This is a genomic window from Streptococcus sp. SN3, from assembly GCF_030439905.1.
Window position 1 is genome coordinate 115344 of record NZ_JAQFJF010000002.1, and the last position, 113391, is coordinate 228734.

Consider the following 113391-nt stretch of genomic DNA (forward strand, 5'->3'; position numbering starts at 1 on the left):
ATTCTCCTAGATCAACTTCATCCTGCACTTCAAACCTATCTTCATTATACACCAAAAGGCACCTAAACAGGTGCCTCGTATCGCAAGAAAGTTATTTTCTTCGGAAATCTGCAAATTTTTGTAAGATTCTTGCTGCGACTGCCTTGGGTAAATTTTCCTGAAAGGCGACCTGCTCATCCGCATAATCGCTCAAGCCTGGGAAATCACCAACCTGCACAGCATAGAAAGAATTCTTAAAGAGTTGGATATCATTTTGATCATTACCAAAAGCCACATAATCCGAACCGCAGAGTTCCTTTACAGTTGAAGCTTTATTGGTTTCAGCCGGATTGACATAAAAACATTTCTCATGTTCATGATAGTCTAGACTTAGATTAGGCAAGTTTTTAAAACGAGCTTGTAAATCTTCTAAAAGTTTCTCATGATTCCCCATGTAAATAACAAGCTTAATAGGGTGCTGGAGATCAGTCAGTTCCAGCCGTCTTGCCCGCTTGAGAGGATCTACACTGGCAATAAAAGGAATTTTTTCTAAAATCTGGCCGCTGTAGTCAAAAGTATTATCAACGAAAAAAGGCAAATTATAGGTCAAACAAGTATCTAGAATGGCTTGATAACTTGACTGATGCAGCTGACGCTCAAACATCAGCTGTCCCTTCTGATAAGCCACTCCGCCGTTCAGGCCAATCACTATCTGCTGGCTCAATTCTGGACCTAATAGTCCCAGACAATCTCGATAGGAGCGCGCCGAAGCAAACAGAACTTCATGATCAAACTGAGGAGCCGTCAGCAGAACCTGCTTAATCTCCTCATCAATCGTCATATAATCAAAGGACAAGGTCCCATCCAAATCAAAAACAAATTTCATGATTCAAGACTCCGTTTAAAGGCTTGGTAAGTCTGCTCCATCAGCATGGTAATGGTCATAGGCCCAACACCTCCAGGTACAGGGGTAATTAGACTGGCAAGTTCAGACACTTCATCAAATTGAACATCGCCAATCAGCTTGCCATTTTCATCTCGGTTCATACCGACATCAATGACAACAGCCCCTTCCTTGACAAAGTCCTTGGTCACAAAATGTCCACGTCCGATAGCGACCACCAAAATATCTGCCCGCTTAGCAGTCTTGGCTAGATTGTGGGTCCGCGAATGTGTTAGAGTAACCGTCGCATTCTTAGCCAAAAGCAGCTGAGCCATGGGCTTACCAACAATATTACTCCGCCCGATGACGACCGCTCGCTTGCCTTCCAGTTCAACGCCATATTCATGGAACATTGCCATAATGCCCGCAGGAGTAGCCGGAATCATAACCGGATGGCCGCTCCATAGCTTGCCCATATTAAGGGGATGAAAGCCATCAACATCCTTGTCTGGATCAATGGCTAGAAGCACAGCTTCATCATCGATATGGTCAGGCAAGGGCAGCTGGACTAAAATGCCATGCCAGTCAGGATTTTGATTATAAGTTTCAATCAAGCTCAAGAGCTCTTCCTGGCTGGTCTCTTCTGGCAGACGTTCTACCTTACTCCGAAATCCTGCAGCCAAGGCTGATCGCTCTTTGTTACGGACGTAGATTTGACTGGCTGGATTATTTCCCACCACAATCACTACCAAGCCCGGAACCTGACCTGTCTTTTCTTTGAGGCGAGCCGTTTTTTCAGCTAATTTTTTCTGAAGCTTCTCTGCCAAACCTCTACCATCAATAATCTGCGCCATGTCATTCTCATTTCTTTTTCATTATCTTTTTCATTATACCAAAAAAATCTGTGCCCAGCCTATAACTTTTTCTTATACAAGGTTATAAGACGAGGATTCGTTGGCAGCTAGTGGTAAAATTTTCAGACCTACTAAATCTTTTTCAAAATAAGATAAAAAGGGTAAAAATAAAAAGCAGCTAAGTGCTTTTTAGTAGAGTAATTCATAAATTTCCATTGCAATCAAATCGATGCTGTCGAAAGTATAGGTCTCACGCGCTGCAACATCACGCAAGGTGAAGACAGAGCCGTTTTCTTCGTCGTAACTGTAAGCTACTTCTGCTACAACCACTCCTTCACGCTCAAAATTACGTTTTAAATTTCCGCCATCCTTAGCCATAGCTTCTAAGCGGTTAATAATTCTAACTAAATGTGATTCCATTTTGTTTCTCCTATTTACTTAGTTCCCTCTTATTTTACCATAAATAGCGACTGAAATACCACTAAAAGCCAATTTTTTGCAATTTTTCAAGAATTTGTTTTCATTCTGCTCGGTCTAAGGGCGGATTTTGTAGTAAATTCTTGCAAAGTTCAAGAATACTGATATAATGAAACTATAAAACTTTGACTATTTTTGACCTTTAATCATTTCTATAAATAGCTTGCACACTAAAAGAAAAGAGGTATCTGCATGCTTTGTCAAAATTGTAAAATAAATGAATCCACAATTCACCTTTATACCAACGTAAATGGTCATAAACAACAGGTGGATTTGTGCCAAAACTGCTACCAAATCATGAAAACAGACCCCGAACATTCCTTGTTCGGCGGAATTGCTAATGCCAACAATCACGGAACAGATCCTATCGATGACTTCTTCAATAGCCTCAGCAATTTTCAACAGCCTCAGGAACCAACTACTCCTCCTACCCAATCTGGCGGAGCCTATGGAGGCGGTGGCGGCTACGGTTCCAATCCTAGCAAGGGTGGTCAGCCTCAGCCAAGTCCGCAAAAGCCAAAAGGCCTGCTGGAAGAGTTTGGTATCAACGTGACTGAGTTGGCTCGCCGAGGCGAGATTGATCCTGTAATTGGCCGTGATGAAGAAATCGTCCGTGTCATTGAAATCCTCAACCGCCGCACCAAAAACAATCCTGTTCTCATAGGAGAGCCAGGAGTCGGAAAAACAGCCGTGGTGGAAGGCCTGGCCCAGAAAATTGTTGATGGTGATGTGCCTCATAAACTCCAAGGCAAGGAAGTTATCCGCCTAGACGTTGTCAGTTTAGTACAGGGAACTGGTATCCGTGGCCAATTTGAGGAGAGAATGCAGAAGCTTATAGATGAGATTCGTTCTCGCCAGGATGTCATTCTCTTTATTGATGAAATCCATGAAATTGTCGGAGCAGGCTCTGCTGGCGATGGCAATATGGACGCTGGGAACATCCTCAAACCAGCTCTGGCTCGCGGAGAACTCCAGATGGTCGGAGCGACCACCCTAAACGAATATCGTATCATCGAGAAGGATGCTGCACTGGAGCGCCGTATGCAGCCCGTTAAGGTAGACGAGCCGACGGTAGAGGAAACGATTACCATCCTCAAAGGAATTCAGAAAAAATACGAAGACTACCATCACGTCAAGTACACAGATGCGGCCATTGAAGCTGCTGCCCTTCTCTCCAACCGCTACATCCAAGACCGCTTCCTGCCAGACAAGGCTATTGACCTCTTGGATGAGGCTGGATCTAAGATGAATCTGACCCTCAACTTCGTTGATCCCAAGGTCATTGACCAACGTCTGATTGAGGCCGAAAACCTCAAGGCTCAGGCGACTCGTGACGAAGATTTCGAGAAAGCGGCTTACTTCCGTGACCAGATTGCCAAGTACAAGGAACTCCAGCAGACAAGTGTGCTAGATAAGGATACTCCGATTATCAGCGAGAAAACGATTGAGCACATCGTAGAGCAAAAGACCAATATCCCAGTTGGCGACCTCAAAGAAAAGGAACAGTCTCAGCTGGTCAATCTCGCCAGCGACCTAAAGGCCCATGTCATTGGCCAAGACGATGCTGTGGATAAGATTGCCAAGGCCATCCGTCGCAACCGGGTCGGACTGGGAAGTCCTAATCGCCCAATCGGCAGCTTCCTCTTTGTCGGACCAACTGGCGTCGGTAAGACTGAGCTGTCTAAGCAACTAGCCATTGAGCTCTTTGGCTCGGCTGACAGCATGATTCGCTTTGACATGAGTGAATACATGGAAAAACACAGCGTGGCCAAGCTGGTCGGTGCCCCTCCGGGCTATGTCGGCTATGATGAAGCTGGCCAATTGACTGAGCGCGTCCGCCGCAATCCATACTCACTCATTCTGCTGGATGAGGTGGAAAAAGCACATCCTGATGTTATGCACATGTTCCTGCAGGTTCTAGATGATGGCCGCCTGACCGATGGTCAAGGCCGGACTGTCAGCTTCAAGGACACCATTATCATCATGACATCCAATGCCGGAACTGGCAAAGCTGAAGCCAGCGTTGGCTTTGGGGCAGCGCGTGAAGGCCGCACCAACTCCGTCTTAGGTGAATTGGGCAACTTCTTCAGTCCTGAGTTTATGAACCGCTTTGACGGCATTATCGAATTCCAGGCGCTCAGCAAGGACAATCTGCTGCAAATCGTCAACCTTATGCTGGACGATGTCAATCAACGTTTGGCAACCAACGACATTCATCTGGATGTTACGGAGAAGGTCAAGGAAAAATTGGTTGATTTGGGCTACGATCCGAAAATGGGCGCTCGCCCACTGCGCCGCACCATTCAGGACCATATCGAAGATGCTATTACTGACTTCTATCTGGAAAATCCAAGCGAAAAAGAGCTCAAAGCTATCATGACTAGCAATGGCAAGATTCTCATCAAGTCAGCAAAGAAAACTGAAAGCACAGAGTCCGTTAATTCATCTCAAGAAGAAAAATGAATTTCGACAAAATAGAGCAGAAAACAGTTAGTTTTCTGCTCTATTTCTTTATTGATTTTTCTGAACCTTGTAGCGCAGAATTGTTTTCAGCTTGCTAGGGTCTGTCCGATTCAGATTATTAAGATAGATTTCCCTATGAGTATTTGAAATCCGTGTCAGCTGGTGACTCTGGCAAAAGGCATCCATTTTAGCGAAGGATTGAGGTTCTTCGTCAAAAGGACCCAGATGCAGCATGGCGACACACTCTCCTTCCGTCATTTCTTCAAAACGAATCTCGTCATAGAGAGGATTAGGCTTTTTGACACGGATCTGCTCCAGAGCCTTTTTCACCATCTCTCCAGTGATAAAGTCCGGCTGGCCAATCATAATAGTATAAATCAATTCTTCTTTAATGAGTTCTCCTGCTTGCTCTTGCTGCCAAAGTCCTTCCAAGGGATAGACTGTAAAATCAGTAAATTCTTGCTCGGCTGCTGTCTTTTTGTAGTTCATCTTGATAGCATAGGCTAAACTGTACAGAGCACCAACTCGTTCCGAAAAGTCGGCAGCATTAGGATCGCCCTTGCCGTCAATCATGATAAAAGACTGGGCAGGAACATCTATGAGACAGGGTGCAGACTTGATTTGATAGAATTCTCGATCGGCTTTTCTCCATTCATATTTCATGAGAGAGCCCTCCTTTCTTTACTACAAACAGTATAGCAAAGAAAAGCTGACAACCTCTGTCAGCTTTTATAAATATCGGCAATAGCTTTTAACTTTTCTTTGAATTCTTCCCGTAACCGAGACGGCTCCATGATTTCAACTCCATCCAAAAAGGATAGCAAGTAGGTATAAAGACTATCGTGACTCGGCAAATGCGTTTGGACATAAAGGCTCCCATCAGTCTCCTCTATCTCTGCTTCTGAAAACTCCTCGTACACCCGAAAGGCATGCTTCCGGTCAAATTTCAAGAGGACTTTTACAGTATCTCCTAGCCACTCCTCGGGGCTAAATTTCTCATCCAAGACTCTCTGCTTAAATCGTTCCTCTAACATCTGACAGTCTCTCATTCTGCTGAGTTTAAAAAAGCGCGGGGCTTGTCTTAAACGACAAAAGCCAGCAACATACCAGTTTTGGCTTTTAAATACTAACTTCAGCGCCTCTAGCTTGCGCTGCCCTCTTTCTCCACACCCATTCAAGTAAGAAAAAGACAAGACTCTTCTTTGCAAGATTGCTTGCTTAATGGTATCAAACAGTTCTTTCTGATCTGCTTTTTTGCGCCAGTCAGTGAAATCCACCTCCAGCCATGAAGTTGCCTGAACTTGAAACAATGACTGCAACTTAGACAGGGTCTCTACTTGCTCGCCATCTGTTAAAATCTGCAAGCCTTGAAGAGCAGCTAATAGTTCATCCCTCTCAGACTCTGAAAATAAGGCCTTGTCTAAGACAAAATCCTTCATCAGAAAAATACCCCCGCCCTTGCCTGGGCTGCAATAGATAGGGATTCCTGCCAAACTCAGCTTGTCCACATCTCGATAGATGGTCCGAATGGATACTTCAAATAGTGAGGCCAATTCGGGAGCTGTTGTGCGGCCCTGCTCTAAAAGAAGATATAAGATTTTAAAAAGCCTGCTTTCTGTCATAAAACCACCTCGCTACTATTATAACAATTCTAGCTAGGAATGTTTGACTATTCCCATAAAGAATAGATTTTTAAAAATTCAAAGGAAGGAATTTATTATTTTAAGGGGATTTCTTTCAAGGACTATCATTCTTTTTCTGTCCAATAAACCGAGTAAATTCTTGACAGCTGGTCCTTAGTCCATTATGATAGATAGTAAACTGACTAGAGATTGAGGATATTAGAATGACAAATCCAACCTTTGGTGAAAAGGAAGCAAATGTAGAATATGTGACCCGTTACGGAGTCTATGCCGTTATCCCAGACGAGAAGAAAGAAAAGATTATTTTGGTTCAGGCGCCTAACGGGGCTTGGTTTCTGCCCGGTGGAGAGATTGAAGAGGGGGAAAACCATCAGACTGCCCTTGAACGCGAGCTGATGGAAGAACTTGGGTTCACAGCCCAGCTTGGACGCTATCTTGGACAAGCTGATGAATATTTTTACTCCCGCCATCGCGACACCTATTTTTACAACCCGGCCTACCTGTATGAGGTCACCTCTTTCCAAGAAGTCCAAAAACCGCTGGAAGATTTCAACCAGCTTGCCTGGTTCCCAGTCGAAGAAGCTATTGAAACACTCAAACGCGGCAGCCATAAATGGGGTATCCAAGCCTGGAAAAATACACTTAAAGCTTAAAGAAATCATTCACAATTCATAGCAAACATGTTATAATAATAGCAGGTATAAAGCAGGAGGAAATCGTATGAAGCTTATTAATACAACAAACAGTCATGCTGACCTTGTCAAAAGCCAATTGGAAAGCACCGATGCGATATTAGTCGAAGTTTATTCTGCTGGAAACAGCGATGTTGTTTTTACACAAGCTCCTCTTCACTATGAAATCTTGATTTCAAACATGCACCGTGCTGTACGCGAACAGGAAATCGAAAAAATCAGAGAATTTTTCTTGAAGAGAAAAATTGATGCAAATACTATTGATAGAGCTGCTATCCGCACGATTTACGCTAATAATCTAATCGAAATTTCTATTCCTGTTAAACAGTAAAACTAAGGCCAGACCTTAGTTTTTTATTGTTTATAGATCATGGTAATGTGAGGTGTCGATTCAAAAATAAAGGGTTGGCCAACTGATTTGAAGCCATACTTTTCATAGAGAACAGCCACCTGAACCTGAGCCTCTATTTCAATTTCCTTTCCTGGCCATTTCTCAGCACATAATTGCAAGATTTCTCTGATAAGCTGTCCTCCTAAGCCCTGTCCTCGTGCTGACTGAGCTGTGACTACTCGACCAAATACTAAATGCTCTCCCTCTTCAAAGACACGGGCATAAGCATCAATTTCCCCTTGTTCATTAGCGTGGTAAACATGCACTGCTTCTAGGTCCTTCTCATCCAGCTCAGGATAAATGCGCTCCTGCTCCACCACAAAGGTGTCGATGCGCAGTTTTATGATTTGATAAAATTCTATCGGGTTCAGCTCTGTTAATTTTTTCCTAGACCACATACTTGTTTCCTCTAACTTTTTAATGTATAATAAGTGCAAATGCAACTATTAAGGAGTTCCTATGGATTATCGTCAACTTTTCCGTCAAATGGGATTTATTTCCAGACAAGCCATGATGAAAATGAATCAGAAAGCCAGTAACTACGACCTAGACAATAATTTGTTTCTATTGCTCATTCGCATCGTCGAAAATGAAGGTCTCAGCCAATCACAACTGGCAGAGCTGGTGCAGATTGACAAGACTACTCTCAGCCGTTCTCTAGGAAAACTGGAAGATAGAGGCTTGATTATTAAAAAGACCAAAGCTCAAAATAAGAAGTTCAAAGAGCTCTATCCCAGCAGTCAGGCTCTCAAACTCTACGACCAGCTGATTGGCTTTGAAAATACCTACGCCAGTCAGGCTCTGCAGCAACTGACTTCCTCTGAGCTCTTTCAGCTCCAAAACATCTTGGCTAAAATAAGCACTCCTAAGATATGACTAGTATAACAGAAAACAGTTGCATTTGCAACTGTTTGTTTTTGCTAATTTGGTTTTAAATTAACAAATTTTCAAATCGATCTATCTAAAAAATGGCTTACCACTAAAGGGCAAAGCCATTTTTTATTTTGGAAACTTACTTGCTCTCAAAGCCTTCTGAGACAGCTTGAACAAAGTTTTCTTCTAAAATTTCTGCACAGTGGTCACAGACAAGGGCTTGATAGCTGCGCTCTTTAACTGTTGTGTCAATGCGACGGCAGCGATCACAGACTTGTCCCTGCGCATGCTCTACGATAAAAGCTACATCTTCAAAGACTAGAGCGCCTTCTGGAGCAGGTCCTTCAGCAATCGTCAATTGAGAAACAATGAGAAGCTGTGCCACATCGCTGTTAACTGCTTCCAGCAAGGTCTTGATAACTTCATTTGGATAGACAGTCAGGTGTGCTTCCAACGATTTCCCGATAACCTTCTCATTACGGGCTTCTTCCAAGGCTTTCTGAGCCTGACTGCGGAAGTCCATAAAGGCAGACCAAGTGTCCAAGATTTCTTCTTGATTTGGGAAAATCTGAGCTTCTGGCAATTCAGATAACTGAACAAATTCTTCCTCTTCATGTTCTAGGTAAGACCAAATCTCTTCTGCTGTGTGAGGCAGGATTGGTGTCAACAGCTTGGTAATCTTGACCAAAATATCATAGAAGACAGTCTGCATCTGACGACGTTCCAATGACTTAGCTGCTTCGATATAGACGACATCTTTGGCAAAGTCCAGATAGAAAGCAGACAAGTCAACGGTCACAAAGTTGACAATCGCTTTGTAAATAGTCAGAAACTCAAACTCTGCGTAAGCCTTGCGAATAGTCTCTACTAATTGATTGAAGCGGATAGTCATGTATTTATCAACGGAGCGAAGTTCTTCGTAAGCTACAGCATCCTCAGCTGGATTAAAGTCAGAGGTATTGGCAATCAAGAAACGAAGCGTATTCCGAATCTTACGGTAGGTTTCAGAAACTTGACCCAAGATATCCATAGAGATACGAACGTCGTTGCTAGAGTCAACACTGGTTACCCAGAGACGCAAGATTTCCGCACCAAATTGTTTTTCCACGTCACTTGGAGCAATTGTATTTCCAAGGGATTTAGACATCTTTTCGCCCTTACCATCTAAGGCAAATCCTTGTGACAAGATTTGTTTGTAAGGAGCTACGCCATGGTTGGCAACTGAAGTGATGAGGGAGGAGTTGAACCAACCTCGGTATTGGTCTGAACCTTCTAGATAAAGATCAGCCGGGTAAGTTAACTCAGGACGATTGACCACTACACCATTCCATGATGAACCTGAGTCAAACCAAACGTCCATGATGTCCGTTTCCTTGGTAAATTCGCCGTTTGGAGAACCTGGATGAGTAAATCCTTCTGGTAAAAGGTCTTTTGCTTCACGCTTCCACCAGACAATAGAACCATGCTCCTCAAAGAGCTGAGCTACATGTTCAATGGTTTCAGCCGTCATGATTGGTGTTCCGTCTTCGGAATAGAAGATTGGCAATGGCACACCCCAAGCCCGCTGACGAGAGATAACCCAGTCACCGCGGTCACGAATCATATTGTAGAGGCGTACTTTACCCCATTCAGAATGGAATTTAACCTTTTCAATTTCGTCCAAAATTTCTTGGCGGAATTTGGATACAGATGCAAACCACTGTGGTACTGCCCGCCAGATAATTGGCTTCTTAGTCCGCCAGTCAAATGGGTAGGAGTGAGAGATTTCTTCCTGAGCAAGGAGCAAGTCACCAAGCTTTTCAATAACTGTTGGCGCAACTTTGTCATAGAACTGGCCTGCAAAGTCAGGACCAGCATTTTCCATCATGATACCGCGCTCATTAACAGTGACAAATACTTCCAAGCCATTAGCTACACCGACATTATAGTCGTCCTCACCAAAACCAGGCGCTGTATGGACAATACCAGTACCAGAGTCAGTCGTAACGTGGTCACCCAGGATAACAAGTTCATCTACAGCAGTATCCCATGGGTGAACTGTCACGATGTGATTTAATTCTTGACCACGGTAGGTAGCCAAAACTTGAACATCAGCCCATCCAAATTTCTCAGACAGACTATTCAACAATTCTGAAGCAACCACAAACTTACGAGATTCACCAGCTGGTTGTACGACTACGTAATCAATATCTGCTCCAACTGTCAATCCGCGAGAGGCTGTAATGGTAAATGGAGTTGTTGTCCATACGACGATGTAAGTATCGGAGTCCAATACCCCTTTACCATCTTTGACGCGGTTAGCATAGTAGAGAGAGGTGGAAACCAAATCATGGTATTCAATTTCTGCTTCAGCCAAAGCTGACTCAGATGACCATGACCAGTAAACGGGCTTAGCACCACGGTAGATATAGCCTTTTTTAGCCATTTCGCCAAAGACACGGATTTGAGCCGCTTCATAGTCAGGAGTCAAAGTCACATAAGGATTATCCCAGTCACCAGAAACACCCAAACGCTTGAAGTCTTCTTTTTGCTTTTCGACTTGGCTCAGGGCATAGTCCCGACACATGTTGAGGTACTCAACCAAGTCCAGTTCTTTACGCTTAACGCCTTGCTTTGCCAATACCTGCTCGATTGGGAGACCATGCGTATCCCAGCCTGGAATGTAAGGCGCATAGTAGCCAGCCATAGATTTTGAGCGAACAATAATATCTTTGGAAATCTTATTCATAGCATGGCCGACGTGAATATTGCCGTTAGCGTAAGGAGGGCCATCATGCAAGATAAAGTGCGGCTTGCCTTCATTCAGTTCCTGACGGCGTTGATAAAGCTTAGCTTGATCCCATTCTTTCTGCCAGATTGGTTCTTTATTTGGCAGGCCAGCCCGCATAGGAAAAGCAGTTTTCCCAAGATTGAGTGTTTCTTTCAGTTTCATTCTATTCCTCTTTATTTTTAAAATTACAAATTAAAAACCGCAAACTTCTCCAAAAAGGACGAAAATTCGCGGTACCACCTTTGTTTAGGCAAGACAATAGCATGATGCTCCTCTTGCCCCTCTTTGTCCGTAACGTGGACTGCCGTCTCATCCTACTGATTTCAGACGAAAGTTCTGTAAAATGATAGCCCAAGCAAGATGGACTGCAGATCTCTCACCATCATCTGCTCGCTGAAAGTATTTTGCTTGGTCTGTGTTTTTACAATCTTAGCTTCTTTAAAAATTATAAAATATTTACTGGAACTTTTTGTTCCCCATTTGTATCATCATCGTGATGGTAAGCTTCTGAGTTTTCCTCAGCTGCGTGAGCTTCTATGTCTTCATCACTGAGCGGAGAAAAAGCTTGTGTCGCAGCTAATTCACGGTTTGCAGCTTCAATGCGCTCTTGCAGCTCAGCCATTTCCTCTGGAGAAAATTGACGTGTCACATCCACTTCTTCCTCGCGGACAACTGCCTCTTCTCCTAGAACCTCAGATACAACTTCCTTGAAGGCTTCATCGCTGGTTTGCAGGTAAGTAGCTGTCGGACGCAGGATTTCTTCCCATTCAGACGAATCCACAATGCTGAGTTGGCTCTCAATGGTTGATTTCAAGCGTTGGTGGAAGACACGTGTTTTGTTTTTCAGTTCTTCTGTTTCAATGGCTACTTTCTTAGCATTGTCCGCTGCCTGACGCAAAATTTCATCAGCCTTGTACTTAGCTCCATCCAACAAATGCTGCGCATCCTGCTCTGCCTGACGGACAATATTTGTAGATCGCTCATTGGCAGCAACTTTAACGCGCTCAGCCGTATCCTGAGCAATCAAAACAGACTGGCTGAGAGAGTCTTTCATCTCATCAAAATATGTCAGACGTTCTTCCAGATTGCGAATTTTTGCTTCTTTTTCGTGATTTTCACGAACCAAGTCCTCATAATCACGGACAACGATGTCCAGGAATTCATCTACCTCTTCAACATCATAGCCTCTAAACTTGGTTCCAAAGGATTTATCTTTAATTTCTAATGCTGTAAGTGTCATAGTTCCTCCTCATTTACTAGCTAATAATTCAACAGTTAACTTATGTTTTCCATTCTTGGAAAGGCCATTTTCTCTTAAAACCTTAAATCTTCCAAATCGTCTAACGCTAATCAAGTCTTCTAGCCCAACCTGCAGGCTGGGATTGTCATTAACAGCATAGTTTACTTTCACATGCTTGCCAGAAATCAGCTGAGCAGCCTGACTCCTTGACAACTTAAAGGTGCTGGCTACCAACTTGTCCAAGCGAAGGCTAGATGCTAAAATTTCTCTGGTGACAGCCTGCTTTTGCTCTTTCAGCTGCTCTGCAAAGGAAACTTCCTTTAGTTTGACAGGCATCTTTGCAATTTTAGAGACATGATCTATAAAATACTGGGCCAGTCTCTTATCTACAAAGAGCTGAGCGCGGTCTCCAACCACAAGAATATCACCAAATGTTCGTCTTTCAATCCCTAATTGATTGAGCAAGGTCCCCATAATCTGCGAATGACTGATTTTATAAAATTTGCTTGCATAGGAAATTTCCAGCAAGCTCAATTCAAAATCATCCATATTCAGTTGGTAATAAGAAGGCGCCACAAGAACTCTTGCTAGTTCACTTGGAAAAAAATCCGTACTAGCAAAGACTTGCACATCATATTGCTTGCCAATATTCTTCAGGATTGAGACCTGATGGGGATTCAGAAAAGACGTTGTTTCAAACGCATAGGTATCTTGAACCCGCTGAAGCAGCTTCAGACTCCTATCAATAAACTCTCGATCCTCATGCGAAAAATGTTGATATAAATCTTTCATCATAATAACATTAGTAAGACGCTTATTAAATAAAAGACCACACGATTTAAAAGGTTTAAAGCCAGAATTGCAACCCAAACGGTAAAGTCCAGCCCTGCAAACTGCAAGGGAAGACGGCGGAAAAGTTTTAAATACGGTTCTACAATTCGTGTTAGAAACTCTCCGAATTTGGTTTGATAGGCTCCTGGAAACCAAGACAGAAGTGCATAGACAATCAAGGCAATGCTATAAAGATCGAAAAGATTAGAGATGGCACGAATTACAAAATATAACATATCTCTTATCTACTGCGCTTCATATCAAAGTCGAATTCGCTGATTTCAACATCGTTTGGCAGGCGGATGTCTTCCACATTTACCACTACATTAATCGGAGTCAGCAAATACATAGTGCTTGCAACTTTTTTCAAACTTCCAGCCAAGACATAACGGGCACCGTCTAGGTAGTCTAAACAACGTCGAGCCTGTACCTCAGTCATATACTGGAAGTCAATCAGGATGCTTTCATTGGCCAAAAGCAGATCAACAATTTCAGTCGCTTCCTCATATCGCCTCGGATAACGAACATCAATCGTAATTTTCTCATCCGCATTTGCACGGTGCTGAGCCAATTCCTGCTGACGTGCATGCAGTCTGGTAATATTCTCAGTCGAAGATTTCTGTTGGGGCTGAGGTTTAGGCTGTGGCTTGGCCGCAGCAGCCGGACGAGGAGCTGGCTTGCTCTCTCTGACTGGCTTAGGCTGAACCAATTCAGGCTTCTGCTTAACAGGCGCTGCAGGTCTGCTGACTGTCTGCTCCTGAAGCTCAGTCTCATCTCCATCTTCTGTAAAATAATCTATAAATTTATCAAATCTATCTTTTAATGACATATTTCTTTCCTATTTAAAAAATGCTGTACCAATTCTGACATAAGTCGAGCCATGGGCAATTGCTTCTGGATAATCACGGCTCATTCCCATGCTTAATTCAGAAAAGGGCATATTATTTAACTGTTTCTTTTTTAATTCTTTTTGTAGTTGATGAGCCTTTTCAAAAATTTGGTTCAGCTCCTCATCACTAGCTTCAAACGGAGCCATTGTCATCAATCCCACAATTTGAACATTTTCTAATTTTTCAAGTTCAGGCAGGACAACTTCAAGTTCTTCAATCAAAAAGCCATGCTTGCTCTCTTCTTTAGAAATATTCACCTGCAGGAAACATTTAATCACATGTTCAGCCCGTTTGTCAATCTCCTTGGCCAATTTTACAGAATCTAAAGCGTGAAAGTAATCAACATAGTTAATCACATCCTTGACTTTTCTCCTCTGCAAACTGCCGATCAGGTGCCATGTCAGATTCTCATCTTTCAGAGCATGGTATTTATCTAGAAATTTATCTACCCGATTTTCTCCGATATGCTGAATACCTGTACGAACAAGCTCCTGAGTTGTTTCGCAGTCAACATATTTGGTAACTGCAATGATATTTACTGAATCTTTCAAACGCTGGGCTTGCTCCGCCGCTTGAGCGACGGATTGAAAGACCAACTCTTTATTATTCTGCAAATTCATGATTTAGATTAACGATTTCTGAAGAATGGAGGTGTTTCCAATTCATCATCATCTTCATTAGTTTCTGCATAGCGTTCCACGCGGGCTGACGAACTTGGTTCAGCCTGACGAACAATCGCTTCGCGGCGAAGATCCCAATCACCAAAGGCTGAACCTTTAGGCGCATCCGTTCTTTGACGGCTTGGAGCAGGAATATCAACCGTTTCGGTCATATCAAAGTTTCGTTCAAACTGTCCTGAGCGAACTTCGCGATTTGGCTCAACTTGCTGCGGACGGCTTGGACTAGTAGGTTGTGGTGTCTGACGAATGCCGCTGACCTTTTCAACCTTGTCCTGACGGACACCAGTAGCTACAACCGTCACGCGGATTTCATCCTTCATGGACTCATCAATCGCAGTACCGAGCCAGATGTTCACACCATGACCTGCTGCTTGGTTGACAATTTCTGAAGCCTCTTCAGCTTCAATCAGAGTCATATCTAGGCCACCAGTAACGTTGACAATTACGTCCTCTGCGCCATCAATGGTTGTTTCCAAAAGAGGTGAGTAGATAGCTTTGCGAGCAGCTTCGATGACACGTTCTTCACCGCTACCAACACCAATTCCCATCAAAGCATTACCCTTGTCTGCCATAACTGTTTTCACGTCGGCAAAGTCAAGGTTAATTAGTCCTGGGCTGGTAATCAAGTCAGTAATCCCTTGGACACCTTGGCGAAGAACATTATCTGCTTCACTGAGTGCTTCAAGAAGCGGAGTCTTCTTATCTACAATTTCAAGCAAGTTGTTATTTGAGATAATCAAGAGTGTGTCTACATGCTCGCGAAGTTCATTGATTCCTTCTACTGCAAAGGTTCCACGCTTGCTTCCTTCGAAACCGAAAGGACGTGTAACTACAGCAACAGTCAGAGCACCAACATTTTTTGCAATACGAGCAATCACTGGAGCAGCACCTGTCCCAGATCCACCACCCATACCAGCAGTGATGAAGACCATATCTGCTCCTTGCAGAGCTTCGGTCAGGACTTCTTCGCTTTCTTCAGCAGCCTTACGACCTACTTCAGGCTGACCTCCGGCACCAAGTCCGCGAGTCAGCTTAGGACCAAGCTGAATAACTGTTTCAGCTTTGGCACTGCTAAGAGCTTGAACATCTGTATTTGCTGCGATGAATTCAACACCAGCAACACCTTCATCAATCATTCGGTTGATGGCGTTACCGCCACCTCCACCGACACCAATAACTTTAATTACTGCGCCTTGTGCAGCAGCAGCGTCAAATGAAAATGTCATATTCTCTGTATTCTCCTTAATCAAACATTTTGCCAATTAGGTTGCGCATCCGATCTGTAATACCAGTTTTTGGTTCTTGGTTTGGCACATCAGCACTGGCAACTGGAACTTCTTGGACCGGCTCCTCAGGAATCTCATCAGCTGGTTGAGGTTCAAAACGTGGTACTGACTGAGCAGGACGCTCAAAGGATACAGGTCGATGGCGCAGTTGCTCATCACCATGAACAGCAACCTGAGCCAGCATATCCACATCTGTTAAGTTTCCAGCATACTCTGACAGGCTGATAACATGTGCAAAGGCTGGATTGCGAATGCCGATTTGATTTGGCACATAAAGCTTGACATTCACACCAAACACTTCTTGAGCCAGCTCAACCACTCCTGGAAGAATAGCTGCTCCACCAATAATCACAATGCCGCCTGGCAACTCGAGAAGATGCCTTCTATCCAAATCGCGTTTGATTTGCTCAAAAATGTGTTGGATACGAGCAGAAATAATTTCAGCCAGATACTTTTCAGTTACTTCAACCGGCTCAATCTCGCCAATCACTTCTACTTGGAAAGACTCTGTCCCAGCTTCTGGAACATAAGCAGATCCATAGTTAAACTTAAGACTTTCAGCCAACTTTTGTGAAGTCTTCAAAACCTTGGAGATGTCCTTGGTTACGTAGTCACCGCCTTCTTGGTATATATTCGTATATTGAAGCTCTTGACCTTTAACAGAAGCCACTGTAGTTTGACCGCCACCCATATCAATAACAGTTGCACCAAACTCACGTTCCCCTTCGTTCAAGATTGACTTAGTCATAGCCAATGGGGAGATAATTACGTTCTCAAGCTGAACTCCCGCGCGCTCCACTGTCTTGCGGAGGTTGTGGAGAATAGTCCGTGGTCCAGTATAGAGAAGACCACGCATTTCTAAGCGAATCCCCATCATGCCGCGTGGGTCACGAATCCCTTGGAAACCATCCACTACAAACTCTTCTGGGATGAAAGTAATCACTTCGCGGTCAGGAGTCATACTCTTAGTCAGAGCAGATCTAACAACATTCTCTACATCTGTATCTGTGATTTCCTTAGAATCACTAGTCACAGGAATCATGCCCTGAGTTGGCTCAATCTGTAAGAGATTAGCCGGAAGTCCGACATTAACTAAACCAATTGAAATGCCTGCCTTTTCTTCTGCTTGAGAAATAGCTGTCTTAATGGCAGCAGCAGCAGCCTCAATATCAACAATAATTCCATCTTTAACGCCAGCACTTTTTGCGTTGCTGACCCCAATAACATTCATTTCATCGTTGATGTGCTCTGCCACCAACACTTTAATTGAGCTAGTTCCTATATCTAATCCAGTAAAAAAGCCGTCTCTAGCCATTACACCAGTCCTCTCTATCTTCCATGTTTCCGGTCTATACTAATAACGCTAAAAATTAGAGTTACCCAAGCTTTATTATAACATAAAGAAACTGAAAATGTGCAGTTTTTTTACATATAATTTAGCGATTTTCAGCAGTTCCCGGGTTTTCTGTCGAATTTTGCGGCTCTGCAGGTTCTTCTTCCTGACTTTCTGTCACCTGCTCAGCCGCTTGTTCTGTTGGCTGTCCCGTCGATTCCTCTTCTGCTTTCTGCTTTTCTTCATCAGAAGAAGACGACTCGTTTTGAGCTCCTTCAACATAACTAAAAATCCCTGCTTCCATATCTACGACACTAGGTACACCCTCTTCCAGCTGCGATTGGATTCCCTTGTAATATGGCAGTTTCTTAGCAATATGCGAAATTGGTACCAAAATTTTATTGCCATCATGCATTGTCAGCGTAACCAAGTCCGGTGTCACCTTGCTCGGGGTCAGCTGAACTGTCTTAATATTTTTCTTGACCGAAGCCGGTACCTTTTCAATTTGAAGAGCAAATTCTTTAATCAATTTTTTATCTGAAAACTCTATCGAAATATGGGTTTCTGGCAAAGAATCTGCAGCAGTCGGGTCCGAAATAATCTCCCCATTTGTCAGAATAGGATAGTACTGGCCACCCTCATGCAGATAGGCCAGAACTCCGTACTCCTTGACCTTTACCTGAAAAGTAATCGGAAACTGATAAGCCATCTCCAGGTTGTTAATCCAAGGGCTAGAAGCTTTCATATTGCGGATATGATTACCGCCATTGATAAAGGTTGTTAAAGTATAGTCCTTCTCATCAATCTTACTGCTTTTGAGCAGATCTTCCTGACTGACCATTTGATTCCCAGAAAATTCGATTGTCTTCATGGTTGCCAGTGGCGTCAAAAAATAAACTGACAGGAGAAAAATCAAGCCACTGCCCAGCAAAATTGGCAGCGCTCGATAAATATGAACCCTCGAGATATGAACCTTAGCAGCTTCTTTTTCTGCCTTTTTCTGAAGTTTCTCCAGTTTTTTGCGCTCTTTCTCGCTCAATTCGGTCTCTAGCTCAGATTCGGATGATTCATCTTCCAAATATTCTGTTTCTTCCTCTTCATAAGATGAGTCATCTTCTTCCGTCTCTTCAGCTATTTCTTCGCCTTCGATTGAGTCCTCAGCTTCAGCTTCATTTGCTTCCTCTTCTTCCAGCTTCTTTTGTTTGCTGGCCTCTTCTTGAGCCTTCTTTTCAAGATATTCTTTGTTTCGTTTCTGCCATTCAGAGAGGTGCTCACTTACCTCTTCCTTTGGCTCATCGTTGTTTTTCTTGCTCATTTCTTTCCTTTATCAATATCCGCCTTCAATAAAGCATAAAATTCATCTACAGACTTGATTTCCTGGGAATTCTTCATAGCTTGATGATAAGAAGCCTGATTAGCCAAAAGGTCATCAAGAGCTACCTGTAAATTGCTCATATCCAGCTGTTCCTCTGCCAATTGCTTGGCATATCCCTTTTTCACAAAATAATCCGCATTTTCAATCTGATCGCCGCGACTGGCTTCACGTCCCAGAGGAACGATAATGTGCAGCTTAGCCATAGCCAAGAGCTCGAAAATTGTATTGGAACCGCCGCGTGTCACCACTACATCTGCCAAGTCAATCAAAGGCTGGTAGAGGTCAGTCACATAGGCTCTGCGAAAGAGACGTTCAGACAGAACATCCAAACTTGCATCGCCTGTCAGATTGATAACGTTATAACGCTCGGTCAGCGCAGCTTGATTCTGGCTGACAAAGTCATTAAAGACCTTAGCACCAGCAGAACCACCGACAAAAAGCAGAGTAGGCAGCTCTTTATCAAAATACTGACGGATTTCTTCTAGTTCCTGCGGTGGGACTGACTCTTGGTTACCGACCTTGGTCACAGCTCCGACATGCTCAATCTTGGTCAGACTGGAACTTTGCTCAAAGGTCGCATACATCTTGGTCGCACACTTATAGGCGATTTTATTGGCCAAGCCAATGGATAGATCCGACTCATGAACATATACAGGCACTCCTGACAGTCGGGCTGCAATCACGGGCGGAACGGATACAAAGCCTCCCTTAGAAAAGAGAGCCTGCGGCCGTACCTTGAGCATAATACCCAGCGACTGGAAAATACCCCAGACGACCTTAAAGCCATCCAGCAGATTCTGCCATGAAAAGTAGCGGCGAAGCTTGCCCGTAGCTACCGAATGGAAGGTCACGTCTAGTCCAGACTTTTGGATTTCCTGATACTCAATCCCATGCTTATCACCAATATAGTGGACCTGCCAGCCTTCTTTGATAAATTTCGGAATAAGGAGAAGGTTGAGGGTTACATGCCCAACTGTTCCTCCACCTGTAAATACAATCTTCTTCATCTTAACCTTTTAATTCTTCAAATGCAGCGAGAAATTCATCGCCACGGACTTCAAAATTACTATACATATCCCAGCTGGCATTGGCAGGACTGAGCAAGATAATGTCTCCTGGCTCCGCTTGAGCAAAGGCCTTATGAGCTGCATCCCGGACATCAGTCGCATCCAGATAAGAAACACCAGCCTGATCAGCCGCCCTCTTTACACGCGCAGCTGATTGTCCTAAGATAACCATTTTCTTGAGCCCTTTGAGGTCAGGCACCAACTCGTCAAATTCATTGCCACGGTCCAAGCCGCCTGCAATCAGAATCACCTTGCTATTGTCAAAACCAGATAGGGCTTTCTGGGTTGCCAAGATATTGGTAGACTTACTATCATTGTAAAAGACAACCTCATTTACACGTCCCACATACTGGAGACGGTGCTTAACACCACCAAAAGCAGACAAGACTTCTTTGATCGTCTGATTGTCAATGCCACGCAGTTTGGCCACAGCAATCGTAGCCAGAGCATTTTCAATATTGTGGCTGCCAGGAACGCCGATTTCAGCCGCCTGCATAATCGCTTCTCCACGGAAGGTCAAGACGTCACCATCTAGATAGGCACCATCCACCTTTTCAGTCGTTGAAAAAGGCACAACAGCAGCCTGAGTCTGGCTAGCCATTTCCTTGGCCCAATCTTGATTGAAATTCAAAACCAGATAATCATCAGCTGTCATGTTTTTCTGGATATTCCACTTGGCAGCTGCATATTCCTCAACAGAGCCGTGATAATCCAAATGAGTCGGCATGAGGTTAGTAATAGCAGCGATTTGCGGATGAAAATCTTCAATCCCCATCAACTGGAAGGAAGACAGTTCCATGACCAGAGTATCTTTGCTGCTGGCTGTTTGGGCTACCTGACTAGCAGGAAAGCCGATATTACCGGACAATAGACCATTCTGACCGCCAGCCGTCAAGACTTGCGCAATCATGGTTGTGGTCGTCGTCTTGCCATTTGAACCCGTAATACCAATAATCGGTGCTTCAGAAATTAGATAAGCCAACTCGACTTCAGTAATGACTGGAATCTTCTTCTCCAGAGCCCGAACGACCATGGCATTGTCATAAGGAATACCTGGATTTTTCACCATTAGTTCAAAATCTTCGTCCAGCAACTCCAAGGGATGACCTCCTGTCACCACTTTAATACCTTCTTCTAGCAAAGATTGAGCAGCAGGATTTTCCTCAAAAGGTTTGCCGTCGTTAACTGTCACGATAGCTCCTAATTTATCTAAAAGGCGAGCAGCTGACTCACCCGACTTGGCCAATCCCAGAACCAAGACCTTCTTATTGGCAAAATTTGCTATTTTTTTCATAAGCAACCTCTTCCATTCATACTTCACTCTATTTTACCTTTTTTTGTGAAAATAAAAAAGTCATAGGAGTCTTTTATTTTCGACTGTAAGCAAGTTTTGAAAAAAATGATATGTTTTCATCTATTTGAAATATTTTGTAACATAAACCTATTGTTTTTGTAAAGAAAAAGAGCAAGAACTCAAAAAGTCTGTCCAACTTTCTAAATTCTTGCTCATTTATTATTCTTCATCAAAATTCTTTTTTGATTTCGTAGGCGGCTTGAGACGATTGATATCCCGCAAAGCCAAGACAGTCACTACGGATAGGCCGAAACCTACAAAATATTCAGCCGGTAACTGGAAAATTTTAAAAATGCCTAAGCCAAATAAGATAATTAAGGCTACAATCAGTAGCACCATGGTCACTGCATTAACAGTCCCTTTAATACTGGATGGAACAGCAAAAATGTAGAAAAAGAGGATTAAAATCCCAATGATAAGATAAACCATCTTGCTGCTCCTTTCCATTTTGCTTATTCAGCTGCAGCTGATTTTTTCTTTTTATTGGCTTTTTCGCGTTCTTGTTTGTTCAAAATTTGCTTGCGCAGACGAATAGATTCTGGTGTTACTTCCATGTACTCATCGTCGTTCAAGAACTCCAGAGACTCTTCAAGTGTCAAGATACGAGGTGTCTTGATAACAGCTGTTTGGTCCTTAGTAGCTGAACGGACGTTGGTCATTTGTTTGGCCTTGGTGATATTAACTGTCAAGTCGTTTTCACGAGAGTTTTCACCAATAATCATTCCTTCGTAAACCTCAGTACCTGGGTTGACAAAGATTGTACCACGTTCTTCGATAGACATGATTGAGTAAGTTGTAGCCTTACCAGCATCGATGGAAACAAGGGCACCACGGTGACGTCCCCCAATTTCCCCTGGAATCAATGGCAAGTATTGGTCAAAGGTATGGTTCATGATACCGTAACCACGAGTCATTGACAAGAACTCAGTTGAGTATCCGATCAAACCACGCGCTGGAACGAGGAAGACCAAACGAGTTTGACCATTACCAGTTGAAATCATATCCAACATTTCACCCTTACGTTCAGAAAGGCTTTGGATAACAGATCCTTGGTATTCTTCTGGAGTATCGATTTGGACGCGCTCAAATGGCTCACATTTGACACCATCGATTTCTTTTACGATAACTTCTGGACGAGATACTTGCAGCTCATATCCTTCACGACGCATTGTTTCGATAAGGATTGACAAGTGCAATTCGCCACGACCTGAAACTGTCCACTTGTCTGGTGAATCTGTTGGGTCAACACGAAGGGATACGTCTGTTTGCAGTTCGGCCTGCAAGCGTTCTTCAACCTTACGAGAAGTTACCCATTTCCCTTCGCGACCAGCAAATGGTGAGTTGTTGACCAAGAAGGTCATTTGAAGCGTTGGCTCATCGATGTGAAGAATTGGAAGAGGTTCAATGGCATCTGTCGGTGTAATCGTCTCACCAACAAAGATATCTTCCATACCTGATACGGCAATCAAGTCACCCGCTTTGGCTTCATTGATTTCACGACGCTCCAAGCCAAAGAAACCAAAGAGTTTTGTGACACGGAAGTTCTTCGTTGTACCGTCTAGTTTAGACAGGGTAACTTGGTCCCCAACCTTAACAGTACCACGGAAGACACGTCCGATACCAATACGACCTACAAAGTCATTGTAGTCCAAGAGTGAGACTTGGAACTGCAAAGGCTGATCTGAGTTGTCCACTGGAGCAGGGATATGGTCGATAATGGTATCAAAAATTGGTGCCATTGTTTTTTCTTGATCAGCAGGATCGTCAGAAAGTGAAGAAGTTCCGTTGATAGCTGAAGCATAAACAACTGGGAAATCAAGCTGGTCATCGTCTGCACCAAGCTCGATGAAGAGTTCCAATACTTCGTCCACTACTTCTGCTGGACGAGCTGATGGTTTGTCGATTTTATTTACAACAACAATTGGGACAAGGTCTTGTTCCAGGGCTTTTTTCAATACGAAACGAGTTTGTGGCATGGTTCCTTCGTAGGCATCTACCACCAAAACAACACCGTCAACCATTTTCATGATACGCTCAACTTCTCCACCAAAGTCCGCGTGTCCTGGTGTATCCATGATGTTGATACGAGTCCCGTTGTAAGCAACGGCTGTATTTTTAGCAAGGATCGTAATACCGCGCTCTTTTTCGATATCGTTTGAGTCCATAGCACGCTCTGCCAACTCTGTACGAGCATCAAGAGTTTCAGACTGTTTCAATAATTCGTCAACGAGGGTTGTTTTCCCATGGTCAACGTGGGCGATAATCGCAATGTTACGGATATCTTCTCTTAATTTTGTCATGATTTCCTCTGAATTTTTAAATTTTATTTCTAACTGAACAATTATACCACAGACGCAGGCAAAAAACACGGCTTTGATAAGTGTAAATGTTTTCATTAAAAAATATGGGAGCTCCATGAGGATTTGCATTTCCCATCCTGAAAATTTATGATATGATTTAGAAAAAAATAAGGAAAACAGATGCGCCTCGACCAACTGCTGGCTGCCAATCATATCAGCCGAAAAAAGATGAAACAAAGCCATTTACAAAAACAGATTTTAGTGGATGGTAAGCCCGCCTACAAACTCAGCCAAAACGTTGATACCGGCCTGCAGCAGATTACTTTTCAAGGAAAGCATGTCAGCGGCCCTGCCCACCGTTACTACATGCTGAATAAACCTGCAGGTGCGGTCACTGCCAATCACGACGCTGAAAAATTGACTGTTCTGGATTTGCTGGACAAGGAGATAGAGAAAGAAAACCTTTACTCTATCGGACGGCTGGATAGAGATACCGAGGGGCTTCTTCTGATTACCGACAATGGTCCTCTAGGATTTCAGCTGCTGCACCCTCAATACCACGTTGAAAAAACTTACTATGTAGAAGTCAATGGACCTCTGACCCCTCAGGACAAAATTGCCTTTCACGAAGGCATTCGCTTTTTAGACGGCACCGTCTGTCAGCCTGCCCAGCTTTCTATCCTCTCTACCAGCTCCAGTCTGAGCCGTGCTACCGTCAAGATTTCCGAGGGGAAATTCCACCAAATCAAAAAGATGTTTCTGGCAGTTGGTGTCAAGGTTACTTATCTCAAGCGGATTCAATTCGGAGATTTTACATTAGACCCAGATCTAGCAAAAGGCGATTACCGTGCTTTGAACCAAGAAGAATTAGGGATTATTAAAAAACATTTAGAGAAAAGTCGGTAAAAAAAGATCCAGACAATAATGTCTCGATCTTATCTTACATTGTAATACAAATAGCATCTTTTTTAAAAGTCAAATTAGCTCAGAGTTAACATAACCCCTGCAATCATGTTAATTACAGAGATAACAATACCAATGATATTCAAAATCTTTTCTGTTTTATAATCCATTTGGGTCTCTTTTTGATGTGAACTTGCCAAAACCAAACCAACGATTCCTAGAATAAGTCCAATCAAAGCAAACAAAAGACTAAAAATAATGGATAGGATACCTAAAACAAGAGAGGATTTTTTCTTTTCTTGCATGTTCTAAAAACTCCTTAAAATTAATATTAATTTATTATAACATAAGAAACTGGCTTTGTATATATAATGCGACAAATTTTTGATTTATGTTAACTAGCCTTCACCTTGCCATTCCAAGAATCCAACCCATAAGAAAGAATATAGATTTCTTTAAATCCTTGTTTTTTCAGATACAGAGCCGCATTGGTCACGCGCTGACCACGACTATTTTCATAGAGGAGAACAGCCTTGTCCTTGCGAAGTGCACCGACACTATCCTTGAGCTGCTGAGATGGAATATTGCGAGCACCTAAGATATGCTTCCGGTGAAAATCAGATGGATCCCGCAGATCAACCAACTGCCCTTGGCGAATCAGGTCTTCAAATTCCCCATTATCCACGATTTTTGCTGCCTGACGAAGGCGCAGATAATTAAAGCCCATCCAGCCAATTATTCCTAAAAGTACCGCCCACAAAATCCAAATTGTCATCTCAAGTCTCCTTTTTCTTTTCTAAATATTCTAACTCTAAGCGATGTTCTCGGCGCAAGACTGCCTCTGCCTCAAAATAAGCTAGCTTATCCATTAGACCGGCGTCGTAAATTCTCTTCAGCTCGATTTTCATCATTTCAATATCGTAAAGGCGCTTGCCCATATAGATAATGATCCCGAAACTTTTAAGAAATTGCTGAACATCATACAGGGTTTTCATGAGCTATATTTTATCAGATTTTCCAGCGCTTTTCAAGATGAAAAAAGCAGAAAGGAAAGCCTATTTCCTTTCTGCTTGGCATGGATCATTTTTTATAAACCTGGTGCTTGACCAATTTCAGCTGTCAGCATCCAAATAGTCTTTTCAAGGTCAGCCTTGGCACCAACAAAGATATCATTGGTTACATCGTCCCCTTCTTGATCTGTTACATCCAAAGCTTCTTGGTAAAGTCCTGTCAGATAACGGAAAATCTCAATCACACGCGCCAGACTTTCTTCTACATTCTTGCTGAATTCACCAGCTTTTTCTTCAATCTTGCTGTGTTGGATAAACTCTGTCAACGTAGAATAAGGCTTGCCTCCCAGTGTAATCAAGCGCTCGCTGACTTCATCCAAAGTTGTATCCAAAGTTTCCATGTATTCATCCATTTTTGGATGCCAAACCATGAATCCTGCGCCACGCATATACCAGTGAACTTGGTGAAGAGCGATATGAGCTGTATAAAGGTCTGCCACTACTTGATTAAGAATAGCCTTAGTCTTTGGCAAAGCCTTTTGATTGCTGAAAGTAGCTACGTCAGTTGCTGCACCATTTTTTACTTGTGTCATTGTATTTACCTCGTTTTTATTTATAATGATTCTAATCTTTTTAGATTATGGTTTAATTATAATGCTTCTAAATAAGAAAGTCAAGACAAAAGATTCAAAAAAAGACTTTATTAGAAAAGTTGCAAAATTTCAGAATTTTTCTGTTTAAAATTACGAATAAATAAGTATGATTCATCTATACTTTTTTCTTATTGGCACTGTCTTTGCCTCATTCCTAGGCTTGATGATAGACCGCTTCCCAGAGCGGTCTATCATCACTCCCGCTAGCCATTGCAATGCCTGCGGGAAAAGATTGGCACCGCGTGATTTGATTCCTATTTTTTCTCAAGTCATGAACCGTCTTCGTTGCCGCTTCTGTGGAGACAAGATTCCCTTACGCTATTTATTTTTTGAATGTCTCTTGGGCGGTCTTTCTCTAGCAACTTCGCTTGGCACGATTTCCATCAGTCAACTCCTACTATTCACCATGGGCTTGACCCTGGCCATCTACGATCAAAGAGAGCAGCAATATCCCCTGATGGTCTGGCTGATTTTTCAGCTTTTGCTGCTGATGACAGCAGGCGTCAACCTTCTCATGCTCTTCTTTTTAGCCTTAGGACTTCTAGCCTTCTTTTATAATCTTCGTATTGGAGCTGGTGACTTTCTCTTTCTGGCGTCTTGCTCAGCCATTTTCAGCCTGACGGAGACTCTCATCCTGATCCAAATCGCTAGTTTCTCTGGCCTCGCCTGTTTCTGCTTTAAAAAGAAAAAAGACAGGCTAGCATTTGTACCTTGTCTTTTGTTTGGTGTGGTGGTGATTATTTCTTATAAGCTGCTGCTTCTTGGATAAAGGCTGCTATACTGGCGTCCTTTTCATGAAGAGCTTTGACAATCTTAGATCCGACAATGACTCCGTCTGAGACTTGATTGAAGCGATCAACATCCTCTAAAGTTGAAACGCCAAAACCTGTCAGCACTGGAATCTCAGCAATATCATGGAGCTTGCTCAAATGCTGGTCCAAATCATTGCGGTAGCTTCCGCTCTTACCCGTTACACCGTTGATGGCTACAGCGTAGATAAAACCTTCTGCCTCCTTAATTAGCTCCTGCTGACGTTCTAGTCCAGTCGTAAGGCTCACTAAAGGAACTAGAGCGATATCTGAATCTTCCAGCAGAGGCAGGATAAAGTCCCTATGCTCGTAGGGCAGATCCGGAATAATCAATCCCTTAACCGGCGTCCTAGCCAAATCCTTGATAAAATCTTTGAGACCGTACTGGAAGATAGGATTGAAGTAGGTCATGATGATGAGAGGCAGCTGAGTGTCCAACTTCTGCAAGCTTGCGATTAAAGACTTGGCCGAAGTATGGTGACCCAGACTTCTCAGACCGGCTTCTTCAATAACCGGCCCATCTGCAACAGGGTCTGAAAATGGCAGGCCGATTTCAATGGCTGACACACCCAAGTTTTCCAAAAATGCGATAGTTTCTGCTAATCCTGCTAAACCTTTCTCGTGATCACCAGCCATGATATAAGGAAGGAAAATTCCCTTGCCTTCTCTTTTGATGGTTTCTAAATGCTGAGTGAGTGTTTTAGTCATGGGCACCTCCTTTTTGAGCCGCTTCTTTTTCCAAGCGTTCCTTTACCTGAACGACATCCTTGTCACCACGGCCGGATAGGCAGACAATCATTGATTTATCTGGTCCCAACTCCTTAGCCAACTTAACTGCGTAAGCAATAGCGTGACTAGACTCTAGAGCAGGAATAATCCCTTCGATACGAGATAGGAGCTGGAAGGCTTCCAAGGCTTCTTCATCTGTGACTGGGACATAAGTCGCGCGCTGAATAGCATTAAAATGAGAATGTTCGGGACCGATGCCCGGATAGTCCAGCCCAGCAGAGATAGAGAAAGCTTCCAGAATCTGCCCTTGCTCATCCTGCAAGACATCCATCAAGGCACCGTGTAAAACACCCGGCCGGCCCTTGGTTAAGGTCGCAGCATGTTCATCTGTATCGATGCCTCGCCCAGCCGCTTCTGTTCCATACATAGCCACTGTACTATCATCTACAAAGGGATAAAAGAGCCCAATAGCATTGGAACCACCGCCAACGCAGGCGACTAAAGCATCTGGCAGGGCACCTGCATTTTGCTCAGCAAACTGGCGCTTAGCCTCACGACCAATCACACTCTGATAGTCGCGGACAATCTCTGGGAAGGGATGGGGTCCCAAGGCCGATCCCATAATATAGTGAGTATCATCGACCTGAGCCACCCAAGCTCGTAAAGCTGCATTGACCGCATCCTTGAGGACTCGAGAGCCATCGGTCACAGACTCCACCTTGGCTCCAAGAAGTTCCATCCGAAAGACATTGAGGGCTTGGCGCTTGACATCTTCTTCGCCCATGTAGATAGTACAGTCCATGTTGAAAAGGGCTGCAGCAGTGGCTGTAGCTACTCCATGCTGACCCGCACCAGTCTCTGCAATAATTTTCTTCTTGCCCATTCGCTTAGCTAATAGGACCTGGCCTAGAGCGTTATTGATTTTATGGGCCCCGGTATGGTTGAGGTCTTCTCGCTTCAGATAAATCTTAGCACCGCCAGCATAGGCTGTCAGATTTTTAGCAAAATAGAGAGGATTTTCTCGCCCTACATACTGCTTCAGCAACTCGTCCAGCTCTGCCTGAAAGGCTGGGTCTTTTTTACTCTCACGGTAAGCTTTATCCAGCTCCAAAACTGCTGTCATCAGAGTTTCTGGAACAAAGCGCCCGCCAAACTCACCGTAAAATCCTTCTTGATTGGGTTGATTATATGCCATGTTTCACTCTTTCTATAAATTCTTTTATTTTCTCTAAGTCCTTCTGGCCGTCAGTCTCGATCCCGCTTGAGACATCAACTGCGTAAGGAGCGAAGTGCTGAATCGCTTCTCGGACATTTCCTGCATTCAAACCACCGGCGATAAAGAAGGGCTGGTGGATTTGATTCTTGTCAAAAGATTGCCAGTCAAAGGTCCGACCACTACCGGCAAGAGGGGCATCAAAGAGCAGGTAGTCCGCTTGTTGGCTGACTCCTTTTAACGCTCCCTTGACCTGATAAGCTCGAATAACCGGCCGGCCGATCTCAGACAGAAGATCTTCATTAAAATCGCCATGAATCTGCACCAAATCCAGATTTGCCACCGAAATAGCTTCCTGCAGCTCTGCTAAACTCGGAGAGACGAAAACTCCTACCTTTCGGACAGTAGGCGGCACCAAGGCAGCTAGCTCCTGAGCTTGCTCCAAACTAACCCTCCGACGGCTCTCAGCAAAGACAAATCCAATATAATCTGCACCAGCCTGGCATGCCGTTTCCACAGCGCTGGCCGTTGATAAGCCGCAAATCTTAACCTTTGTCAATTTTCAGCTCCTTGATTTTTTCTGCCACATCCTCTGCCTGCATCAGGGCTGTTCCGACTAGAACCGCATGGAAATAAGGAGCTACTAGCTCAGCATCTTCCTTGCTGAAAATAGCGGACTCAGACACGTAAACCCTGTCATCTTTGAAATGGGCAGATAGCTGAAGACTTGTATTGATATCAGTCTCAAAAGTAACTAGATTGCGGTTATTGACACCGATTATCTGTGCTCCTATTCTATGGGCAATTTCCAGCTCCGCCAGATTATGGGTTTCGACCAGAACTTCCAAGCCTAAACCTGTCGCAAAATCATAGAGTTCTTGCAGCCGCTTTTCAGACAAAGCAGCTACAATCAGAAGAATAACTGTCGCTCCTGCATTGCGGGCGCGAACAATCTGCTTTTCATCAATGATAAAGTCCTTATTGAGGGTTGGAATGGTCACTTGACTGGAAATCTCTCTCAGGTAATCCAGATGTCCTTTGAAGAAAATCTCATCTGTCAGGACCGAAATCATGGCTGCACCGCATCGTTCATAGGTGCGAGCCTGCTCCACAATATCCACACCGAGATTAATATCTCCCAGACTGGGGCTGGCTTTTTTAACCTCAGCAATCAGCTGCAGCTCTTGAGGACGACTTTTGAGATATTCATAGAGGGAATAGGTCGAGCGCAGAGGTTGCAGCTCTTCATAAGACATAGCCGCCACTTCCTGCTCTTTTTGCTTTAGAATGGTTGGGAGAAATTCTTTACTCATTTCTGATACTCCTGTAGTTGCTTGAGTTTTTCATAGGCTGCACCGCTTGCAATTACTTGGCGGGCCAAAGCTATTCCTTCTTCTATGCTGTCTGATTTCCCATTAGCATAGAAGCCCAATCCCGCATTCAGCACTGTCGTTTCTAGATAGGGGCTGGCTTGATTTTGCAGGACAGATAGCAGAATTTCTGCATTTTCCTTGGCATTGCCTCCGCGAATCGCTTCAAGAGCTATCTCTTCCATGCCAACATCTGACGGCAGAAAGCTGTGCAGGCTGATTTGCCCATCTTCCAGCAGAGCATACTGGGTACGGCCATGAAGGCCGGCCTCGTCAAGACCATCCGGCCCCGACACGACTACTGCACGCTTACGGCCCATATTTTTTAAAACCTCTGCTGTGCTCTCTAACATATCCGGCCGGCTGGTCCCCAAAAGCTGAGTTTCTAGACTCATGGGATGGATAAGGGGGCCAGTTAGATTCATGATTGTGGGAATGCCTAAGCTAAGACGTGCTGGCATGATGTATTTCATGGCTGGGTGCATATTCTTTGCAAAGAGAAAGACGATACCTGTCTGCTCAAAAACCTTGCCCAAGCTAGCAGCGTCCAAGTCTAGATTGATACCCAGAGCTTCTAACACATCAGCTGAGCCTGACTTAGAAGAAATGGAGCGATTGCCGTGCTTGGCCATCTTAATCCCGCCACCTGCCAGTATAAAAGCTGCCGTAGTCGAAATATTGAAGCTGAAAGACTTGTCTCCACCGGTACCGCAATTGTCCATTGCAGTGCGAATAGTGGTTGGAATCTGCTTAGCATGGCCTCGCATTACCTGAGCCAAAGCAGTTCGTTCCTCAATCGTCTCCCCCTTCATCTTAAGCCCCAGCAAGAAAGCTACAATTTGAGACTCTGTCACCCGTCCAGTGACAATACGCTCAATAACATCTGTCATCTCAGCGCTGCTTAAATCCTTAAAATCAGCTAGTTTTGCAATTATCTCTTTCATACATCCTCCTTTATTTTACTAAATCGATGAAATTCTTGATAGACGACAAGCCGTCCGGCGTGCCAATACTTTCTGGATGATACTGAAAACCATAAATGGGCAGACTCTTGTGCTGGATAGCCATGATCGAGTTATCATCAGCCGCCCGAGCCGTCACTTCAAAATCCTCCGGCATCTCCTCAATCAAAATCGAATGATAGCGCATAACCGGCTGTCCATCCTCTAGCCCCTCATAGATAGGAGATTTTCCCTCAAAACGCAGAATACTTTGTTTGCCGTGCATGACTTTGGGAGCCAATCCTAGCTTTCCGCCAAATACTTCTGCAATGGCTTGGTGCCCCAAGCAAATCCCCAATATCGGCTTTTTACTAGTAAAATCACGGATAAGTTCTTCCATCCGTCCTGCATCTGCTGGCCAGCCTGGACCCGGAGATAGAACCAAAGCATCAGCTTCTTCTGCCGCTTGATAAAGGCCTGCATCATCATTACGCAAGACCTTAACTTCTGCAAAATTGCCGATATACTGGGCTAGATTGTAAGTAAAAGAATCATAATTATCAATCAATAAAATCATTGCATCTCTCCTATCTTGGTCATTGATTTGGCCTTGTTGATGGTTTCTTGGTATTCATTAGTAGGGATCGAGTCATAAACAATACCCGCTCCAGCTTGAACGTAAGCTCTGCCATTTTTCAAAACCATAGTGCGTATAGTGATGGCAAAATCCATATCGCCTGTCGCAGACAGATAGCCAATAGCCCCCGCATAAACGCCACGTTTTTCCTGCTCTAGCTCATAAATCCGTTTCATGGCTCGAATCTTAGGCGCACCCGAAACGGTGCCGGCCGGCAGGGTTGACTTGAGCGCATCCATAGCTGTCAGTTGAGGCAGAAGCTGACCACGGACCACACTGGTCAGGTGCATGACATAGCGGAAATACTCTACCTCCATGTACTTAGTGACTTCCACGCTGTTATTCTGGGCAATTTTACCGATATCATTACGCCCTAAATCAACTAACATACGATGCTCAGCCACTTCCTTCTCGTCAGCCAGCAACTCCTTCGCCAAGGCTTTATCTTCTCTTTCATCCTGCCCGCGCGGTCTGGTCCCAGCAATAGGATTGGTCGTAACCTGCCCCTGCTTGACAGAGACCAGACTTTCTGGGCTGGCTCCGATGATCTGATAATCCCCGAAATCATAAAAGTAGAGATAGTTGGAAGGATTGGTCACACGCAGATTGCGATAGTAATCCAGTGGCCTACCAGAATACTCTGCTGAAAAACGCTGACTGAGAACGCATTGGAACATGTCTCCCTGCCGAATCAAGCTACGCGCTTCTTCCACCATTTTTTCAAAAGTTGCTTGCTCGATATGACTCTGGAAGTTCAAACTGGATAGTTCCAGCGGTGAAAATTCATCTACCGCTGGCTGCGCCAGCTCAACCATAATCCTCTCCAGACTGGCAGCTAAATCAGCTTCGCTTCTATCACTGTAGAGGGCCTCCTCAAGGATATAGACCTTGTCTTTTTTATGGTCAAAAACCATGTAACTCTCATAGACGAAAAAGTGCATATCCGGCGTCCCAATCACATCAGCTGGAATCTGGCCAATCTCCTCATAGAGGGAAATCATATCGTAGCCAACAAAACCGATGGCTCCACCACCAAAAGGCAGGTCTGAATGATGATCTTTTTTTACGGCTAACTCATGCAAATAGTCCAAGGGATCTGCCTTGATTACTTGCCCATTCTTTGTTAACTGGCCATTTTCATAGCGGACTTCAAAGACTGGATTATAGGCTAGGATAGAAAAGCGGGCTGTCTCGCTATCTCTCGGAATACTTTCCAAAATCACCTTGTGGTCACCCTGAATCCGCATATAAGCCAGAATCGGCGATAAAATATCAGCTGGTAAAATCTTTTGCATAATTTTTCTTTCTATTTAATCAGAAGCGTTTAAGGAGGAACAAACTACTAGCTATGACCGCATTCCACAAGAACAGATAGCACCTGTCCACTGTCATAACTGGCTCCAGAACTACAGAAAAACGCCCACACAGTTCATCCTGTGAGGGCGTATCATCGCGGTGCCACCTCAGTTATGGAGTTTTCAGGCTCCACATCTCATTTACCTATTTGCAGTCATTTAGATCCCTTTTAGTTCAAGTCAGCATACTGGTTTACAGCAAAGCATACTAACAAAATAATAAAAGTTCAACTAAAGGACAAAATGTTGACTCCAACAGCCCATTTCATAACTTCTCCTGCCTGTTCTCAGCAACCACAGACTCTCTGAAAGGAGGGATGTTACTACTCTTCTGCTGGGTATTTTATTTTCGTTTTTCTAGATAGTCGGCAATGGCTGCCACATCCTTGTCTCCACGACCAGATACATTGATAATGATGATTTGGTCAGATGATAATTGCGGAGCTCGCTTGATGGCTTCAGCAATGGCGTGAGAGCTTTCAATCGCTGGCAAAATTCCTTCCTTTTGTGTCAAGAGAAGCAAGGCATCCACAGCTTCATCATCTGTCGCTGCCACGTATTCTACTCGACCGGAATCTTTAAAGAAAGCATGTTCAGGACCAACTCCAGGATAGTCCAAGCCTGCCGAAATGGAGTAGACCGGCGCCACCTGACCATCTTCAGCAAAGACAGCGTAGGTCTTCATGCCGTCCACTACTCCGACACTTCCCTTGGTCATGGTCGCTGCATGCTGGTCTGTATCAAGACCCCGTCCAGCCGCTTCAACACCAACCAGCTTGACTTCTTCATCCGCCACATACTGAGAAAAAGCGCCGATAGCATTGGAGCCACCGCCTACACAGGCAATGACATAGTCTGGCAAGCGGCCTTCCTTGTTCAAAATCTGACGGCGAGATTCTTCACTAATCACCTTTTGGAACTCATGAACAATCGTCGGATAGGGGTGAGGACCGACAGCTGAGCCCAAGACATAGAAGGCTTCCAAATCGTTCATCCAAGCTCCAAAGGCTGCATCCACTGCATCCTTGAGGGTTTTGGTTCCTGTTTCCACAGCGTGAACAGTCGCTCCCATCATTTCCATGCGGAAGACATTAAGGCGCTGGCGCTCTACATCCTCTGCACCCATGTAAACATCGCACTTCATACCAAACTTAGCTGCGGCTGCCGCAGTTGCCACACCATGCTGGCCAGCTCCAGTTTCAGCAATGACCCGGGTCTTGCCCATGCGCTTAGCTAGAAGAATCTGACCTAAAACATTATTGAGCTTGTGTGAGCCCAGATGGTTGAGATCTTCCCGCTTCAAATAAATCTTAGCCCCGCCCAGATGCTGGGTCAGACTTTCTGCAAAGTAAAGCGGAGTCTCCCGGCCTGAATAATCTGCCAAATAATGCCGGTATTCATTTAAAAATTCTGGATCATCCTTATACTTCTCAAAAGTTGCTTCCAATTCATCCAGCAAGGCCTGGATAGGCTCCGGTACAAAGGAGCCGCCGAATTGTCCAAAATATCCTTTAGTTTCTGTCATCTTGATTGCCTCATTTCTTTATTTTCAAGCAAAACAAAAGCCCACACACAGAAAAAACTCTGTGTGAGGGCGTAAAATCGCGGTGCCACCTCAATTATGGAGCAAAGTATAGACTGCCTCCATATCTCTGTCTTGTCTAACAACAAGCTGCACTGTAAGGTGTGCTCACCGAATTTTTATTGCTTCAAATTCATTTTTTGCATCAGCCCACTTCATAACCTTCCACTGCCTGTTTCCACCAACCACAGGCTCCCTGAAAGTAGAAAAAATTATTACTTTTCTGATGATTTATTTTATTATAGGCCTTTTCCTTTTTCTTGTCAAGAAAAAATTTTATTTTTTCTCCTAAATCCGAACCTTTCGCTGGCTAATCTCTTTTGAAAGCGTCGTCTTGACGATTTTTCCAGATTTTTTGACCAAGCTGAAATGCCCGCCAAGCCAGATAACCACCCAAAGTATTGGTCCAGAGATCATCAATCTCAAAAACCCGATTGGCGTTGATAAGAAGGTCCAGCAGAATCTGAGTCACTTCAATAGACAGACTCATCCCAAAGCTCAGCCATACAACCTTCTTTGTCTTCCGCAATTTCGGAAAGAGGTAAAGCAATTGAAAAATTAAGGGCGACAGCAAGAAAATATTGGCTAGATTTTGGATAAAGACCTTGACCAGCTGGATCCAAGAAGTAATCTCGCCAATATTGACAAAGGAATTAAAAGGGATTAACAAAACCACTATTCGGCCAAAATACTGGATTCCCGGCGTTTCCATTCCCGGCTCTGGAACCTGAGGAATAAAACACAGAATGCAAAGCATCAAGAAATAGAGCCAGCTTCCTCCTATCAGCAATCTCCGTCCCTTGGCTGTCAACTCACCGTCTGAAGTCAGATAATTCTTAAGGCTGAACATTTTCTACCAATGCTTTCTCGCGATCACGCTTCATAGTATTAGAACGCAGCTGGCCGCAGGCTGCATCAATATCTGTACCATGTTCCTGACGAACCACACAGTTGACTCCGTTTTTCTTGAGAGTATCATAGAAAGCCATCACACGCTCTTTGGGACTGCGGCTGTATTGGTCGTGCTCGCTAACGGGGTTGTAAGGAATGAGATTGACATAAGACAGTTTCTTAATGTTCTTGAGCAGCTCAGCCAGTTCCTTGGCCTGCTCTACCCCGTCATTGACTTCATTAAGCATGATGTACTCAAAGGTCACACGACGGTTGGTCGTCTCAATATAGTATTCGATAGCTGCAAAAAGCTTTTCTATAGGGAAGGACCGGTTAATCCGCATAATGCTGGTCCGCAGTTCATTATTCGGGGCATGGAGGGATACAGCTAGATTGACCTGCACACCTTCATTGGCAAAGTCACGAATCTTATGAGCCAGTCCTGAAGTTGAAACCGTGATATGGCGGGCACCGATAGCCAAACCTTTGTCATCATTGACCGTCCGGACAAACTTGAGCACATTATCATAGTTGTCAAAAGGCTCGCCAATTCCCATAACTACGATGTGACTAACCCGCTCATCCTGACCACGCTCATCAAAATACTTCTGAACCAGCATAATCTGAGCTACAATCTCACCGTTATTGAGGTCGCGTTGCTTTTTAATCAAGCCAGAAGCACAGAAGGTACAGCCGATATTACAACCTACTTGGGTGGTCACACAGACAGAAAGTCCATAGTGCTGGCGCATGAGCACCGTCTCAATCAGCATACCATCCGGCAGCTCAAAGAGGTACTTGACTGTACCGTCAGCCGACTCCTGAACAATGCGCTGCTTAAGCGGATTGACGACAAACTGATCATTTAGCTTGGCAATCAAGTCCTTGGATAGATTGGTCATCTCCTCAAAAGACTGGACCCGCTTGCGATAGAGCCACTCCCAAATCTGGGCAGCACGGAATTTCTTTTCTCCCTGAGCTTCCGCCCATTCAATCATTTCCTGGCGCGTTAAGCTATAAATAGATGGTTTCATTTTTCTCCTTTATTCTGACGAATTACAAAATGGCGATTGCTGTCTTTTTGCTTTTTCTGCCTATCTTGCTGGGAATTGTTGCGAGAGCGCTTATTGTCCCTTTTAGAGCGGCTGTCTCGGTCTCGCTCGCTTCTGCGATTGCGGTTGCCGCCTGAACGGCTGTTGCGAGAACGTTTTGACCGACCTTCTGTCTCTTTCTTGCCATGCGATTTCTTATCAAAGGAAGCGCGCTGGGGATTTGGATTTTCCAAGACAAAATAAGCACAGCCATAGCTGCAGTACTCCAGCAAATAGTCTTCTAAGCGACTGATCTTCTCATCGCTTTCATTAGCCCGCTCGTCCTTGTAAAAACCACGCAGGCGCAGCTGCTCATTGCCCCAGTCACCGACAATATAGTCAAACTTGGTGAGAATTTCTGAAAAACGCTGATGAAAGGCCGTCAAGTCAAAGCCTTCCTTATAGTTCTCAATCAATTCAAACTCGAATTTTTCTGCAACAATCTTGCTGTCAATCTGTTTAAACTCCGGTCCTGGGAATTTATTATAATTATATAATTCAGGTGAAATATCTTTACGCATACTCTTCCTTTAACACTCTTGGATAGTTTATCTACAACACCTTATTTTATCATAAATCAGCCAGTATTTCGCGGACTTTTCATCAAAAATATCTTTCTGAAAAAAGTCTGACGATTTAAAGTAGAAAAGGCCAGCTGATTTTGTCTGTTTCACAAGAAAAATCTTAGCAAAAGCTAAGATCTTACTTGTTCTTTTTCAGATAGTCAATGGCATCCTGCAGAGTTTTAACTGGAACAATTTTCATATCCGTTTTAATCTTCTTGGCTGTCTCCAGAGCCGTTTGGTAGTTGTTTTTCCCATTGGGAGAAAGCTTCTTCTCTTCCTCTGTCAGTTCATTGTTCGGTGCAAAGAAGATATCTGCTCCGCTTTGGGCTGCTGAAACAACCTTCTTATCGATTCCGCCGATTTCGCCAACTTCACCTTCACGGCTGATGCTGCCGGTCCCTGCAATATCGCGGCCATCACGAAGGGTCGGATCAGCCAACTGGGTATAAATGGCTAAGCTGAACATGAGACCAGCACTGGGACCGCCAATACCCTCAGTTGAAAATGTAATCGGAATACTGCTGCTGACCTCCGTCCGGTCTATCAGACTAATGCCAATCCCGTTCTTACCGTTCTCCAGCTTGATAATCTTTCCGGTTGCCGATTTCTCCTGACCATCTTCTTGGAAAGTCACCTTGACCTTATCTCCAAGCTTCTGCGAGTTGACATACTTGACCAGCTCCTCAGAGCTTTCAAAGGTCTTGTCATTGACACCGGTTACCGTATCAGCAATATTGAGAACTCCTTTGAAGGTTGAGTTATCAGCTACCTGCAGGACATAAACCCCCAAATAGTCCATTTTGATCTCTTTACCAGCTGTCGTCAATCCCTGATATTTAGCCATATTTTGCGATGTTTCCATGTAAAACTGGTTGATCCGATTAAACTCATCGTCCGTGGAGCCACCCGTCATATCCTTGGCGGAATAAATATCTGTAAAAGGAGTCAGCCAAGCATAGACCAGATGAGCAAAAGTTGCCTGCTCTACTCCGACCGTCACAAAGTTATAAGAACCTGCTTCCTTGTCGGCCTTATTATCAACTATCAAGACCTGACGAACATCCTCGGCACCACCAGGAACTTCTATATAATAAGGCAGACGAACGTAAAGAGCTGCTATAAAAAAGGCAATAGTGACGCCAATGACCGTCGGCCATAGATATTTCTTAATTCTTTTCATGGTTGATTCTTTCTAATTCTTTGATTACACTTTGGGGCACATAGGCCGCAATATCCTGCTGAAAAGCAATCAGCTCACGAATACGTGATGAACTGATATGCTGATAGGCCGGCTTGCTGAGCAAGAAAATCGTTTCTATTTCTCCCGCCAATTCCTGATTGAAAAAGTTCATATTGGCTTCATAGTCTAGGTCTTGACTGTTACGGAGACCGCGCACAAAGGCCTGGGTTCCCAGTCTTCTGGCCACTGTCACTGCTAGCTCATTCTGCGAAATGATGACCTCGACATTATCCAAATGTTCTAGAGCTTCTTTGACCACGCGCTCTCTGGCTTCAATTGTGAAAAAGCCAGACTTTTCCCGATTATAGAAAATCCCTACATAGAGCTTATCAAAGAGCCTGCTGGCCCGCTCAATCAGGTCCACATGGCCCTTGGTCATCGGGTCAAAAGACCCTGTGAATAATCCAATCTTATCTGACATACACTGTCACCTTTGAAATTCCATATATCTTCTGCTTCCAAATGCCCAGCCCTGCAATTTCTTCTGGCAATTCAACATCCTTATCTGTCTCACAGACTACTAGGGCATCTTGACTCAAGAGCTGGCCTTCCTCCAGTTTCTCAAGGTCTGACACAATCTGCTCCTTAGCATAAGGTGGATCTAAGAGAACCAAGTCAAAAGCCCCCGTCAACATTTCCAAGGCTCGGCCAGACTCCATCTTGAGCAAGTCAAAACGTTCCGGCTCCTTGGTCATCTGAATGTTCTCTGAAATAATAGCCTGAGCTCTGCGATCCTTCTCGACTAAGATAGCTGTCTCCATACCTCGCGAAATAGCTTCAATGGCCAAACTCCCGCTCCCAGCATAAAGATCCAGCACCCGACCGCCGTCAAAATAGGGACCAATCATATTAAAAATTGCCCCCTTGACCTTATCAGTCGTAGGCCTAGTCGTCTTGCCATCCAAAGTCTTGAGGGGTCTGCCCCCGTATTTACCTGCCACAACTCTCATAAAAAACATTATAACACACATCGCACAGGAGGCCAATTTTTTGAAAACTTGACAGACAAAAAACAGAAGTCCCCCCAAAATTAGAGACTTCTGTTTTCTTTTAGTTTTAGTAAAAAATCAATTAATTCAGGCTGACAGTCTGCCTTATCCAAGATCAGCCCTATTGACCGGCCAACCATAATATAAAAAGTTTCTGGCTTGTCTATAATCGCCACAATATCTTGATAGTCAAATCTGGCATTGTTATTCCGATTAACGACACGAAAGTCTGTCTCATAGAAGCTAAACTCCTGCTCTATATCATGCCAGAGGGGGTTGCCTCTATAAAACTTTTTAATATGGCGATTCATGGACAGATAGTAAAGAAAAGGAAGGACAGCCACAGTAACAAGAAAAGCTACGCCTCGCAAAGTTTCCCCGATAAAAAAACAGATTGCACCGCATATCAGCACCACTATCTCAGGGAGAATCAGTGAGAAGATTCCATTCTTTTTATACCAAAAATTGGTCCAAGCGAAACGGCGATAAGCTTCTTCTGTCATGATCGTTTTTGCTGTCATAGGAAACATCTCTCTACCTCCAAGTCATATTCCTCCCTACAGTTTACCACACTCTTGATGGAAATAACAATATTCAATAAAGAACTTGCTTTTCTCTATTTCATCTGTTATACTATATGTAACTTTTAAAACGTTACATAGGAGGTGTGATATGTTTTCGCATGAAAAATTAAAAAAACGCCGGATGGAGCTTAATCTGACCCAGTCTTCCATTTACCAAGAGTTGGGCATCTCTCGAAAGACTTACTCTGCTTGGGAAAATGGTCTAGCAGAACCCCACGCAAAAAATCTCAGGAGGTTGGCCACCTGTCTCAAGGTCCAAGAGAACTACTTTGTGGATGAGACTAGTACGCTCTACACCTACCCTTTACTAACCCCACCGCATAAAAAGGAAGTAGACCAGCTAGCTAGTCAACTCCTAGAGAGACAGCGCAAGGTTAGCTCTCTTACAGCTTATAAGGTTCTATCCGTTGAGCTAGCTGCAGGGCGCGGGCACAGTTACTATGACAATGAAACAGACTACGAAACTGTCTACTTTGATCAAGATATCCAGCACGACTTTGCATCCTGGGTCTCTGGGGATTCTATGGAGCCTAAGTATCCCAATGGCTCTGTTGCCCTTATGAAACAGACGGGATTCGACTACGATGGGGCTGTCTATGCTCTTATGTGGAATGGCAAGACCTATATCAAAAAAGTCTATCGAGAAGCTGAAGGACTTCGTTTAGAGTCTATCAATCCTGACTACGAGGATCTCTTTGCTCCCTACGAAGACCAACCTAGCATTGTTGGTATCGTAGTCGGACATTTTCTGCCGATTGAGGTATAAAACTATGGTCCTATTTGATTATTCACGCGAGCCTCGTTCAGACATCGCTTTTGTGGATATGAAAAGTTTTTATGCCTCTTGCGAATGCATTTCCCTCGGCCTTGCCCCTTTAAAAACCTCGCTCTGTGTCATGAGCCGAATTGAAAATTCCGCTGGACTGATACTAGCTGCCACCCCTCTCTTTAAAAAGAATTTCGGCAGCCAGAATGTCAGCCGAAGCTATAATCTTCCTTTTGATGTCCACACCCGTAAGTTCAACTATGCTGCTGCCCGCAAGCAGGGACTACCGATTACAGCAGATTATATACGCTTTATCGAAGACGCTGCTCAAAAGACCTTACTGGTCCCACCTCGGATGAACTACTACATCCAGAAAAACATGGAAATCCAAAAGATTTTCCAGGATTTTGCAGCTCCCGATGACATTTTCCCCTACTCAATCGATGAGGGCTTCCTAGATTTGACAAGCTCTATCAACTACTTCATTCCCGATCAGACGCTGGACCGCAGGACCAAGCTGGACCTGCTGGCTGCCCGCATTCAACAGGCTATCTGGAAGAAGACTGGGATTTATGCATCTATCGGTCTGAGCAACGCCAATCCACTTCTCGCCAAGCTAGCCTTAGACATTGAAGCCAAACACACAAAAAAGATGCGGGTCAACTGGTCCTATGAGGATGTTCCCAGAAAGGTTTGGACTATTCCGACAATGACTGATTTTTGGGGCATCGGCTACCGAACAGCCACCCGTCTTAAGAAGCTGGGAATTCACTCCATTTATGATTTGGCTCACTTTAATCCCGATATTCTCAAAAAAGAAATGGGAGTCCTGGGCCTGCAGCTTTGGTTTCACGCTCACGGCATTGATGAAAGCAATGTTCACAAGCCTTATCAGGTCAAGTCACACGGCCTAGGGAATTCGCAAATTCTCCCCCGAGATTATAGACAGCAGGCAGAGATTGAGCTCGTTTTCCGAGAAATGGCTGAGCAGGTCGCCATTCGGCTCAGACGCTCTGGTAAGAAGTGCCAGTGTGTCTCCATCTATGCCCGCTATTCCAAGCAGGATCGCCTGCCTTCCATTCATACACAGAAAAAAATTGAGCCTACCAATAACAGCGATCGACTGGCTCAAATTGTGGTTCAGCTTTTTCGTTCCAAATATCAGGGCGGGGCTATCCGCCAGATTGGCGTTTTTTACAGTGATTTTGTCGATCAAGGTTATGGTCTGATTTCTCTCTTTGACGATCCCCTGCAAATTCAAAAAGAAGAGGAGCTCCAACAGACGATTGACCGCATCAGAGATCGCTTCGGCTTCGCCTCTCTGCTTAAGGGAAATGCCTTGCTGGGCTCCTCCCGTGCCATCGCTCGAAGCAAGCTGACAGGTGGCCATTCGGCTGGAGGGCTGGAGGGCTTATCATGACCGACCGCTCCTACCTCCCCTATCAGTCAGCTCGTGACTTTCAGGATCGGGGCATGGCTAAGTGGGCTGGCTTTTTCCTCTCTGAGCACAGCACTGCTTTGGCCAAAAAAGAACTAGATATGAGCCAATTGCCCCAACTTGATAGACAGGAAAAATTCCAGTTACTCAACCAAGCCTACAGTCATCAAGTTCCCATCAGAATCACCTTTCTTAATCAGGGAAAGCTGACCGACATTACTGCTACCGTCTTTCTGCTGGACTGCAAGCAGGTCCTCCTGCAGGAAGGTGACCATTACAAAGGCCTTGCTATCCATCAGATTCTTTCGATACAAGCTTCAGGAGGCGCAGATGACCACTCAAAATGTACATGAGGAACTTCAATTTGACTATTTTTCCCAGAATTACTATCAATTTCAAGAGGATTTTTATCAATTTTCCAATCTTCCCCAGCCTCTGATGGTCATGGAAGATGACATCCTACTCCACATGGCCAGCCGCCAAGCCACTTATTTCAAACTCTCCAAGACCAAAAGCTTGGACAAGAAGGACCATTACTTCCACTTTACCGTCAGTCGTCCAGACCAAGCAAAACGACTCTGTATCTACCACTATCAAGGCCAAACAGAAGATATAAATCAATAAGCTCCCAAACTCAGTCTGGGAGCTTATTATATGGAGTTGGCCATCTACTAGAATCTTCTCAATTATTTATTGCTTTAAGTCAAGCAAATAACACTAAAGATTTGAGACAGCTATATTATATTTGAGGTCAATCTGAACCCGAGAAGCACCATTCTTTTTAGGTTATACACCTAGTTTATTTGTATAACTTAATTTCAGATTAAAAACACCCCAAAAGTTAGATTTTCTGTCTAACTTTTGGGGTGCGGGTCATAGCAATTTGCCTTTTCTTTTATTTTTTGTCGGTGTCAAGATTTGCAGCTTCAATAACAGGTTGCTCATCTTGTTTTAGCTTGTTAACAGTCATATTAACACCAAGAGCTCCTGCTAGGAGTTGACGGATGTCAAAGCCTGCACCTTGCGACACTTGGTCAATACTCTGCATGATATCACCAACCATCTTAGAAGCATTGCCTTCACCATACATAGTAATTTTGTCCACCTTAGTAAGCGGCTCTGCTACAGCACGGGCAATTTCTGGCAGTTTGTCTACAATCATCTCAGTAATCGCAGCTTCCTGCATCTTCTTCATGGCTTCTGCTTTTTTATCCAAACCTTCTGCTTCAGCTTCTAGCTTAAGACGAATAGCTTCAGCTTCAGCACGTCCCTTTGCTTCAATGGCTTCAGCTTCTTGCAGTTGCGCAAATTTCTCAGCCTCGGCTTGGGCCTTGCGGGCTTCGGCTTCTTTTTGTGTTTCAAAGAGTTCCGCCTCGGCTTGACGTTGACGCTCAATCAATTGTGCTTCCGCTGCTTGTTGACGAGAGTATTTCTCCGCTTCAGCCTGTTTGCGGATGTTAGCATCCAGTTCTTGCTCCCGAACCTTAACTTCGCGTTCCTTGACTTCAGCCTCTTTCTCTTGCTTCATGATATTAGCTTCAGCAGCCACACGTTCTTGCTCGCGACGCTGCACCTCTGCCTCAATCCCTTTAGCTGCATCAGCCTTAGCTTGCGCAATATCCGCTTCCTGCTTGAGGGCTGCTTGCTTCAGTTTCAACTCATTTTGCTTTTGAGCGATTTCTAAGTCAGCGGCTACGCGCTTGTCGTTAGCCAATTTGTCTTGCTCAGCTTCTACTTCCTTGCGCTCACGTTCAGCTTTAGCCTTTGCAATTAGGGCATCTTTTTTGATGGTTTCGACATTTTCGATACCGAGATTATCAATCACACCACCTTCGTCAGAGAAAGACTGAACGGTAAAGGCAATGACTTCTAATCCCATCTTAGCCAGATCCGGAGCTACGTTGTCCTGAACTTTTGAGGCAAATTCCTGACGGTCATTGACCATCTTACGAAGCTCCATCTGACCAATTACTTCCCGAAGATTTCCTTCCAAGACATCTTGAACAGAGTTAGAAATATCTGTTGTATTCCAATTAAGGAAGTTTTCTGCTGCACGAGCAATCATTTCATCGGTCGTTCCGATTTTCAGCTTAACAGCTGCATCAGCACGTACATTGATAAAGTCAAGAGTCGGTACTGCTTCAGATGTGCGAACATCTGTTGAGAACTGCTCAATATCCAAATAGGAGCGCTGCTCTACAAAAGGAATCATAAATCCAGCTTTACCGCGAAGGTGACGCTGTTTACGAAGACCTGTAATTACAACTACTTCGTTAGGGCGTGCGTTAACATAGCCTTTCACTAAAAGTACAACAAGTACAACCAAACCAATAATTACTGGAATCAACCAGGTTGGAAAGAAAAATGTATCCATTAAATCTCCTTCTATAAGACAATTTTCATTGTCTATTTTCTTTTTATACTTAGTATAACAAATTATTTCAAATTCTCAAATTATTTTCAAAATTTTTACAAGAATTATTCATCAAACAGTCCTTGCAAACCGGCGAAAGGATTGTTCTTCTCTTTTTGAGCTTCCTGGGCAGCGGCGAATTCCTCTTCCGTCATAACCTGCCAGTCCTGACCAGACAGAAAACCTTGGCCGGCTTCTTCCTCAGCTGTTAGGATTTTCAGTGGAATATTCATCAGGATATTGTCAGCTACACTCTCAGCTATATTAATCTCGCCATTTTCAATCGGAAGCACCAAGTCCTGATCAATCAGTTCCTGCGATGCAGCCTGTCCTTCTTCCATGAAAATTTCGTTGACTAGATAAGACTCCTTGAGTTCCACTGGCTCCATGCTACGACTGGACGTTAAGGTAATGGTATATGACAAGTCATAATCCAGAAAATAAAGGCCGTCTTCATATTGAACCTTTCCTTTGGCTACAATATCCTGAACGTCTAAAATCTCAGGATTGCGCTCTTTTAACTCCTCTGCCAAGTCCAGCTTTTTCTCAAAAGCTAGACCATCTGGATTCTTCCGAATTTCTTGAATATGCAACATAAGTTCCTCTTTGTTTTTTCTTTATATTATATCATGTTTGGGCGCTACGATGTTATTGAAAATTATTTTGTTATAATAAAATGCAAGGAGGGAAGACAATGGAACATCTAGGACAGGTTTTTAGATTTTTTCGAGAGGCAAGGCACATCTCTTTATCCGAGGCGACTGGCGGAGAATTTTCAAAATCTATGCTTTCTCGCTTTGAAAATGGGCAGAGCGAACTTTCGGCACAGAAACTTTTTAGCGCTCTCAGCGCCATCCACACGGAAACGGAAGAATTTACCGTTGCAGCCGGCATCCAGGATCATCATTCTCACAAGGAACTCTTAAGCCACATTCAAGACCTGTTGCAAGCCAGTCAGCTCGACCTCTTAGAAGAACTTTATCTGGAAAAAGAAAAAATCACTCAAAAAAGCAAGAAGACTAGCGATTGGGTTGAACGCCTGATTATAAAGGCCTATCTCTGTGCCCTCAAAGAGTCTGAAAAGGCCAGCCTAGGCGAGCTGGATTTCCTCCATGATTACCTCTTTTCAGTTGACATTTGGGGACGCTACGAACTCAATCTCTTCTCTGTCTGCACTCCGGTTTTATCTCTAGACTTGTTTTCCCAATACACCAAAGAAATCCTCTCAAGAAAGGATTTTGCTACCTTGTTTGTCAACAATCGCAACACCCTGCACACTACTTTTCTTAATGGATATTTGCTGGCCATCAGTCAGGAAAATATCACCCAGGCAGACTATTTCCAACAAGTCATTGAGCGACACTTTTACGAAGAAAATGAGACTTACTTCCGAATTGTCTATCTCTTTGCTCAGGGAGAGTTAGCTTGTTTGAAAGGGCAAAAAGAAGAAGGGCTTTCGCAAATGAAGCAAGCTGTCGATATTTTCCGAATCTTGAACTGTCAGCATAGTGCTGACTACTATCAAGAAGTCCTTGATACTGCTTTTCAAAAATATAGTAAATAATGCAAATCTCCACTTCTAAGCTCAGCGATGTTGAGTTGAAAAGTGGTTTTTTTATGCAAAATATACTCCAACTTACTCATCTTAACAATTGCACAAAAAAATCGTTGAATATATGCAATATTTCCTGCTGCTTAGATTTTCTATTTTATACTAAAAGCAGAAAGAGCTAGCGCAAGTCACTTTCAGAATTTTACCACTTACTTATGAGACCTAACCAGTTGCCGAAAAGCCCTTGTTTTTGGCTTTAAACGGTCTATAATGGTCATCAGAAAGAGAAAAAACAAAAGCCAGATTACAGATGCACCCAATCAGCTTTTATACAATCTAGCAGTTTAGAAAAGGAGTCTACGATGAAATTATTTTTTAAAAATGGGGTCTATGCCTCACTCAGCCTTTCCCGAATCTTCAACACCTTGGGAGCTTCTATTTTCAATATTGTTTTTGTGGTATTTGCTTCCAGCATGCCCAATCCCAAGTTTGCTATTGCTGTGGCTAATTTTATCGTCCTGGTTCCGACATTCTTTACTATCTTTGCTGGTATCAAAGCTGACAAGACCGTCCATAAAGCTCGTTGGCTGATTCATTTTGGTTATCTTCAAGCCCTGCTCTTTGTCCTTGTCGCCTTCATGACTCGCTCTAGCTCATATCTAGCCTTTTCAGCCGTCTGCTTGATGAATATTCTTTCAGATATCATCAGCGACTATCGCAGCGGCCTGCAAATGCCGATTTTAAAAAAGAATGTTCCAGAGAAAGACCTTATGGAAGCCTTCTCTTTTACCCAGCTTATCAGCTTTCTCTGCAGCCTGGCTGGACAAGCTTTGGGAGTTTGGCTCTTAACCGTCAGCCAGCAAGACTTTTTCCTAGTGGCTTTGGTCAATGCTTTAACCTTTCTCCTATCCTCCACCATCCTCTACCTAGTCCGTCGCAGATTGACCCATGACCCAGTGGCAATTTCTGAGAAAAAAGCTCCTCTGAAGGAAGAATTGAAGAAAATGTACACATCGTCCAAGCTCATTTTTGAGCAGGAAGGTTCTAACAATTTTCTCAAACTGCTGGCTCAAATCCTGATCGTCAACGCTATGGCAGGTTCTCTTATAGCTCTTTATAATCTCTACTTGCTGGACAATCCCATCTTCCAGCTGTCCTTTAGTCAGTCTCTCTTGGTTCTTCAGACCACTCTTGTCCTAGCCATGATTGCAGCCAGTCTGACTCCCAACGATTACTTTAGCCGTCTCTCTCTAAATCAACTAACCCTCTGGGCTGCTCTTACAATGATTCTGCTTGCTGTCAGCAATTTCTTACATCTGCCTGTTTTCGTCGGCATTGCTTTTGGTTTTTTACTAGCTTATATCTCCGGCAAGATCAATCCCAAAATCAACACCCTCTTACTGAGCAAGTTGTCTTCTGATGTTCTCGCTCAGACTTCCAGCTTTCTGAGTCTGCTCTTTTCTTTCTCTGTCCCCTTTGGTACTATGGTCTTCAGCAGCCTAGCCCTCTGGAATATGAACGCTAGCTGGCTCATCTTCAGCATTATCGGTGTGATTGCTCTGCTCCTATCTATCGAAAAAAAGAAAGATGTTAAAGAAATGTGATAGATCAATCTTGTTTCTATATTTGTTCTCCTAAAAGACAGCAAAAACGATAACTTCCAAACAAGAAGTTATCGTTTTTGTGTATTAGAAAGCTAAAGATTAAGTTTCATTTAGCCTATTCTATTGCTATTAGTTCCAGCCGAAGCGTCTGCCTCTACCATTGCGGTCAAAGTACATCCAACTTCCATCTTCCAGCTGAATCCATTTATTGCGTGCCATTTCGCCTGAATTGGCATCAAAGTAACGGTTAGCACCATTGACATAGACAATCTTGCCTTTGACTTGCTTGCCATTTTGGTCGAAGTAAAGGGTTTGTTGGCCAATCTGCTGCAAACCTGTCACTGCTTTACCAGCCTGATCGAAGTAGTACCATTCGTTCTTGGCACCTTCAACAAACTTGTTGGCTGCCATTTCACCGGAGTTGGCATCGAAGTAACGGATTGATTTATCAGCCAGAGTTACTAGCTGTCCTTTGACTTGCTTACCATTTTGGTCGAAGTAAAGGGTTTGTTGACCAATCTTCTGAAGACCTGTCACTGCTTTACCAGCCTGATCAAAGTAATACCATTCGTTCTTGGCACCTTCTGCAAACTTGCCGACTGCCATTTCTCCAGAATTAGCATCGAAGTAACGGATCGTTTTATCAGCCAGAGTTACTACTTTACCTTTGACTTGCTTACCATCTTGGTCAAAGTAAAGGGTTTGTTGGCCAATCTTCTGAAGACCTGTCACTGCTTTACCAGCTTGATCGAAGTAATACCATTCATTCTTAGATCCTTCTGCAAACTTGCCGACTGCCATTTCTCCTGAATTAGCATCGAAGTAACGGATACTCTTGTCTGCAAGTGTCACGATTTTACCCTTGACTTGCTTGCCATCTTGGTCGAAGTAAAGTGTTTGTTGGCCAAGTTTTTGAAGACCTGTTACTGCAACACCATCTGCTCCGAAATAGTACCAGTCACTTGGATTATCACCTTGGGCAAAGCGGTTAGCAGCAGCATTACCTGAATCCTTATCAAAGTAACGAAGTTTACCATCTTTGGCACGCGCAATCTTGCCCTTGACTTGGTAGCCATTTTGGTCAAAGAATTGCTGATTGCCGCCCATGGTTACCAGACCTCTAGCCATGACACCCTTGGCATCAAAGTAACGCCAGTTTTGGCCGTCAGTAGTGTAGTAACGGTTGAGAATTTGGGCGCCAGTCTTATCGTAGTAGTACTGATTGCCGTTTTCATCTTCACGGAGAGAATCACGCAGCTGAATACCATTCTTGAGGAAATAAACTTGCTTGCCATCAATTTCATGAGCACCTGTTGCTAGGTAACCTCGTTTATCAAAGTAATACCAATTTCCATTTTCATCTTGGATAAAGGAATTTTTAGCTTGATAGCCACTAGTTGAATAGTACTTGAATCCAGTAGTATCTTTGACAAATCCTGTGTAAGCATTCTTATTAACTAATTGCTTAGGCAGTACCATCTCACCATTCTTGTTGTTGAGATATTCGTTGCTAGCCCAGTCTTTAAGAACATAGTATGCACCACGACCCAAGATATTAGTACCGTTGAAATGTTTAGCAGACCACTTGGTAATCTTCTCATCAGTCGTCATCTTTTGACCGTTGGAAATCTGTACTCGTTCAAAGATTTCTGGATATTTAGCTTTGAGTTCATCCAAGAAGGCTCCACCATACTTACCTTGATAGTCTGTACCATTCGTTTTAGTATTGGCAACGTAAAGATTTTCCTTGATTTCTGCGCCTTCACGGTAGGTTCCGTAGTTGTTGACACGAGTTGCTGTTACCACTTCCTTGCCTGGCAGGTTGTAGATTTGGTCTGGCACCCAGTCCGCAATGGCTTGGATATTGACACTGTGAAGAGCACGGAGAGCATTGAGCAGGTCATCTAAAGAACCATATTTATTGTTCTTGCTCATAGCCATGTCATAGCGGTCTTCAAAGGCATAACCATTCTGGATGATAGAATCTAGGAAAGTACCGTCTTGGCTAGATACGTACTGCGGTGGCAGCTCAAATGATGTTACTCCCCATTCCTTGAAGAGGTTGACATTTTTGGCAATGACTTTATTGGTATACTGGTCATCACGAGTTGCAAAGTCTTGGAAGTTAGAGAATCCTTCGTAAATCAGCTGAGAATCAAGAGCCGCGCTAGATTCGTAAACCTGACCGCTGGCATTTTTCTTCTTGCTAGCTGTTACACGAGCATCCTGATTCTCTTTAGCACCAACTGGTACCCAAACAGCCAGATAACCAGAAACTTGGACATTGCTGTAGCCTGCGATATCGTTCATATCAAAGGTCAAAATACCATTGGCATCTGTCTTCTTCCAGAGGGATTGCGGCACTTCTTCGTCAGTTAAATAGCGGGAAATACCATCTTTGGTCGTCAAGAGCACAGGACGGTAGTATTGATTCTTATGGGCTGCTCCCATATTGACTTGCAGTTTATCCCACTCATTCAGCTTGAGATTCGGGTTGTTAGAAGCAATAACTGCCATCCCTTGGGTACGAGTTTCTGCTGTTCCTTCATCTGTTGCTTCGTTAGCACCAGTACCGTAACGAACAGAAGTCAAAATACCATTGTAAGACCATTTATCAGCCTCACGAGGCACACCCATATATGTGACTTTCATGTCCTGACCACCAGCTACATACTTAATCCGAGCACGCAACAGGGCATCGATAGCGTCGTGGTAAGGAGATTTTTTCTCCATATATTGACCGTCATCTGTATAGAGATCACCATAGTAAACCCGAGTGATGGAGTCTTTGTTGGAGAGCATAAGAGCATGAGCAGTTGGGATATTGAACTGTGTATACTTCTTGTCCGCCTTTCGCATATCTTCGTTGTAGATCTTGAAGGCTTGCTTGAGCTCATCCATGGTAAAGGTCAAACCATCCGTGTTTGGATTGATATTTTCCCGGATGATGTCGGCAATAACGGTCTGCACTTCACTATCATGAGCCCGAACAAAGATATAGTTGGCCATCCGTTCGCCATTTTTCTTTTCAGTAGAACGGTCATTCAGACTATTCGTAATCGTTGGCTCTACACCACTACGGATAGAAAGCTTGCGCATGAACGAATAAAGCAAGGATAGACGAAGCTTATTATCAATCGGTAATTGTGCACCCTTGGTGTCTTTGTTGTAGTCAGGGTCGTTGTCAGACCAAGCTTCCAAGATAGACAGATGCTTGATGGCTTCTTCTTCACTTTCTCCAACCTTGTAGCGAGACTTGAAGTAGTCAGAGGCAATTTGGAGCAAGTCAGCATTGACATTGTCTACCGCATCGACACGAACTCCGTCAAAGTTAGCAGTCGGATCGTTGGCTACGATGCTGCCGAAGTTCATCATAAAGTGCAGCCAGTTGAGTTGCTCAGCCTGAACAGCTGGATTAGAGTTATCAAAGTCGTTAGCTAGCAGGAACTCATAACCACCATTTGACTTGTCAATGAAGTACTTAGGTGTACCAGTTTGGTTGGTAGGTGTGCGGTTCAGGATACGGTACTTAGAATTAGCATGAGAAGTCTTATCACTATTGCTATAAAGCAGAGCTCCGCCTTGCAAGTGGTCCTTATTCGTACCAGTTGTTTCAGACTCTGTCTTGATATTCCAGTTTGGCTGAGTTTTGACAAATGCGCCCATCAGTGTTCTCAGCCATTTAGTATCGCCTTCTTTACCGATTCTTTCTTCAATTTTGCGCTGAACCTGCTGAGAAGCACCTGTCAGGATAGCTTGTTCCACTTTGTTTTCAAAAGCTCCTGCTCCCAGACCTTGCTGATTCATATAGTTGAGATAGCTAACCTGCGTTTGCTTATCAGGCCACCAAGCCATCAAAAGCGGACGTAGGTCTGTTTCTGTTGAGGCTGTCCATGTTTTTCCGTCTTTCAAGATGAACTTTGGACGATACCAGCTATCTGCTGTCAAGTAGCCGTCTATTGTTTCAACATCCTTGTCCGTTGTACCATAAAAAGCATTCTTTTGAGTGAATTCATTATTGAGACTGCTAGTACCTTGCTGGAATTGATACTCAGCTGAATCAATCAATGCTCCAGTCTCTGCATCGAAATAAAGAATTTTTCCATTGAGCTCAACTGCAAAATTCTTTTTAACTGTACCGTCGTCCTGAACATAGTATTTCTTGCCATCAATGGTCTTGATGTGAGATAAGACGTCATCATCATGCTCAGTATTAACAGGCGCCGCTTGGGCTTGAGCAGCACGCATTCTTTCAGCTATCGCTCCCTGTCTTTGAGCCGGTTCTGGCAAACGATCTTTCTTTGCAACCCTTGGATTTGCAACAATCTTGTCTGTAACAGTCTTCTTTGCTTGTTTGTCAGCAGTTGCTGGACTTGCTTGTCTATCCTGAGCAATTGCTGCAGTTTTAGCAGTTTCTGATGTTGCATTAGCCGCTTTTGCTTCTTCAGCAACGGCCGCCTTTTCTGTAGTTGCTGCTTCTTCTACTGCCGGCTTAGCTGGCTCTTGAGCATCTGTTTGAGCTGTCGCTTCCGTATTTGCTGCAGTTTCAACAGTTTTTTCACTGGCTACAGCAGCATCAGTCACCTTGTCTGCAGAAGTTGATTTTTCTGCTTCCAGCTGAGAAGCTGAGTTAGCTTGTACTTGAACTGGCTGCCCTGAGCCACTATCCTGAGCTGCAGCTGGTTCTTGAACTGCCACCTGCTTAACATCATCAGCGTGGACAAGACCTGCTTCGAGACCAAGTACTTTTGGCGCTACGATAAGTGCTAAGGTAGTCACACCGATGGCTACCCAGTTCTTCTTAACTTTATGCATCTTATAATGAATTTTTTTCTCCATCATAAAGCCTCCTTCTGAATTTGGTATAAAGTTATACTCTTATTCTAGTATATTTTTAGAAATGAGTCTATTTTATTTGCACATCTGCAACTGGGAAAGGCAAATTCTTTCAAACTGAGCCTTGAGCTTCTGGGCAACACCGAAGGAATCTAAAAATTCCAAGAAAGATAAGCATTCCTCAATATCACTCAGAGCATAGCTATTCCCAACCTTGTAGGAATAAAGAGCCCTATGATACTTAATCAGCATCCGATCATAAAGATCTGTCTCAGGGATTTTAGAATGGTCAAGATAATTGAGGAATCTCATAGCAACTAGCAAATGATTACTCTCTATGCAGACGCTGATAACATTAAGCAGCATCTTGATAATACGCCGGCGATTCTCCGGTAGATTATTATAAAACTGGGTGCGGTTAATCATCTCACTAGCAAAGGTCTCCAGTGTTTCCAAGGTCAATAGATCCACACTATTAGTAAAGAGCCAGAGCTCATAACGCCCCCACTCCTCAACGGAAAAGAGATAATCGGTCAGAAATTCTACATCTTTCTTGCTAATCTGAAAATCTGGACTGCAGGAAGACAATACTGCTCTAACAACAATTGTATTAAGCCTATAGTTCTTCTTCTCAGGGAACTTTTCAGCCAAAGCTTCTGAGCTAGCCAATATACTTTGGAGTTTGACAACATTGTTTTCCTGATAAGCATCAGCTACTTTTTTTGAGAAAAGCGCATCATCTGCCTCAATGTAGTTATGGTAAACATACTGGAACTCGTCTAGAGAAACAGCCATATTCTTCAAGCAGCAATAGAAAGAATCAAGCGTGATACCACTGACTCCCCGCTCAAAACGGGACAATTGAGCCACTGAAATATCTCCGGCCGCCGCTTCTTTAAGAGACATGTTTTTTGATTCTCTAATGACTTTGAAAATTTTTCCAAATGTTTTCAACATACCGAACCCCCGGTTTCATATATGCAATAAAATTTTTTACTAAATTTAATATACTAGTAATATATTTCGAATATGTTACAAAAAAATTACTTTATATTTCCAAATAATACAAATAGATTAATTTGAAAGATAGGAATACTCAATATAGTGATTTTTTCTGAAAGTTATATGGTTTTCAAGAAAATATTGATTTTATAAGATTCTCAGAAGGGTTCAACCTGACAACTTGAAAACACTGGCTTTTTCAAAACTAGCCTCCTTACTTATACAAAAATAAACTTGGATAATCTGAGGTTCATGGATAACTGAAATAAAACTGTAACAAAATCTAAACGAATATTTTTTAGACATGAATGAAAGGAAGTAAAATGAAAAGGACTTAGTCCTGTTCAATGCAGAACTAAATCCTTTTACTAGTTATTGGTCTAAGTTTTGTAAATAATTTATTCCCAGCTTTTACATATGTCTCAAGCGCTCCACCCGCTCTGAGATAGGAGGGTGCGTATAGAAGAGTTTTTTCAGTCCACCTTCTTTCTTAGGGTCGCTGATATAGAGAGCCGCACTGGCATCATCGACATGATGCTCCATAGGCTCGCTGCGATCCAGCTTGAGTAAGGCATTAATCATCCCTTGCGGATTGCGGGTCAGCTCTACACTAGAAGCATCAGCCAGAAACTCCCGCTGACGAGAAATGGCCAACTGCACCAAGGTAGCTGCCAGAGGAGCTAAAACGATAGCAATCAATGATACGATAAGGAGAATAATTCCCAAACCACTATCGTTATCTCGATCATTACTACTCCGACGTCCGCCACCAAACCACATCATACGGCCAGCCAGGCTAGACAACAGGGTAATAGCACTGGCCAAAGCCACAGCAATCGTTGAAATTCGAATATCATAATTGCGAATATGACTGACTTCATGACCAATCACTCCCTCAAGCTCCTCACGATTCATGATTTGCAAGATACCTGTCGTTGCCGCGACAGCTGCATTTTCAGGCTTAGAGCCAGTCGCAAAAGCATTGGGAGAGGGATCCTCTACGATATAGACACGAGGCATAGGAATCTGAGCGACCATGGCCATATCTTGTACGATATGATAGAGCTCAGGCGCTTCCTGCTCAGAGACCTCGCGGGCTCCGTTCATCGCCATGACAACCTCTGTAGACTGAAAAATCATCACTCCCGCATAAATCGCTCCGATAATTAAAGCTAGCAAGACACCACCTACAGCAGACCGCAGCCAGAGATAGCCAATAGCTGCTCCAACAAGAGCCAAGAGACCGAAAAAAGCGATAAGGAGGAGCCAAGTCCTCCTTTTATTGCTGGCAATTTGATCAAATAGCATCTTAGTCACCTAGTCCAGTGCTGCCAAAGTCAACTTTTGGTACAGCCTTTTCTTCTTCTGGTGTTTTGAGGAAGTCTGCAGCTTTAAAGCCAAACATTCCTGCAACAATATTGCTTGGGAAAGTTTCCAGCTTGACATTGTAGTTGCTAGTTACTGAATTATAAAGCTGACGAGAATAAGCAATTTTATTTTCAGTATTGGTCAGCTCTTCCTGCAACTTCAGGTAGTTAGTGTTCGCTTTCAGATCTGGATAGCTTTCAGCAACTGCAAAGATTCCAGAAATCTGACGAGAAAGGGCGTCACTGGCTTGCATAGCTTCGGCTGGTGAAGCAGCTGAAGCTACCTGGTTGCGCAATTGGGTTACCTTTTCCAAGGTTGCTTGCTCGTACTTGCCATAGCCTTTGACCGTTTCCAAGAGGTTAGGAATCAGGTCATTACGACGCTTGAGCTGCACATCAATCTGGCTCCAAGCTTCCTGAGTCTGCATGCGGCTTTTAACCAAGGTATTGTAAGCACCAACAACGAAGAATGCTAAAACCGCGACAATAATAAGAACAATAATAAAAGTCATGATATACTCCTCCAATTTTGATTAGACTTATTATATCAAAAAATAGAGGAACTGTCTTTATCCTTGACATGGATTTAGAAAAGATGTACGATAAAGGAAAGAATAAACCGACTGTCGGTCGAATAAAATTTTACTACCAAAAAGGATGCAAACATGGCCAATAAAAAAGACTTTATCTTAGATACTGCTCAGAAGCTTTTTATGGAGCAAGGCTTTGACCAGACCTCTATCTCCCAGATTTTAGAAGCGACTCAAATTGCCCGTGGTACTCTCTACTATTACTTTTCTTCTAAGGAAGAAATAATGGATGCCATCATTGAGCGAACCATTGAACAAGCATTTACAGCTTCCCAAGCCTTTGCTGATAATCGTGGACTGACTATCATAGAGCGCTTGGTTGGCAGTATGGCTGCTCTGAATCTCAATCACCAAGAGGGAGAGGAAGTGCTGCTGCATCTCAATCAGCCGCAAAATGCGCTCCTGCACGAAAAGACCAATCAAATTCTTCTTGAACGGGCACCTCAGATTCTACTTCCCATCATCCAAGACGGTATCGCTGCTGGAGACATGAAAACTGACTATCCATACGAAAGTCTGGAAATGGTTCTTACTTATTCGCTTCAAGCTTTTGGTAGCAGTTTTCAGGCTCTCCCCCCAGAAAAACAGCAGCAAAAACTACAGGCTTTTCTCTATCTTTTAGAAACTATTTTCCACAGCCGGCAAGGCTACTTCAATCCCTTTCTATCCCTGATTCAGACTCAAAGCAGCTAGAAAGCTAATTACTAGATTCACTATTTACACTTACTGACGTCACAAGATTAGGAGGCAACTATGAAACAATCAGGCTTTAGACTCTTTTTATTGATTTGGATTGGAAGCCTCATCTCGGAAATCGGCTCTGGTATGACTTCTTTCGCTTTAGGAGTTCATATCTTCCAGCTGACCGGTTTGGTTTCTGTTTCTTCTTTTGTTACTCTTTGTGCTTTTCTACCCGGTCTTTTGGTTACTCCTCTGGCTGGAATTCTGGCCGATCGCTATGACCGAAGATTGCTGATGGCTCTGGGAGATGGTCTGTCAGGCTTAGGAGTTCTCTGGATTTACTTTAGTCTGAAGAATCCTGCTTTGATTTTCATCTGTATCGGAGCTGCCATTAGTTCGCTCTTTTCAGCCTTGGTCAATCCGGCCTTTCGAGCTACGATTTCCGACTTGCTGCCTGAAGACCAGTTATCAAAAGCAACTGGTTTGTCCCAGATTAATGGCATTGCCCGCTATCTGATCTCACCAGCCTTGGCTGGAATGATTTTGGCAAGTGGACATATCAGCACGATTCTGTTGCTGGATTTTTCAACTATTTTCGTGACAGTAGCCTGTACCTTGCTGGCTCGTAGGGCCATTGATTCGCAAGTTTATAGCAGTGATAGTCGTTTCTGGGCAGATTTCCTTAAAGGTTTTCAAATCGTCTATGAAAAAAAAGGCATCTGGATTTTAGTCCTAGCCGGAACAGGCTTTTCCTTCTTTCTGGGAACTGTCCAAATCCTGCTTTCTCCCTTGGTACTGGCTTTCGCAGACGCTAAAACAGCCGGCTGGGTCATGACCATCTCCAGCAGCGGGATGCTGATAGGAGGCTTGGTTCTGGGGATATTTGCTATCAAAAAACACTTCCATCGTATGCTCTGCCTCTCACTATTTCTACTGGGACTCTTCATGGTTGGGCTAGGAATGAAGGAAAACTTCATCTGGATTTGCAGTTTTGGCTTTCTCCTCTTTGCTGCCCTACCTTTCGCCAATACAGCCATTGACTATCTGGTCCGCATCAATATTAACAAAGCCGATCAAGGCAAGGTCTGGGGGACCATTGGGATTATTTCTCAGCTAGGCTATGTGCTAGCTTATGCCGGCATGGGTTGGGTCGCAGACACTCTTTTCAAACCCTCGCTGACTTACTTTGGCTGGCTGGCAAATTCTGTCGGAAAAATCATCGGTGTTGGCGGAGGCAGAGGCTACGGTCTGCTCTTTATCCTATCCGGTATCTCTATCAGCATCGGTGCTTATCTGCTCTCCCGAGCACGTTCAGTAAAGGAGCTGGAATATGTTTCAACGCTTGATAAAAAATGATTTAAAAGAAAACAAAGTCAGCATGCTAGTCATTGGACTTTTCCTGCTTCTGACTCTGACTCTGAGCTTTGCAGCCACTCGCCTGACCGTTAGTCTCACTAGCTCAATTGAGCGCTTTGTAGAAACAGCTAAAAGTCCTCACCTGCTACAGATGCACAGCGGAAGCGTCGACCGAAAACGGCTGCAAAACTTCGTCCAGCAGCATCCAGAAATTGCCTCTTGGCAGCTGACAGACTTTGTCAATGTGGAAGGATCAGCCATCCGCATCAATGGGCAGGACTCGCTTCAGGATAGCTCCCAGGATAATGGCTTTTCCAGTCAGAACCAAAACTTTGACTTTCTGCTGGATCAGAATAACCAGCCAGCCCAGCCTCGGCCAGGGCAAGTTTTCATCCCCTTCTACTACTACAACAGCGGAAAAATCAAAATCGGCGACAAAATAAGAGTCGGCAAGCTACAGCTGACTGTCCAGGGCTTTATCCGAGATGCTCAGATGAATGCCGGTCTAGTCTCCTCCAAACGCTTCCTCATCTCACAGACTGATTTGCAGATTCTGAAAACAGAAGCATTTGCATCTAATGAAAACCTGATTGCCTTTCGAGTGCATAAGCTTAGCCAAATCTCTACCATCGAGCAAGCCTATAAAAATGCCGAGCTTGAGTCCAATGGACCGCCTATGATTACCTATCCGACGATCAAGATGATTAACGGCTTCAATGACGCTCTAGTCATCCTAGTCATGGGGCTGCTAGTTGTGGCCATTATCGGCATCACCTTTCTCTGCATGCGCTTTGCCCTCCTGACCAAGATTCAAGAAGAACTGCAGCAGATTGCTGTTATGAAAGTGATGGGGCTGCCCCAAAGCTTTATCAGCAGGGTCTACCTGACCAAGTATTATTTCTGTCTGGCTCTAGCAACCATCGCAGGCTGGGGACTGTCCTTTCTTCTGAGTAGTCCTTTTAAAAAGCAAATGGCACTGTCTATGGGGCAAAGTCCGACGCCCTTCTATAGCTATCTTTTGGAAGCGCTAGTGGCTCTATTGCTCTGTCTCTTAGTCTTCTGGCTGACTGCCCGGCCTCTCAGCTCTTTTAAGAAAATGACACCTGGCCAAGCTTTAAGATTAGCTTCTTCCAACAGTCTGACCGAGACTCCTTCTACTCCCAAAATGGGCTTACCGACTATCCCCCTCTTAGACAGACCCTATTTCGCCCTAAAAATGATTCTCAATCATAAAAAACTCTATTTGACTATCTTGCTCATTGTCAGTCTGATTAGCCTGCTTATCCTGCTGCCAGCCAGTCTCTACAGCACTGTGATGGACAAGAACTTCATCCAGTATCTAGGAGCTGGTCAGGCAGATGTGTTGATTGATATTTCTCAGACTGAAGATATTGATACCAAGGCTGCCCAGCTTCTGAAAGAACTGCAGGCAGACAAGGATATCGCAGAGATTAATCAGTACCAGAGCCAGAATTTCTCCTATCAAGACCAGCAAGGTCAGACCCAGCAGTTGCGGGTAACTCTGGGAAACCATGCGGGATTTCCAGTCAAATACAGCCAAGGCCGCTATCCTAAAAACGAGCATGAAATTGCCCTCTCCAAGCTTAAGGCAGAAGAGCTCAAGCTAAAAGTAGGGGACAGCTTGACCTTGACGGTAGACGGTCAAGCCAGAAAACTAAAAGTAGTCGGTATCTACTCAGACCTGACCTACGGCGGCAAAACCGCCAAGGCTGTCTTTGTGATAAAGCAAGCGCAAACGCTCAATAGTCTGACGACCATCCGCCTTAAAGATGCTAGCAACAAAACTCAAAAAATCAACGAATGGAAAAAACGCTATTCCAACTATAAATTAACCGACGTAGAAGACTTTTTCCATCAGACTTTTGATGACACGCTAGCCATGCTCCGCCTGATTCAGACCAGCGTTTTCTGGACAGGGCTCGGCATTGTCTTCATCCTAATGACTCTCTTTGTCTATATGATTTTCACCAAGGATCAAGCTGACTTGGCACTTTATCGGATGCTGGGATTTGGCAGTGAACGACTCAGGAGCCACTATTTGCTCGCCGTCTGCTTCATCTTGATGCTGGCTCTGGCAATAGCCGACCTGCTGCTCCTTAGTCTGGGGCAAGAAGTCTGCAGTCTGCTGCTCAGCAGCTTCGGTATCAGTAAACTCCAGCTCATCATCAATAAGTCGCTTACTTTTCTATGGACACCGCTGGCTCTGCTTCTTAGCGGACTCACAGCAGCACACATCAGTCTCCGAGCTCTGAACAAGCTGGAAATTGGACGCTATCTCAAGGAACATTGACCTTAAGCAGATAGCTTCTGAGCACTTAGCATTTATTCTACATCCGAGGAGAAGCCTATGTTATTAGAAGCACATAACCTCAGCAAAAGCTATCAGGAAAATCAGGAGCCCATTCTCCGTGATTTGTCGCTTGAGATTGAAAGCGGCCAATTCATCGCCATCATGGGGCCGTCTGGCTGCGGGAAATCCACTCTTCTCAATCTTCTGTCCACCATTGACAGACCTGACCAAGGACAGATTCTTTACCAGGGACAGGACCTGCTAGCTATGAAAGATAAGGACTTAGACCGCCTTCGCAGAGAGGCTTTCGGATTTGTCTTCCAGCAGGCAACCTTCCTGAAAAATCTCAATATCCTAGACAATATCTGCCTACCGAGTATTATTGGTAAGAAAAGCAGCGAGCGAAAGGCAGCCTATGAGCGAGTCAAGGAGTTAATGGCTCTGACTGGCATTAAGGACATTGCTCACCGCTCTATCCATCAGGTATCGGGCGGCCAGCTCCAGCGAGCCGGCATCTGCCGGGCTCTCATGAACCAGCCTCGAATCATTTTTGCTGACGAGCCGACAGGAGCGCTCAACTCTCAGGCTGGCCGTCAAGCTATGGAGCTCATGCAGCACTTCCACCAGCAGGGCGCAAGTATTCTCCTAGTGACGCATGATGCCAGTGTGGCTACCTATGCAGACAAGGTTCTGCTCATTTTAGATGGCAAGATAAAAAAAGAAATTCTCTTTGACCCAGCTACTAATCAAGATGAGCGCCGCCAGCTGCTCTTGGCAGACCTCAATCAGATTGGCATATAAGAAAAGAGGCCCTTCGGCAGAATGCTAGGGTCTCCTTTTTATGATATAATAGGATGAATACTGACAAACAAGGATGAAACTATGACACCGCAAGAATTTTACCAGCTCTTAGCCCAGCAGGGAATCGAGCTGACCGACCGCCAGAAAGATCAGTTTAAGCGTTATTTTCAACTCTTGGTCGAATGGAATGAAAAAATCAATCTGACAGCTATCACAGAGAAAAATGAAGTCTATCTCAAGCATTTCTATGATTCAATTGCGCCCGTTTTGCAAGGCCTGATTGAGAATCAAGAGCTTAAGCTGCTGGATATCGGAGCCGGGGCCGGCTTTCCTAGCCTCCCTATGAAAATCATCTGTCCTCAGCTTGATGTGACTATCATTGACTCGCTCAACAAACGCATCAACTTCCTCAAACTGCTGGCAGAGGAGCTGGAGTTGGACAAGGTTCACTTCTACCACGGCCGCGCAGAAGACTTTGCTCAGGACAAGGCTTTTCGGGCCCAATTTGACCTCGTCACCGCCCGTGCAGTCGCTCGGATGCAGGTTCTGTCTGAACTGACCATTCCCTACCTGAAAGTTGGCGGGAAGCTCCTAGCGCTCAAGGCTTCCAATGCTCCTGAGGAACTGGACGAAGCAAAAAATGCCCTTAACTTACTCTTTAGCAAGGTCCAAGACAACCTCAGCTATGCTTTACCAAACGGTGACCCTCGCTTTATCACAGTGGTAGAAAAGAAGAAAGAAACACCCAATAAATACCCCCGCAAAGCCGGCATGCCAAACAAAAGACCATTATAAGAAAAAAATCAGGCAATCCTTGCCTGATTTTTCTTCGCCATTAGAGAATATTATTTTTTATTTGCTTCATTATAGATTCTAATCTGAGGGGCGACTTGATTAACCACATCTAAAAACTGTAATAGTTCAACATAATTTTGATTAGTATATCGTCCCAGATGCAGACGAATATCTTTGTTGGCACTCATGGGACTATAATACAAATATAGATGAGGATACTTGACGTACTTGTTCTCTTGAACTTTCTCAATCTTAATAGTCAAATCAGTTAAATCAGAAAGCATAAGAAACTGAAAATAGGTATCATCTCGTATGATTGCATCCTTATAAAGATAAAGAGATAGTTTTTCACGTGAATAGCGAGACTGGTTGTAAATCTTGTAAAACTCCTTCTCCAGCTCCGGATAATGAGAATAAAGCTTCTGATAGCTCTGCAAGCTCTTTTGCCTAGTAATCCAAGCAAGCCAGGTAAAGAGTGCACTCATCAGTAGTAGCAAAGCAGCAAAAATCAAGGATGCCCAAAAGCCAAATTCGTCCGCATGTGGCATATAGAAGAGAAAAATTATACCTCCTAAACCATATAAAACAGGAAATAATAAGTCCTTACGGAATCTACTCTTTATTCTTTCTTCCACCTAGTAGTTATCCTCCTAATATATATTAAACGAAGTTCACACACTTTATCCTACCTCCACGGGTTATAAAAGCGGCCGTGATTGACTGCGAAGAGGACAAAGCAGAGCAATAGAAAGGCGACTGCCAGTGTCAGTACCAGCATATCTCGTTTGCTTAGAGCCTGATAGGTATACCAGGTCCGTTTTTTATTTTTCCCGAAACGGCGCAGCTCCATGGCTGTGGCAATGGTATTGATGCGCTCTAGTGAGCTGAAAATCAGCGGAATGATAATCTGCAGATTTCCCTTCACGCGCTGAGCCAGTTTGGCTTTCTTGGATAATTCCTGCCCACGCGCTTCCTGAGACATTCTGATTAGGAAGAATTCTTCCTGCAAATCTGGAATATAGCGGAGCGTCAGACTGACTGCGTAAGCAATTTTATAAGAAATACCAAGCTGATGTAGGCTGGAAGCAAACTGACTGGGATGGGTTGTCATGAGGAAAATCACTGCCAGAGGTATGGTCGAAACATACTTGAGCAGGAGATTAAAGAGGTAGAACAGCTGCTGAGCTGTTAAATTATAAGCTCCCCATCCGGTCCAGAGGACATCTTTGGCTCCATAGATATCAACACCATACTGAGGCGCGAAAAGATAGACCATCACTAAGTTAAGAGCAGCAAAGGATGCCGCAAAGACTAAAACAAATGAAATGTCTCGAATGCGGATATGGGACAGCCGAAAGAGACAGAGGGACAGCAGGGCTAGCCCCAGCAAAAAGCGAGTATCATAGCTGATCATGGCTGCCACTGATACCAGAACGAAGAACAGCATCTTGCTGGCACCGGACAAACCATGAAGAAACGTCTCGCCTGCATGGTAGCCGATTAATTTTCGCTGATTAAGCATGCTTGTCCTCCTTTTCTCGCATATAAAACTCAGTCAAAGCCAGAGGGTCGGCACCAATCTTCTCAGCCAGAGCAAAGATTGACGTTTCTTTTAGATGAGCCGCTGCAATCAACTCTTGATCTGTCAGAACCTGAGCAGGCGCCTTATCGGCTAAAATCTGACCATCCACCACAACTACTGCCCGATCTGAGTAATCCAGCATCAGCTGCATATCATGGGTAATCATGATAATCGTATGTCCCTGCTGGTTGAGCTCGTCTAGAAAGTCCATCATCTCTGTATAATGGCGCTGGTCCTGGCCAGCTGTCGGTTCATCCAAGAGGATAATCTCCGGATTCAGCACCAAGATAGACGCAATAGTCACCCGCTTCTTCTGGCCGAAAGACAGGGCCGAAATCGGCCAACTACGGAATTCATAGAGACCGCACGTTTTAAGAGCCGCATGGATCCGCTCTTCGATTTCCGCTTCTGCCAGTCCGCGCAAGCGCAAGCCTAGAGCCACTTCATCAAAAATCATGGCTGCCGAAATCATCTGATTGGGATTCTGCAGGACATAGCCAATCCGCTCAGCTCGCTCCTTGATGGAGTCTCCTTTGATATCCTGACCCTGCCAGCTATAGCTCCCCTCAGTCTCGATAAACTGACAGAGGGCCTTGGCCAGGGTTGACTTACCAGCTCCATTTTTACCAACGATGGCTATCCGCTCACCCTTGAAAATCTTCAGATTGATATCCTGCAAAATAGGCTTGCCGCCGCTCTGGTAAGCAAAGGAAACGTGCTCCAGTTCCAGCAAGGGCTCCTGAGACTCTTTGTCAGAGTCAGACCAATCCCTGCCCTCAAAGGTCACATCTGCCAACTGCAGCTGATCCAAGCGGGACAATCCCTCAGTCTTTTCCACATCAATACCCAGTTGGCGCAGAGTAGTAACATAGAGTGGCTCGCGAATACCATTTTCAGCTAGCAGTTGTGTTCTGAGAAGGTCATCTGGCTGTCCATTAAAGAGAATGCGTCCGTCATTGACAAGCACTATTCTGTCTACCGGTCTGTAAAGAACATCTTCCAAGCGGTGCTCGATAATCAGAGTCGTCGTTTCCGTCTCCCGATGAAGCTGGTCAATCAAATCAATGGTATCCTGACCTGACTTGGGATCCAGATTTGCCAAGGGCTCGTCAAAGAGCAGAATAGGACTCTCGTCAATCAAAACCCCAGCCAGACTGACGCGCTGCTTTTGACCGCCGGATAGATCCTGAGGCCGATGCTGCAAAAGCTCCGCTAAATCCAGCTTCTCTGACCAGATTCGGACTTTTTCGCGCATAAGCGACAGCTCCATCACATCATTTTCCAGCGCAAAGGCCAAATCTTCTGCTACACTAAGCCCGATAAACTGGCCATCCGTGTCCTGCAAGACCGTGCTGACTAGATTGGACTTATCATAAATGCTGGATTCAAAGGCTGGCTGACCCTTAATCAAGAGCTGACCGCTGGCCTCTCCTTTATAAATGTTGGGGATAATCCCATTGAGACACTGGCCCAGCGTTGACTTACCAGAGCCAGATGGTCCAACAATCAGAACCTTCTCTCCCTCGTAAATAGTCAGATTAATCTGCTTCAGAGTCGGCTCAGATTGGGCCTGATATTGAAAGCTAAAGTCTTCAAATTGGATAATTGGTTTTTTCATCTTATTTCTCTATAGTGCCAGAGCGATTTGAATCGCTAGATTGGCAATCTTATCTTTTTCGTCTAAGTCTGCATGATTGGCTAGGTTGCGCATATCCCAAGTTTCCTCAGACAAGTGATCGGCTGCATAGAAGAACTGGCAGACGGTTATCTCTCGAAAAGCTGCTAAGGCCGCTACAGCTGAGCATTCCATATCCACACAGATCGCTCCCTCAGCCTTTCTCAGGCGGAGTTTAGCAGGCGTCTCACGGTAAATGCCGTCTGTCGTCCAGACCTTGCCCTCGCTGTGGGAAATACCACGCTCATCCAGAAAAGCCGTCAAAAAATCTTTCAGGCCAAGATTGACTTCCTGCTCACGGCTAGCCGGCTGGTAGTGATAGCTAGTCCCCTCATCTCGCAAGGCCTCCGTCGGGATAATGACAGACGTTTCCTTAATCTCCTCATCCAAGATGCCACAAGTACCGAAAAGCACCAGCTTCTTCATGCCAAACGCAATCAGGTCTTCCAGAATAGCTACACAGGCCGAAGCTCCAACAGGTGCATTGAAGAGAGCTAATTCCCGTCCATCTTCGAAAACACGATAGATAGGAATTTCAATATTTGCCATGCTAGTCGTCGTAATCAGCTCATGCTCAAAATCCGCCAACATCCGAGCAAAAGTCTCTCTGGCAAAGCAGGAAACAGCCGTCTCCGGAAAACCTTTTATGGACTCATTCAAGTCCTCTGGGTTGATGATGGCCTTGCGACTTTGGTCAAATTCTTCAAGTATCATAGGCTTGCTCTCTTACCCCTTTCTTCCTGATGAAACAGCCAGCAGATGTCTACTGACCTCATCTTACCATTGTATCATAAAAAGGCAATCTGCTGAACGCTGCCTGCATATTTTCTACATAGCAAAAGCCATAGGCAGGCTCTATAGCTCAAGTGAAGTGAGTACTTTGTCCAATGATTTTCCAACAAAAAAAGACTGGGCATAACTCCCAATCTCATCTTACATAAGGGCTGTTGCAGCAGTAATCAAGCCAAATACGATGCCCGGCATATTAGCCGCAGCCAAAGGAATGTCTCGCTTCTCTTTAAATAGACCATAAATGACCCAGAGAGTACAGTTTAGAGCAGCTACCGAAGGCTGGATAAAGTCACCCTTGTTGCCAGCTAGATTATTCATAATCTGTGGGATATAGGAAACATACATCATAACAGACATAAAAGTAGCCACCCAGCCCAAGATCAGCATGTGTTTTTCTTTCATTTCGTTCTCCTTTTTATAAAACTGACCTCTATTCTATAGCTTCTTTCTGAAATTTTCAAGATATTTTCAACAATGTCATCAAAACGAAAAGAGTCACAAAATTGTGAGAACTGCTGACAGACCTAAAAAAGCTGCCTTTTGGCAGCTCTGTTAAGATTCAAAAAGTAAATTTTCCTAGCGCTAAAACTTCGGTTCTCCATCGGGAAGTTGATCCAAGATGGCTTCCAGTTCCAGCCGATTGAGTGGCTGAATCCGGATCTGACTGGAATCCAGATAGGTGCGGTGAGTGTCCGGAATCTTCTCCAAAAAAGCTTTTAAATCCTTTGTTGTCAGATATTTATAGCCCTGTGGACTGCTGGCATCCTCTATCAGGATATGAAGATGCCATTCCATGTCTTGACTAGCACCGCTCTCAATCATCTCTTTAATCAGGTAGCCCTTGGGCATGGGCTGAGTCGGAAGGACTGTGTCCACTCCTTCTGCCAGAACATAAGAACCTAGGTATTTCCCACCCTGATCCTTATAATACTTCGGAGTAGAAAATTGACTCTGAACCTGCTGCATCTCAGCCATCTGCCTGCCAAACTCCTCCACAGGATCTTCTGCCTTAAAAAGTTCCAGAAGCTTTTCCTGCGACATGTACAAATCATGAGCATAGCCTTCAAAAACATGCATAGGCGCAGCTGCCACTCTGGTATCGTTCAGGCCGTAGAGAATATCCGCTTCAAAATCAATATTAAAAATCCCGTCAGCGGTATAAGTGGTGCCGTATTCATCGACAATATCTTGCTTCATCTTCTGAGCCAAACGACTCATGAAGAGAATCGCCCCTTTCCAGTCACCTACCGTCGATGGTGTCAAGACGCGGACCTGATAGGTTTCCCGGTCTGGCAGATAATAAACTTCAAACCCACGGCCTGCCCCTTCCCAATAGACAGCCAGAAAAGTTCCGACCTGATCCAAGGATTGATAAGCCTTATCGCCCTCGAGGCCTACGACCTCCAGCCCTTCCACCAAGGAAACCAGAGACAAAGGTGTTTCGACCGCCTTATAGCTAAACAAGCCCTTTCGGTTCTGAATGTAAAAAGAAATACTCATACCATGCTCCTTTCTAACTACAAAAAGCCTTTCAGAAAGCGAGAAAATGCAAAATCAAAACTCAATACAGATACAAACTAGCTTTTCTCCAAGACTTTTAAGACATGCTCCATTCTTAAAACGGACTCTGGTATTAGTATAACATTTTTGGAAGAAAAAGACGAAAAAACCTGTATCCATGAAGAGACTTTCCGACTGAAAGCTTCATCAATACAGATTCTAAGAATATATTTGAATTTCATAAAAAGGTAATGAATAAACTTCTAAGAAGGCCAAGCTCATCTGAGCACTTCTTACTTTTTATCCTGCTGCGTCAGCTCCTGATTGTAGGACAAGGCTAGCTTGATCCAGTAAGACAGTTCCTTTTGTCCTTCGCCATCTAAATCAATATAGCCATGATAAAGCCTACCCTTCATTAAAGTCACACTAGCACCATTTTTAGGCAGAACCTGCTTTTCCATTTCCTTACCGATGCGTACCATGACAAGCTCTTGACTTCTCGAACTCACAGTAACGATCATCTTACCTCGGACCATAAAAGCCAAACCACCAAACATCTTCTTCTCTTCTACCTCTTCTTCAAAAACATGAGGAGGAAGTTCAGTAGCTAAAATGGCACGGACTTGCTGGGCTAAGGATTCACTATAAGCCATCCTTCTGCCTCATTTCATCACATCCCAGCCGATACCAAAACGGTCAATCAAGCGACCATAAAACTCTGCGAAAGCTTGTTCCTCTAAAGGATAGAGAATTTGTCCACCTTCAGCAAGCTTAGCAAAGAGCTCATCGGCTTCTTCTCTACTGTCTGGGCTCAGAACTAACCATTGATTGGGCTGATGATTGCTAGGAATAGATAGGTCGTTAAAAATGCCTACATCCTCACCATTCAGGGTCAAGTTTTCCGTATCTAAGGCAATCCAGGCAATCTTATCCCGTTTTTCTGCAGGAAGGTCTGCTGGATCCATCATCTCACTGGCTCGTACAAGTCCCTTTATCTCTGTCTGAAAAAGATCTGCATAAAAACGAAAAGCTTCTTCGGCCTGACCATTAAAACTTAAAAACACGTCTAATTTCATTATTGTTCCTCCAATTTTTTATATCTGAGAATAAATCTCTAGTATCAGTTTATCAATTAAGATAAAAATTTTCTTATTCTCAATTGCGCTTGTTTGGCTAGGGAACGCATAATTAAAACTGGAAGATTAACTGTAATAGGGGGATCGCTGGACAAGGGCCTACGCATGCTGATTTCCTCTTGATAGATGTTATCGCCTGAAAAAGTGAGAGGCTCATCGCTGCCCCAGCGAAAGTTATGCTTCAAGACATAGTTTTTAGTTAGGCGTAAATCCTCCAGCAATTCACAAGCCAAAAGATAGTAGTGACCATCTGGTACATTTTCAAAAGTAAACTGGCTCTCCTGACTTAGTGCTACTCCGATAACTGGCTCTTCTTTAGGTATGCGTGTTTTAAAAAGCCCGATACAGCTAATGCGTGGTTCATAGCCCTCAGGATAAGATAGCGCCACAGTCAACCGATTGCCACTTTTACAGTCGGGATCCTGATGCAAGAAAGCTCCCTTCTCATCTAGCTGTTTAATCATGAAATCATAAGCCTTGGTTGATTCCTGATAATATTTTTTAGGCGAAAGTCCAGTATGCCGCTTAAAAGTATTGGAAAAACTGCCTAGACTATCATAACCAGCTTCCATAGAGGTCTCAGTCACATTTTGCCGGCCTTCTACAATCTCCTGAATTCCTTTTTCCATCTTAAGAGCTTCCATATATTGCTTGATAGAAAAGCCCATCTTTTTCTTGAAAGTTCTGGATAGATGGGAAGGACTATAATGGAAATACTGAGCCAAATCGGTCAGACTCAGCTCTTGATCTGTATGCTGACGTAGATAGGCCGCCACTTCTTCCATGATAGCTTTAGACATAGACTTGCTCCTTTCCCATTTATTTAAGCCCATTATATCACATCAAAAAGAAAGGACAAAAAAATCGAAACCTGAATAAAGAAAAGCTAAGCTGCAAATAAATAATGAAAAAACTTTAGATGCTTGAAACATCTAAAGTTTTTATCTTTACTATGCGATTACTGAGCTACCAATGTTTCCAAGCTTTCTCCAATCGCAGCCAAACGCTCCACCACCTCTGCCTGGCTCAAGCCGTTTTCAGCCACATAGCGATTGCGAGGGTGAACACGGCATTCGTGAGAACAGCCACGGAGGTACTTGTCTTCATTTTCTTCTGAAGTCAGGATGCGGCGGTTACACTCTGGATTACCACAGTTGACATAGCGCTCGCAAGGAGTACCGTCAAACCAGTCTTTCCCAATCACAACTGGATTGACATGGTTGATATCAACGGAGATACGCTCATCAAAGACATACATCTTACCATCCCAAAGCTCACCTTGAACTTCTGGATCCTTGCCGTAAGTCGCGATACCGCCATGAAGCTGACCGACATCTTTGTAGCCTTCACGCACCATCCAGCCTGAGAATTTCTCACAGCGAACACCACCAGTACAGTAAACAACCACGCGCTTGTCCATGAACTTCTCTTTGTTATCACGGACCCACTGCGGCAATTCACGGAAGTTGCGGATGTCTGGACGAACGGCTCCGCGGAAGTGACCTAGATCGTACTCGTAGTCGTTACGAGTGTCTAGGACAACAGTATCTTCGTCCAAAAGGGCTTCCTTAAATTCCTTAGGTGACAGGTAAGCTCCTGTCGTCTCCAGCGGGTTGATGTCATTATCAAAATCATTGTCTTCCAAGCCCAAGTGCACAATTTCTTTCTTGTAGCGAACAAACATTTTCTTGAAGGCTTGCTCGTTTTCTTCATCAATCTTGAACCAAAGGTCTTCCATACCTGGCAGGGAATGCACATAATCCATGTATTTTTGAGTGGTTTCATAATCACCAGAAACCGTTCCATTGATTCCCTCATCTGCTACCAAGATACGGCCTTTAAGACCGATAGATTTACAGAAAGCCAGATGATCAGCTGCAAATTTCTCAGCATTCTCAATCGGAACATATTTGTAGTAAAGTAGGACGCGAATATCTTTTGCCATAAGATTTCAACTCTCTTTTCTCTATAAAATTTTCTGAATTTTTTAATTCATCTATTTATTATAACCTGATTGAAAAAACTGGGCAAAATATTTGTTTGAAAAATAGCAGAGCTGGAAAGTTTAAATGAGAAGGACAAGTCAACGCTCTTCTTCCAATTGATCCAAATACTTCTCAAAGCGCTTTTTCTGCCATTCTCTTACAGATTCTCCTTTCACTTTATAAATTTCTATAATACAATATATAATTTACATTATGCTTTTTATTTTGTACAAAAAAGACTGGGAGTAATCCCAATCTGTCAATTTTTGATGTAATCAATCCTTTTTCAGACTTCCTGCGCGGGTGCGAGTGCGAGCATAGGCAGTCAGCAGGACAGTTCCGATGACTGCTACTGTCGCAGAATTCACCAGAATTGCTACAACACTTTGAGCAATAACCTTATTAACCGGCTCACCAGATACAATCACGTCACCAATTGGGCCGATAAGCCAAGCGATTGCATTGGCTCCAAACTGAATCAAGTTAAAGCGGATAATATCCTTGACTTCAAATTTGCCTTCTTCCACTCGGAAGAATTTTCTAAAGAAGCCAACCAATAGACCGAAGACTCCGCTACCGGCAATCCAGAACCACCAAAGTCCGCCACCGCTCATAGCGTCTTTAATGGCATGGCCAATGAAGCCCATAAGGAAACCGACGATTGGTCCAAAGATGACGCTAAAAAGAGCTTGCAGAGGGTATTGGAGCTGGATGCTGGTATTGGGTACAGGCGTTGGAATATTGATCATTCCGATGACCACGAATAGGGCTGCTCCAATTCCTGTTGCGACTACGTTTCTGATTGTATTATTTTTCATTTTCTTCTTCCTTAATTTTCAATTCTCTTGATTTCAATATGCCATTGGGCACCGACGCCAACATTGTAGGCCTTAGCAAAGGAACCTTGATTAATCGCTAAGCCGACCCGATAGAGGGAGTTGATATAGAGGATAGGCTGACCGATGCGGACATCCGCAAAGGACTTACCATAGGTTACTTGGTTTTGATAAACCAGCATGTCATTATTGTAAATAGTAACTTCGAAGCGGTCGCCAAATTCCGGTTTTAAGGTGCAGAATTCTTCGCGGGTAATAGATGTCCAGAGAGAGCCGAAACGAACATCCAGGATATCAATAGCTCCGCTGACATAATTATCCGCAAGCGTAGTTTCGACTACCTGAATTTCGACAATGTCTTCGACCTTGAGTTCTGGTCCAACCTCTTCAAAGCTGATATGGCCGCTGGCTAGCTTGGCACCTGTATAAGCATAGACATCACGACCGTGGAAAGTGTAGGAATGCTCCGTATCCTTACGGCGATTTTCCACCTCAGAAATTTCCCGAATGGCCTCAATTCCGACATGCTTCTTGATGAAAGACAGGGTACCATTGTCAGGCGTGACGATGTACTGTCCTTTTTTAGTCTTGGCTACCACACTCTTACGCTTAGAGCCAACGCCCGGATCCACTACCGACACAAAGGTCGTTCCTGCTGGCCAATAATTAACCGTCTGAAAGAGACGATAGCTCCCTTCAAAGATATTGTAAGGGGTGATATCGTGAGTCAGATGATGAATTTTCAGAGTGGGCGATTCTTCTAAGGCCACTCCGATCATGGCTGACACGGCTCCATCTACCAGACCAAAGTCCGACTGGAGTACGAGTAAATTGTTCATGTTTTCTCCTTAGTTATATTTTCGATGATATTTAGTCTGAAGCTGACTTGGAATGTCTAGCTTTAAGGATTTTTCTTCCTAATAGGGCGCCTAGTAAAGCCCCCAGTAAAATGCTGACCACAAACCAAAAGACTAAGCTGGGTTCTGGCTTAAGCATGACCTGCCCGATATAAGCCTGAGTCTTTCCTCTAGCAAGAAGACTAGCTTCGTACTGCTTGGGTGCCAGCCACATTAGGAAAATAGGACCCGCTGTGCTAAAGCTGAAAACTATAAAAGCCAGCAAGCTTCTAACAGTCTTTTGATAGCTGCCTGACCGAGCTATAAGATCCGCTAAAATACCGCAAATCAAACCTGGTAGAAAGGCTCCAAAGCCATGTCGACTGAGCAGAAAGAAGAGACCTAGCAGACAACCTAGGCCGCTGATTAGACCGAAGGTCTTTATTTTCTCAGTGTAGAAGATGAACAGAACTCCGCCAAAGAAAGCTGTAAAAGCCGGAGCGTAAAACATATTGCCCGAGCGGTCAAATAGAAGCCCAACCAAGACGCCTAAGAGCATGGCTAAAAAATAAAAGAGGTAAAAGAAGCCAGCCTGCTTCAGTTTGTCTTTTCTTATAGAGTATAGCATAAGCCTTCCTTTCCCGCTAATCAGCTCGACGATAACTGCCAATCAGCTCCTGAATGAGCTCAATATGCGTGTAGTAGTCAGCAATTTTCACATTCTCATCTCCGCCATGGTCCCGGCTGTTGGCATTTCCAAGTCCAAAAGCCGCCATAGGAACCTCCAAGGCCTCATAGACCGTGTGCATCGGACCAGTTCCAGCTGAAGTCGGCAGAACAGAGATGCCCTCTTGGTAATAATCTTTAGCCAGCTCGATAAGATTAAGAATGGATGGTGCGCTCATGTCGCTGCGATAGCTCATTTCTCCCAAGGTATAAGTCAGCTTAACTGCTGGATAGCCATTCTTGTCCAGCTGTTGACGAATCTTGTCTAACACATCCTCTGGCTCCAGACCAGGCACCAGACGAACTTCCATCTTAGCCTGAGCATCTGAAGGCAAAATGGTTTTAACCCCTTGGCCTTGATAGCCTGATCCGAAGCCTTCAATATTCAGCGAAGGTTCAAAGTAAAAGCGACGGAGGAATTCCTTCCGTTCGTCCAACAAAACTGGTAATTTCAAGCCATAGACTTGACTCAACTCTTCAGGAGTCCGCAGGGCATATTCCTCAATTAGGGCCAGCTCTCGTTCATTTGGCTCTTGAACCTGCTCATAGATGCCTTCAACTAAGATGCGGCCGTCTGGACTGCGCAAGCTGGATAGAGCATTGAGCAAATACCAGGAAGCAGAATTGATAACCCCGCCAAAACTGGAATGGATATCTACATCTGCACTTTTAACCGTCATGTCAAAGGTAACAATTCCCTTGTTACCGCCCGAGATTTCCAGCTGACCTAGATTATTGCGGCTGCCTTGCTCCCAGACCAGTAAATCCGCTCCTCGCAGGCGTTTGCGATGCTTGGCCAAATATTTATCCAAGTCTGTCGAAGCAGACTCTTCTGCCCCTTCCATCATAAAGATGATATTGACTGGTAAATCACCGTGCTCTCGAATATACTTGCGAACAGCCGTCAAACGAGCAGTAATGTGCCCCTTGTCATCATCCACTCCTCGCCCATACATAACCCCATAATGAACTGACAGCGTAAAGGGATCATTGGTCCAAGGCTGGTCATCATCTGCCGGCACTGTATCGTAGTGGTTGTAGAAAATAACGGTCTTAGCAGCAGGATTTGAAGAAAGAAACTCCGCCAAAACAAATGGAGCAGTATAGCTATCGTCAATCATGACCTTGGCACCTGCAGCTGTAAAAATCTCTCCCAAATAGTTGGCTACTTCCTGCAGACCAACCCGCTGGGCAAAGATTGATTTTTTAGAAATCAAGGTTCGCAGCACTTCAAAATAGTGCTGGGCCACCTCGTCGTTTTCAAATTTCTTGATTTGTTCAGTCTCAGTTGAGAAAGGCATGCGTTACTCCTATTAACAGCAGATAAAGGGCTGGGGAAATAAGCTTCCCCGCCCTTATCGTATTTCTTGTATCAAAGTCTAGTCAGCCAAATGCAGACTGGACTTGATGGGATTTCTTACTTGATGTCTTTTGCATCTGGCAGGTAAGAACCGCCAAAGAATTCTTGTGATAGTTTTTCAAGCGTACCGTCCTCATAGAGTTCCTTGATTCGCTTGTTGACAAATTTTTGCAGGTCTTCCTGACCGCTTGCGATAATCGGATAGACATAAGGCTGCTGATCACTTGGAAGCTCAATCACTTCCAGATTTTTCAAGCCTTGGTCCTTGATAATAGACTCTACAGTTATGCGCTCAAAAACTTTATAGTCCGTACGGCCGTCATTCAGATTGGCCAAGATTTGCTGAATGGTTCCGTCCGTATAATTGATTTTTGTCGGATTATCGCTATGTTCCTTGTTGTAGTCCTCTAGTTGCTGAGCTGTTGAAGTCCCCTGAACAACCTCAGTAGACTTGCCGCCAATGTCATCCAGCGATTTAATCCCCTCACCTTTACGGACAACTAAAACTGTTGGATTTTTCGCATATGGACTAGCATAGAGATATTTGTTAGCTCGTTCTTCAGAGTAGCTGATATTATTGGCACCGATCTGGTAGCGGTCGCTGTCCAGACCTGAGAAAATAGAAGCCCACTTGGTCTTATTGAAATTGACTTCATACTTGTCTGAGTCCTTAAAGATAGCACGAAGGACTTCGATATCATATCCAGTCAGTTTACCGTCTTTATCCTCGTATGAAAATGGTTTGGTCGTTCCTACTGTTCCGACTTCTACCTTTGTTTTCTCTGTTTTCTTATTACTTGATGATGAGCAAGCCACCAAGGCACCAATGGCCAAGACACTGACAGCTGTCAAAGAGAAGTATTTCAAGGTTTTCTTCAGGTTCATATTTCGAATTCCTCCTAAAAAGTCTTTCTTTATCATATCAAATAAGGAGAAGCTTGACCATTATATATTTTTTATGGAGGTGATAGCTTTTCTTTATCAGCTTTGAGGCAGTCATTCACTCGACTTTCTGCCTGTAGTGCTGCAGGAGAAAGAGGGCGCTCTCCACATAGTAAGGAACGGAAACTTTGAAAGCTTCGTCGTCAATGACCATGCTGTCGTGATGGAGGTCAGGAGCATTTTCTGCCCCATTTGAGCCGATAAAGGCAAAGACACCTGGAAGCTTCTCCTGATAAAAGGCAAAATCTTCTCCAGCCGAGGATGGATTGGCTGGCAGAACCTCTGCCAGATTCCGTGAGTGCTCATAGAGCAGCTCAGCCAATTCGGGATCATTATAGGTCACTGGAGGAGTATGGTCCCAAGAAATCCTGACCTGAGCTCCAAAATTCTCAGCTGTATTCTCTACAATTCGGATAAAGTCTTCCTTGAGACGCTGCTGCAAGGTCGGATTGAAGCTGCGAATCGTTCCTTCAAAAAAGCCCGACTGCGGCAGTACATTCCAGGTCGCTCCAGCTTCGATATGAGTCACAGATAAGACAGCCGCTTCAAAAGGAGATACTGTGCGGGCCACTAGAGCCTGCAGATTTTGAATCATACTGGTTAAGGTCAATACTGTATCAACCCCCAAATCCGGTCTAGCCGCATGGCTGCTGACACCTTCTACTTCAACCTTGAACTTCTCAACCCCAGCCATCATGGCTCCAGCTTTAAGTGCCAGCTGCCCCGCCTTAAGCTGGGGCATATTGTGAAAGCCGATAATCGCAGACACATCGTCCAGCAAACCAGTCGCAAGTACCTGACTGGCTCCCAGAGAAGTTTCCTCAGCCGGCTGGAAAATCAGACGAACCGTCCCTCTCAAATCTCCTTCCATAGCCTTGAGCAGCTCCGCTGCCCCCAAAAGGCTGGTCTGATGAAAATCATGGCCGCAAGCGTGCATAACGCCTGCATTCTGACTGGCGTAAGGCAGACCTGTCTGCTCCAAAATAGGCAGAGCATCGATATCAGCCCTCAGGGCAATAATCGGCTTGCCAGAGCCAACCTCGGCAACCAAGCCCGTTTTCAGACCGGATTCTAAAATCCTAATCTCTAAATCTTCCAGATAGCTTCTTAGGAAAGCTGTCGTTTCAAATTCCTGCCCAGACAGTTCTGGATGCTGATGAAGATAATGCCGCGTTTGCATCAGTTTATCATAAAATTTTTTCATGGCAGACTCCTTTACTCGAATACACCTATCTACCATCCAGTATAGCACAAAGCAAGACGAGGGCACAAAAATAGAGAGCAAATAATCAATAATCAGCCCTCTAATTTTGCTATTATGAGATATCGCCTTCGAAAGAAATGACAATGGATTCATAAGAAAAATCACGCTCCAAGACCCATTTGCCATCTGTCTTGACAAATTTCAGCTGATAATCTCGTTCTGGGGTGAGAAGCGGCCGTGAGTCCAATCCAGCCATCATGTCATCAGCATAATTCTTATCTTGTGCTTTATAGAATTCCGAAAGATTCGCATACTCAGAACGATGCTTATCAGAAAACTCTTTACTGTAGTTCAGGATGGTTTTGCTTAGACTGACCGTTCTCGGTTTAATCTTGATCACTATCTCATTCGGCATGTACTGGGCTACTGTATAAGAAATTTCGGAGCGTTTTGCATTATTTTCCACATAGGCATCGATAAAGGTATTGACTTCCTTATCAGTAAAGGGATAGTCATGCAATTTACGTTTAAAGTCTTCAGCAAAAGCTGCTCTAAAGTCATTTTTATCTTGCTCCAAATTACCGCCTAAGACAAAATCTTCCTTGCCCTTGGATGACTTTGCCTTGTCTTTGCTTTTGGCGTCTCCACCCAAGAAAACATCATTCAGATAATCAGAAGCTAATTTCTTTGACTCTTCGACTTGATCAGGATAGCTAGAAGGATCAACATTTAGCTTGATTTCTTCTGTTTTCTCATCAGCATCATAAGTTTTCTTCTCATAGTGCAGCTCATATTTTTTATCCTTTTCAACCTTAAATACAAGATAACCAGAAAGAGTCTTTCCCTTAGCTAAATCTTCATATTTCAGTATTTTAAAGTTTTCTGCATCATCATAAACTCCGACCGGCTGGATTTTCTCACCTTCTGAATCATAAAAGCCAATGTCTGAAGAGGAAATCATGATTTTTTCATCCGTTTTATTCTTAATTTCCAATGACAAAGCTAAGTATTTTGAATCAGCGGCCCCATTGCTTGGCAAAATAAACTGGCCTTCCTTAATCTTGACCTCTACTTGCCCATTGCTGGCTGCTTTCTTGTCCTTCTTCTCCTGACTTTGCTTACTTGGAATATCCTGATTTGAAGTCGGAAGCAAGGCACAGGCAGTTAAGCTCATTCCTGCTAAAAGCAAGGTTGTGTATTGAAATACTTTTTTCATCATTGTCTCCTTAATAACTTAATAATATGACCTTTCTATTTTACCATACTTAGCTGCATTGGTAAATACAGTTTGAGACTTCTCATCACAGAAAAACCTGTAGCTCCAACTACAGGTCAAGTATCTTTAGAATCCATCTACATTCGTATAGATTTTTTGGACATCTTCATCGTCTTCCAAAACGCTATAGAGTTTTTCAAAGGTTTCGAGGTCTTCACCGGTCAACTCTACTTCAGACTGAGGAATCATTTCAAGCTCGGTTACTTGGAATTCTTGAATGCCAGATTCACGCAGAGCCACGATAGCCTTGTGAAGGTCAGTTGGCGCTGTATAAACAGTGATGCTTCCTTCTTCTGCTTCAACATCATCAACATCCACATCCGCTTCCAGCAGCTGTTCAAAGACACTGTCAGCGTCGTCCCCAGCAAAGACAATCACGCCTTTATTATCAAAAAGATAAGATACAGAGCCACTAGCTCCCATATTACCGCCATTTTTCCCAAAGGCAGCACGAACATTGGCTGCAGTCCGATTGACATTTGAAGTCAGGGTATCGACAATCAGCATAGAACCGTTCGGCCCAAATCCTTCATAGCGGCCTTCAGTAAAGGTTTCGTCAGTGTTTCCTTTTGCCTTATCGATGGCCTTGTCAATGACATGCTTCGGCACCTGAGCCTGCTTAGCTCGGTCAATAACAAATTTCAAAGCTGTGTTAGACTCTGGATCTGGATCACCTTTTTTAGCTGCTACATAGATTTCCACACCAAACTTAGCATATACTTTTGAGTTCGCGCCGTCTTTGGCCGTTTTCTTTGCCACAATATTGGCCCATTTACGTCCCATTGGAGATTCTCCTTTTGATAAATTACATTTTTAATCTTTCTTATTATAACACAGGGAATCAGAAAAATCACTAAGAAAAAATGATAGCTCCTAGAAGATTCTGGTTGTATTGTTCAACTCCTGCTGGGCTGAAATCGAGACAAAATTGATTTCTGTTTTCCTTCCATAAAAAATCCAGCCGCTAAAAGAGCAACTGGACGGTACATTCTATTTCCTGAAACTAGCAGGCCTGTCATAACGGACCTTTTCCGAAATCCATCAAAAATATCACTGATAATTTTTCACAATAGGCAAATCAGGTTTGCATCTGCTTAAGCAGGCAAAAACATCCTCTATTCTGCCATCCAAAAATGTGACATCTACTCGGACGGACTTGCCATGATAAGGCTTGACATATAGGTAGTCTCTCCGATAGCGCCTGACCCCCAGTCGAAAAGAAGCCTGCCCATCAGAAGTTCTTCCCCAAGCCGGCCGGTAAAAGACACTTTCCAGCTGATTCCAAGCAAAGCTATGCTCTTTCAAGAAAGCTCCTCGCACGGTCAAGCCCCATTCTGTTCCTGCAAGAACAAAGCACTTTTTACTCAGCTTACGTCCTGCATGGACTATTGCAAAGATTTCGACTACAGCAGTCATGAAAAAAGCAAGTATAAAAGGCAAACTGAACGTGCGTATTCCTGCTCCAGGCATGGCCTTTTCGAAAGAAAATAGTATAAAGTAAGCTAAAGTTCCGAAAATAAGGCTTAAGGCTAAAAAGACAGATGCCAAGATGACTATGGTCAAATAGAGTCCTCTACGATAGCGAAAAGCAAACAATAAAGGCATGGCTTTTCCCTTCTTTCTCAGCTAATAGTTTTGCTTATGCTTTACTGAGGCGCCTTAAACTCATCTTCCTCTACCTTATTCCAGTCAGAATATTGAGTATCTGTTTGAACATCCAAACTACCTTCTTCACCCTTATAAGATAAACCTAGTTTAAAGTCTTTTAAGAATAAGGTCTTTTTATCCAAGCGTACTTCTAACTTCTTATCCATATCAGCCTGAGTAACACCTGTTAGCTCTAGTTTGAATTCTTCACCAAAAAGCCCCAGCAAGTCAGCGTTTTTACTGCTTAATTTAAAGATATATTCATCACCGCTTTCCTTTACAGTGACATCATCAGCCATTTGATAAAAGCCATCCATGAGTTTGAAATAATCGGGCTGAACATAATAATCTGCTCCGCTTCCCATTTCTTGCTTAGACCATGTTCCATTTTTAGAAGAACGAGTATACAAAAGTTTATTCTCTCCGCCTGGCATAATCGCTTCTTGATAACTCTCCTGACCGCTCTCTTTTCCATCTATGATTAAATGCCCCTTGGCCAGTTCATCCATGCTTTTATCATAGAGAAGGTCTCCGCTCATCGTTTGAGTTTTATTGGAATCATCTACAGTGATAGATAATTTCACCTTCATTTTCATTGAAGTTAGATCTTCATTCGCAGTTTCTGCTTTCTCCAAGAGTTCTTCAATATCGTCAGAAGAAGTATTCTTCTGGCTCTCACGGGAGCTATTCTCAGTCCCACCTTGATTCTTTTGAGAATGCTTCTGCCCAATCAAGCTACAAGCACCTAAACTAAGCGTCAGTAAAGCTGTAAGTGCCATAAAGGTAATCTTTTTGAATTTCATGAGTCTTCCTCCTTTGAAACATGGATAGGAAAGATAAGCATTCAATCAGCACAGCAATGTTTTATTGACCGAATGTTAGCTTTCATACCTACAGTCAAACCGCTAAAAAGCAAATCATGCTCCTTAGTGAAAACAAATTTATTTGTTTATTATACCATTTTTTATTTACCGTCGCAAACAAAGCAAAAAGGCTGAACATTCAGCCTTACTTGTCTCTCATAATCGGAACCCGTCCAAAATTCTGTTCCCTAAGTGCAGAGTTGCCTAGTTGATAGACCTTATCAGCCTGCTGGGTTAGACCATCCCATGGCTCCTTGCCGATACGGCTGACTAGTTCAACTTTTCCCTTAAGCTGGGACAAATGCTGGCGCCCCTGCTCGGAAAAGCCTAAAATATGAACACCTGACGGAAGCTCTTCTTGCCTAGCTCCGACTAGGATATAGGTCAGCAGACGCCGAACCCTAGCCTTGGTATAGCGCTTGGTTGCTACCTGCTCAACTAGCTCTCCTATGGTCTCACTGCTTTTCAAGGCCACTCTAATCCTGACGGCCAACTCCTGATTGACCTGATAAAAGTCTGTTAAATCCGGACAGGTCACTATCTGGTAACGAAGATAAGGAAAGAGGTCTGCCCAAGTCACCTTTGCTGCCGTCTCGAGCAAGTCATAAGCCGGAGTGAATTTTTTGAGAAAGTCTGGCTGATCCAGATTCTGACGAAGGGCAGTTGCGGAAGCAAATCCCTGATTAGCTGATAAGGAATGATAACCAGCGCCCTGACGTTGAATCGGGTACAACTTTATAGTTTTTCCCGCCACAGCTTTGGCATAGGCCAAGCCCAAGATATGGTTGGGCGTAGAGCCTGAGAAATTGAGCCCTGCAAACTCCTGCCACATAGCCTGAGTCTTCTGGGGATAGGATAGGGAGTCAGGCAGTCCAGCCAGGTAAGCCTCCATCTGCTCTGCCTTTTCACCATAGACCTTGGAAATACTCTCATAGTCCAGCACTTCCTCAGTTCCAAACATTAGATGATCAATGCCCAGTCTCTCTAAGATGTCTACTGCCCCCTTAGCGAAAAAGTCTGCCGCCTGAACGCTGACCAAGAAAGGCAACTCAAGAACCAGATCCGCTCCAGCTTCCAAAGCCATCTGTGCCCGAGTCCACTTGTCCACGATAGCCGGCTCCCCTCGCTGAACAAAATTACCACTCATAGCGATAATTTTCAGACCAGAAGCCTGCTCCAGCAGATATTTGTGCCCATTATGAAAAGGATTAAACTCTGCGATAATACCGGTAACTGTCATCTCATTTCTCCGCCACAAAGAACCAGCGAACGCTCTTGTCAGTCGGCTCCTTGTCCTCAAAGTCCGCATAAACCTTGACATTCTTAAAGCCAGCCTGCTCCAGCAAGATATCATAGGTCAGGATCTCATAGGTCCGCTCCTCATGCACCTCATCATGGCGCGTGAAGCGCCCATCTTCGTCTTGGACAAAGAAGGTCAGCTCATGCACGATGGAATGAGGCGGTTCGTCCGCATAAGAATCCCAGACCATAGCAAAGGTTTCAGCATTTTCATGATAAGAATAGTCTGGAAAAACCTCGTCAATCTGGTAAATCGAGTGCACATCAAAGATAAAGCGGCCCCCTTCATTTAGATGCTGGTAGACTTGAATGAAAACCTGACCGACATCGACTTCGTCTTCCATATAGCAAATCGAGTCCGAATAACAAGTCACCAAATCAAACTGACCGACGCCACTCAAATCCAGCATATTCCCTTGTATAAAGGGAATGTCCAAACCAGTCTCTCTGCTACGCTTTTCTGCCAACTCCAGCATTTCCTGACTCAGATCCAGCCCCGTCACATCAAAACCAGCTTGCTTAAAATAAATAGACTGAATGCCCGTTCCACAGGCCAGCTCCAGCAGCTTTTTCTTATCCTTGGGAAAATGACGCAGGCTGAAATCCGTCCACTTTTCATACAAAGAATCATCCATAATCGCATCGTAAACCGACGCGAAGGTTTCATAAGTTGCCATACTTTTCCTTTCAAAAACAGCCCAGCCAGCAGGCTGACTGAGCCGAATTCTGCTTTCTGCCTAAGGGCAAAAAATCACTTGTTTTTTTCTTCCAATAAGGCTGCAACATCCACACCAGTTGCTTCGTGCCAGAGTTTTTCCAGATTGTAATGCGCCCGCATTTCCTCTGAAAAGACATGGACGACCACGCCGCCCAAGTCTAAGAGCACCCAGCCGCCAGCTGCGTCTCCCTCAACATGGCCAGCAGAAACACCTGCTTCAGCAGCTTTCTCACGGATATTTTCAGCTACTGCATCCAGCTGACGACTGTTCATAGAGCTGACGATGACAAAGTAATCTGTCACAGTAGTCAGACCTTGCAAGTCCAAAGCTACAATATCTTCTGCACGCTTTTCATCGGCCGCCTTCACGACCAGTTCCAATAATTCTTGTTCTTTCATAGTTCCTCTTTAATTAAAAATGTTTTTGTAGTCTAGAACATCCGCAAAACGTCCGTCCTAAATTTTTTGGTAAAAAGTATTTATTTTTTCTGCCGAAGCCTCTTCTCCATCAAAAGTTGTAAAAGCACCTTCTGGAATGACAAGTTTATAATCAAATTCAAATCCAACTTTAACTGATGCATCTACACAATATTCTGTCTGCATTCCACATAAAACTAGACGACCAATATCTTCTTTATCCAAGTAATCCTTCAAATCTGTCTCTTTAAATATACTATTATACTTCTTCTGAAAGACTTTTTCGTCTGATTTTCGATTCAAGAGAGGAGACAGCTGCCAATCTTCCAATGCACTATCTTCTGGATTTTCAATATGCTGAATATAGATAATTTCGGCACCTTTACTCCTAGCCTGATGCTGCAAAAAGGAAATTTTATCCATCATTTTATCAGACTGAAAACCTGTCTCCACTAAGATATTTTGCACATCTATAATGATTAGAGCTGTTTTCATTCTTCTATTTCCTTCAAATATCCTACAAAGGCATTATAAGTCTCCAAGGTCTGCGGATAGATGGGCATTCCTTTGTGAGCCAAATGCTCTACTGTCCTTGCTGTTTCGTAGGACACAGCCTGATTAAGCGACCGTTGAGCCAGCTCTCTAGCCTTATCCACTCCCGGAAAGTCTCGGTTGTGCTCAATGTAGTCAGCTACGTAGACCACCTTGTCCAGCTCAGACATGGTGCTACTCCCCACTGTATGAATCTCGATGGCTCGGAGAATCTCTGCATCTTCGATGCCTAAATCTTCCTGAATCTTGTAAATGCCCACCATGCCATGCCAGATATTATTGCCCCAGTTTTTCAAGTCAGGATCCAGCTGACATTTATCAATCAAGGCCAGAAAATCCTCGTCCGAGACCTTTTTAGCATAGTCATGTAGGAGTCCTGCCAGACCCGCTTTTTCGACGTCAAGACTGAAGCGCTCCGCTAATTCACGGGCAGCCTTTTCCACACCTAGACAATGCCGCAGGCGCTTCTCGGGCATGACTGTTTCCATCTTAGACAGCAAGGCCTCACGGCTTATACTGATATAGCTTTCATAGGTCATAGGTAAAGCCCTTCTTTCTCAATATAGTCTAAGACCGGCTGAGGCAGCAGGAAATTAGGAGTCCGTCCCTGAGCCAGAAAATCCCGCACCATACTGGAGGAAATATCCATAAGGGGGACATCCACCCAGATGACAGGGTAAGAAGTCCCCGCCTTGTAGCGCGGTCGTTGAACACCGACAAACTGAACCAGCTCAACCAGCTCATCAATCCGGTACCACTTGGGCAGGTAGTCCACCATATCCGCACCTATGATAAAGTAATAGTCCGTATCTGGATGTTGCTCTGTCAGTAGCTTCATGGTGTCGTAGCTGTAAGAAATTCCCTTGCGCTCCAGCTCAATGGTTTCAATCCCTAGTCCTTCAATGCCCTCAATAGCCAGCTCCAGCATTTTCAGCCGATGCTGCTCATCAATAGTTTCTTTCTTATCCACATGGGGCGGCTCGTACTCTGGCATGAGCAGAACCTGATCCAAGCCCAACTGTTGCCGGACCTGATCCGCCACGACCAAATGAGCATTGTGGACAGGATTGAAATTCCCGCCTAAAATACCAATCTGCTTGCGTTTTTTATCTTTAGCTTCTGGTTCTAATTCCACCTTGGTAAAGGGGGTTAGTAATTCAATAGCCATAGGCTGACATCTCCACAGAAATTTTTCCTTAAATTTGCTTGACTTTGACAGAGAGTTTGCGATTTTCCTTTTTGCTGGACTGCTTGTAGAGAATCAAGATCCGGCCAATCTTCTGCACCGTATCCACTCCGATTTCCTCTTCCAGAATCTCAGCAACTTCATGGATATTCTCATCTGTATTCTGCAAGAGCGTAATCTTGATCAGTTCTCGTGCGTCCAGTGCCTGACGGACGCTGGTTTTGATTTGGTCATTGAGTCCATTTTTCCCAATCTGAATGATAGGTTTGAGACTGTGTGCCTGACTGTTGAGAAAGGCGCGTTGTTTTGATGTTAGTGTCATGTTCTTCTATAAGGCCTGAGTCAGTTGGGACTTGCTTGTCTCCCCACTGCTCATGGCCTTTTCCTTCCTTATTTTAAGGGGATTTATTCCCCTTGGTTTCTTGAGTATTAAATAATGGCTTTCCGAGTGACAACCGCCACACCCTTTGGCGCCCAGCCAGCTACTCGGGCAGGACCACTGACTCGAATCCAGCCCAGACCAGAGAAGACGATATCTGTCTTGTCCTTGATGGTAAATTCATGCTTGACCAAGGCTGGAAATTCTTCCCTTTCCTTGCCAACGGGAGGTACTAAGAGACTGCCGACATGCTTGTCATAAAAATCACTAGCACCTTCTAACTTGGTCCGGTGGAGCTTGAGCTCATTGTCAAAATATGCTGTGAAGCCCTGCTTGTCGCCTGCCACAAAATCGAAACGGCCTAGGCCACCCAAAAAGAGGGTTTGATTTGGATTAAGCTGGTAGGTTTTGGGCTTGATTTCCTTTTTGGGACTGATGTATTTGAGATTCTTAGCAGAAAGATAGTGAGCCATCTGGTGACGATGAATAATGCCTGGTGTATCATAGATATGACTGCCGTCTGCCAAAGGAATCTCAATTTTATCCAGAGTTGTGCCTGGGAAGCGCGAAGTCGTAATAATATCCTTATCGCCCGTGATTTCCTGAATAATGGCGTTAATCAAAGTGGACTTGCCTACATTAGTCACGCCGACCACATAAACGTCACGTCCCTTGCGGCAATACTCAATCTTGTCAATCAAATCCTTGATGGCCTGCTTGTTCTGAGCAGAAGTCAATACCACATCGACTGGACGCAGGCCTTCTTCGTGAGCCCGCTCCGTCAGCCATTGGGTCACCTTGCTATCCTTGACCGACTTAGGCAGAATGTCCTTTTTATTCCCAACCAAGAGAACATCGTTTCCAGCGACAAAGCGAGGCAGGCCAGGAATGACCGATCCATTAAAGTCAAAAATATCGACAACATTGACGACCAAAGCGTCGCTATCTCCAACCTCATGCAGAAGCCGCAGAAAGTCATCATCCGTCAGCTGGACATCGCTGATTTCATTATAATGGCGCAGGCGGAAACAGCGCTGACAATAGAGTTCACCTGTCTCCAAGCCTTTTTCTAGAGCTGACTGAGGCGTGTAGCCCAGCTTGCCCTTATCTTCTGTCTGAATAGTGGCTCCGCAGCCGATACAGAGAAGTTCTTCCATGCTTAAATTCCTTTTTTGTATTGAATTGGACCGTATTTTTCAGTGATTTTTTTGAGCACACGGCGTTCACGCGCCCGATTGATCTGGGTCTTGATAGAATCATGCTCAACCAGTGGTTTAACCAAAATCGAACGAATTCCGGCCCGATGAGCAGCTCGAATATCCGTCATGAGCTGGTCGCCCACCATGACCACTTCCTTTTTTTTAAAATGAAAAAGCTTGAGCGCCCGGTCAATTCCCCAAGTGAAGGGTTTCATGGCCCAGTAGACATAGTCAATGTCAAACTTTTCAACAGCTCGCTTGACCCGTTTTTGGTTATTATTGGACACCACGATAATCCGAATGCCTGCATCCCGCAAATCATGGAGCCACTTCTTCATCTCTGGGGTCCCGTCAGGATTATTCCAAGCAATCAGGGTATTATCCAAATCCACCAAAACCGCTTTGATCCCCTGTCTTTTCAAACTCTCTACTGTCAAATCGTAAACTGCCTCGACCGCAAAGTCCGGCATATAATCTTCAATCGCCACATCTCTCTCCAAAAATTCGTATTCTCATTATTATAGCATAAAATAGGCTTTTTGGCACTTACAGCCTCAAGTGTTACAAAAAGGAAAAAAGATGATATTATAGTGGTGATAGTATAAATGTTCTGGAGGTTTGTATGGCAGAAAAAAACAGGCAGATGCAGGCTGTTTCCCCTCTTTTGCAAAAGATTATCAACTGGTCGTCCGCCATTGGCGCTCTAGGAACGGTGGCCTTTTGTCTCTGGGCCTATTTCGCTGGCGTCCTCCAATCCAAGGAAACTCTCTCAGCCTTTATTCAGCAGGCGGGTATCTGGGGGCCACCCCTCTTTATCTTCCTACAGATTCTGCAGACGGTCGTGCCCATTATTCCTGGCGCCCTAACCTCTGTCGCTGGCGTTTTCATCTACGGCCATATCGTCGGCACCATTTATAACTATATCGGTATCGTCATTGGCTGCGCTATTATATTTTACCTAGCTCGTACCTACGGTCCGGCTTTTGTCCAGTCTGTCGTCAGCAAGCGTACTTATGATAAATATATCGGCTGGCTGGATAAGGGCAACCGCTTTGAGCGCTTCTTTATTTTCATGATGATTTGGCCCATCAGTCCAGCCGACTTTCTCTGCATGCTGGCCGCCCTGACCAAGATGACTTTCAAAAAGTACATGCTGATTATCCTTCTCTGCAAGCCTATCACTCTCGTCATCTATACCTACGGATTGACCTATATCATTGATTTTTTCTGGAAAATGGTCTCCAAATAAAAAGAAGTTGAATTGCACCGCACCCCAAAAGTTAGACAGAAAAAATCTAACTTTTGGGGTGTTTTTAAATGAAACTAACTTATGAGGATAAAGTTCGAATCTATGAACTAAGAAAACAAGGAATCAGCTTAAAGCGACTTTCAGAAAAATATGAAATGAACCTTTCAAAACTTTTGACATCCCAACCTCTTTCTATATCTTTGCTTATTACAGCACAAACCATAAAGAAAAATCAGCCAGTTTTGACTGATTTTCATCTCATGATTAAGCAAAGATTTATTCTGGCGACACCAAAATCTTGATCTGCGCCTTGTCCTGAGTCAGCTCGATAAAGCCTTCTTGCACAATATCCTCCAACTTAATCTTCTTAGTCACAAGCTTGTCAGCAGAGAAATAACCTTGCTCCATCAGTTCCAGCACCTTAGGGAAAATATGCCGATAGGCGATAATACCCTTGAGCGTTTTTTCTTGAATGGCAAATTCATTAGGATTGATGCTGGCTTCTCGCTCCCAAATAGAAACTACCATACATTCTCCAGCCTTGTGAACAGCAGCCAAAGCTTGTCCCAGCACAACCGGCACCCCAGTCACTTCATAAGACACATCTGCCCCGCCACCAGTTAAACGCTGAATAGCAGCTACCACGTCTTCGCCTTCTTCTGGTCGCACAATGATGGCCCCAAGCTCCTCAGCCTTGGCTTGGCGCTCTGGAGATAACTCAACACCATAAATCTTAGAGGCACCAGCTGCCCGCAAAGCCTCAACTATCAAGAGCCCGATTGGCCCCAAACCGAAGACCACCGCAGTATCGCCCGTCTTAAGAGCTGACTGACGGACCGCGTAAACAGCCACAGCAGCAGGTTCTGTCAAGGCTGCCTGCTCATAGCTAAGACTGTCTGGAACTTTGTGAACAATGTCTCCGTCCAAAACACAGTATTTGGCAAAACCACCGTCTGCCGCCAAACCGACAAAGTTTAGATTAGGGTCCAGATTATAATCACCGACAAGATTATGCCTAGCCAAAATGGGCTCAACTGTCACCCGATCGCCAACCTTGACTCGTGTCACAGCACTGCCGACCTCAACAATTTCCCCAGCAAACTCATGTCCCAAAGTTACAGGCGCTTTCTGGCCAGAGTAGACGTGCTCTGTTTCTGTCGGAATAAAAATCGGTCCGTCCAGATATTCATGCAAGTCAGTTCCACAAATTCCTGTATACTTGACCGCAATTTTGACCTGATGCGGTTGGACTTCCGGTACATCCACTTCTTCAATACGGACATCTTTAGCGCCATACCAACGCGCAGCATTCATTTTTGCCATAAACATACCTCGCTTTATAATTTGTTAGTTTTATTGTAAACCCTTTCAGAAATCTTGTCAAAAGATTAACTACATTTTCAAAAAATAGCATACAAAAAACCAGCATCAGCTGGTCTTAGACTTATTCTGCAATTCTAGCCGTGTAAAAAGGCAGAAGGAACAGGAAGCTAATACAAAGAATCAGGAGAATCACACGGAGCCATCCGCCAAATAGAAGCGCAACCACTAAAGTTACCAAATAAACGGAAAAATTAGTAAAATTAGTTTCAATCAGCAAGGTTTGTCCTGCTTTAACTGTCACTGGCTTGGTTTTCATAGGAGCTGCTCCTACACGTACAACAGCTTCTTCCCCCTCAATAGGGAAGACAGCCTCATCACCATTCTTAATTGCGCCCACTTTCTGATCATTGATAAAGATTGGAAACTTTCCAATAATCCCTACAAAACCTGTCCCACGTTTCACTTTGATTTCCGACATAAAAGACTCCTTTGTTTTTTTAATTATTTTAACACAACCGATGGATAAAGAAAAGATAGAAAACCAGCCTCACGGCTGGTTTTCTACTTATTTCTATAATTTCTCCAACTCTTCATTGAGCAGTTTTTGTGCTACTTGTGGGTTGGCTTGGCCCTTAGTAGCCTTCATGAGCTGACCAATCAGGGACTTGGCCGCATTCTTGTTTCCGCCCTTATAGTCATTGATAGCTTTTTCATTATCCGCAAAGACTTGCTGGATAATAGGTAGAAGCTGGGCAGGGTCTGAGATTTGGATCAGGCCTGCTTTTTGCACATACTCTTTAGCAGAGCCACCGTTTTTAGCCAGATGGACAAAAACCTTCTTGGCAATCTTAGAGGAAATCGTGCCATCTGCAATCAGAGCAATCATCTCAGTCAGGTTCTCAGGTGTCAGCTCAATCTCAGAGATGGTCTTGCCTTCGGCATTGAGGTATTGCGCTACTTCTCCTTGGAGCCAATTAGAGACAGCCTTGGCGTCACCGCCTGCGGCAAGAGCTGCTTCAAAGAAGTCTGACACAGCCTTGGTCGCTGTCAACTGCTTGGCATCGTAATCGGACAGGCCGTAATCGCCCACATACTTGGCACGGCGCTCTTTTGGAAAGGCCGGCAGACTGCTGCGTACTTGCTCAATCCAAGCATCTTCAATCTCAAAGATAGGTAGATCAGGCTCTGGGAAGTAACGGTAGTCCGCTGAACCTTCCTTGACCCGCATGAGCAAGGTTTCGCCAGTCGCTTCGTCATAACGACGGGTTTCCTGACGGATTTGACCACCACTGCGTAGAATTTCTGCCTGGCGTTTTTCCTCAAATGCTAGACCCTTACGGACAAAGTTGAAGGAGTTAAGGTTTTTCAGCTCAGTCTTGGTACCAAATTCTTCCTGACCGTATGGACGTATGGAAATATTGGCGTCGACCCGCATGGAGCCTTCTTCCATCTTGACATCAGAAATGCCCGTGTACTGGATGATTTCCTTGAGGGCAGTCAGATAGGCATAAGCTTCTTCTGGACTGCGCATATCCGCTTCGGATACAATCTCAATCAGCGGCACCCCTTGACGGTTGAGGTCCACATAAGAGTAGCCATCGCTGCCGTGGGTATTCTTTCCGGCATCTTCTTCCAAGTGGGCTCGCTCGATACGGATTTTCTTGGTCGTGCCATCTTCTAGTTCAATCTCAATCCAGCCATTATAGCCAATCGGCTCATCAAACTGAGAAATTTGATAGGCTTTTGGATTGTCCGGATAGAAGTAATTCTTGCGGTCAAAGTGCATCTTCTGGTGAATATCCATGTTCAAGGCCAGAGCAGCCTTGATACCATAGTCAATGACACCCTTGTTCATAACAGGCAGGACACCTGGGAAGGACCAGTCAATGATATTGGTGTTGGCATTAGGATCCTCACCGAAGTGAGCTGGAGCCGGTGAGAAAATCTTTGAATTGGTCTTCAATTCAACATGGACTTCCAGTCCGATAACTGTTTCAAAGTTCATTATTTTTCACCTCCAAAGATAACTGGCTGCTGTTTGTGGTAGTCAGTCGTCGCTTCAAATGCTGCGGCTGCCTGATAGATGGTCGCTTCATCGAAGTGGTTCCCAATCAGCTGCAAGCCGACAGGAAGGCCGTCTGCAAAGCCAGCTGGGATTGAAATACCCGGCAGGCCAGCCAGATTGACTGGAATGGTTAACAGGTCAGCCAGATACATAGCCACTGGATCTTGGTTTTGACTGCCCAAGTCATAAGCTACCGTTGGTGCAGTTGGACCTAAGATCAAGTCATATGTTTCAAAAACCTTAGCAAAATCCTGCATAATCAAGGTCCGAACCTGACCAGCTTTCTTGAAGTAGGCATCGTAGTAACCAGATGACAAACTGAAAGTACCCAGCATGATACGGCGTTTCACTTCTTCACCAAAGCCTTCGCTGCGAGATTTGACATAGACATCTTCTAGATTTTCAATGCCTTCTGCGCGGTAGCCATAGCGAATACCGTCAAAACGTTGCAGGTTAGAGCTGGCTTCAGAAGAAGCAATAATATAGTAGACTGCCACGCCGTACTTGCTGTGAGGCAGGCTAACTTCTTCAACGATGGCTCCTAGACTTTCCAAGTGCTTCGCAGCTGCCAGAATCGTCTCCTTGACCTTGCTGTCAATTCCCTCACCCATGTATTCCTTAGGCAGGGCAATCTTCATCCCCTTGATGTCTTGGCCAATCTTGCTGGTAAAGTCTGGCACTGCTTCTTGTGATGATGTAGAGTCCTTAGGATCATTACCAGAAATAACATTCAGAAGCTGTGCATTTTCCTTAACTGTCTGAGAGAAAGGCCCTATCTGGTCTAAAGACGAACCAAAAGCAATGAGACCAAAACGCGAAACCCGACCGTAGGTTGGCTTAAGACCAACCACACCGTTAAAGGAAGCCGGCTGGCGAATAGAACCACCCGTATCTGAACCCAGTGACAGACGAACCTGACCAGAGGCAACAGCTGTCGCTGAACCACCTGATGATCCACCAGGAACCTTGCTGCTGTCCCAAGCATTCTTAGTCGTCTTAAAATAAGAGTTTTCGCTGGAACCACCCATGGCAAACTCGTCCATGTTGGTCTTCCCGACGATAATCATGTCCTTACCATAGAGCTTCTCCACGCTGGTCGCATCGAAAATCGGCTTGTAATTGTAGAGTATCTTGGAGGCAGCCGTCGTTAAGATTCCCTTGGTTGAGATATTGTCCTTAACTGCCAGCGGAATTCCGCTCATAAGATTGGCAGCATCAATTCCCTTGGCATCCAGAGCCGCAGCCTGAGCTAAAGCCTCCTCTTCGCTGACAGTAATGAAGCTGTCCACAGCCGCTTCAAGTTCTTTGATATCCGCCAAAGTTGCCTGAGTTAACTCTACCGCAGAAATTTCTTTCTTGACCAGCAAGTCGTGCAGTTCTTCAATGGTCTTGTGATTAAAAGTCATTAGGCATCTCCTCCGTCATCTAGGATGGCAGGCACTTTGATGTAGCCCCGCTCTTTTTCAGGTACATTTTGGAAAAGCTCTTCCCAGTTCCAGCCTGGCTGAGCCACATCTTCTCGCATATAGTTGATATTGGCAGCTACATTGGAAGTGAAAGGCACTCCTTCCGTGTCCACTTCATTGAGCAATTCGACCATGTCGACAATCTTGGTTAAGGTCGTCGCAAACTCAGCAGTTTCTTCTGGCGAAAAAGCCAATTTTGACAGCTTAGCAACGTGACTTACTTCTTCTTGAGTAATCTTCATCTCTGATTCCTTTCATAAGATATGTGAGCTTTTGCGACTGAAAATAACAATTTCTAGATGATATATTTATTTCCAAGCTTCAGCTCACCTTTACTTTGACAAGCCAGGGATGCTGATTTATTTGCCATCCGCTAGCTCTTTTCTTCAGCTTCTTCCTGCCATTCTTCAGGAATTCGCATCATTTCATTTTACCATATTTCAGGCTAATTCTTCAATTCCAAATGCAGTTCTTTAAGCTGTCTTTGGTCCACCAAACTTGGGCTTTCCAGCATAGGGTCAAAGCCAGTACCATTTTTCGGAAAAGCGATGACTTGCCGGATATTTTCTTCCCCAGCCAAGATCATAACTAGACGATCTAAGCCCAGAGCCAAGCCGCCGTGTGGCGGGAATCCGTATTCCAAGGCTTCTAAGAAGAAACCAAAGTCCCGCTCATAGTCTTCTCGGCTCATACCCAACAGCTCAAACATAGCTTCCTGAGCCTTCCGATCATGAATCCGCAGACTCCCCCCACCAATTTCATAGCCATTCAAGACGATGTCGTAAGCCTGACTACGGAATTGGTCTGGCTCTTGTCCATCTTCAAAGATTCCCTGTGTGAAAGGATGGTGCATGGCTTGATAGCGGTTTTGGTCTTCATTCCACTCCAGCAGCGGCCAATCCACAACCCAAAGGAAATGAAGCAAACTCGGGTCAATCAAATCCAAAGCTTTTGCGACTTCTAGGCGCAGATGCCCCAAAGCTTCCCGAGCTCGGCGCTTCTTGGCCATGACTAGCAGGATGAGGTCGCCATCCTTGGCTTCAAAGCGTGCCAGCAACTCCTGACTTTCAGTTTCAAAGGTGCTAGCCAAATCCCCAACCAACTGGCCATCTTCAACCTTGAGACTGGCCAAACGACTGCAGCCAAATTCCTTCATTTCCTGATAGTAGTGACTCAGCTGTTTCTTGCTAAAAGTACTAGCCGCATCTGGCACACAGATTCCCATCACTTCCTCTTGGTTGTCCAAGGCTTTCTTGATGAGAAGCGAATCATTGGACTGACACAAATCCGTCAAACTCTTCAGCTCTAAACCAAAGCGCGTATCTGGTTTATCAGAGCCGAAGCGGCTCATAGCCTCTTCATAGCTGATAGTCGGAAAATCTTCCGTCAGCTCTAAACCATGAGTTTTCTTGACAACAGCCTTGAGCATGGCTTCAACCAGAGCTCGGATTTCTTCCTCGCTGGCAAAACTCAGCTCCAAGTCCACCTGGGTAAACTCTGGCTGACGATCGCCCCGCAGGTCTTCGTCACGGAAGCAACGAACAATCTGATAATAGCGCTCAAGGCCAGCTCCCATCAGCAACTGCTTGAGCATCTGAGGGCTCTGCGGCAGCGCGTAGAATTGATTTTTAAAGACCCGACTAGGCACCAAGAAATCTCTAGCCCCTTCAGGAGTTGACTTGGTCAGATAAGGCGTCTCGACTTCCAAAAAGTCCAAACCATTCAAATATTCCCGAATAGTTGATGTGACCTGATGACGAAGTTTGAGGTTCTGTGTCATCTTCTCACGACGCAAGTCTAGGTAGCGGTATTTCTGACGCAGATCTTCCCCAGTATGGGCATGTTGGTCTAGCTCAAAAGGCAGGGCCTTGCTGCTAGCAATAACCTCAATCTTCTCTGCCCTCAGCTCAATCTGACCAGACTTGATGACCTTGTTGACAAAACGCTCTTCCCGCTGAACTACTTGCCCCGTCACTGCAATGATATCCTCTTTGCCAATGTCTTCCAACTTAGCAAAATCTTCAATCTCACCGCCAACGAAGACCTGAAGCAAGCCCTCGCGATCCCGCAATTCAATAAAGGCCAGTTTGCCGTGATTACGGATATTGGCCACCCAGCCAGTTGCGGTCATGGTCTGTCCGACCTGCTCTAAACCATAATTTCCGATAAAAATTTCTTTCATGTTCTTTCCCTCTCAAATCAATTTGTAGCTCCGCCCTGTTGTTCAGGATATTTACCGCAGTTTTCCATCGTCTTCACCTGACCTACTGCAAAATAAAAAGCTTTCGTCTCTAAAACAGACGAAAGCCGTGGTACCACTGTTATTCGCTGCCCTAAAAGGCAGCCTCTGAGCTCGTAACGTGAGCGACGTTTGTGCTTAATCACACAAAAGATTACGAAACATGTTCTTCGGTTTTTGCTTTCTTGGTGCTGCTCTCAGCTATCAGCACTCTCTGTACAAGTCAGCAAGCCTACTCTGCTTCTCTTTTACTCTTAAATTGTATCTATTATAGTCGAACCCAGGACATTTTGCAAGTGGTTTAAGGCAAATTTGTGATTTTCCTCTGACAGAGAAGCCACTGCCGGCTCTACCACCTGAATCTGATAACCAAGATTATAGGCATCAATCGCTGTATGCAAGACGCAAATATCCGTCAAGACTCCAGTCAAAATGACTGTATCTACCTTTCTTTCTCGCAATCGAATATCTAAATCTGTACCGGAAAAAGCAGAATAATGACGCTTATCCATCCAAAAGATCCGAGAGTCTGCTTGATGCTTCTCATAAAAATCAGCCAAAGGACCATAAAGATTGCGACCGCTAGTCCCTTTTATGTTATGAGGCGGGAACAGCTTGCTCTCAGGGTGAAAGGCATCATTCTCATCATGGGCATCAATAGCAAAGAAGATATAATCTCCTCGCTCAAAAGCCGACTTTGTTACTTGAGCAATGGCTTCAGAAATCGCCTGAGCTGGCGCTCCTGCTGTCAACTTGCCCTCATCTGCGACAAAATCAACTGTATAATCAATAGAAATCAGTGCTTTAGCCATTAGTAGTCCCTCTTTTTAATTTCATCAAAGACATCCGGAATCAGGACTTTTAGATAAGTTCCCTTCATTCCCAGCGAGCGGCTTTCAATAATCCCTGCACTCTCCAGCTTACGCAAGGCATTAACAATCACTGAGCGGGTAATCCCGATACGGTCAGCAATGACAGATGCTGTCAGCTGGCCTTCATTGCCATTGAGCTCTCCCAAAATTGCTGAAACAGCTCTCAGTTCTGAGTAAGACAGAGTATTGACCGCCATGGTCACAGCTGTCCGGCGGCGGATATTTTTCTCATCCTCTTCCCGCTGGAAGTTAAGCAGCTGGATACCAACCACTGTGCTGGCAATCTCAACCAAAATCAGATCATCGTCCGCAAATTCCTTGTCATTGCGCCAGATAATCAATGAGCCCAAACGAATCCCTGAAACATGGATGGGAGCAATAGTAGTCAGGCCATCTGGAAAATCGTCCTTGGTCTCTACCGGAAAAATCGTCAAATCATGCGTAACCGGCAGATTAGCCTCCGTTTCATAAACCAGGTTGGCTTCTTGGACATACTCCTCTGGGAAATTCTTATCTTGGAAAAAAGCTTCTACGCGGTCATTATTGGTCTTATAGCGCATGAAATAGCCTAGAAGACGTCCCTTGCTATTGATAATGCAGGCATTGCAGTGGATAATATCAGCCAACTGGCGCGTAATAGCATTATAGGGCAAATCTTCCTGCATCTGCTCTTCCGAGCGTTTCAGAATAGACGTAATTTTTCGTGTTTTTTCTAGTAAATCGGCCATATTTTTACCTCATATTTATTAGCTTCATTGTAACATAAAAGCAGTGAAATTTCAATAATTATCTGAAAATTTTTTATTGAAAAACAATTACATACAATTCCATAAAATAAAGAATTTTTCAAGTATATGACTTGATATATCAAGCCATATTAAACAAAAAACAGTCAAGAATTTGACTGTTTTTGATTGCTTTTGTTCTTTCTAATCAAGAGAACGTTTCTTGTAGAATAATTTCATAGCCATGAGCAGAAGCATTTGGCCTGCAAAAATGAGCCAAGAAGAGTTTTCCCCTGTCTTAGGCAAGGCATGACCTGAAGCAGCTGCCTGCTTATGATTTCCAGGGCTAGCACTTCCAGCATTTCCAGTAGTTCCAAGAGCTGTATGCTGAGGATCTCCTGCTTGTCCAGTAAGCGGAGAGCGAGCGAAACGCTCCTCTGTGTGAGCCAAAACAGATTGGTAATAACGAATATCTTCTTCCTTATTTTGCTCAGCATATGTTTGAGCTAGCAAGTCGTATGTCGCCTTAGCTTGTGCTTGAACTGCAGTTAAAACTGCTACTTTTGCTTCTTGATCTGTTTGGGCTGTAAGAGCTGCTTGGTAAGCAGCCTGAGCTGCGGCTAGTTTAGTTTTAGCTTGTTCCAAGTTTTCTTCTGCATTTTCAAGATTTGACAATGACTCTTTAGCCATTTGCAAAGCTGCTTCAGCATCTGTAACAGCTTTTTCAAGAGTAGTCTTTCTTTCTTTTGCTGCATTCAAAGCTGCGTCTAGCTGAGCCAACTTATCTGATTCAGTTTTTAGAGCTTCTTGAGCTGCGGCAACTGTCGCTTGAACAGCAGTCAGAGCTTCTTGGGCCTGAGTTAATTTTTCTGCTTTAGTCTTGTCATCCAAGTTTGAGTTTTGCAGGGCTACTTGTGCTACTGCTAAAGCCGCTTGATCAGCTGCCAACTTCTCTTGAGCTGCAGCAAGAGCTGCTTGAGCCTGAGCAGTTGCTGACTCACCTGCTTGAGCTTGGGCCTGAGCCAGTTGCTGGTTGGCTTGTTCTAGAGCTGCAGCCTTCCGATTGTAAGTGGTTTGAGCAACTCCTTTAGATGCCAGAGCCAGTTGATTAGCCTTGAAGGCAGCGTCATAGGCAGTTTGAGCCTGAGCTACTTCCTGCGGATCTACTTTTGCTGTTGCAGCTTTGCCTGTAATCGGGCTGTCATTGAAGTTCTTTTTGCTGGCATATTTGACCTGATCTTCTGACACCATAGTGAAATGAGCCATAGTGATGTCGCTTTCCATTGAGAAATCAACACCCAGATAGTTTTTCTGACGACCAGTATTGAGACCAGAGATAGATGTAGCATGCAGCCATTCATAGCCATTAAACATGAATTCAACAACGGAATCATAGATTCGTCTCTTCATTTCAGCCACACTCATTTGGCCAGCTTTTTCTCTCCAAATATAAGCGTTTTCATAATACTGGAGACCTTTGCTCTCTTGCTCAGCACTTGTGGTCATTAAACCATATTCACGCGCTACGCGGTTAATTGCTTTAGCATCGTGATGGTATTTCTCCATCAAATCCCAGTTCCAGTTGTCTTTGCGGTATTCTGTCGCCACCTTATCAGCGAAATCAATTGAAGACGGTGTCACAACTACTTCGCCTGTTCCCATCTGAGCACGCAACTGGTTGATGAGTTCTGAAGCAAACTGTGAAAGTTCCTGACGAACATTCTGTGGAATATTGTTGGTATCAATCAAAGCTTTGCTATCTGTAGGATCTGCTACATAACGATTGAGAGCCTTAGCACTGGCATTAAGTGCAGCCAGTCTATTTTGAATCTCATTAGTTTTTTGCTTTGATAAATTCGGTGCGATTAGCTCTCTCAAGGCTGCAATGTATTCCGGCGTCATAGACACACGGTTTTTATTGCTAGAAGCTTCAGTAGTAATTTTTCCAGCTTGAGCCTTTTGCAAAGCCTGTTGAGCTTGGTTCAAGTCTGACTGTGTCTTCTCAGTCGCAGCAGTTTTTTCCTGCAAGTTCTTTTGAGAAGCATCACGAGCCGTCTTAGCTTGAGTCTGGTTGGTCTGAGCTTTTGCAACCTCAGCCTGCTTCTGACTGTCAGTCTGACGAGCTGTAGCTACTTTTGCTTGAGCTGTTTCAACAGCAGACTGGTCAGCTGCCACCTTGTCTTGGGCTGCTTTCACATTTTTTTCTGCTTTAGCTGTAGCGTCCCCACTTAGGTTGGCCTGAGCTTCCTTCACGTCATTTTGAGCTTTAGCAAGACGTCCTTCTTGAGTTTTCGCTTGCTCTTGAGCTTCTTTAGTCTTGGCTGCCTGGGCATCGCGCTCAGCTTCAGCCGTCTTAGTTGCTTGGTCAGCTTTAGCCAATTCTGACTTGTTGCTGTCCACTTGAGCTTTTTGATTGCTCTCTTCTTGCTTAGCTGTTTCAATAGCTTCCGGACCAGCTTTATCAGCTGCCTCCTGTGCCCGGTTAGCTTCAGCTTGTGCTTGCTCGACCTGACTTTGAGCGGCAGCAGTATTTGCTTGAGCTTGAGCCAAATCAGCTTTCCCTTGTGCAACATTGCTGTCGGCTTCTTGTACAAGAGCCTGAGCAGCATCTACCTGTTCTTTCGAAACAGATTCATCCTTTTGTGTGTTTTCTGCCTGTGGTTGGCTTTGACTAACGGGCGCATCAGAATAAGACTGATTATCAACTAATTGATCAGCCTGAACTCCTTCTGCGAGCACCAAAGACAATGCCGCTGCACTGACAGAAAAAGCACTAAGTGTCTTTTTCATTGTCAATATAATCTCCTCCACTTTTTCATCATTGTTAAAAACATTGACAAACACATTCTACCATGTTTGTCTTCTGGAAGGAAGACGCTAACACATTTTTTTAAGCATTTTTGGACAGATACATAAAAAATGTTGGACAAAATCCTAAAAAATGTCGGTAAAACCACCTATAATTTTTACCAATCGACCTCAAATTCAATTTCCAGAGCATCTTAATTTTTTTATTTTTGCAATTCAAAGACAGCCATAAAACTAAAAAATATGTAAGATTGATAAGAAAAAGGCCGGAACTTTGTCCAGCCTTTTTGTAGCATCCGCTTATTAACGGCGATATTGGCGCAAGAAGCGCGTCATTTTTTCTTGGATTTGAGCTAACTCATCTACTCGAGGCAGATAAACGATTCGGAAATGATCTGGGTCCTTCCAGTTAAAGCCTCGTCCATGGACGAGAAGGACTTTTTCCTGCTTGAGGAAATTGAGCACAAACTGCTCATCATCGTCGATATGATACATGTTCCGGTCAATTTTCGGGAAAATATAGAGACCAGCTTTAGGTTTTACAGCTGACAGTCCCGGGATGTCCTGAATAGCCTGATAGATGAAATTACGCTGCTCATAGATACGACCACCTGGCAAAAGCAGTTCATCCACAGATTGGTGACCGCCAAGTGAGGTTTGGACGACTTGCTGAGCCAAGACATTGGAGCACAGGCGCATGTTGGAGAGCATGTTTAACCCTTCGATATACCCCTTAACATGGTGCTTAGGTCCAGATAATACCATCCAGCCAACACGGAAGCCTGCGATTCGGTGCGACTTAGAAAGACCATTCATACTGACACAGAAGATATCAGGAGCCAGACTAGCTACAGACGTATGGACATTGCCGTCCATCACCATGCGGTCATAAATTTCATCCGCAAAGATAATGAGATTGTTCTGGCGAGCAATTTCCACAATTTCCAGCAGCAGTTCCTTAGGGTAAAGTGCTCCTGTTGGATTATTAGGGTTGATGATAATGATAGCTTTGGTATTAGATGTGATTTTTGACTTGATATCGTCAATATCTGGATACCATTCTGACTGCTCATCACAAACATAGTGAACAGCATTCCCACCAGCCAGACTGACTGCAGCCGTCCAGAGTGGGTAGTCTGGCATCGGTACCAGCACCTCGTCCCCGTCATCCAGCAATCCCTGCATGGACATGACAATCAGCTCGCTGACACCATTTCCCAGATAAATGTCATCAATATCTACATTAGGAAAATTCTTAAGCTGGCAATATTGCATAATGGCCTTACGGGCTGAAAAAATTCCCTTGGAGTCAGAGTAGCCCTCACTGTCACGCGCATTCATAATCAAATCATGAATGACCTCATCCGGAGCGGTAAAACCAAATTCAGCCGGATTCCCTGTATTGAGGCGGAGAATCTTTTCACCATTGGCCCGCATGCGCATAGCTTCATCCAAAACCGGACCGCGAATATCATAGGCAACATGTTCCAGCTTGCTGGACTTGTCAAATTCTTTCATTCTTATTTTTCCTCTATTCATCAGAATGTTATCATTATACCACCAGAAAAAGCGATTGACAACAAAAAAATAAGCTCACTTTTCACGCGATTATGAAGCGATTTATAAGATAAAGAGCACTATTCCTTTTCTAACCCCTCAAAGTAAAGGAATCTTTTTCTGCTTGCAATTTTCTGACAGCATTTCCATTTTATCTTTACTTTTTTTCTGAAAAGGGTTACAATAGAAACAAGAAAATAGTTGCAAATCACTCGGACGTTATGGACTGATTGATTTTTGGTCAGCCCAATCATTCTGTGAATGATGCGACGTCCTTTGCCGACCATTTTAGAGGAGGTAGCTCTATGACTCAGAAATATGAAAACATTATGGTTGCTGTGGATGGTTCTCACGAATCCGAACTAGCTTTTGAAAAAGGTGTTAACGTAGCTCTCCGAAACGGCTCTCGTCTCACTATCGCCCACGTCATTGACACCCGGGCTTTGCAAAGTGTCTCAACCTTTGATGCAGATGTCTACGAGGACTTGCAGGAAGATGCCAAAAAGCTGACAGCTGAGTTGAAAGAAAAGGCTCAAAAATCCGGTATCAAATATGTTGACATTGTCATTGAGATGGGCAATCCTAAGACTCTCTTGGCTACAGATATCCCAGAAGAGCACAAGGTAGATCTGATTATGGTTGGTGCTACCGGTCTCAATGCCTTTGAACGGCTGCTAGTCGGTTCTTCCTCCGAATATATCCTGCGCCACGCCAAGGTTGACTTGCTGGTGGTCAGAGACCCAGAAAAGACTTTATAAAAACTAGAGCAGTTCAATGACTGCTCTAGTTTTTCGTTTATGCGAGGTATTTTTATCTATCTTAATCTGTATTCCATTTCTGAAGACTTCGTTTACATTTTGCAAATATTTTTTAGAATTAGACTGTAAATTATTAAATTGATTTCCATGTTTGAAAAAATAATTTATATACTCACCACCCATTTTCGTGATAAAATTTATCAACTATCCCCAGTCGTAATCAGAAATAGCTGAACTATTTTTTGTTTCTCTTAAGTCAATCCCTAATTTTCTTAATGCGGCTAAGGACATATGCTCCAAACAAATTGGACCTAAAACTGAATCTTCCATCGAAAGTCTGACTGAAATTTCTTTTAGTTTATTTATAACATCAACATCACAGATATCACTATCAACGACTTCTCTTATTATGTGATAAGACACAATTGGATTTAAATCTATATTATTTATTAAATCATTATTTTTATAGGCTTTAGTTTTAATTTTTTTAAGAATATTCACCATTAAATTATTTTGTTACTGTTCCAGCAAATAATCAGCAATTGTTTTCGTTGAATCTGATATGACTTCATTAACTGTTTTTCTTGTTCCAAAGTCGTTATGCCAATAATGAATATCTGATAAACCACCGCGTGGTGGAAAAAGTTCTTGATAAAGAGTAAATTTTTCCCTTGTACTTAGCTCGTCATTGGTATTCAAAGATTTTTTTAAATATTTTAAATCCTCTACTTGCGGATGAACGTTTTTAATCTTATATCTGTCAATTATTGATAACAAATCATCAATTGCTTTTAAAACTGTTTCTAACATACTAATATTTTCCTGTCCTAGAGTCATATTCAAAACGTTTTTACTCGAAGTTAGGATCGTGTTTGCTTAACAAATCTACGAGACGAAAAGGGCAAGGAAAGCATCCTACCCTAAAATTCTTTATACTATATCAATCTTCTAAAATCACAGGAAAAATATCTTCCCCTCTATGCATTTTTTCTTCCATTTCTTTCCACTCTAAAACCAATTTATATAGTTCATCAGTTGAAATAAAGCAAGGTTCCCCAAGACTTTCATCATCCATTTGATAGTATACTTCTGTTTCTTCTTTACCTATATCAATATTTAGCATATTACCGCCAAAGTCTGATTCTTCTTTTTGACCAGTAACAACTGCCTCTAATTCTTTTTGAATATGGGTGTAAAAATTATGAACCTCAGAATTTAAAAAGTCTGACAATGATTGAAATTTTTGATCAGTAAACTTCAAAATTAACATTATATCATTTTCTTCATTTCCAAAAACCAAAACTGAATATGTTCTCTCCATTAACCTTACCTCTAAACTCATTTTACTCCATTGGGAATGCTGATATAATCTTTCCATCAGATTCTCTTATATACATTCCAATCTTTAATCCATTATGACTTTTTCCAATGTATGTGTTTCCATAAGCTAAAACTTTATTAGAATATGCCTCATTAATGGTATCTACAGATTCTCTGCGAGCTTACTTCGATAATAGATTTCAGCAGCACCGGATAACTTCATATCATTGACAGCCTTGTCTATAGCATGTTCTTGTGGTGTCCGACAATCACTCTTTGAAACAGTCTGAATCTCTTGAGCCTTCATCTTAGCAGACCAACTCATATCTATGCCATCAGTAGAGTAATTACCCTCACTGCCTACCAATACCTGACTAAGCTGCGTCGCTCCTTGAATAGCTAAACCCAAAACCTGCAGACTATCTGTGAAATAGCGGCTAATCAGCTCTAAACTTAGAGGAAAAGGGCAAAAGATTTATCTCGCCCTTTCACTTTTTACGACAACAAACACATATATATCTATTTATCGGGATTTTTTTATCTTTACAGACTGAACTAGGGGAATTTAAAACCTAACTGAATAGATTGTCTTTGTTAGTAGTTTGTATTTAACGAAGTTCTGCCCGTACTTCCATCAGAATTTTCCCCAGCATATTTTTTCCTGTACCATCGCCACCATCAGCCCAGTAGCTATCATTTTTCGTATGTTCAATGATGATACTATCTCCAGTCTCTAATAAATCTTCCATAATTACTGTGTTTTGACGGAATTTCTCACGAACAGCATAACGCATAATATCATCCTTGACATCTTCCCAGTCCTTTCGTAACGGATTATGGCGATTGCGTCCCTCCAAAGCAGCATCCATAGGTGACTCCAGCAGGCGAATTTTTTCCTGAATTTCTGGAACCAAGAATTTCTGAGCCTGGAAATAATGTTCCGATGTAGGCCAGATTTTATTTCCATCCGAAAAAGGATAAGGAGCAAAATTGGACATATAACCGTAAGCATCGTTTACCTTATAGAATTTAATTTCCTTCATTCTCTTCCTCCAATCCGAAATCAGCTAGTGATTTATCTTTCTCCTCCAGAAGTTTTTCCACATAATCAGGTTCTATCTCTAAAAACAGTTTCAAAGTATCATGAATTCGCCAATAATTATCTTCTGGCTTATCCATAATAACAGATAGAAAGTGCTTTAGGTAAGGGATATATTCAGAAAAGCCATTATCTTCAACTAGATAGTAAAAATATGAAAGATCATAATAACCTTTTTCCGCCTGCTCTATAATTTTGCAGACATAAGGGAATATGTCTTGCCTTGCTTTATCACCATTGCCAATATCTGATTGATTAGCCCAATAGCTAGTAAGAGCATCTAATATAATTCGATTTGTATCATCATAACTATATAGCCGATGAGGAATGTAGCCTTCCAATTTCCCTTCAACAAACATCTGAGTCAACACATCAAAACCTTCTTTCAGCCCCCAAATAGTTAAAAGCCTAGAAGCTTTATAGCGCAAAAAATCATCATCGCTAGATAATAAAGAGATAAGTTTGTTAATCGTTTCTTCTGGCACATCTTCTAAGTCAACTTCTTCAAGCAAGTCTGCGTAGTCTACACCATTAGGGACTTTGTAAAATAGATTATCAAGTTCTTCTCTAGTCATTTTTTCTCCTTATTCAAAAGTAAAATATTCGGGTGGAATACTTCCTTTTATCAATACTTCCCCATCACGTTTAGTATTGAATAAATCTTTTTTAGCATCATTTAGCCTTCTCGTATTTATATCATTTGGATTTTTATTATATCTCACTTGTGCTTGGACAACTCGTTTTTGCAAATGGTCAACTATTTCTTGGTGTGTTATAACTTCTACGTTTTTAAGTTTTCCTGTCTCAATATCATGCTGAATTTGCTTGGAATCAATCCTTATCCTATCTGATCCATAATTTTTGGGAGTTGTACTGAATTCTGGATCTGTTGTTGAAATATAAGGTGTACGATCAGAATTACCACCTCGTATTTGAGAATGGATAGGAAGATCTCCCTCAGGATTTACTGACACTAGATAACCATCCTCATTGATATAAGCTTTAGGGTTTCCTTTATAATTTCGAGTATCATAGAAATTGTTATCGTTTCGAGTTACAAAATCCGGAACAGTTTTTTCAGTAAAAGCTCTAGTATTCACTTTAGCAGCCGGCACCACGCTCTGAGTCCTTACCGCATCCTTAATCTGATAATACTCATTAATCTGGGTATCAGCCCTTTGTATTTGTAAATCCTTATTATAAGCCCGAGTACTCCAAGCTGCTGCACTTACCATTAGGAAGTCATAACCCGCTTTTATACTCGGTGCGTACCTGGTATAGTTTGTGGCATAATTCAGGAGTTCCTCATCAGCCTCTTTGCCTGTGACTGGATCAAGGCCCATTTCAGCGATATACTCAAAACGTTTTTGCTCGAAGTTAGGATCGTGTTTGCTTAACAAATCAATGATACGAAAAGGGCAAGGAAAGCATCCTACCCTAAATTCTTTATACTAGATTAATCTTCTAAAATCACAGGAAAAGTATCTTCCCCTCTGTGCATTTTTTCTTCCATTTATTTTCATAAGCAAAATCCTGTGATTTTAAAGTTTCACTAACAATTTTTTTGAATTCTGCTTTGTTCATTTGTAGGCGGAATCTAAATATTCCTTTAATGTCAAAGGAAGTCTTCGTTTTAAGTGAGGATACATTTCCAAATAGTCATCAATCCCTTTCTCAAAGGCTGGTTTAATAAACTTCTCTGTATTCTCTGAAAGACTTTCCTTCGTCAGATCAGATAGTTTATAATCTCCAAGCATTTTGTCGTTATCATTGTAAACAAAGCGACCTCCAAAATCTCCAAAGCCATGACTCAACTTCTCTAATTTTTCATGAAGCTTTTTTATAAAAAAGCCGTAATTGATATAAAAAGAGTTCTCAAAGTTAGATTTTTGAAAGCCAACAAATACCTTTAAATCAGTATTTTCAAATGTATAATATTTATTTTCATAAGCAAAATTTTGTGATTTCAAAGTTTCGCCAACAATTTTTTTGAATTCTGTATTATTCATTAAAAATTAGAAGCCCAGATATTCTTTCACACGTTTTTTACAAAGAAACTTGAAGTGAGGGTACAACTCAAAATAGTTTGCTAGTCCATCATCAAAGGCAGGATGAATCAACATTTTGATATTACTATTAATAGAAGCCACTAAACTTTCTGAGGTTATCTTCTCTAGATTATAGCTATCTAGGTTCTGATAAACAAATCTACCACCAAAGTCTTCCAAACCTTGTTTATATAGAGGTAATTTCCCATCATAAATGCCTTTGATTAAAAAGCCGTAATTGATATAGAAAGAGTTCTCAAAGTTAGATTTTTGAAAGCCAATAAATACCTTTAAATCAGTATTTTCAAATGTATAATATTTATTTTCATAAGCAAAACTATGTGATTTCAAAATTTCGCCAACAATTTTTTTGAATTCTGTTTTGTTCATAATTTACCTCTTTATTAGTAAGTATCTAAGACACCCTTATCTTTCATAAATACAATTCACTCAACAAGACTTTAAAAATTGTGAGAAAGGCTCAGGAATTAAAATAGCTTCTGAAAACAAAACTGGAACATATTTTTCTGGATTTCTAAAAACCACTTCCTGATAAGTATTATCTTTTTTCCATTCAATACGGTCGTATTCAATTTGCTCATCGCTAGAATTAATAATAATAAGTATATTCTCTCTCAATCCAATTGAGATAATATCATTCAATAAAGCAATGTTATAATTTTTCTTTAGGCAAAAGTATGAAAATATTCTACTCACTATTGCATCTTCTTCTAAAAATGATTGTAGTAATTCAATTAAATCTATTTTATCCATCTTAATTTCCTTTATTTTTGTAATGGAATTCTAACAATTTCCCCATTATAGGTAGTCTTCAAATATGGCTTTCCATGTATATTATCTGTCGCATTCTCATATCCATAATTTAATTGCCATGAATTTCCTTTACCGTCATAATATCTCACTCCATCGCCCCTTTTCAAAGGCGCTTTCCTATAACCTTGAAGTTCATTGTCTAAAAAAGCTTCAACACTTTTAATATTCGCGTTATCAAAGCTATCTATATCATTCAAATTAAACTTCAAATTATTGGAAACTTCTACGCCTCCAGTGTTTATAGCAGGAGCATCAGTATTCCCTCCTGGATTAATCTCCGACACCATCGACTGACTTCCCATAATTGTCTTAGTTTCAACTTTCGGCAATTCTAGTGTCCAATTCTTTGATGGAAGTTGAGGACCAAAAACTGTCTGACTACTTACGATTGGATTCCTTAACTCACCTGCAAAATTTGTATCAATTCCATAAACAGGCTTCCCATTGTAGACTTGATGCCCCACATAAGATCCAACCATCATATCTGTCCAAGCAACCGTATCTGGAATAGCTTTGACCCATCCGTAGTTTTTTGCTGTGATGATTTCAGCTTCTGTAGCCGGTTCATTAGTACTTGGATTTTTTCCTGTTTCAAGAATATATTTATTCCGCTTTGCAGCGTAATCTGGATCACGCCAATCAATCGGTTCAGCGTTCATTAATTGGTTGAAGCGAACATAACTATAATCTTTCTTTGCTTTTTCCTCATCTGACATGAAGATATAGTCAAATTCGATACTTATTCTTCCACGTAAAAATTCTGGATACTTATCCGCTAGCTCAACTAACGACATACCATCTACTTCTTCTTTATCAGATGCTAGAAGATTTGCCTTCATTTTTTTTGAACTTTCACTTTCAATATATATCGCACCTCCCCCTTCTCTCAAATACTGATATCGAGAATAAATATAATTAATTTGTTCTGCAGTCAAATCGGCTCTTTGAGGAAAGTTATAACCAGTATTGAGATAGCTTTCGTACTCACTGATAAGTTTACCATATCGCTCTTCCATCTTGGAAAATGACAATTCGTCAATATATTTCACGAAAGACTGTTGACTCTTCGTCTCCTCTATTCTCTCCTGCCGCTTAGTCCATCCAGTATTGATGGTACCTTTCCAGCTGAGATCAGCATCTCGGCGAGGAGGAAGATAAGTCTGAGTAGATGCATCCCAGCTCTGTGCTGCCTGAGACAGGCCAGTAGATGCGGCTACTAAATAAGTCTCTGCTTCCGCGAAAATAGTTGGCGAACTCTCATTAAAAGTAAGCAAATTATCCAGAATTTCTTGGAAGACTTGCCTAGCACTTTCTGCAACAGCGATGGAAGCACTGAAATCCACAATAGACATACCCTTATTATTTGAATAGAGTTGCGATTTGCGTTCCAACTCTGCCAGTTGCTGTTCTGCAAAACGAATTTTCTCTTCCAGTTCTGATTGGCGCCAGCTCTTACCGTCTACTTCTGCCGTGTAGTTACTAACAAAATTTTGACAAGCTAAGGCTATCGCTTCCTGATAGAGAATGACTCCCTGAACAATCGGGATGACCGTTCCGACAACATGATTTTTGGCAGAATCATACGCTTTACCTTTTAGTTCATCCTCATTATGAAAAGCTGATAAAACGCTTATTAATTTAAGATTCTGCCCCAAACATTGTTCAACCGCTCTTCCAAGGCTTTCTGCCTGCGTTCGAGCAGCTTCTAAATACATATCAATACTCATCCTTACTCCTCGCCAGCTAAGGCACGCTTCTCTTTGTAGACTTCTTCTAGTTGATTTTCTGCGTTTTGATGAACTTTCCGCAGTTTTTGTATCTGATCCTCTATATCAAGCTTTAGCCGTCTACTTCGATGAGAAAAATCTAGCTGATAATCTGTTATCTTACTGTAATATCGACTTCCTTCGAAATCATAAGACAAATCATGAAACCACGTCCCCATAGAATCCAACTGACACAATACATCTTCTTCTTGAGTTTTTGCCTGTCCCAACTTTTGATAGAGTTCCCATTCATGATCAGCAAGCCTCCGCTCCTTGGCCAACAAGGCAGTCCATCGCTTATCTTCCTGCATTGATTATTCCTCCAAAGCAGTCAAGGTATTCAGACCTAAATCTTTTTTAGTGACTGTCGGTTCCTTTTTAGGCGGTAAATAGTTAGTAGTCAGACTTTGACGAATCATAGCATCCTTATCCTCAAACTCTGCTGCTACACTATGAACATTCTGAATAATACTTGTAATGTGTGCCCCGAGCTGCCCTTGTAGGTTCTCAACATTTGAAATCCCTGCATTTGCATTAGAATTTCCAGCAACGGTTGTCTGCGAATCTCGAGTAATAGCCATCATCTGCAGGAAATTTGCATCTCCGATTGCTGTTGCATGACGGGCTGCTGTTGATAGGTCGCTCTTAACTTGGTATTGATCCATCCGTCCTCTCCTCTACATTTTTTTCTTATTGTACCATAAAATAAAAAAAGAGCAAAAAATTTCTGCTCTCCAAACATTTATTCTTTGTTTTCTTCTTTCTGCTCTATGGTACGCTGGTAGGCCTGAATCTGTCGTTCCAGTTCTTCTTTGATAGCTCCTTCAGGAGCGTATTTTTCTTCCCAATCATCTGGTTTGAGAATTTTATGGGTGACGGGGTCAAAGTGAGCCTTCCCATCTGGGAAAATCTTGCCCATATTAGCCCGATGGACAATATCGAATAGTTGCTCTGGATCTACTCCCATCAGTACAAAACTGCCATAAGTAAAATAAAGAGTATCAATCAAGGCATCTACCTGACCGACTAGAGAAACCTCAGCCTGACTCTTGGAGCGAACCTTGTCAGCAGCCTTGTCAAGCGCTTGATGGAGATAGGCTACAGAACTGTTAAAGTCTTCCTCTGAGTTACTAGCTGCTCGCAGAAACTCAACCAACTCTTCTAGCTTAAAACCTGCCCGATAGCGAGCGTCCTGAGGCGACCAAGCAATCGGCTCTTCCTGAGTGCTTTCATCCATGACACTATGGAACTCTTTAACCTTATTAAAGTGATGGTCACTGCTGGTAAAGACCTTTTCCCTCGCTAGGATACCAAAATGCTCCAAAGCCCTGTGAATCCCATCCTGACTATTGCTGCTAGTTGTATGCTTGGCCACTTCCTTGACCGAGCTGGTGCCATTTCCCATAGCAATGGAGAGACCAACTCCTGATAACATTTCCAAGTCATTGTCAGAGTCACCGAAGGCCATGACCTGATGAATGTCAAAGCCATATTCCTTGCCTACTCGGCGAATCCCCTCTAGCTTAGACGTGTCTTTATTGATAATATCGACCGCATAGGGGCTACTGCGGGTAAATTTCAAATCAGGAAAGTCTGCTTCAATCTTACGGCTTTCTTCCGGGCTGGCCAAAATCAATGCTTGGTAAATCGGCTCTTGTATCAGCTGTAGAAGATCCTTTTCATGCTGGGGCAAGGCCTTGCTGATGACCTTATTAAATCCATGACTGACTGTTCGCGCCATTCGCTTAGGGATGAAGCGGCTAGTCCACTGGGAGAAAGGGCTCATGCCGAAGGACATAATCTTGGAGCCCAGCATAGCCTCAGCCGTCCCCAAGGAAATTTCTTTCCGATGCTTCTTAGCATAGGCGATTAAATTCCGCAAACTCTGCTTGTCAATAGGACTGGCAGAAATTACCCTGTCTCTTGAAAAAATGTATTGGCCATTATAGGTCACAGCAAAGTCTAAGTCCAATTGCTCCATAAAAGGTTTGACAAAGAAAGGACCGCGGCCGGTTGCCAAACCGACTAATATTCCTTGCTCCTTTAAACTCTGAATAGCCTTTTCTGTAGATTTCAAAACCGTTCGACTGTCATTGACCAGTGTCCCATCAATATCAAAAAAGACGGCCTTTACTTCCATTGATTTTCTCATTCTTTCCTTTTATGATACAATAAATTATAACACAAAAATGACATACAATCACATGAATTGCAGAAAAGAAAAGCTGGAGTAATACCTATGCAACAGGATTGAAAACTCTATGAAAACAGAATGTAAGTTTTCGAATCTGCATCATGACTACAAGGAGAAAAAGGATTTATGACAAAGAAAATCTTGGTCCTGCACACAGGAGGAACCATTTCCATGCAGGCTGACGGCTCTGGGGCTGTCGTTACCAATGCTGATAACCCCATGAACCATGTGACAGTTCCGCTTGAAGGGATTGAGACAGAAGTCATTGACTTTTTTAACATTCCCAGTCCCCATATCACGCCCCAGCATATGCTCAAGCTCTACCAGAAAATCAAAGCCAGTGCTAACCAATTTGACGGAGTGGTCATTACTCATGGGACGGACACTTTAGAAGAGACGGCTTACTTTCTGGATACTATGCAGCTGCCGAAGATTCCGGTCGTTCTGACCGGGGCTATGCGCAGTTCCAATGAGCTGGGGAGCGACGGAGTCTATAACTACCTGACAGCCCTGCGGGTGGCTAGTGATGAAAAAGCCTGTGATAAAGGCGTGCTTGTCGTTATGAATGACGAGGCACATGCTGCCAAGTATGTAACCAAGACCCATACGACCAATGTCAGCACCTTCCAGACACCGACTCACGGACCGCTCGGCTTGATTATGAAGCAGGAGATTCTCTATTTTAAGACAGCGGAGCCTCGAGTCCGCTTTGACTTGAACAGCATTTCTGGTCTGGTGCCCATCATTCCAGCTTATGCAGGTATGAAGACAGAGTTGCTAGACATGCTGGATTTAGACAAAATAGACGGCCTCATCATAGAAGCATTCGGTGCTGGCAACCTCCCCAAGGAAGTAGCTGACAAGCTGGCTGATATGATAGCAGCCGGACTGCCAATCGCTCTGGTCTCTCGCTGCTTCAACGGAATCGCTGAGCCAGTCTATGCTTATGAAGGAGGCGGTGTCCAGCTGCACCAGGCTGGTATCTTCTTCGTCAAAGAGCTCAATGCCCAAAAAGCCAGAATCAAACTGCTCATCGCCCTGAACGCTGAACTCAAAGGCCAAGAACTCCGGGATTATATGGAAGGCTGAGAGAAAAAGTCCCTATTTATTTTCTTTAAATCAAAAATTGCTAAGGTTGCTTAGCACTTTTTTGATTCTTTCATATTCTAATACTGGGAAAACTTCATTGGATCGCTGGTCTTAGAAGATAACCTCAAACAGAGACTCTAGAATTTCAAAAATATAATCACTTACCATAAGTCACCTCCATTTTCTGAGCTTGCTTAAATGTCTTCGGATAGCGGACTTTGATTGTAACTTTCATAGCTTTTACCTCGCTTATCATTCATTCTTTAAGAGCAAAAACGAATCTCTTGGAGTGTTTGACCTCAAGTTTGGTCCCTAATCTTTTTGTTCTTACTTGGATATAAGGATACAGCCCTAAACTTAAGAATCTCTTATAGATTTCTTAGGGAAAGCTTATAGTCAAAGAAATCCGGCAGCAATCCCTATCTACTATTTGAAACGAACAAGTCTTTTCAACCACATACAAAAAAAACTTCACCGATTGGGTGAAGTTTGTGATTTGTTAGGAGATTTATGATGAAAAAATTCTAAATTATTCTTATTCTTTGAGTGGCTCATACCTCGCAAGTCTTCTTGTCTTCAAGCTTTGGTTATAGGATTTTAAGGGATGTTTACTTTGTCATTAGTCCTACCTCTTTCTTTGATTTGACAATAGTATAATCCCTCAAACTTAAAGCCTACTTATAAATATCTTGCAGGAAACTTAATTCAAAGAACCTTTAATCTAGGTAATCTCGCTTGTCCAAATGAAGAGCAATCAAGTGCCAATTAGAATCTGTCCGCCAGTTCGGATCAGCTGTAATCTGACTGGCAACCTTTCTGGCTTCTTCTAAAATCGGATAATCTTCCACGATGTCTGCCACTTGAAACTCAGGAATACCAGACTGCCGAGTGCCAAAGATTTCTCCAGAGCCTCGCATTTTCAGATCCTCCTCAGCCAGCAGGAAACCGTCGGTCGTCTCAGTCATGATTTTCATGCGGCGCTTGCCCGACTCCGTCTTTGGATTGGCAACAAGGACGGCATAAGACTGCTTGCTGCCTCGGCCGACACGGCCTCTCAGCTGATGAAGCTGGCTGAGTCCGAAGCGGTCCGCATCCATGATGACCATCACCGTAGCATTAGGGACGTTGACTCCGACCTCAATGACCGTGGTAGAGACCAGAATATCAGTCTGTCCTTCCTTGAAGTCCTGCATAATCGCCTCTTTTTCCTCACTCTTCATCTTGCCATGAAGCAGAGCCACTTTGGCCTGCTGTTCAAAATAGGCTGTCAGTTCTTCTTCTAAGGCAATGGCATTCTTAAGATCCAGCGCTTCTGATTCCTCAATCAAAGGAGAAATAAAGTAGACCTGAGCGCCCTTGTGGAGCTCTTTTTTCAGCCAGTCCAGGACGACTTCCAGCTGCTCATGCTTGACCCAGCGGGTGATAATAGGCTTGCGTCCCGCAGGCATCTGGTCAATAATAGATACATCCATATCACCAAATGCTGTAATTGCAAGGGTTCTGGGAATAGGCGTCGCCGTCATCATGAGGACATCAGGATTGTCTCCCTTTTCCCGTAAAATCCGACGTTGTTCCACCCCAAAGCGATGCTGCTCGTCAATAATGACCAAGCCCAATGCATGGTAACGGACTCCTTCCTGAATCAGGGCATGGGTTCCGACAATCATGTCCACCTGACCGTTTTCAATCGCTGCCAAGGTTTCTCTGCGTTCTGTTGCTTTCATCCCACCAGTTAGCAGGGCCAGATTCAATTCTGGAAATAGCTGAGCTAGGCTGTCAAAATGCTGCTCAGCCAAAATTTCTGTTGGAACCATCAGAGCTGACTGAAAGCCAGCTGTATAAACAGCATACATAGCCAGACCAGCGACTACTGTCTTTCCGCTTCCCACATCGCCCTGCAGCAGGCGATTCATGTGGCCAGGCGATCGCAAATCCTGCAAAATCTCTGTCAGACTGCGCTCCTGAGCTGAAGTCAGTTCAAAAGGTAAGCTCTTCTTTTTCTCGGCCACAGCATCCAACTGCCAATCAATCTTCAATCCATTGCTGACAGCCTTGGTTTCTCTCTTTAAGACCTGCAGCTGCATTTGGAAATAAAAGAGTTCTTCAAATTTGACCCGCCTCAAAGCCTGCTTGTAGTCCGCCAAATCCTTTGGAAAATGCATAGCCCGCACAGCCTCAACTCTGCTCACTAGCTGGTAGCGTTCCAACAGGGGCTGGGGCAGATTTTCCTCTAAGAGCAAGTCCAGTCCTTGGTCAAAGGCAGTCTTAATCAGCTTGACCAGACTGGCCTGACTAATTCCCTGAGCCAGCCGATAGACAGGCTGCAAGTCGTCCTCTACCTGAGCCAGCAGTTTCATGCCAGTCAGACTGGCCTTGGCTTTGTCCCACTTGCCAAAGACGGCTATATTCGCTC

119 protein-coding genes, 1 pseudogene and 1 other annotated feature (1 of these 121 cut by a window edge) are annotated in these 113391 nt (G+C 43.6%); of the genes and pseudogenes, 21 read left to right on the forward strand and 99 right to left on the reverse strand.

Annotated elements, in window-relative coordinates:
- Nucleotides 1-91: 91 nt before the first annotated feature.
- The 3 genes from PCY71_RS04500 to PCY71_RS04510 form a co-directional block, all read right to left on the reverse strand.
- Complete coding sequence (locus PCY71_RS04500; protein WP_301412463.1) at nt 92-865, reverse strand: HAD hydrolase family protein; 774 nt, start codon at nt 863-865, stop codon at nt 92-94.
- Nucleotides 862-1716: a bifunctional methylenetetrahydrofolate dehydrogenase/methenyltetrahydrofolate cyclohydrolase gene (locus tag PCY71_RS04505; RefSeq protein WP_223314663.1), complete on the reverse strand. Its 855-nt coding sequence runs from the start codon at nt 1714-1716 to the stop codon at nt 862-864. The genes PCY71_RS04500 and PCY71_RS04505 overlap by 4 nt, the downstream gene beginning before the upstream one ends.
- Before the next feature lie 189 nt (nt 1717-1905).
- A complete protein-coding gene (locus tag PCY71_RS04510) occupies nt 1906-2136 on the reverse strand; it encodes a DUF1797 family protein (protein ID WP_002896146.1) in 231 nt (76 codons plus the stop codon).
- A gap of 249 nt (nt 2137-2385) precedes the next feature.
- On the opposite strand from PCY71_RS04510, the gene PCY71_RS04515 reads away from it, so the two are divergent.
- A complete protein-coding gene (locus PCY71_RS04515; protein ID WP_048772698.1) occupies nt 2386-4656 on the forward strand; it encodes an ATP-dependent Clp protease ATP-binding subunit in 2271 nt (756 codons plus the stop codon).
- Nucleotides 4657-4704: 48 nt separating this feature from the next.
- Here the strand turns inward: PCY71_RS04515 and PCY71_RS04520 are convergent, their stop codons facing one another.
- Nucleotides 4705-5319 carry a GyrI-like domain-containing protein gene (locus PCY71_RS04520; protein ID WP_048772696.1) on the reverse strand — a complete coding sequence of 205 codons (615 nt, stop codon included), beginning with the start codon at nt 5317-5319 and terminating at the stop codon, nt 4705-4707.
- Between the two features lie 59 nt (nt 5320-5378).
- A complete protein-coding gene (locus tag PCY71_RS04525; RefSeq protein ID WP_048772693.1) occupies nt 5379-6278 on the reverse strand; it encodes a YafY family protein in 900 nt (299 codons plus the stop codon).
- A 224-nt stretch (nt 6279-6502) separates the two neighbouring features.
- Between PCY71_RS04525 and PCY71_RS04530 the strand changes: the two genes are divergently transcribed.
- A complete protein-coding gene (locus PCY71_RS04530; RefSeq protein WP_002904052.1) occupies nt 6503-6952 on the forward strand; it encodes an NUDIX hydrolase in 450 nt (149 codons plus the stop codon).
- A 67-nt stretch (nt 6953-7019) separates the two neighbouring features.
- A complete protein-coding gene (locus PCY71_RS04535) occupies nt 7020-7322 on the forward strand; it encodes a DUF1827 family protein (RefSeq protein ID WP_002898025.1) in 303 nt (100 codons plus the stop codon).
- Between the two features lie 23 nt (nt 7323-7345).
- Here PCY71_RS04535 and PCY71_RS04540 read toward each other — a convergent pair whose 3' ends face one another.
- Nucleotides 7346-7780: a GNAT family N-acetyltransferase gene (locus tag PCY71_RS04540; protein ID WP_048772692.1), complete on the reverse strand. Its 435-nt coding sequence runs from the start codon at nt 7778-7780 to the stop codon at nt 7346-7348.
- A 61-nt stretch (nt 7781-7841) separates the two neighbouring features.
- Here PCY71_RS04540 and PCY71_RS04545 point away from each other — a divergent pair, with 61 nt between their 5' ends.
- Nucleotides 7842-8258: a MarR family winged helix-turn-helix transcriptional regulator gene (locus PCY71_RS04545; protein ID WP_048772690.1), complete on the forward strand. Its 417-nt coding sequence runs from the start codon at nt 7842-7844 to the stop codon at nt 8256-8258.
- A gap of 136 nt (nt 8259-8394) precedes the next feature.
- Here PCY71_RS04545 and ileS read toward each other — a convergent pair whose 3' ends face one another.
- From ileS to typA, 13 genes are all read right to left on the reverse strand, one after another.
- Entirely contained in the window at nt 8395-11187 is a 2793-nt protein-coding gene (gene ileS, locus PCY71_RS04550; protein ID WP_048772687.1) for an isoleucine--tRNA ligase, read from the reverse strand.
- A gap of 283 nt (nt 11188-11470) precedes the next feature.
- Entirely contained in the window at nt 11471-12265 is a 795-nt protein-coding gene (locus tag PCY71_RS04555; RefSeq protein ID WP_002910318.1) for a DivIVA domain-containing protein, read from the reverse strand.
- Nucleotides 12266-12274: 9 nt separating this feature from the next.
- A complete protein-coding gene (locus PCY71_RS04560) occupies nt 12275-13060 on the reverse strand; it encodes an RNA-binding protein (RefSeq protein WP_002910319.1) in 786 nt (261 codons plus the stop codon).
- Entirely contained in the window at nt 13057-13332 is a 276-nt protein-coding gene (locus tag PCY71_RS04565) for a YggT family protein (RefSeq protein WP_002896162.1), read from the reverse strand. The genes PCY71_RS04560 and PCY71_RS04565 overlap by 4 nt, the downstream gene beginning before the upstream one ends.
- 5 nt (nt 13333-13337) lie before the next feature.
- The gene (locus PCY71_RS04570; RefSeq protein ID WP_002910320.1) at nt 13338-13925 is read right to left on the reverse strand and encodes a cell division protein SepF; all 588 of its coding nucleotides are present in this window, start codon (nt 13923-13925) and stop codon (nt 13338-13340) included.
- A 9-nt stretch (nt 13926-13934) separates the two neighbouring features.
- A complete protein-coding gene (locus PCY71_RS04575) occupies nt 13935-14606 on the reverse strand; it encodes a YggS family pyridoxal phosphate-dependent enzyme (protein WP_002910321.1) in 672 nt (223 codons plus the stop codon).
- Between the two features lie 8 nt (nt 14607-14614).
- Entirely contained in the window at nt 14615-15892 is a 1278-nt protein-coding gene (gene ftsZ / locus PCY71_RS04580) for a cell division protein FtsZ (RefSeq protein ID WP_011836648.1), read from the reverse strand.
- A 16-nt stretch (nt 15893-15908) separates the two neighbouring features.
- Nucleotides 15909-17267 carry a cell division protein FtsA gene (gene ftsA, locus PCY71_RS04585; protein WP_002896169.1) on the reverse strand — a complete coding sequence of 453 codons (1359 nt, stop codon included), beginning with the start codon at nt 17265-17267 and terminating at the stop codon, nt 15909-15911.
- Between the two features lie 121 nt (nt 17268-17388).
- Nucleotides 17389-18600, reverse strand: a complete 1212-nt coding sequence (locus tag PCY71_RS04590; protein ID WP_002910323.1) for an FtsQ-type POTRA domain-containing protein — start codon at nt 18598-18600, stop codon at nt 17389-17391.
- Nucleotides 18597-19667, reverse strand: a complete 1071-nt coding sequence (locus PCY71_RS04595; RefSeq protein ID WP_002910324.1) for a UDP-N-acetylglucosamine--N-acetylmuramyl-(pentapeptide) pyrophosphoryl-undecaprenol N-acetylglucosamine transferase — start codon at nt 19665-19667, stop codon at nt 18597-18599. Before PCY71_RS04595 ends, PCY71_RS04590 begins: the two co-directional genes overlap by 4 nt.
- Before the next feature lies 1 nt (nt 19668).
- Nucleotides 19669-21021 (reverse strand): UDP-N-acetylmuramoyl-L-alanine--D-glutamate ligase, encoded by a 1353-nt coding sequence (murD, locus tag PCY71_RS04600; protein ID WP_032912502.1) that lies wholly within the window; start codon nt 21019-21021, stop codon nt 19669-19671.
- 219 nt (nt 21022-21240) lie between these two features.
- Nucleotides 21241-21510, reverse strand: coding sequence for a DUF3165 family protein (locus PCY71_RS04605; protein ID WP_032912504.1), 270 nt, complete (start codon nt 21508-21510; stop codon nt 21241-21243).
- Between the two features lie 23 nt (nt 21511-21533).
- The gene (gene typA / locus PCY71_RS04610) at nt 21534-23381 is read right to left on the reverse strand and encodes a translational GTPase TypA (protein WP_032912629.1); all 1848 of its coding nucleotides are present in this window, start codon (nt 23379-23381) and stop codon (nt 21534-21536) included.
- A gap of 180 nt (nt 23382-23561) precedes the next feature.
- On the opposite strand from typA, the gene PCY71_RS04615 reads away from it, so the two are divergent.
- Nucleotides 23562-24287, forward strand: coding sequence for a 16S rRNA pseudouridine(516) synthase (locus PCY71_RS04615; RefSeq protein WP_002910329.1), 726 nt, complete (start codon nt 23562-23564; stop codon nt 24285-24287).
- A 74-nt stretch (nt 24288-24361) separates the two neighbouring features.
- Here the strand turns inward: PCY71_RS04615 and PCY71_RS04620 are convergent, their stop codons facing one another.
- The 4 genes from PCY71_RS04620 to PCY71_RS04635 form a co-directional block, all read right to left on the reverse strand.
- Entirely contained in the window at nt 24362-24589 is a 228-nt protein-coding gene (locus PCY71_RS04620; protein WP_011836642.1) for a hypothetical protein, read from the reverse strand.
- An 89-nt stretch (nt 24590-24678) separates the two neighbouring features.
- Nucleotides 24679-25059: a rhodanese-like domain-containing protein gene (locus tag PCY71_RS04625; RefSeq protein ID WP_002900929.1), complete on the reverse strand. Its 381-nt coding sequence runs from the start codon at nt 25057-25059 to the stop codon at nt 24679-24681.
- Nucleotide 25060: 1 nt separating this feature from the next.
- Complete coding sequence (locus tag PCY71_RS04630) at nt 25061-25279, reverse strand: YqgQ family protein (RefSeq protein ID WP_002898045.1); 219 nt, start codon at nt 25277-25279, stop codon at nt 25061-25063.
- A gap of 92 nt (nt 25280-25371) precedes the next feature.
- A complete protein-coding gene (locus PCY71_RS04635; protein WP_002911956.1) occupies nt 25372-25887 on the reverse strand; it encodes a DNA starvation/stationary phase protection protein in 516 nt (171 codons plus the stop codon).
- A gap of 166 nt (nt 25888-26053) precedes the next feature.
- Here PCY71_RS04635 and PCY71_RS04640 point away from each other — a divergent pair, with 166 nt between their 5' ends.
- Entirely contained in the window at nt 26054-26716 is a 663-nt protein-coding gene (locus PCY71_RS04640) for an A24 family peptidase (RefSeq protein WP_301412464.1), read from the forward strand.
- Here PCY71_RS04640 and trpA read toward each other — a convergent pair.
- The 15 genes from trpA to PCY71_RS04715 form a co-directional block, all read right to left on the reverse strand.
- Nucleotides 26685-27464: a tryptophan synthase subunit alpha gene (gene trpA, locus PCY71_RS04645; protein WP_002898050.1), complete on the reverse strand. Its 780-nt coding sequence runs from the start codon at nt 27462-27464 to the stop codon at nt 26685-26687. The genes PCY71_RS04640 and trpA overlap by 32 nt on opposite strands.
- On the reverse strand, nt 27457-28680 hold the full coding sequence (trpB, locus tag PCY71_RS04650; protein ID WP_002910340.1) for a tryptophan synthase subunit beta: 1224 nt from the start codon (nt 28678-28680) through the stop codon (nt 27457-27459). Before trpB (PCY71_RS04650) ends, trpA begins: the two co-directional genes overlap by 8 nt.
- Nucleotides 28670-29257, reverse strand: coding sequence for a phosphoribosylanthranilate isomerase (locus PCY71_RS04655; RefSeq protein ID WP_002910343.1), 588 nt, complete (start codon nt 29255-29257; stop codon nt 28670-28672). The genes trpB (PCY71_RS04650) and PCY71_RS04655 overlap by 11 nt, the downstream gene beginning before the upstream one ends.
- Nucleotides 29244-30011 carry an indole-3-glycerol phosphate synthase TrpC gene (trpC, locus tag PCY71_RS04660; protein ID WP_002910344.1) on the reverse strand — a complete coding sequence of 256 codons (768 nt, stop codon included), beginning with the start codon at nt 30009-30011 and terminating at the stop codon, nt 29244-29246. Before trpC ends, PCY71_RS04655 begins: the two co-directional genes overlap by 14 nt.
- On the reverse strand, nt 30008-31012 hold the full coding sequence (trpD, locus tag PCY71_RS04665) for an anthranilate phosphoribosyltransferase (protein WP_009659935.1): 1005 nt from the start codon (nt 31010-31012) through the stop codon (nt 30008-30010). Before trpD ends, trpC begins: the two co-directional genes overlap by 4 nt.
- Before the next feature lie 10 nt (nt 31013-31022).
- A complete protein-coding gene (locus PCY71_RS04670; RefSeq protein WP_002900940.1) occupies nt 31023-31586 on the reverse strand; it encodes an aminodeoxychorismate/anthranilate synthase component II in 564 nt (187 codons plus the stop codon).
- Nucleotides 31583-32941, reverse strand: coding sequence for an anthranilate synthase component I (gene trpE, locus PCY71_RS04675; protein ID WP_048772679.1), 1359 nt, complete (start codon nt 32939-32941; stop codon nt 31583-31585). The genes PCY71_RS04670 and trpE overlap by 4 nt, the downstream gene beginning before the upstream one ends.
- Nucleotides 32942-33344: 403 nt before the next feature.
- Nucleotides 33345-34526: a tryptophan synthase subunit beta gene (gene trpB / locus PCY71_RS04680; RefSeq protein ID WP_002921983.1), complete on the reverse strand. Its 1182-nt coding sequence runs from the start codon at nt 34524-34526 to the stop codon at nt 33345-33347.
- A 62-nt stretch (nt 34527-34588) separates the two neighbouring features.
- Nucleotides 34589-34824: a binding site (T-box leader), on the reverse strand.
- A gap of 69 nt (nt 34825-34893) precedes the next feature.
- Nucleotides 34894-35433: a VanZ family protein gene (locus PCY71_RS04685; RefSeq protein ID WP_048772676.1), complete on the reverse strand. Its 540-nt coding sequence runs from the start codon at nt 35431-35433 to the stop codon at nt 34894-34896.
- Nucleotides 35420-36508 (reverse strand): 23S rRNA (adenine(2503)-C(2))-methyltransferase RlmN, encoded by a 1089-nt coding sequence (rlmN, locus tag PCY71_RS04690; RefSeq protein WP_048772674.1) that lies wholly within the window; start codon nt 36506-36508, stop codon nt 35420-35422. Before rlmN ends, PCY71_RS04685 begins: the two co-directional genes overlap by 14 nt.
- Entirely contained in the window at nt 36505-37086 is a 582-nt protein-coding gene (locus PCY71_RS04695) for a YutD-like domain-containing protein (protein WP_002904019.1), read from the reverse strand. Before PCY71_RS04695 ends, rlmN begins: the two co-directional genes overlap by 4 nt.
- A gap of 181 nt (nt 37087-37267) precedes the next feature.
- The gene (locus PCY71_RS04700) at nt 37268-38311 is read right to left on the reverse strand and encodes a SepM family pheromone-processing serine protease (protein ID WP_048772669.1); all 1044 of its coding nucleotides are present in this window, start codon (nt 38309-38311) and stop codon (nt 37268-37270) included.
- Nucleotides 38298-38792: a pantetheine-phosphate adenylyltransferase gene (coaD, locus tag PCY71_RS04705; protein WP_048772665.1), complete on the reverse strand. Its 495-nt coding sequence runs from the start codon at nt 38790-38792 to the stop codon at nt 38298-38300. The genes PCY71_RS04700 and coaD overlap by 14 nt, the downstream gene beginning before the upstream one ends.
- Nucleotides 38782-39330: a 16S rRNA (guanine(966)-N(2))-methyltransferase RsmD gene (gene rsmD / locus PCY71_RS04710; protein ID WP_048772661.1), complete on the reverse strand. Its 549-nt coding sequence runs from the start codon at nt 39328-39330 to the stop codon at nt 38782-38784. The genes coaD and rsmD overlap by 11 nt, the downstream gene beginning before the upstream one ends.
- A gap of 71 nt (nt 39331-39401) precedes the next feature.
- Nucleotides 39402-39890 (reverse strand): YcxB family protein, encoded by a 489-nt coding sequence (locus PCY71_RS04715; RefSeq protein ID WP_048772657.1) that lies wholly within the window; start codon nt 39888-39890, stop codon nt 39402-39404.
- 142 nt (nt 39891-40032) lie between these two features.
- Here PCY71_RS04715 and PCY71_RS04720 point away from each other — a divergent pair, with 142 nt between their 5' ends.
- The 4 genes from PCY71_RS04720 to PCY71_RS04735 are packed head-to-tail and all read left to right on the forward strand — an operon-like array spanning nt 40033 to nt 42772.
- On the forward strand, nt 40033-40710 hold the full coding sequence (locus PCY71_RS04720; RefSeq protein WP_002898067.1) for an XRE family transcriptional regulator: 678 nt from the start codon (nt 40033-40035) through the stop codon (nt 40708-40710).
- 4 nt (nt 40711-40714) lie between these two features.
- Nucleotides 40715-42130 carry a Y-family DNA polymerase gene (locus PCY71_RS04725; protein WP_002910358.1) on the forward strand — a complete coding sequence of 472 codons (1416 nt, stop codon included), beginning with the start codon at nt 40715-40717 and terminating at the stop codon, nt 42128-42130.
- A complete protein-coding gene (locus PCY71_RS04730; protein ID WP_002910359.1) occupies nt 42127-42501 on the forward strand; it encodes a hypothetical protein in 375 nt (124 codons plus the stop codon). Before PCY71_RS04725 ends, PCY71_RS04730 begins: the two co-directional genes overlap by 4 nt.
- On the forward strand, nt 42479-42772 hold the full coding sequence (locus PCY71_RS04735; protein ID WP_002910360.1) for a DUF5960 family protein: 294 nt from the start codon (nt 42479-42481) through the stop codon (nt 42770-42772). The genes PCY71_RS04730 and PCY71_RS04735 overlap by 23 nt, the downstream gene beginning before the upstream one ends.
- 271 nt (nt 42773-43043) lie before the next feature.
- Here the strand turns inward: PCY71_RS04735 and PCY71_RS04740 are convergent, their stop codons facing one another.
- Together PCY71_RS04740 and PCY71_RS04745 are read right to left on the reverse strand one after the other, a co-directional pair.
- Nucleotides 43044-44522: a flotillin family protein gene (locus tag PCY71_RS04740; RefSeq protein ID WP_002896230.1), complete on the reverse strand. Its 1479-nt coding sequence runs from the start codon at nt 44520-44522 to the stop codon at nt 43044-43046.
- Nucleotides 44523-44626: 104 nt separating this feature from the next.
- Nucleotides 44627-45157, reverse strand: a complete 531-nt coding sequence (locus tag PCY71_RS04745; RefSeq protein WP_002900960.1) for a DUF177 domain-containing protein — start codon at nt 45155-45157, stop codon at nt 44627-44629.
- Between the two features lie 98 nt (nt 45158-45255).
- Between PCY71_RS04745 and PCY71_RS04750 the strand changes: the two genes are divergently transcribed.
- Nucleotides 45256-46125, forward strand: a complete 870-nt coding sequence (locus tag PCY71_RS04750) for an Rgg/GadR/MutR family transcriptional regulator (RefSeq protein ID WP_048772651.1) — start codon at nt 45256-45258, stop codon at nt 46123-46125.
- Nucleotides 46126-46475: 350 nt separating this feature from the next.
- Complete coding sequence (locus PCY71_RS04755) at nt 46476-47717, forward strand: transporter (protein WP_048772648.1); 1242 nt, start codon at nt 46476-46478, stop codon at nt 47715-47717.
- A 129-nt stretch (nt 47718-47846) separates the two neighbouring features.
- Here PCY71_RS04755 and PCY71_RS04760 read toward each other — a convergent pair whose 3' ends face one another.
- From PCY71_RS04760 to PCY71_RS04775, 4 genes are all read right to left on the reverse strand, one after another.
- Nucleotides 47847-52559 (reverse strand): glycoside hydrolase family 70 protein, encoded by a 4713-nt coding sequence (locus PCY71_RS04760; RefSeq protein WP_048772644.1) that lies wholly within the window; start codon nt 52557-52559, stop codon nt 47847-47849.
- 69 nt (nt 52560-52628) lie between these two features.
- Nucleotides 52629-53510, reverse strand: a complete 882-nt coding sequence (locus tag PCY71_RS04765) for a helix-turn-helix domain-containing protein (protein ID WP_002922003.1) — start codon at nt 53508-53510, stop codon at nt 52629-52631.
- 456 nt (nt 53511-53966) lie between these two features.
- Nucleotides 53967-54863, reverse strand: a complete 897-nt coding sequence (gene htpX / locus PCY71_RS04770) for a zinc metalloprotease HtpX (RefSeq protein WP_048772641.1) — start codon at nt 54861-54863, stop codon at nt 53967-53969.
- 1 nt (nt 54864) lies between these two features.
- Nucleotides 54865-55434 (reverse strand): LemA family protein, encoded by a 570-nt coding sequence (locus PCY71_RS04775; protein ID WP_002915741.1) that lies wholly within the window; start codon nt 55432-55434, stop codon nt 54865-54867.
- A gap of 153 nt (nt 55435-55587) precedes the next feature.
- Between PCY71_RS04775 and PCY71_RS04780 the strand changes: the two genes are divergently transcribed.
- The 5 genes from PCY71_RS04780 to rsmG all read left to right on the forward strand — a co-directional run bounded on the left by PCY71_RS04780 (nt 55588) and on the right by rsmG (nt 61456).
- On the forward strand, nt 55588-56205 hold the full coding sequence (locus PCY71_RS04780; protein ID WP_048772639.1) for a TetR/AcrR family transcriptional regulator: 618 nt from the start codon (nt 55588-55590) through the stop codon (nt 56203-56205).
- Between the two features lie 60 nt (nt 56206-56265).
- On the forward strand, nt 56266-57549 hold the full coding sequence (locus PCY71_RS04785; protein ID WP_048772635.1) for an MFS transporter: 1284 nt from the start codon (nt 56266-56268) through the stop codon (nt 57547-57549).
- Nucleotides 57524-59860: an FtsX-like permease family protein gene (locus PCY71_RS04790; RefSeq protein WP_048772629.1), complete on the forward strand. Its 2337-nt coding sequence runs from the start codon at nt 57524-57526 to the stop codon at nt 59858-59860. The genes PCY71_RS04785 and PCY71_RS04790 overlap by 26 nt, the downstream gene beginning before the upstream one ends.
- A 57-nt stretch (nt 59861-59917) precedes the next feature.
- Nucleotides 59918-60661 carry an ABC transporter ATP-binding protein gene (locus tag PCY71_RS04795; protein WP_048772627.1) on the forward strand — a complete coding sequence of 248 codons (744 nt, stop codon included), beginning with the start codon at nt 59918-59920 and terminating at the stop codon, nt 60659-60661.
- 81 nt (nt 60662-60742) lie between these two features.
- Nucleotides 60743-61456: a 16S rRNA (guanine(527)-N(7))-methyltransferase RsmG gene (rsmG, locus tag PCY71_RS04800; protein ID WP_048772625.1), complete on the forward strand. Its 714-nt coding sequence runs from the start codon at nt 60743-60745 to the stop codon at nt 61454-61456.
- Nucleotides 61457-61506: 50 nt separating this feature from the next.
- Here the strand turns inward: rsmG and PCY71_RS04805 are convergent, their stop codons facing one another.
- The 29 genes from PCY71_RS04805 to PCY71_RS04945 form a co-directional block, all read right to left on the reverse strand.
- Entirely contained in the window at nt 61507-62091 is a 585-nt protein-coding gene (locus tag PCY71_RS04805; RefSeq protein WP_048772621.1) for a hypothetical protein, read from the reverse strand.
- 50 nt (nt 62092-62141) lie between these two features.
- Entirely contained in the window at nt 62142-62978 is an 837-nt protein-coding gene (locus tag PCY71_RS04810) for an energy-coupling factor transporter transmembrane protein EcfT (RefSeq protein ID WP_125342442.1), read from the reverse strand.
- Nucleotides 62971-64656: an ABC transporter ATP-binding protein gene (locus tag PCY71_RS04815; protein WP_301412465.1), complete on the reverse strand. Its 1686-nt coding sequence runs from the start codon at nt 64654-64656 to the stop codon at nt 62971-62973. The genes PCY71_RS04810 and PCY71_RS04815 overlap by 8 nt, the downstream gene beginning before the upstream one ends.
- Before the next feature lie 9 nt (nt 64657-64665).
- Entirely contained in the window at nt 64666-65427 is a 762-nt protein-coding gene (locus PCY71_RS04820) for a nucleoside phosphorylase (protein WP_301412466.1), read from the reverse strand.
- A gap of 219 nt (nt 65428-65646) precedes the next feature.
- Nucleotides 65647-65907, reverse strand: coding sequence for a SemiSWEET family transporter (locus PCY71_RS04825; protein ID WP_002898091.1), 261 nt, complete (start codon nt 65905-65907; stop codon nt 65647-65649).
- 180 nt (nt 65908-66087) lie between these two features.
- Nucleotides 66088-67005 carry a DUF4299 family protein gene (locus PCY71_RS04830; RefSeq protein ID WP_301412467.1) on the reverse strand — a complete coding sequence of 306 codons (918 nt, stop codon included), beginning with the start codon at nt 67003-67005 and terminating at the stop codon, nt 66088-66090.
- A gap of 293 nt (nt 67006-67298) precedes the next feature.
- Complete coding sequence (locus tag PCY71_RS04835; RefSeq protein WP_002910382.1) at nt 67299-67658, reverse strand: TfoX/Sxy family protein; 360 nt, start codon at nt 67656-67658, stop codon at nt 67299-67301.
- Between the two features lie 9 nt (nt 67659-67667).
- Entirely contained in the window at nt 67668-68081 is a 414-nt protein-coding gene (locus PCY71_RS04840) for a VOC family protein (RefSeq protein ID WP_002910383.1), read from the reverse strand.
- A gap of 56 nt (nt 68082-68137) precedes the next feature.
- Entirely contained in the window at nt 68138-68941 is an 804-nt protein-coding gene (locus tag PCY71_RS04845) for a helix-turn-helix transcriptional regulator (protein ID WP_032912510.1), read from the reverse strand.
- A 158-nt stretch (nt 68942-69099) separates the two neighbouring features.
- Nucleotides 69100-70086 (reverse strand): rhodanese-related sulfurtransferase, encoded by a 987-nt coding sequence (locus tag PCY71_RS04850; protein ID WP_301412468.1) that lies wholly within the window; start codon nt 70084-70086, stop codon nt 69100-69102.
- A 315-nt stretch (nt 70087-70401) separates the two neighbouring features.
- On the reverse strand, nt 70402-70944 hold the full coding sequence (locus tag PCY71_RS04855) for an ECF-type riboflavin transporter substrate-binding protein (RefSeq protein WP_049541862.1): 543 nt from the start codon (nt 70942-70944) through the stop codon (nt 70402-70404).
- A gap of 11 nt (nt 70945-70955) precedes the next feature.
- Nucleotides 70956-71801 carry an S-adenosyl-l-methionine hydroxide adenosyltransferase family protein gene (locus tag PCY71_RS04860; protein WP_002911906.1) on the reverse strand — a complete coding sequence of 282 codons (846 nt, stop codon included), beginning with the start codon at nt 71799-71801 and terminating at the stop codon, nt 70956-70958.
- A 31-nt stretch (nt 71802-71832) separates the two neighbouring features.
- Nucleotides 71833-72426 (reverse strand): MptD family putative ECF transporter S component, encoded by a 594-nt coding sequence (locus PCY71_RS04865; RefSeq protein ID WP_125342425.1) that lies wholly within the window; start codon nt 72424-72426, stop codon nt 71833-71835.
- Between the two features lie 16 nt (nt 72427-72442).
- The gene (locus PCY71_RS04870) at nt 72443-73825 is read right to left on the reverse strand and encodes a M20/M25/M40 family metallo-hydrolase (RefSeq protein ID WP_125342424.1); all 1383 of its coding nucleotides are present in this window, start codon (nt 73823-73825) and stop codon (nt 72443-72445) included.
- 116 nt (nt 73826-73941) lie between these two features.
- Entirely contained in the window at nt 73942-74769 is an 828-nt protein-coding gene (locus PCY71_RS04875) for an amino acid ABC transporter substrate-binding protein (protein WP_048772603.1), read from the reverse strand.
- Between the two features lie 115 nt (nt 74770-74884).
- Entirely contained in the window at nt 74885-76030 is a 1146-nt protein-coding gene (locus PCY71_RS04880) for a M20 peptidase aminoacylase family protein (RefSeq protein ID WP_048772601.1), read from the reverse strand.
- A gap of 112 nt (nt 76031-76142) precedes the next feature.
- Nucleotides 76143-77249: a DUF4352 domain-containing protein gene (locus tag PCY71_RS04885; protein ID WP_185761342.1), complete on the reverse strand. Its 1107-nt coding sequence runs from the start codon at nt 77247-77249 to the stop codon at nt 76143-76145.
- 123 nt (nt 77250-77372) lie between these two features.
- A complete protein-coding gene (locus tag PCY71_RS04890) occupies nt 77373-78089 on the reverse strand; it encodes a YebC/PmpR family DNA-binding transcriptional regulator (protein ID WP_002901009.1) in 717 nt (238 codons plus the stop codon).
- Nucleotides 78090-78356: 267 nt separating this feature from the next.
- On the reverse strand, nt 78357-78722 hold the full coding sequence (locus PCY71_RS04895) for a hypothetical protein (RefSeq protein ID WP_048772722.1): 366 nt from the start codon (nt 78720-78722) through the stop codon (nt 78357-78359).
- Nucleotides 78723-78952: 230 nt separating this feature from the next.
- Nucleotides 78953-79756: a DUF6612 family protein gene (locus tag PCY71_RS04900; RefSeq protein ID WP_009659861.1), complete on the reverse strand. Its 804-nt coding sequence runs from the start codon at nt 79754-79756 to the stop codon at nt 78953-78955.
- Between the two features lie 205 nt (nt 79757-79961).
- Nucleotides 79962-81056 (reverse strand): nucleotidyltransferase, encoded by a 1095-nt coding sequence (locus tag PCY71_RS04905; RefSeq protein ID WP_048772591.1) that lies wholly within the window; start codon nt 81054-81056, stop codon nt 79962-79964.
- 1 nt (nt 81057) lies between these two features.
- Nucleotides 81058-81792 carry a class I SAM-dependent methyltransferase gene (locus PCY71_RS04910; RefSeq protein WP_048772590.1) on the reverse strand — a complete coding sequence of 245 codons (735 nt, stop codon included), beginning with the start codon at nt 81790-81792 and terminating at the stop codon, nt 81058-81060.
- Between the two features lie 74 nt (nt 81793-81866).
- Nucleotides 81867-82232 carry a ribosome silencing factor gene (gene rsfS, locus PCY71_RS04915; protein ID WP_045772873.1) on the reverse strand — a complete coding sequence of 122 codons (366 nt, stop codon included), beginning with the start codon at nt 82230-82232 and terminating at the stop codon, nt 81867-81869.
- A gap of 57 nt (nt 82233-82289) precedes the next feature.
- Nucleotides 82290-82745 (reverse strand): cysteine hydrolase family protein, encoded by a 456-nt coding sequence (locus PCY71_RS04920; RefSeq protein ID WP_048772581.1) that lies wholly within the window; start codon nt 82743-82745, stop codon nt 82290-82292.
- On the reverse strand, nt 82742-83341 hold the full coding sequence (gene yqeK / locus PCY71_RS04925; RefSeq protein WP_048772578.1) for a bis(5'-nucleosyl)-tetraphosphatase (symmetrical) YqeK: 600 nt from the start codon (nt 83339-83341) through the stop codon (nt 82742-82744). Before yqeK ends, PCY71_RS04920 begins: the two co-directional genes overlap by 4 nt.
- A complete protein-coding gene (locus PCY71_RS04930; protein WP_048772576.1) occupies nt 83338-83970 on the reverse strand; it encodes a nicotinate-nucleotide adenylyltransferase in 633 nt (210 codons plus the stop codon). The genes yqeK and PCY71_RS04930 overlap by 4 nt, the downstream gene beginning before the upstream one ends.
- Before the next feature lie 28 nt (nt 83971-83998).
- Nucleotides 83999-84310 carry a ribosome assembly RNA-binding protein YhbY gene (yhbY, locus tag PCY71_RS04935; protein ID WP_008808453.1) on the reverse strand — a complete coding sequence of 104 codons (312 nt, stop codon included), beginning with the start codon at nt 84308-84310 and terminating at the stop codon, nt 83999-84001.
- 107 nt (nt 84311-84417) lie between these two features.
- Nucleotides 84418-85524 (reverse strand): ribosome biogenesis GTPase YqeH, encoded by a 1107-nt coding sequence (gene yqeH, locus PCY71_RS04940; protein ID WP_048772572.1) that lies wholly within the window; start codon nt 85522-85524, stop codon nt 84418-84420.
- Between the two features lie 2 nt (nt 85525-85526).
- Nucleotides 85527-86054, reverse strand: coding sequence for a YqeG family HAD IIIA-type phosphatase (locus PCY71_RS04945; protein ID WP_032907201.1), 528 nt, complete (start codon nt 86052-86054; stop codon nt 85527-85529).
- A gap of 134 nt (nt 86055-86188) precedes the next feature.
- Here PCY71_RS04945 and PCY71_RS04950 point away from each other — a divergent pair, with 134 nt between their 5' ends.
- Nucleotides 86189-86815, forward strand: a complete 627-nt coding sequence (locus PCY71_RS04950; RefSeq protein ID WP_002910419.1) for a TVP38/TMEM64 family protein — start codon at nt 86189-86191, stop codon at nt 86813-86815.
- A gap of 68 nt (nt 86816-86883) precedes the next feature.
- Nucleotides 86884-86988 (forward strand): annotated as a pseudogene (locus PCY71_RS04955) (transposase); the annotation flags it as partial.
- Nucleotides 86989-87091: 103 nt separating this feature from the next.
- Here the strand turns inward: PCY71_RS04955 and PCY71_RS04960 are convergent.
- The 10 genes from PCY71_RS04960 to PCY71_RS05005 form a co-directional block, all read right to left on the reverse strand.
- A complete protein-coding gene (locus PCY71_RS04960; RefSeq protein ID WP_048772568.1) occupies nt 87092-88138 on the reverse strand; it encodes a 2,3-butanediol dehydrogenase in 1047 nt (348 codons plus the stop codon).
- Between the two features lie 121 nt (nt 88139-88259).
- Nucleotides 88260-88616, reverse strand: a complete 357-nt coding sequence (locus tag PCY71_RS04965) for a hypothetical protein (protein WP_048772565.1) — start codon at nt 88614-88616, stop codon at nt 88260-88262.
- A gap of 93 nt (nt 88617-88709) precedes the next feature.
- Nucleotides 88710-90143, reverse strand: a complete 1434-nt coding sequence (gene gatB, locus PCY71_RS04970; protein WP_048772562.1) for an Asp-tRNA(Asn)/Glu-tRNA(Gln) amidotransferase subunit GatB — start codon at nt 90141-90143, stop codon at nt 88710-88712.
- Entirely contained in the window at nt 90143-91609 is a 1467-nt protein-coding gene (gene gatA / locus PCY71_RS04975) for an Asp-tRNA(Asn)/Glu-tRNA(Gln) amidotransferase subunit GatA (RefSeq protein ID WP_048772558.1), read from the reverse strand. The genes gatB and gatA overlap by 1 nt, the downstream gene beginning before the upstream one ends.
- A complete protein-coding gene (gene gatC / locus PCY71_RS04980) occupies nt 91609-91911 on the reverse strand; it encodes an Asp-tRNA(Asn)/Glu-tRNA(Gln) amidotransferase subunit GatC (RefSeq protein ID WP_048772555.1) in 303 nt (100 codons plus the stop codon). Before gatC ends, gatA begins: the two co-directional genes overlap by 1 nt.
- Nucleotides 91912-92114: 203 nt before the next feature.
- Complete coding sequence (gene aspS / locus PCY71_RS04985) at nt 92115-93851, reverse strand: aspartate--tRNA ligase (RefSeq protein WP_048772551.1); 1737 nt, start codon at nt 93849-93851, stop codon at nt 92115-92117.
- Between the two features lie 311 nt (nt 93852-94162).
- Nucleotides 94163-94720 (reverse strand): cysteine hydrolase family protein, encoded by a 558-nt coding sequence (locus PCY71_RS04990; RefSeq protein WP_048772548.1) that lies wholly within the window; start codon nt 94718-94720, stop codon nt 94163-94165.
- The gene (codY, locus tag PCY71_RS04995; RefSeq protein WP_002896308.1) at nt 94720-95508 is read right to left on the reverse strand and encodes a GTP-sensing pleiotropic transcriptional regulator CodY; all 789 of its coding nucleotides are present in this window, start codon (nt 95506-95508) and stop codon (nt 94720-94722) included. The genes PCY71_RS04990 and codY overlap by 1 nt, the downstream gene beginning before the upstream one ends.
- Before the next feature lie 201 nt (nt 95509-95709).
- Nucleotides 95710-98349, reverse strand: a complete 2640-nt coding sequence (locus PCY71_RS05000; protein WP_048772545.1) for an SEC10/PgrA surface exclusion domain-containing protein — start codon at nt 98347-98349, stop codon at nt 95710-95712.
- A gap of 267 nt (nt 98350-98616) precedes the next feature.
- On the reverse strand, nt 98617-99831 hold the full coding sequence (locus tag PCY71_RS05005; RefSeq protein ID WP_032912518.1) for a pyridoxal phosphate-dependent aminotransferase: 1215 nt from the start codon (nt 99829-99831) through the stop codon (nt 98617-98619).
- 344 nt (nt 99832-100175) lie between these two features.
- Between PCY71_RS05005 and PCY71_RS05010 the strand changes: the two genes are divergently transcribed.
- Nucleotides 100176-100628 (forward strand): universal stress protein, encoded by a 453-nt coding sequence (locus PCY71_RS05010; protein WP_002896311.1) that lies wholly within the window; start codon nt 100176-100178, stop codon nt 100626-100628.
- A gap of 204 nt (nt 100629-100832) precedes the next feature.
- Here the strand turns inward: PCY71_RS05010 and PCY71_RS05015 are convergent, their stop codons facing one another.
- From PCY71_RS05015 to PCY71_RS05080, 15 genes are all read right to left on the reverse strand, one after another.
- Complete coding sequence (locus PCY71_RS05015) at nt 100833-101132, reverse strand: hypothetical protein (RefSeq protein ID WP_002910434.1); 300 nt, start codon at nt 101130-101132, stop codon at nt 100833-100835.
- A gap of 12 nt (nt 101133-101144) precedes the next feature.
- Nucleotides 101145-101438: a hypothetical protein gene (locus PCY71_RS05020; protein ID WP_032912520.1), complete on the reverse strand. Its 294-nt coding sequence runs from the start codon at nt 101436-101438 to the stop codon at nt 101145-101147.
- A gap of 130 nt (nt 101439-101568) precedes the next feature.
- Nucleotides 101569-101970: a hypothetical protein gene (locus PCY71_RS05025; RefSeq protein ID WP_032912631.1), complete on the reverse strand. Its 402-nt coding sequence runs from the start codon at nt 101968-101970 to the stop codon at nt 101569-101571.
- 1 nt (nt 101971) lies between these two features.
- Nucleotides 101972-102106 carry an EndoU domain-containing protein gene (locus PCY71_RS14960; protein WP_080556616.1) on the reverse strand — a complete coding sequence of 45 codons (135 nt, stop codon included), beginning with the start codon at nt 102104-102106 and terminating at the stop codon, nt 101972-101974.
- A gap of 5 nt (nt 102107-102111) precedes the next feature.
- Nucleotides 102112-102357: a hypothetical protein gene (locus tag PCY71_RS05030; RefSeq protein ID WP_002910442.1), complete on the reverse strand. Its 246-nt coding sequence runs from the start codon at nt 102355-102357 to the stop codon at nt 102112-102114.
- Nucleotides 102358-102556: 199 nt separating this feature from the next.
- On the reverse strand, nt 102557-102991 hold the full coding sequence (locus PCY71_RS05035) for an NADAR family protein (RefSeq protein ID WP_002910445.1): 435 nt from the start codon (nt 102989-102991) through the stop codon (nt 102557-102559).
- Nucleotides 102978-103622, reverse strand: coding sequence for a hypothetical protein (locus PCY71_RS05040; RefSeq protein WP_002910447.1), 645 nt, complete (start codon nt 103620-103622; stop codon nt 102978-102980). The genes PCY71_RS05035 and PCY71_RS05040 overlap by 14 nt, the downstream gene beginning before the upstream one ends.
- A 9-nt stretch (nt 103623-103631) precedes the next feature.
- Complete coding sequence (locus PCY71_RS05045; RefSeq protein WP_239683260.1) at nt 103632-104390, reverse strand: hypothetical protein; 759 nt, start codon at nt 104388-104390, stop codon at nt 103632-103634.
- Between the two features lie 237 nt (nt 104391-104627).
- Nucleotides 104628-105056 carry a DUF4304 domain-containing protein gene (locus PCY71_RS05050; RefSeq protein WP_125342767.1) on the reverse strand — a complete coding sequence of 143 codons (429 nt, stop codon included), beginning with the start codon at nt 105054-105056 and terminating at the stop codon, nt 104628-104630.
- A 6-nt stretch (nt 105057-105062) separates the two neighbouring features.
- Nucleotides 105063-105485 (reverse strand): DUF4304 domain-containing protein, encoded by a 423-nt coding sequence (locus PCY71_RS05055; protein WP_002910450.1) that lies wholly within the window; start codon nt 105483-105485, stop codon nt 105063-105065.
- 60 nt (nt 105486-105545) lie between these two features.
- Nucleotides 105546-105869, reverse strand: a complete 324-nt coding sequence (locus PCY71_RS05060) for a hypothetical protein (RefSeq protein ID WP_002898147.1) — start codon at nt 105867-105869, stop codon at nt 105546-105548.
- Nucleotides 105870-105880: 11 nt separating this feature from the next.
- Nucleotides 105881-107656 (reverse strand): hypothetical protein, encoded by a 1776-nt coding sequence (locus PCY71_RS05065; RefSeq protein ID WP_002910451.1) that lies wholly within the window; start codon nt 107654-107656, stop codon nt 105881-105883.
- 2 nt (nt 107657-107658) lie between these two features.
- A complete protein-coding gene (locus PCY71_RS05070; RefSeq protein ID WP_002910452.1) occupies nt 107659-108006 on the reverse strand; it encodes a DUF3958 family protein in 348 nt (115 codons plus the stop codon).
- 3 nt (nt 108007-108009) lie between these two features.
- Nucleotides 108010-108360 carry a TIGR04197 family type VII secretion effector gene (locus PCY71_RS05075; protein WP_002910455.1) on the reverse strand — a complete coding sequence of 117 codons (351 nt, stop codon included), beginning with the start codon at nt 108358-108360 and terminating at the stop codon, nt 108010-108012.
- A 77-nt stretch (nt 108361-108437) separates the two neighbouring features.
- Complete coding sequence (locus PCY71_RS05080) at nt 108438-109835, reverse strand: Cof-type HAD-IIB family hydrolase (protein WP_048774157.1); 1398 nt, start codon at nt 109833-109835, stop codon at nt 108438-108440.
- A 180-nt stretch (nt 109836-110015) separates the two neighbouring features.
- On the opposite strand from PCY71_RS05080, the gene PCY71_RS05085 reads away from it, so the two are divergent.
- Nucleotides 110016-110978: an asparaginase gene (locus PCY71_RS05085; protein ID WP_002919527.1), complete on the forward strand. Its 963-nt coding sequence runs from the start codon at nt 110016-110018 to the stop codon at nt 110976-110978.
- 716 nt (nt 110979-111694) lie between these two features.
- On the opposite strand, the gene recG is transcribed toward PCY71_RS05085, so the two are convergent.
- Nucleotides 111695-113391, reverse strand: partial view of an ATP-dependent DNA helicase RecG gene (gene recG / locus PCY71_RS05090; protein ID WP_009659624.1) — the 3' portion only. The gene runs 319 nt beyond the window's last position; 1697 of the gene's 2016 nt are visible here — the last part of the coding sequence; the start codon falls outside the window, past its right edge; its stop codon occupies nt 111695-111697.

What these genes read in the sequence shown, in the direction of transcription:
- PCY71_RS04820 (WP_301412466.1), bottom strand. Translation starts at nt 65,427, where the DNA reads ATGATACTTGAAGAATTTGACCAAAGTCGCAAGGCCATCATCAACCCA.
- PCY71_RS04750 (WP_048772651.1), top strand. Translation starts at nt 45,256, where the DNA reads ATGGAACATCTAGGACAGGTTTTTAGATTTTTTCGAGAGGCAAGGCAC.
- PCY71_RS04590 (WP_002910323.1), bottom strand. Translation starts at nt 18,600, where the DNA reads ATGAGCAAGAAAAACAACGATGAGCCAAAGGAAGAGGTAAGTGAGCAC.
- PCY71_RS04535 (WP_002898025.1), top strand. Translation starts at nt 7,020, where the DNA reads ATGAAGCTTATTAATACAACAAACAGTCATGCTGACCTTGTCAAAAGC.
- PCY71_RS05045 (WP_239683260.1), bottom strand. Translation starts at nt 104,390, where the DNA reads ATGGGCCTTGATCCAGTCACAGGCAAAGAGGCTGATGAGGAACTCCTG.
- PCY71_RS04605 (WP_032912504.1), bottom strand. Translation starts at nt 21,510, where the DNA reads ATGGTTTATCTTATCATTGGGATTTTAATCCTCTTTTTCTACATTTTT.
- PCY71_RS04830 (WP_301412467.1), bottom strand. Translation starts at nt 67,005, where the DNA reads ATGAGTATTTCTTTTTACATTCAGAACCGAAAGGGCTTGTTTAGCTAT.
- PCY71_RS04615 (WP_002910329.1), top strand. Translation starts at nt 23,562, where the DNA reads ATGCGCCTCGACCAACTGCTGGCTGCCAATCATATCAGCCGAAAAAAG.
- PCY71_RS04635 (WP_002911956.1), bottom strand. Translation starts at nt 25,887, where the DNA reads ATGACACAAGTAAAAAATGGTGCAGCAACTGACGTAGCTACTTTCAGC.
- trpA (WP_002898050.1), bottom strand. Translation starts at nt 27,464, where the DNA reads ATGACTAAAACACTCACTCAGCATTTAGAAACCATCAAAAGAGAAGGC.
- PCY71_RS04505 (WP_223314663.1), bottom strand. Translation starts at nt 1,716, where the DNA reads ATGGCGCAGATTATTGATGGTAGAGGTTTGGCAGAGAAGCTTCAGAAA.
- PCY71_RS05060 (WP_002898147.1), bottom strand. Translation starts at nt 105,869, where the DNA reads ATGGATAAAATAGATTTAATTGAATTACTACAATCATTTTTAGAAGAA.
- trpB (WP_002921983.1), bottom strand. Translation starts at nt 34,526, where the DNA reads ATGACAGAAACTAAAGGATATTTTGGACAATTCGGCGGCTCCTTTGTA.
- PCY71_RS04530 (WP_002904052.1), top strand. Translation starts at nt 6,503, where the DNA reads ATGACAAATCCAACCTTTGGTGAAAAGGAAGCAAATGTAGAATATGTG.
- PCY71_RS04990 (WP_048772548.1), bottom strand. Translation starts at nt 94,720, where the DNA reads ATGGCTAAAGCACTGATTTCTATTGATTATACAGTTGATTTTGTCGCA.
- PCY71_RS04755 (WP_048772648.1), top strand. Translation starts at nt 46,476, where the DNA reads ATGAAATTATTTTTTAAAAATGGGGTCTATGCCTCACTCAGCCTTTCC.
- PCY71_RS04885 (WP_185761342.1), bottom strand. Translation starts at nt 77,249, where the DNA reads ATGATGAAAAAAGTATTTCAATACACAACCTTGCTTTTAGCAGGAATG.
- PCY71_RS04525 (WP_048772693.1), bottom strand. Translation starts at nt 6,278, where the DNA reads ATGACAGAAAGCAGGCTTTTTAAAATCTTATATCTTCTTTTAGAGCAG.
- PCY71_RS04640 (WP_301412464.1), top strand. Translation starts at nt 26,054, where the DNA reads ATGATTCATCTATACTTTTTTCTTATTGGCACTGTCTTTGCCTCATTC.
- htpX (WP_048772641.1), bottom strand. Translation starts at nt 54,863, where the DNA reads ATGCTATTTGATCAAATTGCCAGCAATAAAAGGAGGACTTGGCTCCTC.
- PCY71_RS04920 (WP_048772581.1), bottom strand. Translation starts at nt 82,745, where the DNA reads ATGAAAACAGCTCTAATCATTATAGATGTGCAAAATATCTTAGTGGAG.
- PCY71_RS05005 (WP_032912518.1), bottom strand. Translation starts at nt 99,831, where the DNA reads ATGAAAGAATTTGACAAGTCCAGCAAGCTGGAACATGTTGCCTATGAT.
- PCY71_RS04815 (WP_301412465.1), bottom strand. Translation starts at nt 64,656, where the DNA reads ATGAAAAAACCAATTATCCAATTTGAAGACTTTAGCTTTCAATATCAG.
- typA (WP_032912629.1), bottom strand. Translation starts at nt 23,381, where the DNA reads ATGACAAAATTAAGAGAAGATATCCGTAACATTGCGATTATCGCCCAC.
- PCY71_RS05015 (WP_002910434.1), bottom strand. Translation starts at nt 101,132, where the DNA reads ATGGTGAATATTCTTAAAAAAATTAAAACTAAAGCCTATAAAAATAAT.
- rsfS (WP_045772873.1), bottom strand. Translation starts at nt 82,232, where the DNA reads ATGAAAGAACAAGAATTATTGGAACTGGTCGTGAAGGCGGCCGATGAA.
- PCY71_RS04595 (WP_002910324.1), bottom strand. Translation starts at nt 19,667, where the DNA reads ATGAAGAAGATTGTATTTACAGGTGGAGGAACAGTTGGGCATGTAACC.
- PCY71_RS04960 (WP_048772568.1), bottom strand. Translation starts at nt 88,138, where the DNA reads ATGGCAAAAATGAATGCTGCGCGTTGGTATGGCGCTAAAGATGTCCGT.
- PCY71_RS04515 (WP_048772698.1), top strand. Translation starts at nt 2,386, where the DNA reads ATGCTTTGTCAAAATTGTAAAATAAATGAATCCACAATTCACCTTTAT.
- gatA (WP_048772558.1), bottom strand. Translation starts at nt 91,609, where the DNA reads ATGACTTTTAATCACAAGACCATTGAAGAACTGCACGACTTGCTGGTC.
- PCY71_RS04905 (WP_048772591.1), bottom strand. Translation starts at nt 81,056, where the DNA reads ATGACAGTTACCGGTATTATCGCAGAGTTTAATCCTTTTCATAATGGG.
- PCY71_RS05075 (WP_002910455.1), bottom strand. Translation starts at nt 108,360, where the DNA reads ATGGATCAATACCAAGTTAAGAGCGACCTATCAACAGCAGCCCGTCAT.
- PCY71_RS04500 (WP_301412463.1), bottom strand. Translation starts at nt 865, where the DNA reads ATGAAATTTGTTTTTGATTTGGATGGGACCTTGTCCTTTGATTATATG.
- PCY71_RS04795 (WP_048772627.1), top strand. Translation starts at nt 59,918, where the DNA reads ATGTTATTAGAAGCACATAACCTCAGCAAAAGCTATCAGGAAAATCAG.
- PCY71_RS04725 (WP_002910358.1), top strand. Translation starts at nt 40,715, where the DNA reads ATGGTCCTATTTGATTATTCACGCGAGCCTCGTTCAGACATCGCTTTT.
- PCY71_RS04735 (WP_002910360.1), top strand. Translation starts at nt 42,479, where the DNA reads ATGACCACTCAAAATGTACATGAGGAACTTCAATTTGACTATTTTTCC.
- PCY71_RS05010 (WP_002896311.1), top strand. Translation starts at nt 100,176, where the DNA reads ATGACTCAGAAATATGAAAACATTATGGTTGCTGTGGATGGTTCTCAC.
- gatB (WP_048772562.1), bottom strand. Translation starts at nt 90,143, where the DNA reads ATGAACTTTGAAACAGTTATCGGACTGGAAGTCCATGTTGAATTGAAG.
- PCY71_RS04880 (WP_048772601.1), bottom strand. Translation starts at nt 76,030, where the DNA reads ATGAAAAAATTTTATGATAAACTGATGCAAACGCGGCATTATCTTCAT.
- PCY71_RS04715 (WP_048772657.1), bottom strand. Translation starts at nt 39,890, where the DNA reads ATGTTTCCTATGACAGCAAAAACGATCATGACAGAAGAAGCTTATCGC.
- PCY71_RS04555 (WP_002910318.1), bottom strand. Translation starts at nt 12,265, where the DNA reads ATGACACTTACAGCATTAGAAATTAAAGATAAATCCTTTGGAACCAAG.
- PCY71_RS05085 (WP_002919527.1), top strand. Translation starts at nt 110,016, where the DNA reads ATGACAAAGAAAATCTTGGTCCTGCACACAGGAGGAACCATTTCCATG.
- PCY71_RS04510 (WP_002896146.1), bottom strand. Translation starts at nt 2,136, where the DNA reads ATGGAATCACATTTAGTTAGAATTATTAACCGCTTAGAAGCTATGGCT.
- PCY71_RS04775 (WP_002915741.1), bottom strand. Translation starts at nt 55,434, where the DNA reads ATGACTTTTATTATTGTTCTTATTATTGTCGCGGTTTTAGCATTCTTC.
- PCY71_RS04835 (WP_002910382.1), bottom strand. Translation starts at nt 67,658, where the DNA reads ATGGCTTATAGTGAATCCTTAGCCCAGCAAGTCCGTGCCATTTTAGCT.
- gatC (WP_048772555.1), bottom strand. Translation starts at nt 91,911, where the DNA reads ATGAAGATTACTCAAGAAGAAGTAAGTCACGTTGCTAAGCTGTCAAAA.
- PCY71_RS05080 (WP_048774157.1), bottom strand. Translation starts at nt 109,835, where the DNA reads ATGGAAGTAAAGGCCGTCTTTTTTGATATTGATGGGACACTGGTCAAT.
- PCY71_RS04780 (WP_048772639.1), top strand. Translation starts at nt 55,588, where the DNA reads ATGGCCAATAAAAAAGACTTTATCTTAGATACTGCTCAGAAGCTTTTT.
- PCY71_RS05070 (WP_002910452.1), bottom strand. Translation starts at nt 108,006, where the DNA reads ATGCAGGAAGATAAGCGATGGACTGCCTTGTTGGCCAAGGAGCGGAGG.
- PCY71_RS04695 (WP_002904019.1), bottom strand. Translation starts at nt 37,086, where the DNA reads ATGCGTAAAGATATTTCACCTGAATTATATAATTATAATAAATTCCCA.
- PCY71_RS04765 (WP_002922003.1), bottom strand. Translation starts at nt 53,510, where the DNA reads ATGTTGAAAACATTTGGAAAAATTTTCAAAGTCATTAGAGAATCAAAA.
- PCY71_RS04790 (WP_048772629.1), top strand. Translation starts at nt 57,524, where the DNA reads ATGTTTCAACGCTTGATAAAAAATGATTTAAAAGAAAACAAAGTCAGC.
- rsmD (WP_048772661.1), bottom strand. Translation starts at nt 39,330, where the DNA reads ATGTTTTTTATGAGAGTTGTGGCAGGTAAATACGGGGGCAGACCCCTC.
- ftsA (WP_002896169.1), bottom strand. Translation starts at nt 17,267, where the DNA reads ATGGCTAGAGACGGCTTTTTTACTGGATTAGATATAGGAACTAGCTCA.
- PCY71_RS05035 (WP_002910445.1), bottom strand. Translation starts at nt 102,991, where the DNA reads ATGAAGGAAATTAAATTCTATAAGGTAAACGATGCTTACGGTTATATG.
- yqeH (WP_048772572.1), bottom strand. Translation starts at nt 85,524, where the DNA reads ATGGAAGAACTTCTCTGTATCGGCTGCGGAGCCACTATTCAGACAGAA.
- PCY71_RS04890 (WP_002901009.1), bottom strand. Translation starts at nt 78,089, where the DNA reads ATGGGACGTAAATGGGCCAATATTGTGGCAAAGAAAACGGCCAAAGAC.
- PCY71_RS04700 (WP_048772669.1), bottom strand. Translation starts at nt 38,311, where the DNA reads ATGAAAAGAATTAAGAAATATCTATGGCCGACGGTCATTGGCGTCACT.
- PCY71_RS04620 (WP_011836642.1), bottom strand. Translation starts at nt 24,589, where the DNA reads ATGCAAGAAAAGAAAAAATCCTCTCTTGTTTTAGGTATCCTATCCATT.
- PCY71_RS04575 (WP_002910321.1), bottom strand. Translation starts at nt 14,606, where the DNA reads ATGAATTTGCAGAATAATAAAGAGTTGGTCTTTCAATCCGTCGCTCAA.
- rlmN (WP_048772674.1), bottom strand. Translation starts at nt 36,508, where the DNA reads ATGAAACCATCTATTTATAGCTTAACGCGCCAGGAAATGATTGAATGG.
- PCY71_RS04745 (WP_002900960.1), bottom strand. Translation starts at nt 45,157, where the DNA reads ATGTTGCATATTCAAGAAATTCGGAAGAATCCAGATGGTCTAGCTTTT.
- PCY71_RS04730 (WP_002910359.1), top strand. Translation starts at nt 42,127, where the DNA reads ATGACCGACCGCTCCTACCTCCCCTATCAGTCAGCTCGTGACTTTCAG.
- coaD (WP_048772665.1), bottom strand. Translation starts at nt 38,792, where the DNA reads ATGTCAGATAAGATTGGATTATTCACAGGGTCTTTTGACCCGATGACC.
- PCY71_RS05055 (WP_002910450.1), bottom strand. Translation starts at nt 105,485, where the DNA reads ATGAACAAAACAGAATTCAAAAAAATTGTTGGCGAAATTTTGAAATCA.
- PCY71_RS04910 (WP_048772590.1), bottom strand. Translation starts at nt 81,792, where the DNA reads ATGGCAACTTATGAAACCTTCGCGTCGGTTTACGATGCGATTATGGAT.
- PCY71_RS04950 (WP_002910419.1), top strand. Translation starts at nt 86,189, where the DNA reads ATGGCAGAAAAAAACAGGCAGATGCAGGCTGTTTCCCCTCTTTTGCAA.
- PCY71_RS04785 (WP_048772635.1), top strand. Translation starts at nt 56,266, where the DNA reads ATGAAACAATCAGGCTTTAGACTCTTTTTATTGATTTGGATTGGAAGC.
- PCY71_RS04810 (WP_125342442.1), bottom strand. Translation starts at nt 62,978, where the DNA reads ATGCTTAATCAGCGAAAATTAATCGGCTACCATGCAGGCGAGACGTTT.
- PCY71_RS04825 (WP_002898091.1), bottom strand. Translation starts at nt 65,907, where the DNA reads ATGAAAGAAAAACACATGCTGATCTTGGGCTGGGTGGCTACTTTTATG.
- PCY71_RS04760 (WP_048772644.1), bottom strand. Translation starts at nt 52,559, where the DNA reads ATGATGGAGAAAAAAATTCATTATAAGATGCATAAAGTTAAGAAGAAC.
- aspS (WP_048772551.1), bottom strand. Translation starts at nt 93,851, where the DNA reads ATGAAAGAAATTTTTATCGGAAATTATGGTTTAGAGCAGGTCGGACAG.
- murD (WP_032912502.1), bottom strand. Translation starts at nt 21,021, where the DNA reads ATGAAAAAAATAGCAAATTTTGCCAATAAGAAGGTCTTGGTTCTGGGA.
- trpD (WP_009659935.1), bottom strand. Translation starts at nt 31,012, where the DNA reads ATGAAAGAGATAATTGCAAAACTAGCTGATTTTAAGGATTTAAGCAGC.
- PCY71_RS04850 (WP_301412468.1), bottom strand. Translation starts at nt 70,086, where the DNA reads ATGGCAAAAGATATTCGCGTCCTACTTTACTACAAATATGTTCCGATT.
- PCY71_RS04875 (WP_048772603.1), bottom strand. Translation starts at nt 74,769, where the DNA reads ATGAACCTGAAGAAAACCTTGAAATACTTCTCTTTGACAGCTGTCAGT.
- PCY71_RS04930 (WP_048772576.1), bottom strand. Translation starts at nt 83,970, where the DNA reads ATGGCTATTGAATTACTAACCCCCTTTACCAAGGTGGAATTAGAACCA.
- trpB (WP_002910340.1), bottom strand. Translation starts at nt 28,680, where the DNA reads ATGGCATATAATCAACCCAATCAAGAAGGATTTTACGGTGAGTTTGGC.
- PCY71_RS04670 (WP_002900940.1), bottom strand. Translation starts at nt 31,586, where the DNA reads ATGATTTTATTGATTGATAATTATGATTCTTTTACTTACAATCTAGCC.
- PCY71_RS04565 (WP_002896162.1), bottom strand. Translation starts at nt 13,332, where the DNA reads ATGTTATATTTTGTAATTCGTGCCATCTCTAATCTTTTCGATCTTTAT.
- yhbY (WP_008808453.1), bottom strand. Translation starts at nt 84,310, where the DNA reads ATGACACTAACATCAAAACAACGCGCCTTTCTCAACAGTCAGGCACAC.
- PCY71_RS04570 (WP_002910320.1), bottom strand. Translation starts at nt 13,925, where the DNA reads ATGTCATTAAAAGATAGATTTGATAAATTTATAGATTATTTTACAGAA.
- PCY71_RS05040 (WP_002910447.1), bottom strand. Translation starts at nt 103,622, where the DNA reads ATGACTAGAGAAGAACTTGATAATCTATTTTACAAAGTCCCTAATGGT.
- PCY71_RS04870 (WP_125342424.1), bottom strand. Translation starts at nt 73,825, where the DNA reads ATGCCTTTCTCAACTGAGACTGAACAAATCAAGAAATTTGAAAACGAC.
- PCY71_RS04720 (WP_002898067.1), top strand. Translation starts at nt 40,033, where the DNA reads ATGTTTTCGCATGAAAAATTAAAAAAACGCCGGATGGAGCTTAATCTG.
- yqeK (WP_048772578.1), bottom strand. Translation starts at nt 83,341, where the DNA reads ATGACCTATGAAAGCTATATCAGTATAAGCCGTGAGGCCTTGCTGTCT.
- PCY71_RS04540 (WP_048772692.1), bottom strand. Translation starts at nt 7,780, where the DNA reads ATGTGGTCTAGGAAAAAATTAACAGAGCTGAACCCGATAGAATTTTAT.
- PCY71_RS05025 (WP_032912631.1), bottom strand. Translation starts at nt 101,970, where the DNA reads ATGAGTTTAGAGGTAAGGTTAATGGAGAGAACATATTCAGTTTTGGTT.
- PCY71_RS05050 (WP_125342767.1), bottom strand. Translation starts at nt 105,056, where the DNA reads ATGAATAATACAGAATTCAAAAAAATTGTTGGCGAAACTTTGAAATCA.
- PCY71_RS04900 (WP_009659861.1), bottom strand. Translation starts at nt 79,756, where the DNA reads ATGAAATTCAAAAAGATTACCTTTATGGCACTTACAGCTTTACTGACG.
- PCY71_RS04520 (WP_048772696.1), bottom strand. Translation starts at nt 5,319, where the DNA reads ATGAAATATGAATGGAGAAAAGCCGATCGAGAATTCTATCAAATCAAG.
- trpE (WP_048772679.1), bottom strand. Translation starts at nt 32,941, where the DNA reads ATGCAAAAGATTTTACCAGCTGATATTTTATCGCCGATTCTGGCTTAT.
- rsmG (WP_048772625.1), top strand. Translation starts at nt 60,743, where the DNA reads ATGACACCGCAAGAATTTTACCAGCTCTTAGCCCAGCAGGGAATCGAG.
- PCY71_RS04865 (WP_125342425.1), bottom strand. Translation starts at nt 72,426, where the DNA reads ATGCTATACTCTATAAGAAAAGACAAACTGAAGCAGGCTGGCTTCTTT.
- PCY71_RS04855 (WP_049541862.1), bottom strand. Translation starts at nt 70,944, where the DNA reads ATGAAAAATAATACAATCAGAAACGTAGTCGCAACAGGAATTGGAGCA.
- codY (WP_002896308.1), bottom strand. Translation starts at nt 95,508, where the DNA reads ATGGCCGATTTACTAGAAAAAACACGAAAAATTACGTCTATTCTGAAA.
- PCY71_RS04895 (WP_048772722.1), bottom strand. Translation starts at nt 78,722, where the DNA reads ATGACTGCTGTAGTCGAAATCTTTGCAATAGTCCATGCAGGACGTAAG.
- PCY71_RS04845 (WP_032912510.1), bottom strand. Translation starts at nt 68,941, where the DNA reads ATGTCTAAAGCTATCATGGAAGAAGTGGCGGCCTATCTACGTCAGCAT.
- PCY71_RS05065 (WP_002910451.1), bottom strand. Translation starts at nt 107,656, where the DNA reads ATGAGTATTGATATGTATTTAGAAGCTGCTCGAACGCAGGCAGAAAGC.
- PCY71_RS04860 (WP_002911906.1), bottom strand. Translation starts at nt 71,801, where the DNA reads ATGAACAATTTACTCGTACTCCAGTCGGACTTTGGTCTGGTAGATGGA.
- PCY71_RS04625 (WP_002900929.1), bottom strand. Translation starts at nt 25,059, where the DNA reads ATGACAATTTGGATTTTGTGGGCGGTACTTTTAGGAATAATTGGCTGG.
- PCY71_RS05020 (WP_032912520.1), bottom strand. Translation starts at nt 101,438, where the DNA reads ATGTTAGAAACAGTTTTAAAAGCAATTGATGATTTGTTATCAATAATT.
- PCY71_RS04965 (WP_048772565.1), bottom strand. Translation starts at nt 88,616, where the DNA reads ATGTCGGAAATCAAAGTGAAACGTGGGACAGGTTTTGTAGGGATTATT.
- PCY71_RS04840 (WP_002910383.1), bottom strand. Translation starts at nt 68,081, where the DNA reads ATGAAATTAGACGTGTTTTTAAGTTTTAATGGTCAGGCCGAAGAAGCT.
- PCY71_RS04545 (WP_048772690.1), top strand. Translation starts at nt 7,842, where the DNA reads ATGGATTATCGTCAACTTTTCCGTCAAATGGGATTTATTTCCAGACAA.
- ileS (WP_048772687.1), bottom strand. Translation starts at nt 11,187, where the DNA reads ATGAAACTGAAAGAAACACTCAATCTTGGGAAAACTGCTTTTCCTATG.
- PCY71_RS04740 (WP_002896230.1), bottom strand. Translation starts at nt 44,522, where the DNA reads ATGGATACATTTTTCTTTCCAACCTGGTTGATTCCAGTAATTATTGGT.
- PCY71_RS04685 (WP_048772676.1), bottom strand. Translation starts at nt 35,433, where the DNA reads ATGTTCAGCCTTAAGAATTATCTGACTTCAGACGGTGAGTTGACAGCC.
- ftsZ (WP_011836648.1), bottom strand. Translation starts at nt 15,892, where the DNA reads ATGACATTTTCATTTGACGCTGCTGCTGCACAAGGCGCAGTAATTAAA.
- PCY71_RS04630 (WP_002898045.1), bottom strand. Translation starts at nt 25,279, where the DNA reads ATGAAAACCCTGTATGATGTTCAGCAATTTCTTAAAAGTTTCGGGATC.
- PCY71_RS04560 (WP_002910319.1), bottom strand. Translation starts at nt 13,060, where the DNA reads ATGATGAAAGATTTATATCAACATTTTTCGCATGAGGATCGAGAGTTT.
- trpC (WP_002910344.1), bottom strand. Translation starts at nt 30,011, where the DNA reads ATGAGTAAAGAATTTCTCCCAACCATTCTAAAGCAAAAAGAGCAGGAA.